General features: G+C 71.9%; 98 protein-coding genes, 1 tRNA gene and 2 pseudogenes (1 of these 101 running past the window's edge). 39 read left to right on the plus strand and 62 right to left on the minus strand.

Annotated elements, in window-relative coordinates; genetic code table 11:
* Positions 1–1421: 1421 nt before the first annotated feature.
* A complete protein-coding gene (locus tag ABZS42_RS00005) occupies positions 1422–3428 on the minus strand; it encodes a protein meaA (RefSeq protein ID WP_355140845.1) in 2007 nt (668 codons plus the stop codon).
* Positions 3429–3580: 152 nt separating this feature from the next.
* Here ABZS42_RS00005 and ABZS42_RS00010 point away from each other — a divergent pair, with 152 nt between their 5' ends.
* Positions 3581–4429, plus strand: coding sequence for an ABC transporter ATP-binding protein (locus ABZS42_RS00010; protein WP_355140847.1), 849 nt, complete (start codon positions 3581–3583; stop codon positions 4427–4429).
* Positions 4426–5271: an ABC transporter permease gene (locus ABZS42_RS00015; protein WP_355140849.1), complete on the plus strand. Its 846-nt coding sequence runs from the start codon at positions 4426–4428 to the stop codon at positions 5269–5271. The genes ABZS42_RS00010 and ABZS42_RS00015 overlap by 4 nt, the downstream gene beginning before the upstream one ends.
* 71 nt (positions 5272–5342) lie before the next feature.
* Here the strand turns inward: ABZS42_RS00015 and ABZS42_RS00020 are convergent, their stop codons facing one another.
* Together ABZS42_RS00020 and murA are read right to left on the minus strand one after the other, a co-directional pair.
* The gene (locus ABZS42_RS00020; RefSeq protein WP_355140851.1) at positions 5343–6191 is read right to left on the minus strand and encodes a 3-hydroxyacyl-CoA dehydrogenase family protein; all 849 of its coding nucleotides are present in this window, start codon (positions 6189–6191) and stop codon (positions 5343–5345) included.
* Positions 6192–6298: 107 nt separating this feature from the next.
* Positions 6299–7738: a UDP-N-acetylglucosamine 1-carboxyvinyltransferase gene (gene murA / locus ABZS42_RS00025; protein ID WP_355140853.1), complete on the minus strand. Its 1440-nt coding sequence runs from the start codon at positions 7736–7738 to the stop codon at positions 6299–6301.
* On the opposite strand from murA, the gene ABZS42_RS00030 reads away from it, so the two are divergent.
* Together ABZS42_RS00030 and ABZS42_RS00035 are read left to right on the plus strand one after the other, a co-directional pair.
* Positions 7737–8309 carry a cob(I)yrinic acid a,c-diamide adenosyltransferase gene (locus tag ABZS42_RS00030; protein ID WP_355140855.1) on the plus strand — a complete coding sequence of 191 codons (573 nt, stop codon included), beginning with the start codon at positions 7737–7739 and terminating at the stop codon, positions 8307–8309. The genes murA and ABZS42_RS00030 overlap by 2 nt on opposite strands.
* Positions 8285–8698: a VOC family protein gene (locus ABZS42_RS00035; protein ID WP_355141328.1), complete on the plus strand. Its 414-nt coding sequence runs from the start codon at positions 8285–8287 to the stop codon at positions 8696–8698. Before ABZS42_RS00030 ends, ABZS42_RS00035 begins: the two co-directional genes overlap by 25 nt.
* Positions 8699–8835: 137 nt before the next feature.
* On the opposite strand, the gene ABZS42_RS00040 is transcribed toward ABZS42_RS00035, so the two are convergent.
* From ABZS42_RS00040 to glyA, 13 genes are all read right to left on the minus strand, one after another.
* Positions 8836–9291, minus strand: coding sequence for a DUF2550 domain-containing protein (locus ABZS42_RS00040; protein ID WP_355140857.1), 456 nt, complete (start codon positions 9289–9291; stop codon positions 8836–8838).
* A 12-nt stretch (positions 9292–9303) separates the two neighbouring features.
* Positions 9304–9588, minus strand: coding sequence for a F0F1 ATP synthase subunit epsilon (locus ABZS42_RS00045; protein ID WP_355140859.1), 285 nt, complete (start codon positions 9586–9588; stop codon positions 9304–9306).
* Between the two features lie 88 nt (positions 9589–9676).
* Positions 9677–10816 carry an LCP family protein gene (locus ABZS42_RS00050; RefSeq protein ID WP_355140861.1) on the minus strand — a complete coding sequence of 380 codons (1140 nt, stop codon included), beginning with the start codon at positions 10814–10816 and terminating at the stop codon, positions 9677–9679.
* A 225-nt stretch (positions 10817–11041) separates the two neighbouring features.
* Positions 11042–12478, minus strand: coding sequence for a F0F1 ATP synthase subunit beta (gene atpD / locus ABZS42_RS00055; RefSeq protein ID WP_355140863.1), 1437 nt, complete (start codon positions 12476–12478; stop codon positions 11042–11044).
* The gene (locus ABZS42_RS00060; RefSeq protein WP_355140865.1) at positions 12478–13407 is read right to left on the minus strand and encodes a F0F1 ATP synthase subunit gamma; all 930 of its coding nucleotides are present in this window, start codon (positions 13405–13407) and stop codon (positions 12478–12480) included. Before ABZS42_RS00060 ends, atpD begins: the two co-directional genes overlap by 1 nt.
* Before the next feature lie 4 nt (positions 13408–13411).
* Complete coding sequence (gene atpA, locus ABZS42_RS00065) at positions 13412–15064, minus strand: F0F1 ATP synthase subunit alpha (RefSeq protein WP_355140867.1); 1653 nt, start codon at positions 15062–15064, stop codon at positions 13412–13414.
* A gap of 93 nt (positions 15065–15157) precedes the next feature.
* Positions 15158–15979 carry a F0F1 ATP synthase subunit delta gene (locus tag ABZS42_RS00070; RefSeq protein ID WP_355140869.1) on the minus strand — a complete coding sequence of 274 codons (822 nt, stop codon included), beginning with the start codon at positions 15977–15979 and terminating at the stop codon, positions 15158–15160.
* On the minus strand, positions 15979–16518 hold the full coding sequence (locus tag ABZS42_RS00075; RefSeq protein ID WP_355140871.1) for a F0F1 ATP synthase subunit B: 540 nt from the start codon (positions 16516–16518) through the stop codon (positions 15979–15981). The genes ABZS42_RS00070 and ABZS42_RS00075 overlap by 1 nt, the downstream gene beginning before the upstream one ends.
* 27 nt (positions 16519–16545) lie before the next feature.
* A complete protein-coding gene (locus ABZS42_RS00080; RefSeq protein ID WP_355140873.1) occupies positions 16546–16782 on the minus strand; it encodes an ATP synthase F0 subunit C in 237 nt (78 codons plus the stop codon).
* A gap of 67 nt (positions 16783–16849) precedes the next feature.
* Positions 16850–17647 carry a F0F1 ATP synthase subunit A gene (gene atpB, locus ABZS42_RS00085; protein ID WP_355140875.1) on the minus strand — a complete coding sequence of 266 codons (798 nt, stop codon included), beginning with the start codon at positions 17645–17647 and terminating at the stop codon, positions 16850–16852.
* Positions 17648–17658: 11 nt separating this feature from the next.
* Positions 17659–17895 (minus strand): AtpZ/AtpI family protein, encoded by a 237-nt coding sequence (locus ABZS42_RS00090; protein ID WP_355140877.1) that lies wholly within the window; start codon positions 17893–17895, stop codon positions 17659–17661.
* Between the two features lie 245 nt (positions 17896–18140).
* Positions 18141–18572, minus strand: a complete 432-nt coding sequence (locus ABZS42_RS00095; RefSeq protein WP_355140879.1) for a hypothetical protein — start codon at positions 18570–18572, stop codon at positions 18141–18143.
* A complete protein-coding gene (glyA, locus tag ABZS42_RS00100; RefSeq protein WP_355140881.1) occupies positions 18565–19854 on the minus strand; it encodes a serine hydroxymethyltransferase in 1290 nt (429 codons plus the stop codon). Before glyA ends, ABZS42_RS00095 begins: the two co-directional genes overlap by 8 nt.
* 35 nt (positions 19855–19889) lie before the next feature.
* Here glyA and ABZS42_RS00105 point away from each other — a divergent pair, with 35 nt between their 5' ends.
* The gene (locus ABZS42_RS00105; protein WP_355140883.1) at positions 19890–21377 is read left to right on the plus strand and encodes an SDR family oxidoreductase; all 1488 of its coding nucleotides are present in this window, start codon (positions 19890–19892) and stop codon (positions 21375–21377) included.
* On the opposite strand, the gene ABZS42_RS00110 is transcribed toward ABZS42_RS00105, so the two are convergent.
* The 4 genes from ABZS42_RS00110 to prmC all read right to left on the minus strand — a co-directional run bounded on the left by ABZS42_RS00110 (position 21352) and on the right by prmC (position 25775).
* Positions 21352–23463, minus strand: coding sequence for a transglycosylase domain-containing protein (locus tag ABZS42_RS00110; protein ID WP_355140885.1), 2112 nt, complete (start codon positions 23461–23463; stop codon positions 21352–21354). The two genes, ABZS42_RS00105 and ABZS42_RS00110, sit on opposite strands and share 26 nt — an antisense overlap.
* A gap of 111 nt (positions 23464–23574) precedes the next feature.
* Positions 23575–24186 carry a phosphotyrosine protein phosphatase gene (locus ABZS42_RS00115; RefSeq protein ID WP_355140887.1) on the minus strand — a complete coding sequence of 204 codons (612 nt, stop codon included), beginning with the start codon at positions 24184–24186 and terminating at the stop codon, positions 23575–23577.
* Positions 24187–24828, minus strand: a complete 642-nt coding sequence (locus ABZS42_RS00120; protein ID WP_076472249.1) for an L-threonylcarbamoyladenylate synthase — start codon at positions 24826–24828, stop codon at positions 24187–24189.
* Positions 24828–25775, minus strand: coding sequence for a peptide chain release factor N(5)-glutamine methyltransferase (gene prmC, locus ABZS42_RS00125; protein ID WP_355140889.1), 948 nt, complete (start codon positions 25773–25775; stop codon positions 24828–24830). The genes ABZS42_RS00120 and prmC overlap by 1 nt, the downstream gene beginning before the upstream one ends.
* A gap of 73 nt (positions 25776–25848) precedes the next feature.
* On the opposite strand from prmC, the gene ABZS42_RS00130 reads away from it, so the two are divergent.
* Complete coding sequence (locus ABZS42_RS00130; protein WP_355140891.1) at positions 25849–27399, plus strand: GGDEF domain-containing protein; 1551 nt, start codon at positions 25849–25851, stop codon at positions 27397–27399.
* 164 nt (positions 27400–27563) lie between these two features.
* On the opposite strand, the gene prfA is transcribed toward ABZS42_RS00130, so the two are convergent.
* Both prfA and rpmE read right to left on the minus strand, forming a co-directional pair.
* Positions 27564–28652, minus strand: a complete 1089-nt coding sequence (prfA, locus tag ABZS42_RS00135) for a peptide chain release factor 1 (protein WP_350786249.1) — start codon at positions 28650–28652, stop codon at positions 27564–27566.
* Positions 28653–28796: 144 nt separating this feature from the next.
* Positions 28797–29021, minus strand: a complete 225-nt coding sequence (rpmE, locus tag ABZS42_RS00140; RefSeq protein WP_076471955.1) for a 50S ribosomal protein L31 — start codon at positions 29019–29021, stop codon at positions 28797–28799.
* A 361-nt stretch (positions 29022–29382) separates the two neighbouring features.
* On the opposite strand from rpmE, the gene ABZS42_RS00145 reads away from it, so the two are divergent.
* Entirely contained in the window at positions 29383–30279 is an 897-nt protein-coding gene (locus tag ABZS42_RS00145) for an AAA family ATPase (RefSeq protein ID WP_355140893.1), read from the plus strand.
* Between the two features lie 39 nt (positions 30280–30318).
* Here the strand turns inward: ABZS42_RS00145 and ABZS42_RS00150 are convergent, their stop codons facing one another.
* From ABZS42_RS00150 to thrB, 3 genes are all read right to left on the minus strand, one after another.
* Entirely contained in the window at positions 30319–33747 is a 3429-nt protein-coding gene (locus ABZS42_RS00150) for a phosphodiester glycosidase family protein (protein ID WP_355140895.1), read from the minus strand.
* A gap of 395 nt (positions 33748–34142) precedes the next feature.
* Positions 34143–36260 (minus strand): transcription termination factor Rho, encoded by a 2118-nt coding sequence (rho, locus tag ABZS42_RS00155; RefSeq protein WP_355140897.1) that lies wholly within the window; start codon positions 36258–36260, stop codon positions 34143–34145.
* A gap of 294 nt (positions 36261–36554) precedes the next feature.
* The gene (thrB, locus tag ABZS42_RS00160) at positions 36555–37499 is read right to left on the minus strand and encodes a homoserine kinase (protein WP_355140899.1); all 945 of its coding nucleotides are present in this window, start codon (positions 37497–37499) and stop codon (positions 36555–36557) included.
* Between the two features lie 104 nt (positions 37500–37603).
* Between thrB and ABZS42_RS00165 the strand changes: the two genes are divergently transcribed.
* Positions 37604–38113, plus strand: coding sequence for a hypothetical protein (locus ABZS42_RS00165; RefSeq protein ID WP_355140901.1), 510 nt, complete (start codon positions 37604–37606; stop codon positions 38111–38113).
* On the opposite strand, the gene ABZS42_RS00170 is transcribed toward ABZS42_RS00165, so the two are convergent.
* The 6 genes from ABZS42_RS00170 to argS form a co-directional block, all read right to left on the minus strand.
* Positions 38082–39314, minus strand: coding sequence for an MFS transporter (locus ABZS42_RS00170; RefSeq protein ID WP_355140903.1), 1233 nt, complete (start codon positions 39312–39314; stop codon positions 38082–38084). The two genes, ABZS42_RS00165 and ABZS42_RS00170, sit on opposite strands and share 32 nt — an antisense overlap.
* Before the next feature lie 115 nt (positions 39315–39429).
* Positions 39430–42708, minus strand: coding sequence for an efflux RND transporter permease subunit (locus ABZS42_RS00175; RefSeq protein ID WP_355140905.1), 3279 nt, complete (start codon positions 42706–42708; stop codon positions 39430–39432).
* Between the two features lie 240 nt (positions 42709–42948).
* A complete protein-coding gene (thrC, locus tag ABZS42_RS00180) occupies positions 42949–43998 on the minus strand; it encodes a threonine synthase (protein ID WP_355140907.1) in 1050 nt (349 codons plus the stop codon).
* Between the two features lie 358 nt (positions 43999–44356).
* Positions 44357–45670: a homoserine dehydrogenase gene (locus tag ABZS42_RS00185; protein WP_355141331.1), complete on the minus strand. Its 1314-nt coding sequence runs from the start codon at positions 45668–45670 to the stop codon at positions 44357–44359.
* A gap of 8 nt (positions 45671–45678) precedes the next feature.
* Positions 45679–47064, minus strand: a complete 1386-nt coding sequence (gene lysA, locus ABZS42_RS00190) for a diaminopimelate decarboxylase (protein ID WP_355140909.1) — start codon at positions 47062–47064, stop codon at positions 45679–45681.
* A 6-nt stretch (positions 47065–47070) separates the two neighbouring features.
* Positions 47071–48738 carry an arginine--tRNA ligase gene (gene argS, locus ABZS42_RS00195; RefSeq protein WP_355140911.1) on the minus strand — a complete coding sequence of 556 codons (1668 nt, stop codon included), beginning with the start codon at positions 48736–48738 and terminating at the stop codon, positions 47071–47073.
* Between the two features lie 99 nt (positions 48739–48837).
* Here argS and ABZS42_RS00200 point away from each other — a divergent pair, with 99 nt between their 5' ends.
* From ABZS42_RS00200 to ABZS42_RS00215, 4 genes are all read left to right on the plus strand, one after another.
* Positions 48838–49638 (plus strand): DUF3105 domain-containing protein, encoded by an 801-nt coding sequence (locus ABZS42_RS00200; protein ID WP_355140913.1) that lies wholly within the window; start codon positions 48838–48840, stop codon positions 49636–49638.
* 8 nt (positions 49639–49646) lie between these two features.
* A complete protein-coding gene (locus ABZS42_RS00205) occupies positions 49647–50309 on the plus strand; it encodes a DUF305 domain-containing protein (protein ID WP_355140915.1) in 663 nt (220 codons plus the stop codon).
* 690 nt (positions 50310–50999) lie between these two features.
* Positions 51000–51692 carry a winged helix-turn-helix domain-containing protein gene (locus ABZS42_RS00210; RefSeq protein WP_355141333.1) on the plus strand — a complete coding sequence of 231 codons (693 nt, stop codon included), beginning with the start codon at positions 51000–51002 and terminating at the stop codon, positions 51690–51692.
* A 255-nt stretch (positions 51693–51947) separates the two neighbouring features.
* A tRNA-Arg gene (locus tag ABZS42_RS00215) sits at positions 51948–52019 on the plus strand.
* A 280-nt stretch (positions 52020–52299) separates the two neighbouring features.
* On the opposite strand, the gene ABZS42_RS00220 is transcribed toward ABZS42_RS00215, so the two are convergent.
* From ABZS42_RS00220 to ABZS42_RS00230, 3 genes are all read right to left on the minus strand, one after another.
* On the minus strand, positions 52300–53112 hold the full coding sequence (locus tag ABZS42_RS00220) for an oxidoreductase (RefSeq protein ID WP_355140917.1): 813 nt from the start codon (positions 53110–53112) through the stop codon (positions 52300–52302).
* 74 nt (positions 53113–53186) lie between these two features.
* Entirely contained in the window at positions 53187–53768 is a 582-nt protein-coding gene (locus ABZS42_RS00225; protein ID WP_355140919.1) for a TetR/AcrR family transcriptional regulator, read from the minus strand.
* 52 nt (positions 53769–53820) lie between these two features.
* Entirely contained in the window at positions 53821–54789 is a 969-nt protein-coding gene (locus tag ABZS42_RS00230; protein ID WP_355140921.1) for a GlxA family transcriptional regulator, read from the minus strand.
* A 168-nt stretch (positions 54790–54957) separates the two neighbouring features.
* Between ABZS42_RS00230 and ABZS42_RS00235 the strand changes: the two genes are divergently transcribed.
* The gene (locus tag ABZS42_RS00235) at positions 54958–55596 is read left to right on the plus strand and encodes an HD domain-containing protein (protein ID WP_355140923.1); all 639 of its coding nucleotides are present in this window, start codon (positions 54958–54960) and stop codon (positions 55594–55596) included.
* 18 nt (positions 55597–55614) lie between these two features.
* Here ABZS42_RS00235 and ABZS42_RS00240 read toward each other — a convergent pair whose 3' ends face one another.
* Positions 55615–56568 carry an ATP-dependent DNA ligase gene (locus ABZS42_RS00240; RefSeq protein WP_355140925.1) on the minus strand — a complete coding sequence of 318 codons (954 nt, stop codon included), beginning with the start codon at positions 56566–56568 and terminating at the stop codon, positions 55615–55617.
* Between the two features lie 173 nt (positions 56569–56741).
* Between ABZS42_RS00240 and ABZS42_RS00245 the strand changes: the two genes are divergently transcribed.
* Both ABZS42_RS00245 and ABZS42_RS00250 read left to right on the plus strand, forming a co-directional pair.
* Positions 56742–57314: a TetR/AcrR family transcriptional regulator gene (locus tag ABZS42_RS00245; protein ID WP_355140927.1), complete on the plus strand. Its 573-nt coding sequence runs from the start codon at positions 56742–56744 to the stop codon at positions 57312–57314.
* A complete protein-coding gene (locus ABZS42_RS00250; RefSeq protein WP_355140929.1) occupies positions 57314–59530 on the plus strand; it encodes an MMPL family transporter in 2217 nt (738 codons plus the stop codon). Before ABZS42_RS00245 ends, ABZS42_RS00250 begins: the two co-directional genes overlap by 1 nt.
* Positions 59531–59634: 104 nt before the next feature.
* Here the strand turns inward: ABZS42_RS00250 and ABZS42_RS00255 are convergent, their stop codons facing one another.
* Complete coding sequence (locus ABZS42_RS00255) at positions 59635–60891, minus strand: erythromycin esterase family protein (protein WP_355140931.1); 1257 nt, start codon at positions 60889–60891, stop codon at positions 59635–59637.
* Positions 60892–61010: 119 nt separating this feature from the next.
* On the opposite strand from ABZS42_RS00255, the gene ABZS42_RS00260 reads away from it, so the two are divergent.
* Positions 61011–61202 carry a DUF2795 domain-containing protein gene (locus tag ABZS42_RS00260; protein ID WP_355140933.1) on the plus strand — a complete coding sequence of 64 codons (192 nt, stop codon included), beginning with the start codon at positions 61011–61013 and terminating at the stop codon, positions 61200–61202.
* Between the two features lie 32 nt (positions 61203–61234).
* Here the strand turns inward: ABZS42_RS00260 and erm are convergent, their stop codons facing one another.
* Together erm and ABZS42_RS00270 are read right to left on the minus strand one after the other, a co-directional pair.
* Entirely contained in the window at positions 61235–62032 is a 798-nt protein-coding gene (gene erm / locus ABZS42_RS00265) for an ErmE/ErmH/ErmO/ErmR family 23S rRNA (adenine(2058)-N(6))-methyltransferase (protein WP_355140935.1), read from the minus strand.
* A gap of 553 nt (positions 62033–62585) precedes the next feature.
* Positions 62586–63491, minus strand: a complete 906-nt coding sequence (locus tag ABZS42_RS00270) for a Gfo/Idh/MocA family oxidoreductase (RefSeq protein WP_355140937.1) — start codon at positions 63489–63491, stop codon at positions 62586–62588.
* Positions 63492–63662: 171 nt separating this feature from the next.
* Here ABZS42_RS00270 and ABZS42_RS00275 point away from each other — a divergent pair, with 171 nt between their 5' ends.
* Both ABZS42_RS00275 and ABZS42_RS00280 read left to right on the plus strand, forming a co-directional pair.
* Positions 63663–64061: a hypothetical protein gene (locus tag ABZS42_RS00275; protein ID WP_355141335.1), complete on the plus strand. Its 399-nt coding sequence runs from the start codon at positions 63663–63665 to the stop codon at positions 64059–64061.
* Positions 64054–64467, plus strand: a complete 414-nt coding sequence (locus tag ABZS42_RS00280; protein ID WP_355140939.1) for a hypothetical protein — start codon at positions 64054–64056, stop codon at positions 64465–64467. Before ABZS42_RS00275 ends, ABZS42_RS00280 begins: the two co-directional genes overlap by 8 nt.
* Positions 64468–64574: 107 nt before the next feature.
* Here ABZS42_RS00280 and fabG read toward each other — a convergent pair whose 3' ends face one another.
* Positions 64575–65333 (minus strand): 3-oxoacyl-ACP reductase FabG, encoded by a 759-nt coding sequence (gene fabG, locus ABZS42_RS00285; RefSeq protein ID WP_355140940.1) that lies wholly within the window; start codon positions 65331–65333, stop codon positions 64575–64577.
* Between the two features lie 315 nt (positions 65334–65648).
* On the opposite strand from fabG, the gene ABZS42_RS00290 reads away from it, so the two are divergent.
* Positions 65649–69377: a S8 family serine peptidase gene (locus tag ABZS42_RS00290; protein WP_355140942.1), complete on the plus strand. Its 3729-nt coding sequence runs from the start codon at positions 65649–65651 to the stop codon at positions 69375–69377.
* Between the two features lie 140 nt (positions 69378–69517).
* Here ABZS42_RS00290 and ABZS42_RS00295 read toward each other — a convergent pair whose 3' ends face one another.
* Positions 69518–71164: an alpha-amylase family protein gene (locus ABZS42_RS00295; protein WP_355140944.1), complete on the minus strand. Its 1647-nt coding sequence runs from the start codon at positions 71162–71164 to the stop codon at positions 69518–69520.
* Positions 71165–71232: 68 nt separating this feature from the next.
* On the opposite strand from ABZS42_RS00295, the gene ABZS42_RS00300 reads away from it, so the two are divergent.
* Together ABZS42_RS00300 and ABZS42_RS00305 are read left to right on the plus strand one after the other, a co-directional pair.
* Entirely contained in the window at positions 71233–71841 is a 609-nt protein-coding gene (locus tag ABZS42_RS00300; RefSeq protein ID WP_355140946.1) for a DUF1349 domain-containing protein, read from the plus strand.
* A 102-nt stretch (positions 71842–71943) separates the two neighbouring features.
* Complete coding sequence (locus tag ABZS42_RS00305) at positions 71944–72615, plus strand: DedA family protein (RefSeq protein ID WP_355140948.1); 672 nt, start codon at positions 71944–71946, stop codon at positions 72613–72615.
* 64 nt (positions 72616–72679) lie between these two features.
* On the opposite strand, the gene ABZS42_RS00310 is transcribed toward ABZS42_RS00305, so the two are convergent.
* Together ABZS42_RS00310 and ABZS42_RS00315 are read right to left on the minus strand one after the other, a co-directional pair.
* Complete coding sequence (locus ABZS42_RS00310) at positions 72680–73474, minus strand: membrane protein insertase YidC (RefSeq protein WP_355140950.1); 795 nt, start codon at positions 73472–73474, stop codon at positions 72680–72682.
* A gap of 144 nt (positions 73475–73618) precedes the next feature.
* Entirely contained in the window at positions 73619–73912 is a 294-nt protein-coding gene (locus tag ABZS42_RS00315) for a DUF6412 domain-containing protein (protein WP_355140952.1), read from the minus strand.
* Positions 73913–74154: 242 nt separating this feature from the next.
* Here ABZS42_RS00315 and ABZS42_RS00320 point away from each other — a divergent pair, with 242 nt between their 5' ends.
* The 4 genes from ABZS42_RS00320 to ABZS42_RS00335 all read left to right on the plus strand — a co-directional run bounded on the left by ABZS42_RS00320 (position 74155) and on the right by ABZS42_RS00335 (position 79441).
* On the plus strand, positions 74155–75303 hold the full coding sequence (locus tag ABZS42_RS00320; protein WP_355140954.1) for a glutamate--cysteine ligase: 1149 nt from the start codon (positions 74155–74157) through the stop codon (positions 75301–75303).
* A 12-nt stretch (positions 75304–75315) separates the two neighbouring features.
* The gene (locus ABZS42_RS00325; RefSeq protein ID WP_355140956.1) at positions 75316–76695 is read left to right on the plus strand and encodes an FAD-dependent oxidoreductase; all 1380 of its coding nucleotides are present in this window, start codon (positions 75316–75318) and stop codon (positions 76693–76695) included.
* 113 nt (positions 76696–76808) lie between these two features.
* Positions 76809–78230: a WGR domain-containing protein gene (locus tag ABZS42_RS00330; RefSeq protein ID WP_355140958.1), complete on the plus strand. Its 1422-nt coding sequence runs from the start codon at positions 76809–76811 to the stop codon at positions 78228–78230.
* Positions 78231–78559: 329 nt separating this feature from the next.
* The gene (locus tag ABZS42_RS00335) at positions 78560–79441 is read left to right on the plus strand and encodes an aminoglycoside phosphotransferase family protein (RefSeq protein ID WP_355140960.1); all 882 of its coding nucleotides are present in this window, start codon (positions 78560–78562) and stop codon (positions 79439–79441) included.
* A 79-nt stretch (positions 79442–79520) separates the two neighbouring features.
* On the opposite strand, the gene ABZS42_RS00340 is transcribed toward ABZS42_RS00335, so the two are convergent.
* Positions 79521–80354, minus strand: coding sequence for a DNA-formamidopyrimidine glycosylase family protein (locus ABZS42_RS00340; protein WP_355140962.1), 834 nt, complete (start codon positions 80352–80354; stop codon positions 79521–79523).
* 211 nt (positions 80355–80565) lie between these two features.
* Between ABZS42_RS00340 and ABZS42_RS00345 the strand changes: the two genes are divergently transcribed.
* The 3 genes from ABZS42_RS00345 (at position 80566) to rocD (ending at position 83794) form a co-directional block, all read left to right on the plus strand.
* A complete protein-coding gene (locus tag ABZS42_RS00345; protein ID WP_355140964.1) occupies positions 80566–81300 on the plus strand; it encodes a thrombospondin in 735 nt (244 codons plus the stop codon).
* Between the two features lie 464 nt (positions 81301–81764).
* A complete protein-coding gene (ddaH, locus tag ABZS42_RS00350; RefSeq protein WP_355141337.1) occupies positions 81765–82580 on the plus strand; it encodes a dimethylargininase in 816 nt (271 codons plus the stop codon).
* Positions 82577–83794, plus strand: a complete 1218-nt coding sequence (gene rocD, locus ABZS42_RS00355) for an ornithine--oxo-acid transaminase (RefSeq protein WP_355140966.1) — start codon at positions 82577–82579, stop codon at positions 83792–83794. The genes ddaH and rocD overlap by 4 nt, the downstream gene beginning before the upstream one ends.
* 154 nt (positions 83795–83948) lie before the next feature.
* Here the strand turns inward: rocD and ABZS42_RS00360 are convergent, their stop codons facing one another.
* The 15 genes and pseudogenes from ABZS42_RS00360 to ABZS42_RS00430 all read right to left on the minus strand — a co-directional run.
* Positions 83949–85097 carry an FHA domain-containing protein gene (locus tag ABZS42_RS00360; protein ID WP_355140968.1) on the minus strand — a complete coding sequence of 383 codons (1149 nt, stop codon included), beginning with the start codon at positions 85095–85097 and terminating at the stop codon, positions 83949–83951.
* Positions 85094–85387 carry a 4a-hydroxytetrahydrobiopterin dehydratase gene (locus ABZS42_RS00365; protein ID WP_355140970.1) on the minus strand — a complete coding sequence of 98 codons (294 nt, stop codon included), beginning with the start codon at positions 85385–85387 and terminating at the stop codon, positions 85094–85096. The genes ABZS42_RS00360 and ABZS42_RS00365 overlap by 4 nt, the downstream gene beginning before the upstream one ends.
* 90 nt (positions 85388–85477) lie before the next feature.
* Entirely contained in the window at positions 85478–86527 is a 1050-nt protein-coding gene (locus ABZS42_RS00370; RefSeq protein WP_355140972.1) for an acyl-CoA desaturase, read from the minus strand.
* A 163-nt stretch (positions 86528–86690) separates the two neighbouring features.
* Positions 86691–87011: a divalent-cation tolerance protein CutA gene (gene cutA, locus ABZS42_RS00375; protein WP_355140974.1), complete on the minus strand. Its 321-nt coding sequence runs from the start codon at positions 87009–87011 to the stop codon at positions 86691–86693.
* 9 nt (positions 87012–87020) lie between these two features.
* A complete protein-coding gene (locus ABZS42_RS00380) occupies positions 87021–88067 on the minus strand; it encodes a 1-acyl-sn-glycerol-3-phosphate acyltransferase (RefSeq protein ID WP_355140976.1) in 1047 nt (348 codons plus the stop codon).
* Entirely contained in the window at positions 88067–88897 is an 831-nt protein-coding gene (locus ABZS42_RS00385) for a patatin-like phospholipase family protein (RefSeq protein WP_355140978.1), read from the minus strand. Before ABZS42_RS00385 ends, ABZS42_RS00380 begins: the two co-directional genes overlap by 1 nt.
* 217 nt (positions 88898–89114) lie before the next feature.
* Positions 89115–90173 (minus strand): glycosyltransferase family 4 protein, encoded by a 1059-nt coding sequence (locus ABZS42_RS00390; protein WP_355141339.1) that lies wholly within the window; start codon positions 90171–90173, stop codon positions 89115–89117.
* A 174-nt stretch (positions 90174–90347) separates the two neighbouring features.
* Positions 90348–91019 carry a BON domain-containing protein gene (locus ABZS42_RS00395; protein ID WP_355140980.1) on the minus strand — a complete coding sequence of 224 codons (672 nt, stop codon included), beginning with the start codon at positions 91017–91019 and terminating at the stop codon, positions 90348–90350.
* 169 nt (positions 91020–91188) lie between these two features.
* A complete protein-coding gene (locus tag ABZS42_RS00400) occupies positions 91189–92898 on the minus strand; it encodes a trypsin-like peptidase domain-containing protein (RefSeq protein WP_355140982.1) in 1710 nt (569 codons plus the stop codon).
* Between the two features lie 62 nt (positions 92899–92960).
* On the minus strand, positions 92961–94505 hold the full coding sequence (locus tag ABZS42_RS00405) for an ATP-binding protein (protein WP_355140984.1): 1545 nt from the start codon (positions 94503–94505) through the stop codon (positions 92961–92963).
* The gene (locus ABZS42_RS00410; RefSeq protein ID WP_355140986.1) at positions 94502–95203 is read right to left on the minus strand and encodes a response regulator transcription factor; all 702 of its coding nucleotides are present in this window, start codon (positions 95201–95203) and stop codon (positions 94502–94504) included. The genes ABZS42_RS00405 and ABZS42_RS00410 overlap by 4 nt, the downstream gene beginning before the upstream one ends.
* A 118-nt stretch (positions 95204–95321) precedes the next feature.
* Entirely contained in the window at positions 95322–95963 is a 642-nt protein-coding gene (locus ABZS42_RS00415) for a PadR family transcriptional regulator (protein ID WP_355140988.1), read from the minus strand.
* Positions 95960–96856, minus strand: a complete 897-nt coding sequence (locus tag ABZS42_RS00420) for a DUF4097 family beta strand repeat-containing protein (protein WP_355140990.1) — start codon at positions 96854–96856, stop codon at positions 95960–95962. The genes ABZS42_RS00415 and ABZS42_RS00420 overlap by 4 nt, the downstream gene beginning before the upstream one ends.
* Positions 96857–96885: 29 nt before the next feature.
* A pseudogene (locus ABZS42_RS00425) lies at positions 96886–97288 on the minus strand (1-acyl-sn-glycerol-3-phosphate acyltransferase); the annotation flags it as partial.
* 50 nt (positions 97289–97338) lie between these two features.
* A pseudogene (locus ABZS42_RS00430) lies at positions 97339–97542 on the minus strand (GNAT family N-acetyltransferase); the annotation flags it as partial.
* Positions 97543–97704: 162 nt separating this feature from the next.
* Here ABZS42_RS00430 and ABZS42_RS00435 point away from each other — a divergent pair.
* The 6 genes from ABZS42_RS00435 to ABZS42_RS00460 all read left to right on the plus strand — a co-directional run bounded on the left by ABZS42_RS00435 (position 97705) and on the right by ABZS42_RS00460 (position 105672).
* On the plus strand, positions 97705–98370 hold the full coding sequence (locus tag ABZS42_RS00435; protein ID WP_355140992.1) for a hypothetical protein: 666 nt from the start codon (positions 97705–97707) through the stop codon (positions 98368–98370).
* A gap of 169 nt (positions 98371–98539) precedes the next feature.
* The gene (locus ABZS42_RS00440) at positions 98540–99472 is read left to right on the plus strand and encodes an ATP-binding cassette domain-containing protein (protein ID WP_355140994.1); all 933 of its coding nucleotides are present in this window, start codon (positions 98540–98542) and stop codon (positions 99470–99472) included.
* Positions 99469–100281, plus strand: coding sequence for an ABC transporter permease (locus ABZS42_RS00445; protein ID WP_355140996.1), 813 nt, complete (start codon positions 99469–99471; stop codon positions 100279–100281). The genes ABZS42_RS00440 and ABZS42_RS00445 overlap by 4 nt, the downstream gene beginning before the upstream one ends.
* Before the next feature lie 304 nt (positions 100282–100585).
* Entirely contained in the window at positions 100586–104317 is a 3732-nt protein-coding gene (locus ABZS42_RS00450; protein ID WP_355140998.1) for a multifunctional oxoglutarate decarboxylase/oxoglutarate dehydrogenase thiamine pyrophosphate-binding subunit/dihydrolipoyllysine-residue succinyltransferase subunit, read from the plus strand.
* 106 nt (positions 104318–104423) lie between these two features.
* A complete protein-coding gene (locus tag ABZS42_RS00455; protein WP_355141000.1) occupies positions 104424–104603 on the plus strand; it encodes a DUF6104 family protein in 180 nt (59 codons plus the stop codon).
* 31 nt (positions 104604–104634) lie between these two features.
* Positions 104635–105672, plus strand: coding sequence for a glycoside hydrolase family 6 protein (locus tag ABZS42_RS00460; RefSeq protein WP_355141002.1), 1038 nt, complete (start codon positions 104635–104637; stop codon positions 105670–105672).
* Between the two features lie 25 nt (positions 105673–105697).
* On the opposite strand, the gene ABZS42_RS00465 is transcribed toward ABZS42_RS00460, so the two are convergent.
* Complete coding sequence (locus ABZS42_RS00465) at positions 105698–107884, minus strand: glycosyltransferase (protein WP_355141004.1); 2187 nt, start codon at positions 107882–107884, stop codon at positions 105698–105700.
* Complete coding sequence (locus ABZS42_RS00470) at positions 107877–108569, minus strand: hypothetical protein (RefSeq protein WP_355141005.1); 693 nt, start codon at positions 108567–108569, stop codon at positions 107877–107879. Before ABZS42_RS00470 ends, ABZS42_RS00465 begins: the two co-directional genes overlap by 8 nt.
* 232 nt (positions 108570–108801) lie before the next feature.
* Here ABZS42_RS00470 and pta point away from each other — a divergent pair, with 232 nt between their 5' ends.
* Both pta and ABZS42_RS00480 read left to right on the plus strand, forming a co-directional pair.
* Entirely contained in the window at positions 108802–110877 is a 2076-nt protein-coding gene (gene pta, locus ABZS42_RS00475; RefSeq protein WP_355141007.1) for a phosphate acetyltransferase, read from the plus strand.
* A complete protein-coding gene (locus ABZS42_RS00480; protein ID WP_355141009.1) occupies positions 110874–111989 on the plus strand; it encodes an acetate kinase in 1116 nt (371 codons plus the stop codon). The genes pta and ABZS42_RS00480 overlap by 4 nt, the downstream gene beginning before the upstream one ends.
* 4 nt (positions 111990–111993) lie before the next feature.
* On the opposite strand, the gene ABZS42_RS00485 is transcribed toward ABZS42_RS00480, so the two are convergent.
* Positions 111994–112167 carry a hypothetical protein gene (locus ABZS42_RS00485; RefSeq protein WP_355141011.1) on the minus strand — a complete coding sequence of 58 codons (174 nt, stop codon included), beginning with the start codon at positions 112165–112167 and terminating at the stop codon, positions 111994–111996.
* Positions 112168–112308: 141 nt separating this feature from the next.
* Between ABZS42_RS00485 and ABZS42_RS00490 the strand changes: the two genes are divergently transcribed.
* The 3 genes from ABZS42_RS00490 to ABZS42_RS00500 all read left to right on the plus strand — a co-directional run bounded on the left by ABZS42_RS00490 (position 112309) and on the right by ABZS42_RS00500 (position 115046).
* Positions 112309–113187 (plus strand): alpha/beta hydrolase, encoded by an 879-nt coding sequence (locus ABZS42_RS00490; RefSeq protein ID WP_355141013.1) that lies wholly within the window; start codon positions 112309–112311, stop codon positions 113185–113187.
* Positions 113188–113223: 36 nt separating this feature from the next.
* Positions 113224–113745 carry an aminoglycoside adenylyltransferase gene (locus ABZS42_RS00495; protein WP_355141015.1) on the plus strand — a complete coding sequence of 174 codons (522 nt, stop codon included), beginning with the start codon at positions 113224–113226 and terminating at the stop codon, positions 113743–113745.
* Positions 113746–114077: 332 nt separating this feature from the next.
* Entirely contained in the window at positions 114078–115046 is a 969-nt protein-coding gene (locus ABZS42_RS00500; protein WP_355141017.1) for a chlorophyllase, read from the plus strand.
* Between the two features lie 24 nt (positions 115047–115070).
* On the opposite strand, the gene ABZS42_RS00505 is transcribed toward ABZS42_RS00500, so the two are convergent.
* A protein-coding gene (locus ABZS42_RS00505; RefSeq protein ID WP_355141019.1) for a zinc-binding dehydrogenase crosses the window boundary here: on the minus strand, positions 115071–115343 show its final stretch. It continues 690 nt past the right edge of the window; the window shows 273 of its 963 coding nt (coding positions 691–963); its start codon lies beyond the right edge, outside the window; the stop codon is at positions 115071–115073.

The raw sequence follows: 115343 nt of genomic DNA on the forward strand, positions 1-115343 counted from the left end.
TTACGCATGATCGTGTTCATGACCAAAGCTCCTTCGGGGGTGTGACCCACACACAAGGGGGGTGCGTGTGGGCCAACGCCACTTACGGGCGCTTCGAAACAAGGGGAAAAAAAGTCTGAGACCGGCACACCCGCCAACCAGAAGGGGGGTTCGGTTTTGCGGGGGCCGGGAAAAGTCCGGCCGTCGGGCGAAAGCCCGGGGGGCTTCACCGCGCCGGGACCGGGTTCAACGACCCGCGGGCCGGCATCATTCCCGGGTTTTCCGAGGCCCTAGCGGACTGGCCGCAGGCCGTGGCCGGGTTCAACGACAGGCGGCCCGTCATCGTTCCCGGGTTTCCCGCGGGTGACCGGGCGTGACCAGAAGGCCGTCGCCGCGACAGTGTTCAACGATCGGCGGCCCGTCATCGTTCCCGGGTTGACCTTCCGGGCTGGCCGCAGGCCGTGGCCGGGACGGTGTCCAACGACCGGCGGGCCACCTTCGTTCCCGGGGGCCTCACCTCACCGGACCGGCTTTGATGATCTGCCGGACGGCGGCAGGGCTGCTACCTCGGCCGTCGAGGATGTTCAACGCCCCCGACCCGGCCACCATTCCGGCCCCAGGATGCCACCGGTCACACCCCCGAACCCCACCAAACCACCCAACCCGCCCCACCACACCCCCGCGCCCCGCGCCCGCCCCCGCCCCGTGCCCAGTGCCCGTGTGCAAACCGGACACCAGCACCCCGTCCCACCCCACACCCGACGCATGGTCAACTCGGGTTCCATGAAGTCGGGGCATCAGCGCGGCCGGGACACCCCGACATCAAGGAACCCGAGTCGATCAACGCCCAGGGACCACCCGCACCACCCCGACCCGACTCGACCAACCCGATCCCGGCGCCCGACCCGGCCTTGGCCCGACCCGGCCTTGGCCCGACCCGGCTTTGGCCCGACCCGGCTTTGGCCCGATCCGGCCTTGGCCCGACCCGGCCTTGGCCCGAGTCGATCAGCCCTCCGAGGCTGGATGCGGCCTTTAGACCATCCAGGCCGACCGACCAGCCGAGAGATCGGCGGCGAAATCGGACCGACCACGGCACAAGTGCCCAGCCACCCAACCGCGGCCGATGACGAACCTACCCACGAACCGGACACAACGCCCAGGCCGCCCCACACCCGGCGCATGGTCAACTCGGGTTCCATGAAGTCGGGGCATCAGTGCGACCGGGACACCCCGACATCTCGGAACCCGAGTCGATCAACGCCCAGGGACCACCCGCACGACCCCAACCCGAGGCGGAAACCCTCCGCGCCCTGACCCGAACCTTTTGGCCCATCCACGCCGACCAGCCGGCCAGAGAGACCGGCGGCCAGAAAGAAAAGACCGGCGGCGAAACCGGACCGGCCACGCGCACAAACATCCAGGCCACCTCACGCGGTGCGGGATCAGGCCAGTCCGTTCGCTTCCCGGATCACGGTGACCAGCTCGTCCACGACGCCGGTGAGCGCGAAGTCCCTCGGGGTGAAGACCCGGGCCACCCCGGCGGCCCGTAGCTGCTCCGCGTCGGGCGCGGGGATGATGCCGCCGACCACCACCGGCAGGTCGCCCCGCCCGGCGTCGCGTAAACCGTCGAGCACGGCCGGCACCGCCGCGAGGTGTGATCCGGAGAGGACGGAGAGCCCGACCAGGTCGACGTCCTCCTCCACCGCGGCGGCGACGATCTGCCAGGCGGTCAGCCGGATGCCCTGGTAGATCACCTCGAAGCCGGCGTCGCGGGCGCGTACGGCGATCTGCTCGGCGCCGTTGGAGTGCCCGTCGAGCCCCGGTTTGCCGACCAGTAGCCGCAGCCGGCCGGCGCCCAACTCGCGGGCGGTCGCGGCGACTCGCTGCCGGACGACGGCGAGTCGGAGATCCGCGCCCGCCGCGGCGGCTCCGGTCAGGCCGGTGGGCGCCCGGTACTCGCCGAAGACCTGGCGCAGCGCGCCCGCCCACTCTCCCGTGGTCACGCCGGCCCGTACGCACGCCATGGTCGCCGGCATCAGGTTCGTCGTGGTCGCCGCGTCGGCCCGTAGCCGGGCCAGTGCCGCGGCCACCGCCGCAGGATCACGATCGGCCCGCCAGCGGCGTACGGCGATGGCCGCGTCCGCCTCGACCGAAGGGTCGATCTGTTCGATCGCCTCGGCACCGGTCGCGGTCAGCGGGGAGGGCTCGGTCCCGGTGAACCGGTTGACGCCCACCACCACGTCCGATCCGGCCTCGATCCGGTGTCGCCGCTTCGCCAACGAGGCGACCAGGGCGCTCTTCAGGTAACCGGTCTCGACCGCGGCGACCACGCCCCCCATTTCCAGCACCTTGTCCAGCTCGGCCCGTGCTCCGGCGATGATCTCGCCGACCAGCGCGGTCATCACGTGCGAGCCCGCGAAGAGGTCGGGATACTCGAGCAGGTCCGACTCGTACGCGAGCACCTGTTGCATGCGTAGCGACCACTGCTGGTCCCAGGGGCGGGGCAGACCGAGCGCCTCGTTCCAGGCGGGCAGCTGCACGGCGCGGGCCCGCGCGTCCCGGGACAGCGTGACGCCGAGCATCTCCAGCACGATCCGCTGGACGTTGTTCTCCGGTTGTGTCTCGGTCAGGCCCAGTGAGTTGACCTGCACCCCGTAGCGGAACCGGCGCTGCTTCGGGTCGGTCACCTCGTACCGGTCCCGGGTGATTTCGTCCCAGAGCGCGCAGAAGGCTCGCATCTTGGCGATCTCCTCGACGAAACGCACTCCGGCGTTGACGAAGAACGAGATGCGCTGCACCACGTCGCCCATCCGCTCGGCGGGCACCTGGCCGCAGTCGCGGACCGCGTCGAGTACGGCGACCGCGGTGGCGAGGGCGAAGCCGACCTCCTGCACGGGCGTCGCGCCCGCCTCCTGGAGGTGGTACGAGCAGATGTTGACCGGGTTCCATCTCGGCATCGTTTCGAGGGTGTGGGCGACGACGTCGGCGGTGAGCCGTAGGGACGCGGCCGGCGGGAAGATGTACGTCCCTCGGGAGAGGTACTCCTTGATGATGTCGTTCTGGGTGGTGCCGGAGAGCATCGAGACGGCGAAGCCCTGCTCCGTGGCCACGGTGCCGTAGAGGGCGAGCAGCCACATCGCCGGCGCGTTGATGGTCATCGAGGTGTTCATCCTGGCGAGCGGGATGCCGTCGAAGAGGGCCCGCATGTCGCCGAGGTGGGCGACGGGGACACCGACGCGGCCCACTTCGCCGACGGCGAGTTCGTGGTCCGGGTCGTAGCCGGTCTGGGTCGGCAGATCGAAGGCGACCGACAGGCCGGTCTGCCCCTTGGCCAGGTTGCGGCGGAAGAGGGCGTTGGTCGCGGTGGCCGAGCTGTGCCCGGCGTACGTGCGCATCACCCAGGGACGGTCCCGCTCGGGCAACCGGCCAGGGAGACCCTTCTCGTCCATGACGGGGAGTCTAAGTTACCGTTCAGTAGATCGGGCTGTGGAAAACCACACACGTCCATGTCGGAGACAACCGGGCACGGACGGCGTGACGTGGCTCCGACCACCACACCCCGCGCGGCCGGCGACCGCCGCCAGGCAGCACACTTGACGGCATGGATGACGAGCTGGCGATCTCCGTGCGGGGGTTGCGCAAGGCGTACGGCGACAACGTCGCGGTGGCCGGCGTGGACCTCGACGTGCGCCGGGGCGAGGTGTTCGCCCTCCTCGGCCCGAACGGGGCGGGCAAGACCACCACGGTGGAGATCCTGGAGGGCTACCGCCGACGCGACGCGGGCGAGGTCCGGGTACTGGGTAGCGACCCGGCGGCACCGGCCGGCGACTGGCGTTCCCGGGTCGGCATCGTGCTCCAGGGCACGGGCGAGTTCGACGAGCTGACCGTGACCGAGGTGGTGCGGCACTTCGCCGGCTTCTACCCCGACGCCGACGATCCGGAGAAGGTCATCGCCCGGGTGGGGCTCACCGACAAGGCCCGGGCCCGTACGCACAGCCTCTCCGGCGGGCAGAAGCGCCGCCTCGACGTGGCGCTGGGCATCGTCGGCCGCCCCGAGCTGCTCTTCCTGGACGAGCCGACCACCGGCTTCGACCCGGAGGCGCGGCGGGAGTTCTGGGAGCTGATCCGGGACCTGGCCGCCGCCGGCACCACGATCGTGCTCACCACCCACTACCTCGACGAGGCCGAGGCGCTGGCCGACCGGGTCGCTGTGATCGCCGGCGGCCGGTTGATGGAGGTGGCCACGCCGGAGCAGCTCGGCAACCGGCAGGCGGCCCTCACCACCGTTTCCTGGCGTACCCCGGACGGAGTCGTGGAGAGCGCGCAGAGCGCGACGCCGACGGCGCTGGTGGCGGAGCTGGCCGAGCGCTTCGGCGGTGAGGTGCCGGGCCTGACCGTGACCCGGCCGACCCTGGAAGACGTCTACCTCACGATGATCGGACACCGATGACCACCACCACGAAGCCGGCGGCCCCGATCGCCGCCGCTGGAGCCCGGCGGGCTGGTCCGGTCGCGCTCGGGCTGCGGCAGGGCCGGCTGGAGATCACTCAGTTCCTGCGCAGCCGGGAGTCCGTCGTCTTCACGATGGGCTTCCCGGTGATCATGATCCTGATCTTCGCGGCGATCTTCAACAACGAGATCGCTCCCGGGGTCAGTTACACGCAGTACTTCATCACCGGCATGATCGCGACCGGTCTGATGACGGTCAGCTTCCAGAACCTCGGCATCTGGATCCCCATCGAGCGGGATCGCGGGGTACTGAAGCGCTACCGGGGTACGCCGATGCCGAAGTGGGTGTACTTCGCCGGCAAGGTGATCATGGTGGTGGCGATCGGCGTGGTGGAGACCGTGCTCCTGCTCGCCGTCTCGGCCGCCTTCTTCGACCTCGACCTGCCGGCCACCGCCGGGCGCTGGCTCACCTTCGCCTGGGTGGCGGTGCTCGGTGTGACCGCCTGCACGCTCTGCGGCATCGCCATCTCGTCACTGGCCCGTACCGCGCGCAGCGGCTCGGCCGTGGTCACCCCGTTGGCGCTGGTGCTCCAGTTCATCTCCGGGGTGTTCTTCGTCTTCACCGAGCTGCCGACCTGGATGCAGCAGGTGGCCGCGCTCTTTCCGCTGAAGTGGATGTGCCAGGGGCTGCGCTCGGTCTTCCTGCCGGACAGCTTCGGGGCCCAGGAGGCGGGCGGCTCCTTCGAGCTCGGCCGCGTCGCGCTCGTCCTCGGCGCCTGGTGTGTGATCGGCTTGGTGCTCTGCCTGACCACCTTCCGCTGGACCACCCGCCGCGACGGCTGACCCGGCCCGCCACGCGCCGGTGGCGCTCCCGGACCGGGGAGCCCGCCACCGGCGCCTGCCGCCGGTTCCCGTCAGTACGTGTAGAAGCCCTTGCCGGTCTTGCGGCCCAGGTCGCCGGCGGTGACCATGCGCTGGAGCAGCTCCGGCGGGAAGAACTTCTCGTCGGCGGTGTCCGCGTAGATGTTCTTCGCGGCGTGCAGCAGCACGTCGGCGCCGGTCAGGTCGGTGGTGGCCAGCGGGCCCATCGCGTGACCGAAGCCCAGCTTGCAGGCGGTGTCCAGGTCCTCGGCCGAGATGACGCCGGACTCGACCAGCTTGACCGCCTCGACCACGAGCGCGGCGATCAGCCGGGTGGTGACGAAGCCGGCGATGTCCCGGTTGACCACGACCACCGTCTTGCCGATCTCCTCGGCGAAGGCCCGGACGGTGGCGAGCGTGGCGTCGCTGGTCTTGTAGCCGCGGACCAACTCGCAGAGCTTCATCATCGGCACCGGTGAGAAGAAGTGGGTACCGACGACCGACTCGGGGCGCTCGGTGACCGCCGCGATCTGGGTGACCGGGATTGCGGAGGTGTTGGTGGCGAGAACGGCGTCCGCCTTGCAGATCTTGTCCAGCGCCCGGAACACCTCGTGCTTGATCTCGATCCGCTCGAAGACCGCCTCGACCACGATGTCCGCGTCGGCGACCGCCTCCAGCTCGGTGGTCGAGGTGATCCGGCCCAGCGTCGCCTCGACCTCGGACGCCTCGATCTTCCCCTTCTCGGCGAACTTCTCCAGCGACTTCCGGATGCCGTCGACGCCCCGCTTCGTGGCCGCGTCGTCCAAGTCCCGGAGCGTCACCTGCCAGCCCGCCTGCGCCGCCACCTGGGCGATGCCGGAACCCATCAGCCCGGCCCCGACGACCGCGAGTCGACCCGCCATCTGCTCTCTCCCTCGCCTGATTGAGTGCTTGCCAGCACCCTAGTCGGCGACGCTGAACGATGGCTAAGCGAGACCGGCGACAACGAGGCGGTGCCGGCTCGGCGCGCTCAGATGGTGAGGTCCGGCTCCTCGGGTGCGGTGCCCCGCTCGACCTCGACGCCCAGCGCCCGCAGGTCGGCGACGAAGTCGGGGTAACCGCGGTCGACGTGGTGCACGTGGGAGACCTCGGTGAGCCCGTCCGCGCAGAGTCCCGCGATGATCAGTCCGGCCCCTGCCCGGATGTCGGTGGCCCGCACCGGGGCACCGGAGAGGCGCTCACGGCCGCGTACGACCGCGTGGTGGCCGTCGGTCTTGATGTCCGCGCCGAGCCGCATCATCTCGTTGGCGAACATGAAGCGCCCGTCGAAGATGTTCTCGGTGATCAGGGAGGCTCCGTCGCTCACCGCGGCCAGCCCGATCGCCATCGGCAGCAGGTCGGTGGCGAACCCGGGAAAGGGCAGCGTCACCACGTCCACCGCGTAGGGCCGGTCGTCCATGCGGATCCGGAACGCGTCCGCCTGCGTCTCCACCAGACCGCCGGCGGCGACGAGCTTGTCCAGCGCGACCTCGAGGAAGGCCGGGTCCGCCCCGGTCACCGTCACGTCGCCCCGGGTCATGGCCGCACCGAACGCCCAGGTGCCCGCGACGATGCGATCGCCGACGGTGGCGTGCCGCGTCGGCCGCAACGTGGGTACGCCTTCGATGTGCAACGTGGAGGTGCCGGCGCCGGAGATCTGCGCGCCCATCTCCCGCAGCATCGTGCAGATGTCCACGATCTCCGGCTCGCGGGCCGCGTTGTCGATCACGGTGGCGCCGCGGGCCAGCACCGCGGCCATCACCAGGTTCTCCGTGGCGCCCACGCTGGGGAAGTCCAGCATGATCTCCGCGCCGTGCAGGCCGTGCGGCGCGGCGGCGATGACGAAGCCGTGCTCGCCGGAGATCTCGGCACCCATCCGGGTCAGCCCGGAGATGTGCATGTCGAGCCCGCGCGAACCGATGGCGTCGCCGCCCGGGTGGGCCACCCGTACGTAGCCCTGGCGGGCCAGCAGCGGCCCGAGCACGCAGATGGACGCGCGCAGCCGGCGGACCAGGTCGTAGTCGGCGTCGGTGCCCAGCTGCTCGGGCACGTCGATGGTCACCGACCGGGACCGGGCCACCCCGCCCCGCGCCACCATCGGATCCACCGGGTCGTCCGCGTCGAACCGGACGTCACAGCCGAGCCGCCGCAGCACCTCGCCCACGATCGCGATGTCGGTGATCCGCGGAACGTTGGTGATCACACTGCGCCCCGGGGCGAGCAGCGCGGCGGCCATCAGCTTCAACGCCGAGTTCTTCGCCCCGACCACGTGCACCGTCCCGGCCAGCCGGGCGCCGCCGCGCACCCGGATGACGTCGACGTCGTTGATCGCGGAATCGCCCGCGTCTCCGGGACCGACCGTGGCCGGCCATCCGGCCGCGCCCGGCCGCACCGGAATCGTCAGGTCCGGTATCCGTAGGCTGTGCGTCATGGCCGTCCACCTCACGCGCATCTACACCAGGGCCGGCGACGCCGGCACGACCAGGCTGAACAACAACGAGCAGGTGCCGAAGACCGATCCGCGGATCGCCGCGTACGCCGACGTGGACGAGTGCAACGCCTCGATCGGCGTCGCACTTGCCCTCGGCCAGCTCGAGGACGAGGTACGGGCGGTGCTCGGGTCGATCCAGAACGACCTCTTCGACGTGGGCGCCGACCTGGCCACTCCCATCGAACCGGAGCCGAAGTATCCGCCGTTGCGCGTCACCGAGGAGTACGTCGAGCGCCTCGAGGGCTGGTGCGACGAGTTCAACGCGCGCCTGAGCAAACTCGACTCCTTCGTCCTCCCCGGCGGCACCGCGGGCGCGGCACTGCTGCACGTGGCGCGGACCGTCGCCCGGCGCGCCGAGCGTGCGGCGTGGGCGCTGGTCAGCCACGACCCGGAGCGGACCAGTGCTCTCCCGGCAAAGTATCTCAACCGGCTCTCCGATTTGCTCTTTATCCTGTCAAGAGCGGCAAATCCGGCCGGAGACGTGCTCTGGGTTCCGGGCGGGAAGCGCTGACCGGCGGCCTGCACCACGTCGAGGTGTGGGTCCCCGATCTGGCCGCCGCTGAACATTCCTGGGGCTGGCTTCTGCGCGAGTTGGGCTGGGAAATCTTCCAGGAGTGGCCGGCCGGCCGCTCCTGGCAGCTCGGCGGGACGTACCTCGTACTGGAGGAGTCCCCGGCGCTGAGCGAGCGGCGGCACGACCGGCTCGCTCCCGGCCTGAACCATCTCGCCTTCCACGCAGGCCCGCCGGCCGCCGTGGACCGGCTGGTCACGGCGGCGCCGGCGTACGGCTGGGCGTTGCTCTTCCCGGACCGGCACCCGCACGCGGGCGGCCCGGACACCTACGCCGGCTACCTCACCGACAACCAGGGTTACGAGGTAGAACTGGTCGCCACCCGGTAACGGCAGTTGATCAAAACAGCGCCTGAACGGCGCACCGCACCCGGCGAGGGTTTCCGGGGAGCCCGCCCGGCGCAGGGATCAAGCCTGACCGCCCGGAGCGGGTGGGCTCCCCGGAAACACCGGAGAGCGGACGGTGTTCAGGCCGCGGGCCAGTCCTGGGCGGCCAGACGCGACGAGACCGCCCCGGGTGGGGCGGCCTCAAGCCAGGAAAGGAAGCCGGTCACGGTCGACCGTGCCATGGCGATCTCGACCAGAGCGTGGTTACTGGTACAGCGGAGAATCACCCAGTCGGCGGGCATGGAGAAGCGTTCCTGCCCCTCTGGCAGCCGTCGCCGCTCCACCACTAGCCCGTCGCGGTAGAGCACCCGCTTCGGACGCAGTGCGAAGCTGAACAAGCGGTACCAGCGCAGCTCGTCGCCGACGAACCGGCCGAAACCGGGCGACCAGCCGCGACCGTCGAGCAGGGTGGAAACCCGGACGCTGAGCCGGATGGTGCCACCGCTACGGGTGAACAGAGCCCGCCGAGCGAAGAGGATCAGGAGAGCGCCGAGGACGACGGCGATTCCGATTCCGATTCCCTCGACGATCTCCATCGGCGGTGCTGGTCAGCGACCCTGTGCGGCGGAGGCCGGGGTGGCACTCTCGGCGAGGACCGTGACGCCTTCGGCGCTCACGGAGAGGAATCCGCCGGCCACGTCGTACGACACCTGCTCGCCCCCGGCGAGCTTGATCCGCACCTGACCGGGCTCGGCGAGCTGGCCGAGCAGCGGCGCGTGCCCCGGCAGTACGCCGAGCTCGCCCTCGGTCGTCCGGGCGACGACCATCTCGGCCTCGCCGGACCAGACCCTCTCCTCGACGGCTACGAGCTCGACGTGAAGCTGCTGTGCCACGCTGTCTCCTTGCTGGGCGGCGGAATGGGCAAATTCTAGTCCTGCCACCACCGCTTACCCAACGCGGGTGGCCAGAGACGTGCCGCGGCTACTTGGTCTTGTTCTGGAAACTGGGGTGCTCGAGGAGGAACGCGTCGAGCTGCTCGTCGTGCAGGGCGGTGAAGAAGTCGTCCACGCCGGCCTGGAACTTCTCCCCCTTGTACGTCTTGCCGTTGAAGACCGGACCGCCGGGCAGCTTGATCATCTGGATCGTGTTGGGGCGGATGTCCTTCAGCGCGAGAGCGTAGTCCAGCACGCTGTGGCCCCGACCGTTGAAGATCAGCGACTGGCCGCCCGCGCGGATCACCCGGTCCAGCTTGATCGGGTTGGTCACCACGTCGGCGCTGAACGCCTGCCCCACCATCGCCTTGATGAACTGCTGCTGGTGCCGCTGCCGGCCGTAGTCCGCGTCCGGCACGCCGTTCTTCGGGTAGCGCTGCCGGACGTAGTCCAGCGCCTGCCAACCGTTGAGGTGGTGATCGCCCTTGGTGTAGACCGCCTGCGGACCGATGTATCCCTCACCGTGCGGGTTGCCCTGCCGGTGCGTGCCATCCGGCTTCAGGTGTTCGGAGCGCACGTCACGTTCGATGTACATGTCGACGCCACCCATCGCGTCGACGATCTTCTGGAAGCCGGTGAAGTTGACGATCGCGCCCGCGTCGAACCGCTTGATGCCGGTGACCTCCTGCACGGTCGTGGCCAGCAGCTCGAAGCCGCGCGCGGCGTCCGGGTTCTGCCCCGGCACCCGGCTGCCGAAGGACATCGCCGCGTTCAGCTTCGTGGTCTGACCCTGGAAGTTGGCCTTCGGGAACGCGGGGATGTCGACGTACAGGTCACGAGGCAACGAGAAGAGATAGGCGCGGTCCATCGTCGCGGGCACGTGCAGCACCATGATCGAGTCAGCGAGTGGCGGCGTCTTCGGATTGCGCGGGTCGATGCCCACCAGCAGGATGTTGAGCGGGCCCTTGATGTCACTCTTGGGAGGAGCGGTGGCGCCGGCCGCCTCGTCGCCGAAGAGGTCGGCCTTGCCGACGGCCCCCTCGTAGCGGGCCTTGAGTGCGGCCGTGCCGACCAGAGTGGTCCCGCTGAGCACCATGAGCACGGTGCCGAAAATGGTGCAGATCCGCGCCCAGCGCGGGATGCCCCGCCAGGTGGACCGCTTCCGGCCGTTCTTACCGGCCTTCGCCACAACTGTCTCCGTTCATCACGCCGCTTTCCTTGAACCTGAAGACGGCGCGCGTCCTCGAAAAGGTTGCACCGATCCACGTTGACCAGGTGTGAAGGTGCGATGAACGCTACCTCGCATCCGCGCCCTCGCCGAAAGCGAGGAACGGAGCAGTGGGGACCGTACAGACCGAAGGTGAACAAAAGGCCGCCCCGGCATTGCCGGGGCGGCCTTTTTCGGAGAGCTGAGTCAGCTCTTCATCAGTTCCTCTGCCTTGCGCTCCAGGTCATCCAACCCGCCGCACATGAAGAACGCCTGCTCAGGGAAGTGGTCGTACTCACCCTCGCTGATCTTGCGGAACGCCTCGATGGTCTCCTTGATCGGGACCGTCGAACCCGGCACGCCGGTGAACTGCTCCGCGGCGTAGGTGTTCTGCGACAGGAAGCGCTCGATCCGGCGAGCCCGGCCGACCGTGACCTTGTCTTCCTCGGAGAGCTCCTCGATACCGAGGATGGCGATGATGTCCTGCAGGTCCTTGTACCGCTGCAGGATCCGCTTGACCTCGGTGGCCACCGCGAAGTGCTCCTGGCCGACGAACTCCGGGGCGAGGATCCGGGACGAGGACGCCAACGGGTCCACGGCCGGGTAGATGCCCTTGTCGGAGATCGACCGCTCCAGGTTGGTGGTCGCGTCCAGGTGGGCGAACGTGGTGGCCGGGGCGGGGTCGGTGTAGTCGTCCGCCGGCACGTAGATCGCCTGCATCGAGGTGATGGCCTGACCCCGGACGGAGGTGATCCGCTCCTGGAGCTCGCCCATCTCGTCGGCCAGCGTCGGCTGGTAGCCCACCGCGCTCGGCATCCGGCCGAGCAGGGTGGAGACCTCGGAACCGGCCTGGGTGAAGCGGAAGATGTTGTCGATGAAGAGCAGCACCTCCTGCTTCTTGACGTCGCGGAAGTACTCCGCCATGGTCAGCGCGGAGAGGGCGACCCGCAGCCGGGTGCCCGGCGGCTCGTCCATCTGGCCGTAGACCAGCGCGGTCTTGTCGATGACGCCAGACTCGGTCATCTCGGCGATGAGGTCGTTGCCCTCACGGGTCCGCTCACCCACGCCGGCGAAGACCGACGTACCACCGAAGTTCCGGGCGACACGGGTGATCATCTCCTGGATCAGCACCGTCTTGCCCACGCCGGCACCGCCGAACAGGCCGATCTTGCCGCCCTTCACGTACGGGGCGAGCAGGTCGATCACCTTGATGCCGGTCTCCAGCATCTCGGTCTTCGGCTCCAGGTCCGCGAAGGCCGGGGCCTTGCGGTGGATACCCCAGTGGTCGTCCGGCTCGAGCGTCTCGCCCTCGGTGAGGTTGAGCACCTCGCCGATCGCGTTGAACACGTGACCCTTGACCGCGTCGCCCACCGGCACGGTGATCGGCGCACCGGAGTCGCGCACCTCCGCCCCGCGGACCAGGCCGTCGGTCGGCTGCATCGAGATGGCGCGGACCAGATTGTCACCCAGGTGCTGGGCGACCTCCAGGGTCAGCGTCTTCTCACCGCCGGAGAGCGTCACGTCCACGTGCAGGGCGTTGAACAGGGCCGGCATGGCGTCGCGCGGGAACTCGGCGTCAACGACCGGGCCGATGACCCGGACCACGCGACCCGTGGCCGTCTTGGTCTCTACTGGGGCAGTCATCACACTTCACTTCCCGACGCGGCCAGCGCGTTCGCGCCGCCGACGATCTCGCTGATCTCCTGGGTGATCCCGGCCTGGCGGGCCGTGTTCATCTCACGCGTGTACTTCTCGATCGCCTCTTCGGCGTTGTCGGTGGCGCTCTTCATCGCCCGCCGCCGGGCCGCCGACTCGCTCGCCGCCGACTCGATCAACGCCGCGTAGATCCGCGTGTTGATGTACTTCGGCAGCAGCGCGTCGAGCAGCACCTCCGCCTCCGGCTCGAACTCGTAGGCCGGCAGCAGCCCCTCGGAGCGCGGCCGGTCCTCGACCTGCATCGGCCCGATGATCTTGGCGACCGGGGTCTGCGTCATCAGCGAGTGGAACTCGGTGAAGACGATGTGCAGCTCGTCGATGCCGCGCACCCCATCCGTCCCGGCGCCGCCGTCGACGTCGTCCGCACCGGCCGTGAACGCCTTGATCAGCGTCTCGCCCACGGTGCGGGCGTCGGCGAACGCCGGCTGCTCGCTGAACCCGGTCCAGCTCGCCTCGATCGGCCGGTCGCGGAACCGGTAGAACCCGACACCCTTACGCCCGACGACGTAGAGCACCGGCTCCTTGCCGTCGGCCCGAAGCCGGGCGATCAGCGACTCGGCGGTCTTGATCGCGTTGGAGCTGTAGCCGCCGGCCAGACCACGGTCGCTGGTGACCAACAGGACACCCGCCCGCCGCACCCGCTCGCGCGGAGTGAGCAGCGGGTGGTCGATCCGCGCGTTGGACGCCAGTGCCGTGAGCACGCCGGTGATGGCCTGGGCGTACGGCAGGGACGCCTCCACCCGGGCCTGGGCCTTGGCGATCCGGCTCGTCGCCACGAGCTCCATCGCCTTGGTGATCTTCTTCATCGACTTCGCCGAGCGGATTCGTTGACGAAGAACGCGTACCTGGGCCGCCATGGGATCAGCTCTCGGCCGGGCGGTCGGTCGCGCTGTCGCGGAAGCGGGTCACCGTCTCGCGGTTCTCGTCACCCTCCAGCGGCGCGGCCGGCGCGTCGTTGACCCGACGCTCGTCCTCCTTGCCGAGGAAGACCTGCTTGAACTCGGTGATGGCCGCGTCCAGCGAGCCGATGATGTCGTCGTCCCACTTGTTGTCGGCGATCCCGGCCAGGATGCCCACGTGCTTGTGCCGCAGGTACTGGAGGAACTCCGACTCGAAGCGCCGGATCTCACCCACCGGGATGTCGTCCAGCTTGCCCTCGGTGCCGGCCCAGACCGAGACGACCTGCTCCTGCACCGGGTACGGCGAGTAGTTCGACTGCTTGAGCAGCTCGACCAGGCGGGAACCGCGGTCCAGCTGGGCCCGGGAGGCCTTGTCCAGGTCGGAGGCGAAGGCCGCGAACGCCTCCAGCTCGCGGTACTGGGCCAGGTTCAGCCGCAGCGAGCCGGCAACCTTCTTCATCGGCTTCACCTGCGCGGCGCCACCGACCCGGGAGACCGACGTGCCGACGTTGATGGCCGGACGCACGCCCTGGTTGAACAGGTCGGTCTCGAGGAAGATCTGGCCGTCGGTGATCGAGATGACGTTGGTCGGGATGAAGGCCGAGATGTCGCTGGCCTTCGTTTCGATGATCGGCAGACCGGTCATCGAGCCGCCACCCAACTCGTCGGAGAGCTTCGCACAGCGCTCCAGCAGGCGGGAGTGCAGGTAGAAGACGTCACCCGGGTACGCCTCGCGGCCCGGCGGGCGGCGCAGCAGCAGCGACACGGCGCGGTACGCCTCGGCCTGCTTGCTCAGGTCGTCGAAAACGATCAGGACGTGCTTGCCGCCGTACATCCAGTGCTGCCCGATGGAGGAGCCGGTGTAGGGGGCGATGTACTTGAAGCCGGCCGGGTCCGATGCCGGGGACGCCACGATGGTGGTGTACTCCATCGCACCCGCCTCCTCCAGCTGGCCCTTGATCGAGGCGATCGTGGAGGCCTTCTGGCCGATGGCGACGTAGATGCAGCGGACCTGCTTCTTCGGGTCGCCGGAGCGCCAGTTCTCCCGCTGGTTGAGGATGGCGTCCAGGGCGACCGTGGTCTTGCCGGTCTTCCGGTCACCGATGATCAGCTGCCGCTGGCCCCGGCCGATCGGCGTCATGGCGTCGATCGCCTTGATGCCGGTCTGCAGCGGCTCGAACACCGACTGCCGGGCCGTCACGTTCGGAGCCTGCAGCTCCAGCTCGCGGTAGCCCTCGTCGGCGATGTCGCCGAGGGCGTCGATCGGCTGACCGAGCGCGTTGACCACGCGGCCGAGGAAGGCATCGCCGACCGGCACGGAGAGCACCCGGTCGGTGCGCTTGACCCGCTGCCCCTCCTCCAGCTTGGCGGAGTCGCCGAGAACGACGACACCGATCTCCCGGACGTCGAGGTTCAGCGCCACGCCGAGCGTGCCGTCCTCGAACTCCAGCAGCTCGTTGGTCTTGGTCGAAGGCAGGCCCTCGACGTGGGCGATGCCGTCGCCGGTGTCGGAGACGGTGCCGACCTCCTCGCGGGAGACGTCGGTCGAGTAGGAGGAGACGTAGCGCTCCAGGGCGCCGCGGATCTCGTCCGTCGAGATGGTCAGCTCGGCCATCCTCTGCTTCCTTATGTATCAGGGGCCCGGGATACCTAGTACCGACCGGTCCGAGTGGCGTCTGTCGTTGAGGGCGCTGTGCGGCTGAGCCGGTCAGCGCTTCGCGAGCGCGTTGCGGGTCTCGTTGAGGCGGCGCAGGACGGTGCCGTCGTACAGGTCGGAACCGACCCGCACGCTCACGCCACCCAGGACGTCGGGGTTCACCGTCTGTCGCACGGATACCTCCCGACCGTATATCGCGGAGAGTCGAGCGCCCAGCCGCTGCTCCTCCTCGTCACTCAACGGGGCCGCCACGGTCACGTACGCGACCTGTCGGTCCCGCCGGTCAGCGGAGAGCTCGACCAGCCGGGTGAGCGCCCCGCTGAAGGAGCGACCGCCGAAGCCACCGAGCGCGACCCCGACGAGGTAGCCGGTGACCGGCCGGGCCTTGCCGACGAGAAGCTGGTCGACCAGGGTGGCCCGCTGCTCGGCCGGCACCATCGGGTCGGAGAGCGCGCTGGACAGCTCCGGGGAACCGGAGACGACCTGCCCGAAGCGGAACAGCTCGTCCTCGACCTCGCTCAGCTCGCCGGCGGAGTCGGCGCTGGCCAGCAGCGCCTCCACGCCCAGCAGCTCGGCGCCGTCGAGCAGTTCGGACGGCGCCGACCACCGGCCCGAGACCAGAGCGGTGAGCAGTGTCAGCGCGTCCGCGCCGATCTTGCCGCGAAGCATCCCCTCGAGCAGCCCGGACCGGTCCTCGCCGGACCGAGCCGGGTCGGAGAGCGCCCGGCGCAGCCGCGGCTCGCGCCGCAGCAGGGCGGCGACGGAGAGGATGTCGTCGGCGGTGGCGGCCACCGCCGACGGCTCCGCGCCGCGGACGTACTCGTCGAGGCGCTCGGCCGCGATCTTGTACGACTCCCGGCTGGCGGCCTGCATCAGCGGGCCCCCGTGCTCTCGAGGCTGTCCAGGAACCGGTCGACGGTGCCCTTGCGACGCGCCTCGTCAGCGAGCGACTCACCGACGATCTTGCTGGCCAGGTCGACCGCGATCGTGCCGACCTCGGCGCGCAGCTCGCGCACGATGGTGGCCCGCTCGGCGGCGAGCTGGTCCTTACCGGCCTGGATGACCCGGTCGGCCTCCTCCCGCGCCTTGGCGAGGATGTCCTGCCGGATGCCCTCGGCGTCGGCCCGGGCGTCGTCACGGATCTTGGCGGCGTCGGTACGCGCCTCGGCGAGCTGCGCGCGGTACTGCTCGAGCAGCTGGTTCGCCTCGGCCTGCGCTGCCTCGGCGCGCTTGATGCCACCCTCGATGGCGTCGACCCGGGCCTGGAACGTCTGCTCCATGCGCGGGAAGACGAACTTCATCAGTACGAAGCAGAGAATGATGAAGGCGATGCCACCGACCACGATCTCCTGCCAGAGCGGAAGGATCGGGTTGTGGATCGTCTCACCACCCTCAGCGGCGCGGAAGTACATGGAAGACCTCCCGGTCGAAGGGCGGGATTAAGCGCCCTGCCAGACGAAGCCGAATGCGACACCCAGCAGGGCGAGCGCCTCGATGACGGCGAAGCCGATCCAGACGTACGGCAGGGTGATCCGCGACGACTCCGGCTGGCGGGCGGTCGACTGGATGTAGGCGGCGAAGACCAGGCCGACGCCGATGCCCGGGCCGATGGCGGCGAGGCCGTAGCCGATGGCGGCGGTGCTGCCCTCTACCGCGGCGAGAACGCTAGCGTCCATTGGTGTGGTTCCTCCTGGTTATCACGCGTGACTCTCACGCGGGACGACAACGGTTGGTGCGAGTGGATCAGTGTTCCTCGGCGAGCGCGCCCTGCACGTAGCTGGCGGTCAGCACCGTGAAGACGTATGCCTGCAGCACGATCACCAGGAACTCGAGGAAAGTGAGCGCCACGGTCATCACCCAGGACAGGACCGAGATCGGCGCCAGCAGGGCGTTGGCGTTGAGCATCGCGAAGCCGCCGAGCGTGAACACCAGCAGGAGCATGTGGCCGGCGAACATGTTCGCGAAGAGACGGACGGCGAGCGAGAACGGCCGGACCAGGAAGGTCGAGAACGCCTCGATCGGGATCAGCAGCGGCAGGATGTACCACGGCGCCGGTGGAATGAGGGACCGCTTGAAGTAGCCGCCGAAACCGTGCTTCTTGATGCCGACCCAGTTGAAGAGCACGTAGCTGATCGCGGCGAGGAAGGCCGGGAAGGCGATGTGCGAGTTCGGTGAGATCTGGAAGAACGGCACGATCGCGAAGAAGTTCGTCAGCAGCACGAAGCAGAAGAGCGTCGTGAAGTACGGCGCGAACCGCACACCCTGGTGCCCGATCATGTCGACCGCGATGTTGTTGCGCACGAAGCCGTAGATGGACTCGGCGAGCCACTGCTTCTTGGTGGGCACCAGCTGCGGCTTGCGGTAGGTCAGCAGGAAGAACAGGATCAGGATCCCGACCGCCAGCCACACCATGAACGTGACCTTGGTGAACCAGTAGTTGTTGTGCGCGCCCCACGGGGCGATGCTGGGCAGGTAGAAGTCCTCCACGCTGGGTGGGAAATTAACCTCGCCCTGTGCCAGGACGTTCGACTGTCCGAACACCGCGTCCCTTCCTATTTAGGCGTGCCGAGGTTACGGATGACCAGGACGACGCCCCCAGCCATGCCGAGCACGATCCCGATGCCGGTGGCGATGCCCCCGGTATCCAGCCATCCGTCAACCAGCCAGCCGATGAAGCCCCACACGAGCATGCCCGCGATCAGGTAGCTGAGCGCGGTCCAACCCTGACCGGCACCGGACGGAACATCATCCGGGCCGCCAGCGCTGGGGGGTTTCTGGTCACCGGCCATGACGGGGCGAACGATATCAGTCGGGGAGAGAAGGCTGTGCCTCACCCCCCGCACAACCTGGTTGTGTGGGACACGGGTGGGCGAAGTCGTCGCGATGCACGCTACTCCCCTTCGGCAGGAGAGAGAATGACCGATCGGGGACACATCGGCGCGCCTTCCGAAGATTGGGACGCCGGCCCCGTCAGCCCGGCGCGCGTCGGGCGTGGACCGCGGTCAGCCCGGCCCGCGTCGGGCGCGGATCGCGGTCAGCCCCGCGCCCGCCGGGCATGGACCGTGGTCAGCCACCAGATGTGCACGGCCGTCCAGACCGCGACTCCGGCGGCGATGCCCAGGCACATCGGGATCAGACCGGGCCAGCCGGTCGAGGCCACCCCGACCATCACGGCGCCGATCACGGTGAACTTCGCGACGTAGAGCGCGAGGCCGAACGGCAGCACCAGCTGCGTGTTACGGGCGTCGGCCCACGCCAGCACCACCGTGGTGAGGCTGTAGCTGATCACCGTGACGGCCACCCCGGCGGCGGCGCCGAGCGCCGCGTCGGCCCCGCCGGTCACCCCGCCGACCACCGCCGCGACCCCGGCGAGCAGCACCGATGCGATCAGCAGCACCGGCAGGTGTCGCAGCCGCCAGCCCCGGTCCTCGGCCGCCCGCTCCACGCGGGCCACGGGCTCAGCCACGGGGGTACGCCGGGAACGTGGCGACCAGGTCGGCCACCTCGGTGCCGATCCGGGCGAGCTCGTCGGTGCCGCCGGCGGCCGCCGGGTCGGTCCGCACGGCCCGCGCGATGAGGCTCGCGATCTGCCGCATCTGAGGCTCCCCCATGCCTTGGGTGGTGACGCTCGGCGTGCCCACGCGGATGCCGGAGGAGACCATCGGCCGTTGCGGGTCGTACGGGATCGCGTTCTTGTTCAAGGTGATCGCTGCGGCGTCGCAGCGCGCCTCCGCGTCCGCACCCGTCACCCCGACCTGTCGCAGATCGATCAGTGCCAGGTGGGTGTCGGTGCCGCCGGAGACGGGGCGCATCCCCTCCTCGGCGAGCCCCGCGGCCAGCGCCTGTGCGTTGCGGATCACCTGTTCGGCGTACCCCTGGAACTCGGGCTGGGCGGCCTCGCGCAGCGCCACCGCCTTGGCCGCGACGGCGTGCATGAGCGGGCCGCCCTGCGTGAACGGGAAGACCGCCTTGTCGATCCGCTGGGCCAGCGACTCCCGGCAGAGGATCATGCCGCCGCGCGGGCCGCGGAGCACCTTGTGGGTGGTGCAGCTGACCACGTCGGCGTACGGCACCGGCGACGGAATCGCCTTGCCGGCGACGAGCCCGATGAAGTGGGCGGCGTCCACCATGAGGTACGCGTCGACCTCGTCGGCGATTTCCCGGAACTTCGCGAAGTCGATCAGCCGGGAGTACGCGGTCGCGCCACAGATGATCATCTTCGGCCGGTGTGCCCGGGCCAGATCCCGCACCTCGTCGTAGTCGATCAGCTCGGTGTCGCGCCGGACGGTGTAGCCCACCGCGGCGAACCACTTGCCGGAGAAGTTCACCCGGCTGCCGTGGGTCAGGTGCCCACCGTGCGGCAGGTCCATGGCGAGCACCGTGTCGCCGGGCTGCACCAGGGCCGCGTACGTGGCCAGGTTGGCGCTCGCCCCGGAGTGCGGCTGGAGGTTGGCGTGGTCGGCGCCGAACAGCCCCTTCGCCCGGGCGACGCCGACCTCCTCGGCCCGGTCCACCTCGGCGCAGCCGCCGTAGTAGCGCCGCCCCGGGTAGCCCTCGGCGTACTTGTTGGTGAGCGTCGAGCCGAGCGCGGCGAGCACGGCGGGCGAGGTGAGGTTCTCGCTGGCGATCAGTTGCAGTCCGCCCCGCAGCCGGTCCAGCTCGCCGAGCACCACGCCGGCGATCTCCGGGTCGGTGGCGCGGAGCTGCTCGAAATCCGGCCCCCAAAAGGTGCTCGTCACGGTGTCCACGACGAAGCAGTCTATGGGGCCGCAGACTGGACAACGTGAGATGCCTGGTCACCGGTGCGACCGGTTACATCGGTGGACGGCTCGCGCCCCGGCTGCTGGCCGAGGGGTACCAGGTGCGTTGCCTGGCCCGTCACGCCGGCCGGCTGCGCGACGTGCCCTGGGCCGCGGCCGCGGAGATCGCCGAAGGCGACCTGCGGCGGCCCGAGACGCTGCCGGCCGTGTTCGCGGGTGTGGACACGGCCTACTACCTGGTGCACTCGCTCGGGCAGGCCGGTTTCGAGACGACCGATCGAGAAGCCGCCGAGTCCTTCGCCGCGGCGGCCCGGACCGCCGGCGTACGCCGCATCATCTATCTCGGCGGGCCCCAGCCGGCGCAGGACGAGGCGTCGCCCCACCTGCGTTCCCGGGCCGAGGTCGGGCGGGTCCTGCTGGCCAGTGGCGTGCCGACGGCGGTGCTCCGGGCCGCGGTGATCATCGGGTCCGGCTCGGCCTCGTTCGAGATGCTGCGCTACCTGACCGAGCGCCTGCCGGCCATGACGACACCACGCTGGGTACGCAACCGGATCCAGCCGATCGCGGTCGAGGACGTACTGCACTACCTCGTCCGCTGCGTCGACCTGCCGCCCGAGGTCAACCGCGCCTTCGACATCGGCGGGCCGGACGTGCTCACCTTCAGCGACATGATCCAACGCTACGCCCGGGTGGCCGGGCTGCGGCGGCGGATCATCCTGCCGGTCCGGCCGCTGAGCCCGGCGCTGTCGTCGTACTGGGTCGGGCTCGTCACGCCGGTGCCGAACGCGATCGCCCGGCCGCTGGTGGAGAGCCTGATCCACGAGGCGGTCGCCCACGAGCACGACATCGCCGCGTACGTTCCCGACCCACCCGAGGGGCTGACCGGCTTCGACCGGGCGATCGAGCTGGCCCTGGCCCGGGTACGCGACGCCCAGGTGGCGACCCGCTGGTCGACCGCGAGCGGCCCGTACGCCCCGGCCGAACCGTTGCCGAGCGACCCGCGGTGGTCCGGCGGCACCGCGTACACCGACCTGCGGGAAAGTGTCGTGGACGCTCCGCCGGAGGCGCTCTGGCGGATCATCGAGGGCGTCGGCGGCGAGCACGGTTGGTACTCGTTCCCGCTCGCCTGGTCGGTGCGGGGCTGGTTCGACCGGCTGATCGGCGGGGTGGGGCTGCGCCGCGGGCGTCGCGACCCGCACCGGCTCCAGATCGGCGAGGCGTTGGACTTCTGGCGGGTCGAGGAGATCGAACCCGGCAAGCTGCTACGGCTGCGCGCGGAGATGCGGCTGCCCGGCCGGGCCTGGCTGGAGATGCGGGCGCTGCCGACCGACGGTGGGCGCAGCCGGTACCGGCAGCGCGCGGTGTTCCTGCCGCGCGGGCTCGCCGGGCACGCCTACTGGGGTGCCGTGGCGCCGTTCCACGCGGTGGTCTTCGGCGGTATGGCCCGCAACATCGCCCGCGGCGCGGAGCGGGAGGCCGCCGCCGTCAGTTCCCGTTCCGCGGGCCGGTGATCTCGTAGGCGATCCGCTCACTCGGTGGCACGAAGTCGCGTACCGGCTGGTCGCGCAGCCCGAACGAGAGCACCTCGCCGACCGCCCGCGCCATCTGGGCCTGCACCGCCTGACCGACCGCGTCCCGGGGGTCCTCCGGATTCGCGGCCATCGAGGCGACCGCGAGCTGCGGCGTGAAGGCCACCACCGTCTCCGTCTCGTACCGCTCGGAGCTGCCCGTCTTGCCGGCCACCGGCCGACCCAGCTGCGCGCGCAGGCCCTCAGCGGTCCCACCGTCGCACCGGTTGTACATCGACTGGTCGCCGACCGGGCAGCGGGCCGCGTCGACGGCCGCCCGTGCCACGTCGGTGTCCAGCGCCTGGCGGCAGGCCGGCCGGGCCGCCTCGACCGGCCGGCCGGACGAGTCGGTGATCGACACCACCGGCAGCGGGGCGCACCAGGTCCCCTCGGCCGCCACCGTGGCGTACGCGTTCGCGAGGTCGAGCGGCGTGGTGGCGGAGACGCCGAGGGTGAACGGTCCCCACTGCTTGGCGCCGCTCTCGGCGAGCCGGGCGTCGGACTGGGCTCGGAACACGATGCCCAGCCGCTCGGCCATCTCCACCGCCCGATCGGCGCCGACCCGCTCGATCAGCCAGGCGAAGTACGTGTTGACCGAGTTGCCGAAGGCACTCCACATGTCGTGCCTGCCGTCGACCGACGACGAGGAGTTCTGCGGGCACCAGCGGCCGTCGCAGCTCGCCTCCCCCGTCGCGGGGTAGCCGGTGATCAGACGGCCGGGCGCGTCGTACTCGGTCCGCAGGGGCAGGCCGGACTCCAGCGCGGCGAGCATGGTGAAGAGTTTGAAGGTGGAGCCGCCCTGGTAGCCGTTGATGGCCCCGCCCCCGGCCACCAGCTGGTTGACGGTGTTCGGGTGGTTCTTCTGCCCGTTCGGGTTGTCGGCGACGCTGTAGACGCGGTTCACCGCCATGGCGAGCACCCGGCCGGTGCCGGGCTGGACGACTGCGGTCGGCGCCGCGCGGCGGTCGGTCGTCGGGTAGATCCGCAGAATCTGCTCGACCGTGGTGCGCTGCACGGCGGGGTCGAGCGAGGAGACGATCGAGAACCCGCCCCGCCGCAGGGTCTGCTGCCGCTGGTCGGCGGTGGCCCCGAAAGCGGGCTGGGAACTCCACCAGCGGGTGAACCAGTCGCAGAAGAATCCCCAGTCGTTGTGCTCCTCGGGCACCGCCGTGCAATCGTTCGGCGTCTCGCTGGGGCGCAGCTTCAGCGGCTCGGCGTTGGCGCGCGCCGCCTGCTCGGGCGGGACCTGACCGGACTCCACCAGCCGCTGCAGCACGTACGACCGGCGGCCGAGCGCGGCGTTCGAGTCGCCGTTGATCGGCTCGTCGGTGTGCGGTGACTGGACCAGGCCGGCGAGCAACGCCGCCTCGGACAGGGTCAGGTCGGCCGGCGCCTTGGAGAAGAATCGTTTGCTCGCCGCCGCGATCCCGTACGCCCCGGCGCCGAAGTACGCGATGTTGAGGTAGCGGCTGAGGATCTCCTCCTTGTCGAGCTCCCGCTCGAGGGCGAGCGCGTACCGCATCTCCTGCACCTTGCGGGCGGCACTCACCTCGGTGGCCGCCCGGCGCTGCTCCGCGGAGAGGCGAGGGTCGGTGCTCAGCACGTTGCGGACGTACTGCATCGTCAGCGTGGACGCGCCCTGCCGGGTCTCACCGTCGCGCTGGTTGACCGTGAAGGCGCGTGCCACGCCGCGCAGGTCCACCCCGCGGTGCTGGTAGAAGCGGGTGTCCTCGGCGGCCACGATGGCCTGCCGCATCACCGGCGCCACCTCGCGCAGCGGCACGTCCACCCGGTCCTCCTGGTAGAAGGACGTGATCAGCGTGGTGCCGTCGTTGGCGTAGAGGTTGGAGCGCTGTGCGGGCGGCGACGTGCGCAGCGTGTTGGGCAGCTCCGAGTAGGGAGTGGAGAGCGCGCTGAAGCCGATTCCGAACACGAGCGCGACCGGCAGGGCCGCTCCCGCCAACACCAGACCGGCGAGCACGCCGGCGATCAACACGGTCAGCACTTTGTCGAGATGGGCCCGGATCATCAGCTTCCCCCGCAGGAGCCGGTCACGCTAGGACCCGTTCAGAATGACCCGAAATGCCCAGTTTCGTCGCCGCTTCGCCCCAAACCCGGAGGAAATTCGCGAGGAGAACGGTCAGGGCACAAGCGCCGCAGCGAGCGGCTGCACCGTCTCCTCGATCTCGTCGGCCACCCGGTTGAAGCACTGGTCACCCCGGCCCCACGGGTCGTCCAGGTCGTCCGTGGTGAGCGGGCCCGCATCGTGGCGGACCGCGTGCGCCGCCGCCACCAACGCCACCCCGCGGGCGTGCACGGCGTCCGGCGAAGCCTCGGCCGCCGGGAGCCCGGCAGCGTCCACCGAGCCCAGCAGCCGGCCGAACTCGCCCAGCACGAAGGTGCGCGCGGCCGCGTCGGGGCGCAGCGCCAGCACGTAGTCCTGCTGGTCGGCGGTCGCCGTGAGGACGAGGTCGGCGGCGTCGATGTGCTCCGAGCGGAGCTTGCGGGCCGCGAACCCCTCGGCGTCGCCGCCCCGGGAGACGACCTGCCGGGCGGCCGGCGGGTTCATCTCCTCACCGGCGTGCCAACCGCCGGTGCCGGCGCTGTGGCTGTACACCAGCTCGTCGGCACCGGCCGGGTCGAGCCCCCGCCGGATCAGCCGGTCCCGCACCGCCAACGCGAGCAGCCGCTCCGCCATCGGCGACCGGCAGATGTTGCCCATGCAGACGTGCAGCACGGTGAACGGCGGCACCTAGACCCCCTCGACGATGTCCGGCACCACGTCGCGCAGCTTCTCCAGCGGAATCGCGCCCAGACGCAGGACCTGCGGCACCTCGCCGGTGAGGTCCACGATCGTGCTCGGCACCGGGTCCGGGCAGGGACCCGCCTCCAGGTACGCGCGCACCGAGTAGCCCAGCTGGTCGCGGGCCTCCTCGGCGGTGAGCGCGGACGGCTGGCCTGTCTTGTTGGCCGACGAGACGGCCATCGGCCCGGTCTCCCGCAGCACCTCCAGCGCCACCGGGTGCAGCGGCATCCGCACGGCCACCGTGCCGGTCTTGTCACCGAGATCCCACTGCAGGCTCGGCGAGTGCTCGATCACGATGGTGAGCGCGCCCGGCCAGAACGCCTCGACCAGATCACGGGCCTCGCGCGGCAGCGAGAGAACCAAGCCGTCCAAGGTCTGCCGGGAACCGATCAGCACCGGCGGCGGCATCTGCCGACCCCGGCCCTTGGCATCCAGCAGCGCCTTCACGGCGTACGGGGTGAACGCGTCCGCGCCGATGCCGTAAACGGTGTCCGTCGGCAGGACGACCAGTTCTCCGTTCTTGACCGCCTCGATGGCCGCGGCGATGCCGCGGTCCCGATCGGCGGGCGACCGGCAGTCGTAGAGCATCACGAGGAGCCAGTCTGCCACGCCGGCCCGAGGTCGGGACGGCGGCGGTCCGCACGTCGGGACGCGGTGGCGAACCGGGGCCGCCCGGTGAGGTCCCGATGCTCGGTCACGGCCGCGAACCGGCCGTCGGCGACGAGCAGCGCCGGCACGTCCGCGCCGTGCGTGTCGTCGTGCTCGATGCCGAGCATCCCGCCCGGCCGCAGCAGCTCCCCCGCCCGGGCGATCACCGGACGGATCACCGACAGCCCGTCCACGCCGCCGAAGACCGCCTCCGCCGGGTCGTACCCGGCCACCTCCGGCGCCACCACCGTGTCCGCGGGCACGTACGGCGGGTTGCACAACAGCACGTCGACCCGGCCGACCAGGTCGTCGAGCAGGTCGGGGGCGGTGACATCCGCCGCCACCACCTCGATCGGCCGGTCCCCCGCCGTGGCCCGCTCCCCCGCGTTGCGGCGCAGCCAGTCCAGCGCCGCCGGGGAGCGCTCGACCGCGACGACCCGGGCCGCCGGCAGTTCCTGCGCCACCGCGAGGGCGATCGCGCCCGAGCCGCTGCACAGGTCCACCACCAGCGGCGCGTCCCGGTCCCGGGCCTGCTCGATGCCCCAGCCGGCCAGCAGCTCTGTCTCCGGCCTGGGCACGAAGACGCCCGGCCCGACCGCCAACTCCAGCCGCCGGAACGCGGCGCTGCCGGTGAGATGCTGCAACGGTTCACGGGCCGCCCGGCGGGCCACCAAGGCATCGAGGGTGGCAAGCTGGCCGGCGTCGAACCCGTCGGCGAGGGCCAACCGGCCGCGCGGCACCTCCAGCACGTACGCGGCCAGCAGTTCCGCCTCGGTCCGGGCGGCCTCCACCCCGGCTTCGGCGAGGATCCGGGTCGCCCGCAGCACGGCGGTCGATGGCCGGATCCGGTTCGTCCCTTCGGGGGGGTGTTGCGGCTCGATGGTCACGACATAATCATGAAGCGTCGCGGGGCACATCACGAGCGGGTGCGTACAGGCGCATGCCGACAGGAGGTCGCTGGTGGGTTGGCTCGACCGGGTCGAAGACCAGGTTGACGCGCTGACGCAGTCGAGGGCGTTGCAGGAGGCGAGCCGGTCCGCCGAGGCGTACACCGTGCTGGAACGGGTCCTACGCACCACAACCGATCCGCGCACCCGCGCCGACGCCATGGTGCAGCGGCTCTCCGCGCTGATCAATCTGGGCCGCACCGCCGAGTTCACCCGCGCCATCGAGGAGGCCTCGGCGGCCGTACGCGACCTCGCCGAGCCCTACCTGCACGGACACGTCAACGCGCTGGCCGCGCTCGCCGCCCACCACCAGGGCGCGCTCGACCGCTGCGTCACCCACCTGGTCAAGGCCGCCCGCGCGCTCGGCGCCGTCGACGACCCGGACCGCGACACCGCCTGGGGCTGGCACGACCTGGCGATGGCGTACTCCTACCTCAGCTTCCACGGTTATGCCCTCGGGGCGATCGAGCGGGCCCGCCAGCTGGGCATGGCCGCCGGCATACCCGAGGAGACGTTCGCCGCCCCGGGCATCCGCCTGCGCAACGCCGTCGCGCTCGACCACAACGGAGACAGCGACGGCTGCCTGCGGGTGCTGCGCGACGTGGCGAGCGACCTCGCCCGTTTCCTGCGCGGCGGGCGGGCCGGCCAGCTGCGCCCCAGCAGCCTCGCCGCGTACGGCTACGCCGCTGCCCGGCGCGCCGCGCTCGGCGACGCGATCGAACACGGCAGCGACTCCGACCCCACCCGGCTGCTCGCCCACGGTGGCGACAGCGCCCGGGCACGGGACATGCGTGAGCTCGGTCACGTGTGCCTCGCCGTCGCCGCCGGTCGGCCGATCGAGGCGGTGGCCCGGCTGGACACCGTCCGGGTCTCCAGCGAGACGCTCGGGGCGGCCGAGCCGGCCCGGTTACGCAGTATCGCCCTGTCCCGCGCCGGTGACCACGCGCTCGCCCACCGGGCGGACCGGCTGGCGTTCCGGCTCGCGGCACAGCGCAACGACCGGCTGCGGGACGTCTACATCGACGGCATCGCGGCCCGGATCGACCACGAGGAGATGCGCCGGGAGGCCGCCCGTTACGAGGGTGAGGCGCTCACCGACCCGCTGACCGGCCTGCCCAACCGGCGCCGGCTCGAACGCTACATCGCCAGCGTGGTGGCGCGGGGCGAGCAGGTGGTGATCGGGGTCTGCGACCTGGACGGTTTCAAGGCGGTCAACACCCGGCACGGGCACCACTCGGGTGATCTGGTCCTCCAGCGCATCGCCGGAGTGATCAACCGGGTGATGCGCCGGGGCGACTTCGTGGCCCGCTACGGCGGGGACGAATTCGTGGTGGTGCTGCCCGGCGCCGGCATGGGCGAGGCGGCCGAGGTGGCCCGCCGCGTCGGCGCGGCGGTGGCGAGCGAGGACTGGGAGGCACTGGTCCCGGGCACCCCGGTCGGGGTGAGCATCGGCTTCGCCGAGGTCTCCGGCACCGGGCCGGAGCTGCGTGACGCGCTCAGCACCGCCTTCGAGATCGCCGACCGCGAAATGCTCCGAGCCAAAACCCGCCCCCGAGCCTCCTAACCCCCACCCCCACCCCCACCCTCCAACTACCCCCTCCCCCCCACGGTCCCACCCCGGGCCCGCCCTGCGCGTGATCAAGAGGTTCGCGTCAGCAGGGAGATCGAACGTGACGCGAAGCTCTTGATCAACGGGGAGGGGGGCCGGGGAGGGGGGTGGGCTGGGGGTTAGCGGCGGGTTAGTTCGGTGTCGCCCGACAGGCGGGCGGCGCGATCTGCCTCGGCCAGCGCGTCGAGCACACCGTCCAGGTCACCGGCGAGAGCCAGGTCCAGGTTGTACGCGGTGTAGCCGATCCGGTGGTCGGTGATCCGGTTCTGCGGGAAGTTGTACGTGCGGATCCGCTCCGAACGGTCCACCGTGCGCACCTGCGCCTTACGGGCGTCCGAGGCGGCCGCGTCGGCCTGCTCCTGGGCCGCCGCCAGCAGCCGGGCCCGCAGGATCCGCATCGCCTGCTCCCGGTTCTGCAGCTGCGACTTCTCGTTCTGGCAGGACACCACGATGCCGGTCGGCACGTGGGTGATCCGGACCGCCGAATCGGTGGTGTTCACCGACTGCCCGCCTGGCCCGGACGAACGGAACACGTCGATCCGCAGGTCGTTCGGATCGATCGTGACGTCGACGTCCTCCGCCTCCGGCAGCACCAGGACGCCGGCCGCGCTGGTGTGGATGCGGCCCTGCGACTCGGTGACCGGAACCCGCTGCACCCGGTGCACGCCGCCCTCCCACTTGAGGCGGGACCAGACGCCGTTTCCGCCCTCCGGCACACCCTTCGTCTTGATCGCCAGCGAGACGTCCTTCACCCCACCGAGGTCGGAGTCCTGGGCGTCGATCACCTCGACCAACCAGCCGCGGCGCTCCGCGTACCGGGTGTACATCCGCAGCAGGTCGCCGGCGAAGAGCGCCGACTCCTCGCCACCCTCACCCGCCTTGATCTCGACGATCACGTCCTTGGCGTCGTGCGGGTCACGCGGGATCAGCAGCTCCGCCAGCCGCTCCTCCAGCGCCGGCAACGTCACCGCAATCGACTCCGCCTCGGCGGCGAACGACGAATCCTCGGCGGCCAGCTCCCGCGCGGCGGCCAGGTCCGCGCGCGCCTGGGCGAGCTCACCGGCCGCCTTGTGCAGCGGCACCAGCTCGGCGTAGCGGCGACCGACCCGGCGCGCGACGGCCTGGTCGGCGTGGATGGCCGGATCGGCCAACCGCTTCTCCAGGTCCGCGTACTCGTCGAGAAGGGCGGCCAGACGCTCGCTGCTCATGCTGCGGATGCTCCTTCGACGCGGGCGGACGGACGGCGTGCCGGCGGCCAGGGTCCACGCGCGGGCGAGGCGGGTGGAAACCGGCGGGCATACGGACGGCGCCCGCGTCCGGCGGGAAGCCGGACGCGGGCGCCGAACGTGGAGTTACTTGGCCTTCTTGGCCTGAACCTTGGCGTACTTCTGCTGGAACTTCGCGACCCGACCGGCGGTGTCCAGCACGCGCTGCTTACCGGTGTAGAACGGGTGGCAGTCGCTGCAGGTCTCGACGCTGATCACGCCGCCCTTGGCGGTGCTGCGGGTCGTGAACGTGTTGCCGCAGGAGCAGCGGACCTCGGTGGTCACGTACTCCGGGTGGATGTTGGGCTTCATGTCGCCTCGGTCCTTTCGTCGGTGGTCGCCGGGTCGCCGTCGCCACCCGCCGCAAGTACGACGGGCTCAGGCGTGAACCGGAACCGGTGGCCGATTGACCAGTGTGCCATGGGTGCGTGCCCGGCCCCTCATCGGGCGGCCGCGCCGTGCCCGCCGGGCGGTCACGTCGACGGCCTCGCCGGGCCCGTCACCGGGCGCACAGCTGGTCCGGCATCGACAACGCACGGCGTCCCACGGGCATTCCCGTCCGCCCGCCGGGCATTCACCGGCACGCGACCCGCGTGGCCCGTACCCCGGGCGGGGTACGACCCGGGGACGCACGATGGCTGCCGGACGACGAGAGCACGGAGGTGAACGCGCGATGCCCCGCCTAATCGCGACCCGCGGGCTACCCGCCTCGGGGAAGACCACCTTCGCCCGTACGCTCCAGCCGTCCGTGGTCCGGGTGAACCGCGACGACCTGCGCCGGATGCTGCACGGCGAGCGGTTGTTCACCCAGTGGGCGGAGGCGCAGGTGACCACGGCCCAGCGGGCCCAGGTCGAGGCGCTGCTGCGCGCCCGGGCCGACGTCTGCGTCGACGACACCAACCTGCGCTCGCGGACGCTGCGGGACTGGGCCGACCTGGCCGCCCGGCACGGAGCCGAGTTCGAGGTGCACGACTTCACCGACGTGCCGCTGGAGGAGTGCCTGCGCCGGGACGCGGCGCGCCCGGCGCAGGACCGGGTCGGCGAGGCCGCGATCCGCCGGCTGCACGAGCGCTACCTGGAGGGGCGGCCCTTGCCGCTGCCGGTGCCGCAGGCGCGCACCGGCAGCCCGAAGCAGGTGCACCCGGCCCCAACCGGAGCACCGGAGATCGTCCTGGTGGACATCGACGGCACCGTCGCGTTGAACGTCTCACGCAGCCCGTACGACATGACCCGGGTCGCCACGGACGAGCCGAACGAGGCGGTGATCGCCGCGGTCCGGGCCATGCACGCGGCGGGGTACGGCGTGGTCTTCTGCTCCGGCCGGGACGCCACGGCGCGCGCCGACACGGTGGTGTGGCTGGAGCGGCACGTCCGGGTGCCGTACCTCGCGCTGCACCTACGGGCGGTGGGCGACTCCCGGAAGGACTCGGTGGTGAAGCGGGAGATCTACGAGCGGGAGGTGCGGGACCGCTACCGGGTGGTGGGTGTCTTCGACGACCGGGCCCAGGTGGTCCGGATGTGGCGTTCCCTGGGCCTCACGGTGTTCCAGGTAGCCGACGGCGACTTCTGAGCGGGAGGGGCCCACGGCGGCCGGGGCCCCTCCCGCTGTTCAGGCGGCGGCGCGCAGCACCGTGGTGATGGTGGCGTCGGCGCGTACCCCGTTGACCGTCACCGCCAGCACCAGCGAGGCGCCGGGACGCAGCGCGGTGAGCCGGCCCGTCGCCGGCTCGAACCAGGCCACGTGCCACGGCCGCAGCCCGGTCACCGGCCCGATGTGCACGTTCGGCGACGCGGACCAGTCGGCGCTCACCGGTGCCGCCACCGGGACGGTACGCCCACCCGGTTGGGTCAGCGTGGCGGTGACCGTGACCGGGCTGCCGAGCGTGACGCCGGCCGGTGCGCTCACCGTGAGCCGGTCGGTGTGTGCGTGCACCTCGGCCGTCACCCAGCTCGGTCCCTCGGCGAGCGGGTCCCGTCGGGCCCGGTCGGCCTCGGCGGGGCTGACCGGGTCGACGCCGAACTCGGTCCAGCCGGTGAAGCCGCCCCGGTCGGCCGGGGTGGACGGCGTCTTGCCGGAGTTGCCGTTGATGACGTACGGCACCCCGTCCACCCGCTCGGCGTGGAACGTTCCGACGTGCCCGCCCACGAACAGCGCGCCCTTGCCCGTCCGGTGCTGGAAGTCGGCCAGCCACTGTTCCAGCAGCGCCGCCTCCTTCCGGTCACCGAGCTGGCTCGCCTGCGCCGGGCTGGGATCGCGCGGCGGGTGGTGGTGCAGCACCACCACCGAGCCGACCGCCGGGTCGCCGGCCGCCGAGTCGAGCGCCTCGCGCAGTATCCGTACCTGGTCGAAGCCGCCGCCGCGCAACGAGCCGGTGGAGGTGTCCAGCGTGACGAACCGGGTGCCCTCGTGGTCGAAGACCCGCGACGTGTCGCCGAAGACGGCCCGGAAGTTGCTGATCGGGGCGCCCATGATCTCGTGGTTGCCGGGCACGTAGTACCAGGGCAGTTCGTCGCCCAGTTCCTGGTCCAGCAGCCGCTTCGCCAGCTCGAAGTCGGCCGGGTACGCGGTGTCCACCAGGTCACCGTTGATCACCAGGAAGTCCGGCCGGGCCGCCCTGATCTCGCGCAGCGTACGGCGGGCCTGGGCGACCAGCTCGCTGTCCGGGTCGGCCGCGACGAACTGGGCGTCGGACATCACCGCGAAGCGCCAGGGCGCGGCGTCGACCGTGCCGTCGGTGACCACCACCCGGTCGGTGCTCGCCTGCTCGGCGGGTACGTCGACCGACGGAGGCACCTTGGCCACCAGGTCGTCGATGACGATCTCGCTGGTGTACTGGGCGTCGGCGTCGGTCTCCGCCACGTAGAAACGCCGTACCCGCACCGGGTACGCCACCCCGGCCGGGACCGCGAACTCGACGTACCGCCAGCCGGTCCAGGTGATGTACGGCCCACGCAGCACGTGTTGGGTGTCCTGGGCGTCGTGCAGGTGCAGGCTCGGCCACTCCCCCTTGCCGTTGCCGTGGATCCACATCCCGAACGCCTGTGGCTGACCGGGGACGTCGATCCAGGCCGGCGGGTCCGCGTACGCGGCGCGGGTTCCGGTGGACTGACTGAAGTCGTACGAGAGCTTCAGGCCGGTGCCGGTGTGGCCCGGCGCCGGTGCGACGGACCCGCTGGCGCGGGCCTGGCTGAACTTCCAGGCGGAGGCGTCCTCGAAGTCCGCCACCGGCTGGTCGGTCAGCCCGATCGTCACCGGGACGACGACACTCTTGGGTCCGACGTGAACGGTTACGAGAGCGGCGCCGGTGTCGCGCAGCGCGGTGACCGTGAGGTTGCCGTCGTCGTCCGGCGTGATCCGCAGCAGGTCGTGGTCGTACTCCAGGTTCAGGTCGGCGGGCTCGATCGGGGCGGTGTTCCCCTCGGCGTCGCGCCCGACCACACCGAAGCGCCCGCTGCCGTCGAGGCCGGTCAGGCCGACCCGCTCGACCGTGGTGTCGATGCCGGCCAACGGTCCGAGCACGGTGAGGTCGAGCGATCCGGTGGCGCCGCCCCGGCGCGCGGTGACCGTCGCCGGCCCGGGCAGCAGGGCGTGGAAGACGTCGTCGCCGTCCACCCGGCCGCGGGCCGCCGGTCGGGTCTGCCAGCTCGGCCTGCCGGCTGCCGGGCCGTACGTCTCGTCGTGGCCGGCCGCGGTGAGCCGGCGGGTGAGTCCGGGGAAGACCCGGTCGGGCCGGCCGCCCCGGACCGGGGAGACGCCGGGCGCCGCGGTCGGGTCGCCGGCGGTCTCCACCCAGTAGCCGGTCAGCCGTCCGCTGCCCGTTGGGGCGTAGAGGGCGAGGCCGTTGGGGACGGGGCGCTCGGTGCCGTCCGAGGGGCTGTTCTCCACCTGGACGGCGGCCGCACCCGGCTCCCGGGCCAGCAGCGTCGACGAGCCGCCGCCGTCGAGGTTGAGCGCGTTGTGCGCGCCCAGCTCGGCCATCATCCGGCCCATCTCGGTCTGGGTGACGCCGCGGCTGTCGACCTGGCGCCCGTCCACCGTCAGCATGATCATTTTACGACCGTCGGCGGTGAACCCGACCGCCGTGCGCGGGGCCAGCGACGGGTCGGAGATCGTCTGCACCAGGCCGTCGCGGACCAGCACGTTGCCGCCGCCGACCGCGGCGTGCAGGTTGCTGCCGTCGGACGGTTTCGGCTGCCAGGCCACGCTGACCGGGTCACCGGGGCGCAGCCCGGCGAGGGCGTCGGCGCCGGCCTCCCGGCCGAGCAGGATGGTGGTCCCGGCGGGGATGGGCCCGCTGCCCGCCGCCGGGTCCACGCGGGCCACCCGGCCGTCGACCACGGCGACCTCGGTGACCCGCGCCGCACCGGCGATCGCACGCTCCCGGGTGTACGTACCCCAGAGTGCGGTGAACACACCGACGCCGCCGGCCTGAACGATGTTGTTGAACTGGGTGAGCGTGACCGGGCCGGTGGGCAGGGTTGCGGTGCCGTCGAAGTTCACCTCGACGACCCGGCCGATGCCCTGGCTCGTCACCGCCACCGCGTTCTGGTGGCCGCTGACCGCCGACTGGATCAGTTCTCCGTCGTGGATGCCGACGCCCTGCGCGGCTCCGGAGCTGTTGATGTCGAAGAAGTCGCCGTTCACTGCGGCGACCGCACGGGTGCGGTCCGCGGCGGCGCGCAGCGGCTCCGCCCGGCTGACCGCGCCCGAGTTGACGTAGTCCACGGTGACGCCGCCGCTGAGGTCGGCGGTGAGGGCGTCGGCACGCAACCAACCGTCGGCGTCGTACCGGTCGAACGAGGTGAGTTGGACCCCGGGCGCGACCGGACGGCTGGTCTTCGCGGTCTCCAGGCCACCGGCCGGCTCGATGCCGCTCGGATCGCTGGTGGCCGCGCCAGGCGCGGTGGCGGGCACCGCAGCGGTGGCGGCTGCGGCGACAGCGGGTGCGGCGGCGGCGGGTGGTGGGCCGGCCAGGGTCAGCAGTGGCGTCAGCAGCAGGACGCCGGCGAGGTGGGCGGATCGTCTGCGGGTGCGCATGGACGACAGTCAACCCGACAGTGAATAGAAGTTTCAAGAGCAGCCGGATGAATGGAAGAAAGCTGCAATCGCGGCCGACAATGTCGACCTTCAGAACGGTGACCCGACGTCACCGGTGGCGCGCATGAGGGTGCAGAGCAAAGGGTGCCGGAGCACAGTTACCACGGGTCCGCCGTCGACTCGATTACCCCTGTTCAGAGCGGTGCCACCGACTGGGTGACACCGGCCGGGGCCGAGCGCTCAGCGCCCGCGACTACTGTTTGTCATCGGCAGGAGTCGAAGAAAGATCACTCACAGTATCCGTCTCGAGTGGAGCGATGAGCCGGCGGCGAGCCGTACAGCAGGAGGGGCACGGCCAGCCGGCCGTGCCCCTCCTGTCGCCTTCTACCCGGGGATCACTCCCCCGGCGTGGACTTCGCGATCTGCATCAGGAACTCGATGTTGGTACGCGACTGCTTGAGCCGGTCCAGCAGCAGATCCAGTGCCGCCTGCGAGTCCAGCGAGTGCAGCACCTTGCGGAGCTTGTGGATGATCGCCAGCTCCTCCGGCGCGAGCAGGACCTCCTCCTTGCGGGTGCCGGAGGGGTTGATGTCGATCGCCGGGAAGACCCGCTTGTCGGCGATCTTCCGGTCCAGCTTCAGCTCGGCGTTGCCGGTGCCCTTGAACTCCTCGAAGATGACCGTGTCCGCCATGGACCCGGTCTCCACCAGCGCGGTGGCGAGAATGGTCAGCGAGCCGCCGTTCTCGATGTTCCGCGCCGCGCCGAGGAAGCGCTTCGGCGGGTAGAGCGCGGTGGAGTCGATACCACCCGACATGATCCGGCCGCTGGCCGGCGCCGCCAGGTTGTACGACCGGCCGAGCCGGGTCACCGAGTCGAGCAGCACGACCACGTCGTGCCCCAGCTCGACCAGGCGCTTCGCCCGCTCGATCGCCAGCTCCGCCACCGTGGTGTGGTCCTGCGGCGGACGGTCGAACGTGGCCGCGATGACCTCGCCCTTCACCGAGCGCTGCATGTCGGTGACCTCTTCGGGCCGCTCGTCGACGAGCACCACCATCAGGTGGCACTCCGGGTTGTTGCGGGTGATCGCGTTAGCGATCGCCTGCAACACCATCGTCTTGCCGGCCTTCGGCGGCGACACGATGAGCGCCCGCTGGCCCTTGCCGATCGGCATGACCAGGTCGATCACCCGGGTGGTCAGGATGTGCGGCTCGGTCTCCAGCCGCAGGCGCTCCTGCGGGTAGAGCGGGGTGAGCTTGTAGAACTCCGGCCGGCGCTTCGCCTCGTCCGGCTCCATCCCGTTGATGGTGTCCAGCCGGACCAGCGGGTTGTACTTGTCGCGCCGCTGCTCGCCGTCCCGCGCGGCCCGCACGGCGCCGGTGATCGCGTCACCGCGGCGCAGGCCGTACTTCTTGATCTGGGACATCGAGACGTACACGTCGTTCGGACCGGCCAGGTAGCCGGTGGTCCGGACGAAGGCGTAGTTGTCGAGCACGTCGATGATGCCGGCCACCGGGACGAGCACGTCGTCCTCGCCGACCTGCGGCTCGCGGCCGCCACCGTCGCCGCCCTCGGCCCGCTCGCCACGGCCGCGACGGCGGTCCCGGAAGCGGCTGCGCCGGCCGCGCCGGCCGCCGCCCTCGCCGTCGTCCTCGCCGTCGATCTCCCGCTCGACGCGCTGCCCCCGGTCACCGCGATCGTTGCGCTCACCGCGCTCGGCCCGCTCGGACCGGTCGCCACGCTCGGACCGCTCATTGCGGTCGCCACGCTCGGTCCGCTCATTGCGGTCGCCACGTTCGGTCCGGTCGCCACGCTCGCCACGCTCAGCACGCTCGCCGCGCTCGGTCCGCTCGCCGCGCTCAGCACGCTCGCCGCGCTCGGTCCGCTCGCCACGCTCGGTCCGCTCGCCACGCTCGGTCCGCTCGCCACGCTCGGTCCGCTCGCCACGCTCATTGCGGTCGCCACGCTCACCGCGCTCGGTCCGCTCGGCACGCTCATTGCGGTCACGCCCGCCGCGGCCCTCACCCCGGTCGGTACGCTCGCCGGTCTCGGCCGCCTCCGTGCGAGTCTCGGTACGAGTCTCGGTAGCGCGTGCCTCCTCGGTACGCGCCCGGCGCCGGCCCCTGCCGCGAGTCTCGGTCTCGACCGCGGCCTGCTCGGCGGGCGCCGCCTCGGCGGTGCGCCGCGCGGCCTCCGGCCGCTCGGTCGTCTCCCGCACCTCTGCGTGCACCTCTTCACGGGCGGGAGCGGTCGCGGCCGCAGCCGCGACCTCGGCCCGAGGTCGAGGGGTCCCGGCGGCGGCGCCGCCCTGCCGCTCGGTGATCGCGCTGATCAGCTCGCCCTTGCGCATGCGGGCCGTGCCGGAGATGCCGAGCGACGCGGCCAGGCTCTGGAGCTCTGGCAGCAGCATCGCCGACAGACCGGTGCCGCTACGCCGCCGGCGAGCGGGAGCGGCGGTGGTGGCTTCGCCAGCGACGTTGGAAACATCCGACGTCACGTCGGTGGTGTCGCTCAATGGATTCCTTCCCTCGATAGGCCGTGACTGCCCGGAGTCGACAAAGCAGGTGGCCGGGCGGCCTCGGTGCACCCGCCTCGCGTGAACGCGTCGCGGGAGTCTGTGACACAGCAGCCGGTCGGTTTCCGACTCACCAGCCTCGGTGAGCAGGTCTCGCCGTCTGCGGCGACCTGTGGAAACTGCGGTGCGGCGTGGCCTTGGCAGGGGTGGCGGGCTGACCGCCGAGAGCTTCGGGGGTGCGCCGACCCGCAGGAAGATCGCATGCTTCGCGGCTGTGCTAAGTCTAGAGCGTAATCAACTCTTCCGACCTGCGGCAACAGGGTCCCGCTCGGCGTGTCCAAGTCTACCCCGGGCGACCCGGGCACCGCTGACATCTATCGGTAACCGCAAGACCTGCCAGTCTCTTCCCACTTCGAAGCCATCCGGCGGGGCGCTGAGAGCCAGCACAGTGGGACCCGCCCCACTGACCACAGCCGCCACACCTTTCTCTCGCAACTCGCTGACCAGGGCAGCCGTGGCGGGCATCGCGCTCGCACGGTAATCCTGGTGCAGCCGGTCGGCGGTGGCCGGTAGCAGCAACGCCGGATCGGCGGTGAGCGCGTGCACCAGCAGCGCCGCCCGCCCCGCGCTCAACGCGGCGTCACCGTGCGGCACGGTGGCCGGCAGCGCCGCCCGGGCCACCGCTGTCAGCCCCCGCCCGCCGGGCACGAAGACCGTCGGGCGTACGCCCTCGGCGACCCGACGGGTGACCGCGCGGGCCCCGGACGGTTCCGTCCAGGCGATCGTGAAACCCCCGAGCAGGCACGGCGCGACGTTGTCAGGATGCCCCTCCAACTCCGCGGCGAGCCGGAGTACGGCCTCGTCGTCGAGGCGGCGCTCGCCCTCCACCACGAGCGCCCGGGCCAGCAGCACGCCGGCGACGATCGCCGCGGACGAGGAGCCCAGACCCCGTGCCTGCGGGATGCGGTTGACGCACTCGACGACGAGCCCCGGCGGGTGCGCGCCGAGCCGGTCGAAGGCCGCCCGCATGGACCGGACCACGAGATGTCGGTCGCCGTCGGGCAGCTCGCCCGCACCCTGCCCGGACACCGTGACCCGGACCCCCGACGGGGCGATCTCGGCCGACACGTCGTCGTGGAGCCCGAGGGCGAGGCCCAGCGCGTCGAAGCCCGGCCCCAGGTTGGCGCTGGTGGCGGGAACCCGGACCCGGACCGGCCCGGCTTCGAAGTTCTTCGGCACCGGCTCATGCTATGGCCCCGCCCCGGCAGCCCCGCCGTCCGCCCGACCCGTGAGATTCGATCATTCCCGCTAGCCTGACGCGACGACCGCGAGACGGAGGCTGGATGAGTCCCTTCTGGTACACGGCCGTTCGAGCTCTCAGCCACCTGCCGTCCCTGCTGGTGCTGCTGACCGGGCTGGTGCTGACCGGAGTGGCCCGAAGACGACTGCCCGGCCGCTCCCGCGCGCTGATGTACACCGGCCTGGGGCTGTTGATGGTCAACATCGGTCTCGGAGTCGGCGTGTCGGTCGTGCTGCCCGCTGTTGTCGCGGACCAGGAAACCGGAAGCCTCGGTTTCGACGTCGTGCCGCTGTTCGTGGTGTCGAACCTGATCAGCTTCCTGCTGCAACCTGTCGGACTGGGACTGGTCATCGCGGCCGCGCTGACCGGTCGCCGTACGCCAGGATCGGTTCCGCCCGCAGGCCCGCGGGGTTGGCCACCGCTGCCGCTCGGGCCGGCGGCCCCGGTCGCCGCCGGCCCCAACGTCGTGCCCGGCGGCCTGCCGCCGCTGCCGGGACCGGCCCACCCCGCTCCCGGGCCGATCAGCGGGCCGGTTCGGGGACCGGATCGGTGAGGGAGAGCCGCCGGGTGGCGATCCGCCAGCCGACGGCGTACACCAGGGTGACCAGGCCGCAGCCGGCGAGGATGACGCGCTCGTCCACGGTGTCCACCACCAGCGCGACGGCGAGCTGGCTGATCGCGATGGCCAGCGTCGCCAGCATCATGTCGGTGGCGAAGACGCGTCCGCGCAACCGGTCCGGCACCTCGCCCTGCAGGGCGAAGTTCGACATCACCCAGTTGCTGCCGCCGGCGAAGTGGGCCACGAAGACCAGCAGCAGCACGAGCGGAAACCAGCCCACCACGGAGGTACCGAGGTAGGCCAGCCCGTACAGGGACATCGACAGGGCCAGACCGGGCAGCAGCAGGGCCCGGTTGGTCAGCGCCCGGCGCATGAGGATGGGCCCGACCAGCGCGCCGGCACCGCGGACGGCGAAGAGCAGCCCGGTGCCGGCCGGCCCGGCCCCGTAGACGGCGGCCAGCAGCGGGAACACGGTCAGCACGCCGTTGCCCAGTCCGACCGCCGACTTCACGGTGACCAGCGCCAACACCCGCGGCCGGTGTCCGATGTAGCGCAGTGCCTCGCTCATCGCGGCAAAGGCCCGCTGCGGCGATTCGCCGGCCTCCCGCGGCGCCTGCAACGGCCGGCGGATCGTCGAGGCCAGGATCGCGGCGAGCGCCAGGCCGACCGCGGCGATCCAGAAGCAGGCGTACGGCCCGACCCGGTCGCTGAGCACCCCGCCGAGTGAGGCGCCCACGACGGTCATGGTTCCCCACGCCGAGCCTGCGACCGCGTTGCCGGCGGCCAGTTCGTCCGGGTCGAGGACGTTGGGCAGGGCGGCCTGGGCGGCAGGCGAGTAGAAACCCTTGGCGACCGCGATCACGCCGATCGCCAGCAGCGCGAGCCAGGCGGTGCCCGCGCTGTGGACGCCCAGCAGGAGCAGCACGCCGACCAGCGCGGCCACGTTCGCGATCATCATGATCTTCCGCCGGTCGAACCGGTCGGCGATCGCGCCGGTGAACGGCAGCAGCAGCGCCACGACGCCGGTGTCCACGGCGAGCACCAGCGCTCCCCACACCCCGCTGCCGGTGAGATTCGGCAGCAGCACCAGCAGCGGAACCATGACGAACCAGTCGGCCCCGAAGACCACCAGCTCGGCGAGGAACAGGTTGCGGAAGTTCCGGTTGCGGGTGAGGACCGACAGGGTGGACGCCACGGGGCAGGACCCTACCCCGCCTCCCGGAACGCTCCCAGGTGGTGGCCCGGCCGTCCCGAATGGCGCGCCCCCGGCGGGTCGGAACCCGCCGGGGGCGCGCCTGGCCGTACGCCGACTACTCGGTGGGCGGCAGTGGGGAGGTCTGGCTCTTGGGCAGCTTGAGCACCTCGAACTGGTCCGTGCCGTCGATGAGCGCCGCCGAGGGCGCGGGTCGCGCCTCCTGGCCGCCTCCCGGCCGGTTCCCGTTGCCGTTGCCGTCGCCCGTGCGGGCACCGACGAGCACCGGCTCCGGCGCGGCCGCCGTGTCCGGCGCCTCGGTGGGCTCCGCGGGCGAACCGTCCGTGCGCCGCCGGCGCCGCGCACGCACCGACTCCTTGGTGTTCTCGACCATCGTGTAGAGCGTCGGCACCAGGAGCAGCGTCAGCAGCGTGGAGCTGAGCAGACCGCCGATCACCACGACCGCGAGCGGCTGCGAGATGAAGCCGCCCTCGCCGGTGAGCCCGAACGCCATCGGCAGCAGCGCGAAGATGGTCGCGACGGCCGTCATCAGGATCGGCCGCAGCCGGTGCCGGCCGCCCTCGACGACCGCCTCCTGCACGCCCAGGCCCTGCGCCCGGTACTGGTTGATCAGGTCCATCAGCACGATCGCGTTGGTCACCACGATGCCGACCAGCATGAGCATGCCGATCAGCGCGGGTACACCGAGCGGGGTCCCGGTGACCAGCAGCAGACCGACCGCACCGGTGGCCGCGAACGGGATCGAGATCAGCAGGATCAGCGCCTGGATGAGGCTGCGGAACGTGGCCACCATGATCAGGAAGACGATCGCGATCGCGACGAGCACCGCCAGCCCCAGGTCACCGAACGCGTCCGCCTGGTCGGCGCTGACACCCCCGATGACGACGGTCGCCCCGGGCACATCGATGCCGTCGAGACGCTGACGCAGCTCCTCGGTGGTCGCGCCGAGGTTCGACCCGGTGGCCGTACCGGTCACCGTGACGCTGCGCTCGCCGTCGATCCGGCTCACCTGCTGCGGGCCCTCGGCACGCTCGACGGTGGCGATGTCCCCCAGCTTCACCGGCCCGACCGGCAGCGCACGCAGCTCGTCGATGGTGAGCGGCGGGTTGTCGGTGAGGCGGAGCACCACGTTCTGCTGGTCGCCGTCGAGGGTGACCTGCCCGAGCGGGGCGCCCCGGAACGTCTGCGCCACCAGCTGGCCGACCGCCGCCTCGGTGAGGCCGGCCCGGCCGGCCTTGACCCGGTCGACCGTGACGTCGACCCGCGGCACCCGATCGGCGAGGCTCGTGGAGACGTCCGCCACGCCCGGCGTACCGGCCATGGCCTCCTCGGCCGCCTTCGCGGCCCGGTCGAGCGCCTCGGGCTCAGCGGCCTGGACGACGACCTCCAGGCGACTCGCGGAGGCGTCCTGTCCGCCGCCGAAGGTGAACTCGCCGGCGTCGGGTCCGAGGGCGTCGAACTCCTTGCGCAGCGTCTCGCGCATCTGCTGGGCGTCCGTGTCGTCGCCCAGCGCGAGCGACCAGCTGGCCACGTTGTTCCGGCCGCCACCCAGCAGGATGTTCTCGCCGCCGCCGGCCGTCACCTGGTACGTCTCGACGCCGCCGGTCCGCTTCAGCACCGCCTCGACCTTGCCGGCCGCCTCGTCGGTGGCGGCCAGGCCGGTGCCGGCCGGCAGCTCCTGACGAATGCTCAGGGTGTCCTGCCCGGAGTCGTCGAGGAAGTTCGTCTCCAGCTTGCTGGCCAGGCCGAACGTGCCGAAGAGCACCAGCACGCCCAGCCCGAGCGTGATCCAGCGGGTGCGCCGGGTCCGGGTGGCGAACCCGATCGCCGGCAGGTACGCCCGTTGCAACGGGCTGCGCAGCTCCTTCTCCTCCGCGGCCCGGCGCACGGCGTCGTCGTCCGGCGTACCGCCGGACGGCTTCAGGAACCAGTACGCGAGCACCGGGATGACCGTGAGCGCGACCAGCAGCGAGGCGAGCAGCGCGACGGTCACGGTGATGGCGAACGGCGCGAAAAGCTGCCCGACGAAGCCGCCCACCAGGGCGATGGGCGCGAACACCGCGACCGTGGTGAGGGTGGACGCGGTGACCGCGCCGGCCACCTCACGTACGGCGTTGACGATCGCTTCGCGCTTCGCCTCGCCGTACCCGAGGTGCCGTTTGATGTTCTCCAGCACCACGATCGAGTCGTCCACCACCCGGCCGACCGCGATGGTCAGCGCGCCGAGGGTGAGCAGGTTGAGCGAGTAGTCACCGATCCAGAGGGCGATCAGCGCGACCAGCACCGACAGCGGGATGGAGACCGCGGTGACCAGGGTGGAGCGCACCGACAGCAGGAAGACCAGGATGACGATGACCGCCATCACGAGGCCGAGCAGACCCTCGGTGGTGAGGCTCTCGATGGACTTCTCCACGAACGGGGCCTGGTCGAAGACCACGGTCAGCCCGGCGCCGGACGCGTCGCGCAGGGCGTCGAGCCGGTCCCGGATCTCGTGCGAGATCTCCACCGCGTTGCCGTCGGGGCTGGCCGTGACCGCGATACCCAGACTGTCCTCGCCGTTGGTCCGGGTGATGGCGGTCGCCGGCGCGAGCATCTCCTCGACGGTGGCCACGTCACCGAGCCGGACCGGGACCGGTCCGGGTGCGACGACGATGCCGCGCAGGTCGTCGAGGGTGATCACCGGGGTGCCGACCTGCACCGGCAGCGCTTGGCCGCCGTCGGTGACCGTGCCCGCCGGCATCGAAACGCCGTTGGTCTTCAACGCGGTACCGATCGCGGTCGGGTCGAGCTTCGCGGCGGCCAGCTTCGCCAGGTTCGGCTTGACGACCACGGTGTCGCTGCGGGTGCCGGTCAGTTCGACGGTACGCACACCGTCGATCGACTCCAGCTCCGGCAGGACGCTGGCGCGCAGGTTGTCGGCGAGGGCACGCTCGTCACCGCCGCCGGTCGCGGCGAGCACCACGGCCGGCAGGTCGTCGGTGCTGCCCGCGAGCACCTGCGGCTCCACGCCCTCCGGCAGTTGCGCGCCGATCCGGTTGAGCGCGGTCTGCATCTTGTTGACCGTGTCGTCCAGGTCGGTGCCGAACTCGAACTGCACCTGGACGGTTGCCGCGCCCTCGCGAGATGTCGAGGTGACCTTCTCCAGTCCGGGCAGACCCTGGAAACTGTTCTCGATCGGCTCGACGACCTGGGATTCGACGATCTCGGGTGTCGCGCCGGGGTACGCAGCCATGACGAAGGCGGCCGGGAACTCCAGCGACGGCAGCAGTTGCTGCTTCAGCGACGGCACGGCGAACACTCCGAACACCGTGGCCACCACCGCGATGAGGGCGACCAGCCCTCGGTTGGCGAGGCTTGATCTGGCGAGCAGCGACATCGGCCTGGCTCACTCCTAGAAAAATTTGCAGGGCATGCAAAGTGTGCCCGACCGACTTCCCCCGCTCCGCGCCGGGTACTGACCAGTACCCCACCTCACTCCCCACCCCACCGTCCCCCGCCCCCGGCGCCAACGTGTTGATCATGAAGTTGTTGCCAGGACACGCCGGGCCGGCGGTCAACTTCATGATCGCCGGCTGGCGGGGCCCCGGGGTGGGGCCCCGGGGGTGGGGGTGGGGGGTTAGGCGAGGTCCAGGGAGCGGGCGGCGGAGAGGGGGTCGTTGGGGATGGTGATCGGGGCGGGAGCCGTGGAGATGGCCCACTCCGGGTCCTTGAGCCCGTGCCCGGTGACCGTGCAGACCACTGTCACCCCGGTCGGGACCCGTCCCGCCGCCGCCTGCTGCAACAGCCCGGCCACACTGGCCGCGCTGCCAAGCTCCACGAAGACCCCGACCTCCCGGGCGAGCAGCCGGTACGCGGAGAGAATCTCCCGATCGGTCACCGCCGCGATCAGGCCGCCGGAGGCCTCCCGGGCGTCGATCGCCCGGGTCCAGCTCGCCGGGTTGCCGATCCGGATCGCGGTGGCGATCGTCGACGGCTCACGTACCACCTCGCCGTTGACCAGCGGCGCCGCCCCGGCCGCCTGGAAGCCGTACATCTTCGGGGCGCGGGTGGCCCGCCCGTCCGACAGGTCCTCCGAGTAGCCCATCCAGTAGGCGGAGATGTTGCCGGCGTTGCCTACCGGCAGGCAGTGGATGTCCGGCGCGTCGCCGAGCGCCTCGACGATCTCGAACGCGGCGGTCTTCTGGCCGTGCAGCCGGTCGATGTTGACCGAGTTGACCAGCGCCACCGGGTAGTCCTGAGCGAGCTTGGCGGCCAACCCGAGGCAGTCGTCGAAGTTGCCGTTGACCTGGAGCAGTCGCGCGCCGTGCACCAGCGCCTGGGCCAGCTTGCCCAGCGCGATCTTGCCTTGCGGCACCAGCACCGCGCAGGTCAGTCCGGCGCGGGCCGCGTACGCGGCGGCAGAGGCACTGGTGTTTCCGGTGGACGCGCAGATGATCACCTTGTTGCCCGCCTCGACCGCCTTGGAGACCGCCACCGTCATGCCGCGGTCCTTGAACGAGCCGGTCGGGTTGGCCCCCTCCACCTTCAGGTACACGTCGCAGCCGAGCCTCGCGGAGAGAACCGGCGCGGGCAGCAGCGGCGTGTTCCCCTCGTGCAGGGTCACGACGGGCGTGGCGTCGGTGACCGGCAGCCGGTCCCGGTACGCCTCGATCAGACCCCGCCACATGTCGCTCTCCTCGCCTCTTCCGCCCCGTCGGCCAGGGGCACGCCAAGCCTGGACCAGCCTGCCGGACCGGCCCGTGCACCACCCCCCGTTACCCACCTGGCGGGACGCCGGTCCGACGGCATCCCGACCACCGCCCACGCCTGTGCGACGCCATCGCCAGGCACCGCCCACGCGCCCGTGGGAGCGCATCGCCGCCCGGGCCAGCTCGGCGGCCCCACCGCCGTACCGCACGACCCCACCGCCCTACCGGCGTGGAGTCGCCGGGAGGACGCGGACGCCCGCCCAGGACAACGACGTGGCCTCTCACCGGGGCCGGGCGGCCGCTGCGGCGACGAGCGCCCGTCACCGGGTCAACGAGTCACGCCCCACCCTCGACCCGGAGCACGCTGGTCACCGACCGGACGATGTCCAACCCACGCAGTTCGGAGACGGTCGCGGCGAGCGCGGCGTCCGGTGCGACGTGAGTGACGATCACCAGGTCGGCGTCCGCGCCGCTGCCCGGGGCAGAGCCCTCGGCCGGGCCCTGCCGAACCGTCGCGATCGACACGTCGTGCCGCGCGAAGACGCCGGCCACCGCGGCCAGCACACCGGGCCGGTCGGCCACGTCGAGGCTCACGTGGTAGCGGGTGAGCGCCTCCCCCATGGACCGCACCGACAGGTCGGCGTACGCGCTCTCGCTGGCCGCGCGCACCCCGGCGAGCCGGTTGCGGGCGACCGCCACCACGTCGCCGAGCACCGCGCTGGCGGTCGGTGCCCCACCCGCGCCCCGGCCGTAGAACATCAGCTGCCCGGCCGCCTCCGCCTCGACGAAGACCGCGTTGAACGCGTCGCCGACGCCGGCCAGCGGGTGGGTCAGCGGGATCATCGCCGGGTGCACCCGGACGTTGACGGTCTCCCGGCCGGCCGCGTCCACGCCCCGGGCGGCGATGCAGAGCAGCTTGATGGTGCACCCCATAGCCTTGGCGCTGGCCACGTCGGCGGCGGTGACCTCGGTGATCCCCTCCCGGTGCACGTCGGCGGCGCTCACCCGGGTGTGGAAGGCCAGCGAGGCGAGGATCGCCGCCTTCGCCGCCGCGTCGAAGCCCTCCACGTCGGCCGTCGGGTCGGCCTCGGCGTACCCCAGCTCGGTCGCCTCCTCCAGCGCCTCGGCGAAGCCGGCGCCGGTGGCGTCCATGGCGGAGAGGATGAAGTTGGTGGTGCCGTTGACGATGCCGGTCACCCGGGTGATCCGGTCCCCGTGCAGCGACTCGCGCAGTGGGCGCAGCAACGGGATCGCGCCGGCCACCGCGGCCTCGTAGTAGAGGTCCGCACCGCCCTCGGCGGCCGCGTCGTGCAGCGCCCCACCGTCCTCGGCGAGCAACGCCTTGTTGGCCGTCACCACGCTCTTGCCGGCACGCAGCGCCTCAACCAGCCATTCGCGCGCCGGCTCGATGCCGCCCACCACCTCGACCACGACGTCCACGTCGTCCCGCTTGATCAGGCCGAGGGCGTCGGTGGTGAGGAGCGACGGGTCCACCGGCAGCTCGCCGCGGTCCCGTTTGAGCCGGCGTACGGCGATGCCGGCGAGCTCCAGCGGGGCACCGATCCGGGCGGCGAGGTCGGCCGACTGCTCGTGCAGCAGCCGCACCACCTCCCCGCCGACCGTGCCGCAGCCGAGCAGCGCCAGGCGCACAGGTGAGGTCATCCAACATCCAATGCGAGCAGGTCCTCTTCGGTCTCCCGCCGGACGATCAGACGTGCCTGGCCGTCGCGAACCGCGACCACCGGGGGGCGCGGCACGTGGTTGTAGTTGCTGGCCATGCTCCGGCAGTACGCGCCGGTGCCGGGCACCGCGACAAGATCTCCGGGCTGCACGTCGGCGGGCAGGAATTCATCCTTCACCACGATGTCCCCGGACTCACAGTGCTTTCCCACCACGCGGGCGAGCATCGGCTCAGCCGCCGACGCCCGCGAGGCCAGCGTCGCGGAGTACGACGCGTCGTACAGCGCGGTACGGATGTTGTCGCTCATCCCGCCGTCGACGCTCACGTACGTGCGGATGCCGTCCACGTCCTTGACCGTGCCCACGTCGTAGAGGGTGAACATGGCCGGGCCGACGATCGCCCGGCCGGGCTCGATGGAGAGTTGCGGTACGGCCAGCCGCTCGGCCCCGCACTCGCTGTCGACGATCTTGCGCAGCCGCTTCGCCAGGTCGTGCGGCGCGGCCGGGTCGTCCTGCGTCGTGTACGCGATGCCGAAGCCGCCGCCCAGATCCAGCTCGGGCAGCTCCACCCCGCGGGCGTCGCGGATCTGCGCCTGCAGGGCGAGCACCCGCCGGGCCGAGACCTCGAAGCCGCTGGCGTCGAAGATCTGCGACCCGATGTGCGAGTGCAGACCGCGCAGCTCCAGCACATCCTCGTCGAGGATCTTGAAGGCCGCCGCGGCAGCCGCCCCGCCCGCCAGCGAGAAGCCGAACTTCTGGTCCTCGTGGGCGGTGGCGATGAACTCGTGGGTGTGTGCCTCGACCCCGACGGTGACCCGGACCAGCACCCGGGGGCGTACGCCCCGCTCGCGGGCCAGCGCGGTCAGCCGGTCGATCTCGGCGAACGAGTCGACGATGATCCGCCCCACCCCCGCGTCCACCGCCCGGGTCAGCTCGGAGAGCGACTTGTTGTTGCCGTGGAACCCGATCCGCTCCGCCGGCATCCCGGCCGCCAGCGCGACCGCCAGTTCGCCGCCGCTGCACACGTCGAGGTGCAGGCCCTCCTCGTCGATCATCCGCACCACGGCCCGGCAGAGGAACGCCTTGCCGGCGTAGTAGACGTCGACGTCCGGGAAGGCGGCCCGGAAGTCGCGGCAGCGCGAGCGCAGATCGTCCTCGTCCAGCACGTAGACCGGGGTGCCGAACTCGGTGGCGAGGTCGCGCACGCTCAGACCCGCGACGGCGAGCGCCCCGTCGGCGCCACGTCGGACGTTGCGCGGCCAGAGTTCCGGCACCAGCGCGTTGACGTCGACCGGCGTACGCAGCCAGGCCGGCCCGCGGGTGCCGATCTCACCGTGCAGCGCGCCAGCCTCGTGAGCCCGCATGATCCGTTACATCCTTTCCGGTGCGGTGACGCCGAGCAGGTGCAGGCCGTTGGCGATCACGGTGCGGGTGGCGTCGTTGAGCCAGAGCCGGGCCCGGTGCAGGTCGGTGATCTCCTCGTCGCCCTGCGGTGAGATCCGGCAGTTGTCGTAGAACCGGTGGTACGCCGGAGCGACGCTCTCCTCCAGGTACCTGGCCACCCGGTGCGGTTCGCGCAGCTCGGCGGCGGTGGCGACCACCGCGGGGAGTTCGGCGAGCGCCTTGAGTAGCTCGTTCTCCTTCTCGTGGCTGAGCAGCTCCGGACGGAAGGCATCCCCGTCGCCCCGGGTCAGGCCGACCTCGGCGGCGTTGCGCGCCGCCCCGGCGGTCCGGGCGGCGACGTACTGCACGTAGTAGACCGGGTTGTCGTTCTTGGCCCGGGTCCACAGCTCCACGTCGATGTCGATGGGTGAGTCGGCCGAGTAGCGAGCCAGCGCGTACCGGGCGGCGTCCACGCCGATCGCCTCGACCAGGTCCTCCAGGGTGATGACCGTGCCGGCCCGCTTGCTCATCCGCATCGGCTGACCGTCGCGGACCAGGTTGACCAGCTGGCCGATGAGGATCTCCAGGTTGCGCTCCGGGTCGTCGCCGAAGCACGCGGCCATCGCCTTCATCCGGCCGATGTAACCGTGGTGGTCGGCGCCCAGCATGATCACGACCCGCTCGAAGCCGCGCTCGCGCTTGTCGAGGTAGTAGGCGCAGTCGGCGGCGAAGTAGGTCCACTCACCGTTGGACTTGCGCAGCACCCGGTCCTTGTCGTCGCCGAACTCGGTGGTGCGCAGCCAGGTCGCGCCCTCGGCCTCGAAGATGTGGCCCTGCTCCCGCAGGCGGGCCAGGGCGAGGTCCAGCTCGCCCCGGTCGTGCAGGTCCTTCTCGTTGAAGTACGTGTCGAACTCGACCCCGAAGTCACGCAGCGAGGAGCGGATCTCGTCGAACATCAGCGCGACGCCCTCGACCCGGAAGACCTCCTGGGCGGCGGCGTCGTCGAGGGAGAGTACGTCCGGCCGGCGGGCCTGGACCTCCGCGGCGATCTCCGCGATGTACGCGCCGCCGTAGCCGTCCTCCGGCACGGCCTCGCCCTTCGCGGCGGCCAGCAGCGACCGGGCGAACCTGTCGATCTGGGAGCCGGCGTCGTTGAAGTAGTACTCGGTGCCCACCTCGGCGCCGCTGGCCCGCAGGAGCCGGCTCAGCGCGTCGCCGACCGCGGCCCACCGAACGCCACCGATGTGCACCGGGCCGGTGGGGTTGGCGGAGACGAACTCCAGGTTGATCCGCTGCCCGGCGAGCCGCTCGCTGCGGCCGTACTCGGCGCCGGCCTCGACGATCACGCGGGCGAGTTGCCCGGCGGCGGCCGCGTCCAGCCGGATGTTGAGGAAGCCGGGGCCGGCGATCTCCACGGACTTGACGCCCGGCGCCTTGCCCAGCTCGTCGGCGAGGGCGCCCGCCAGCTCCCGCGGCGGCCGGCCGACCTTCTTGCTCAGCTGCAACGCCAAGGTCGAGGCGTAGTCGCCGTGCTCCGGGTTCCGGGGTCGCTCGACAGTAATCTCCCCCGGCAGCACGGAGGGGTCCAGACCCCGTTGGGTGAAGACGGCGTGGGCTGCGGCGAGGACGACCTCGGCGAGTTCTGCGGGAGTCACCGATCCATGTTATCGGGGGTAGACTCGGTCCCCGCGGCGGCGACCCGTTGTGCGCACCAGACCCGCCGGCTCCCTGACCGACCGACCTGACGAGGCACGATGAGCATCAGCACCCCGGGCGGCGAGCAGCGCCGTCCGACCGTGGTCAGCACGGGCAAGAAGCCGGCCGCGGGTCGGCCGGCGTCCGGCGCCAAGGCCGGATCCGGCAAGCCGACAGCCACCCGGTCCGGCGGCGGCAAGGGCCCCCGCAAGCCGATCGTCCCGGTCAAGGTCAGCCAGGGCCGCGCCAAGGGCCCGATCGTCCTCTTCGCCGTCGTGGGCCTGGTCGCGGTCGGCATCATCGGTTTCGGCGCCTGGGCCGCGTTCCAGGGCTCCAAGCCGTGGGAGGAGCGGGCCGACGCGATCAGCGGCATCGTCGACTACCGCAAGAAGGACCCGGAGCTGGTCAAGGGCAGCAACCACCAGCCCGGCCCGATCAAGTACACGATCTCACCGCCGGTGGCCGGCCCGCACAACCAGGCCTGGCAGAACTGCATGGGCGACGTCTACACCGAACCGATCGCCAACGAGCACGCGGTGCACAGCTTGGAGCACGGCTCGATCTGGATCACCTACCGCCCCGACCTGCCGGCCGACCAGGTCGCCAAGCTCGCCGAGAAGGTGCAAGGCAACGAGAAGATGCTCATGAGCCCGTACGAGGGCCTGGACAAGCCGATCTCGCTGCAGGCCTGGGGTTACCAGCTCAAGCTCGACAACGCCGACGACAGCCGGATCGACGAGTTCATCAAGACGCTGCGGGTGAACGCCTCGATCGAGGGCCCGACCGCGCTGTGCAACCAGGGCATCACCGCCACCGGCACCACGCCGCATGACAGCGGTGTGCAGATGCCGACCCAGTAAGGATCGTGATGACGGCTCCCGCCACCCTTGACAGCTCGTCCGAGACCCCGGCCGCCGACGGCGGCCGGGGGTCCCGCCCCGGCCTCGGCCTGGTGGGCATCGCCGTCGCCGTCGTGGCCGCCCTGCTCCTCGGGTACGCCGGGGGCCTGCTGACCCCGCGGCTGACCCGCCCCGGCGACGACTCGGTCGAGGCCGGCTTCGCTCGGGACATGACCGCCCACCACGCCCAGGCGGTCGAGATGGGCATGCTGGCGTTCCAGCGCGGCACCGACCCCGAGGTACGCCAGATCGGCGGCGACATCGCCAGCGGCCAGCAGGGCGAGATCGGCATCATGCAGACCTGGCTGCGCGGCTGGGGGCTGGATCCGACCGGTTCGCAGCCGCGCATGGCGTGGATGCCGGACGGTGCGAGCCTGGTCAAGAACGGCCTGATGCCGGGCATGGCCACTCCTCAGGAGATGGAGCAACTGCGCGCGGCGCAGGGCCGGGAGTTCGACCTCCTGTTCCTGAACATGATGATCAATCACCACCTGGGCGGCGTCCACATGATCGACGGGGTGCTCGACGCCGGCGACGAACCGGAGGTGCTCCGGACGGCGCAGGTCATGAAGAACACCCAGCAGACCGACCTCACCAACCTCCAGAACGCGAAGAAGCGCCTCGGCGGCTGACGACCGTACGGTCGTGCCCCTGGGCAACGCGAATCCGGGGCAGCGCGCCCCCCCGGGGCGGCTCGGCGCCGGGGCGGCGGCTCGGCCCTGGGACGGCTCGGCCCCGGGGCGGCGCCACGCCGGGCAGCGCGAACCCGGCGCGGCTCGACCCCGAGGCGGCGCCACGCCGGGCAGCGCGACCCCGGGCGGCGCCACGCGACCCACGACCCGCCCCGGGGCAACGCGACCCCGGGCAACGCGGAGCCGCGGAAGCGCGAGCCGGGGCAGCGCGGCGCGAAGATCAACTCGGGTCCCTTGAAGTCGGGGTATCCGGACAGCTGGGACAACCCGATATACACGCACCCCGTGTGGATCAACCAAGCGGTCGGCCGTCCCGCGGCCTACCACTGGGAGTCAAACCCCCGATGCGGCCCGAACGGCCCGTCCGGAGATCACGGTCCGCCCACCTCGACCCAATCCGGCCGGCGAGGTTCCCAGGCGCTCCCGGGCGACGCCGCTGGCGCATCTCCGACCCGACCCTGCCGGGGCGTCCGGATCAGCGACCCGAGGCGTTGACCGCTGTCCGCCAGCTGCTCGGACGCAGGACGACAACCCCCCGCTCACTTTGGGCGGTCTGTCCGATTACGTGTGTTAGAGAGTTTTCTCCACACATATCGTGACCAGTTGCGATTCGGGCTCGTTGCCCAAGACGTGGGGGTTGCACTGAGAGACGCACGGCGTTCGGTCACCAGTTGGTGCCGGCGCCACACCATCGGCGGTGACGGGGCGGTGGCAGCCGCCCGTCGCGGACAGCGGCAGGGCGAGCCGGGGATGCTCAGCCGCGAACAGGAACTCGAACTGATCGACACCCTGCGAGGCGTCCATCCGGACCAGTTCGAGCTGGGCGAGGAGTTGTGGACGCGGCAGAGCCTGACCGGCCTCATCCAGCGGCAGTTCGACCTGCCGATGGACGCCGGCGCGGTCGGGGCGTACCTGCGGGCCTGGGGGTTGGGTCCCCGCGAGCCCCGCGAGCGCGCCTGCGGGCTCTGCGTGGGCGCGGTCGAGCGCTGGGTACGCAGCGAGTACCCGGCGATCATCCGGGCCGCCCAGGAGCACCTCGCCGAGGTCTACTGGATCGGCCGGGTCCGGCTGCGCGGCACGATGCCCGCGGCGGACGTGGTCTCCGCCGTCTCCTCGCGCGGCCGCGTCCGGTTCATGATCACCACACCGGACGTCGACCCGCCGCTGCCGCGCGACTTCGTCCTGCGGCTGAGCGGCGAGGAGCAGCGCACAGTGCACCTGATCGTGGACGGCTCCTGGGCCCGCAACGAGTGGCCGCGCCGCCTACCGCGACGGATCACACTGCACCCGCTGCCCAGCTGCGGCCGCACCCAAGCCGCCTGACCCACCCCTCCCCTCGCCCGACCCTGCAACAAACGCCTCGCGCCCGCACATGTCGATCATGAGGTTGACGGCGTTCCCGATCTCCGAATCCCCCGTCAACCTCATGATCGGCGGCGACAGCGGCGACGAGCGGCGAGGGCCGGGCGACGAGAGTGGGTGGGTGGGGAGGGGGCGGCCGAGCAGGGATGACACGCACACGGCGGATACCGATTCGTTGTTCGTGCAGGGTGTTTGCTAGTCTTTCCCAGTCGCTGAGCCCCCGTAGCTCAGGGGATAGAGCACCGCCCTCCGGAGGCGGGGGCGCAGGTTCGAATCCTGCCGGGGGCACTCTTGCTAAGAAGTACGAAAGGCCGCTGACCAGCATCCCTGGCAGCGGCCTTTGTCGTACGCGTGGCCAGCCCGACCTGTCGCCGGCCGGGCAGACCTGGCCGATCGGCCGTGGCCAGGTCTGTCCGGCGGGTCGAGCATGGGTTTTCCTGGCCCGAGCGGCCCGGGCGGCAGGCCAGTCACGGCTGCGCGCGGCGAGGCCACCCGCTGCCCGGCGGTACCGGACGGCGGCCTCTTCCGATCCGGACGGGCTCGGGGCCGACCGCGTCGTCCGGCGGGTTCAGAGGGTCCTGATGAGCCCGCCATCGATGACGATGTCGCTGCCGGTCATCCAGGATGCGGCGGGGCTGGCCAGGAACACCACCAGACGGGCTACCTCCTCGGGGGTGCCGAACCGGCCTAGCTTGATCCCGCCGAGCCCCTCGGCCATCGCACGCATCGCACCGTCCAGGTCGGTGCCCATGGCGGTCGCGAGCTGTTCGCCGAGCGCACCGGGCGCGGTCCAGAACGGGGTCACCACCGGGCCGGGAGAGACGGTGTTGACGCGGAGTCCCTGGGGCGCGAACTCAGCCGACAGCGACTTGCCGAGGTTGGTCAACGCGGCCTTGGTTGCGGAATAGTCCACGACGCTGGGATCGGGCAGGATCGCGTTGACAGAGCCGACGTTGACGATCGCCCCGTCGCCTCGTTCGAGAAGCGTGGGCAGCGCGGCGCGGGTGGCTCGCACGGCGGACAGCAGGTTCAGTTCGAAGCTGTTCAACCATTCGGCGTCGCTGACCGACAGGAATCCACCGAGCTTCGGGCGACCGCCGGAGAGCCCGCCCATGTTGTTGACCAGCACATCCAGGCCGCCGAAGCGCTCGACGGCGGTGGCCACCAGCCGGCCCGGGCCTTCGGCGGTGGACAGGTCGACGTCGACCGCCGCGAGGACCTCGTCGAAGGCCAGCCCGGAGAGGTCCTTGCTGGCATTACGGCTGCCTGCGACGACGCGGGCTCCCGCGTCGAGCAGCTCACGCGTGACGGCTGCCCCGATGCCCTTGCCGGCGCCGGTGACGACAGCGACTTTACCGGTGAGATCAAACGTTACAGACATGTTTGTCCTTAATTTCTTGACCGATCGGTCAATTAAATGGGCAGGCGGTTGCCATGCCCGGATTGAGTAGAAAATCAGGGGTGCAACATCGCCAAGGCGGCGTCGAGCGCCCGGATCAGGGTGCCCCGATCGGTGCCACCCGCCTCCATCACCCGCATGCCCTGGATCGTGGCCACGGTCAGCGCGGCCCAGCCGGTCAGGTCCACCGTGTCGGCCACCAGGCCGGCCGCTCGGCTGCGCTGCGCCGCCTCCAGCAGAGCCGCCTCCAGGCCGGCGAACGCCGCCGCGACCCGGGAACGGACCGCCGAGTCCTCACTGGCCCGCTCGGCCGCCGCAGCGATCAGAAAACACCCTCGGGGATCGTCGGCGCAGCTACCGTCCACCAGCGGCAGGATCGCCTCCCGCAACGCCACCCGAACGTCGACGTTGCCGGACAGCGCCTCCAGCAGGGGAAGGTAGAAGTGCTCGCGGTAGCGGTCCAGCGCCGCCAGGTAGAGCTTCTGCTTGTCACCGAACGCCAGGTACAGCGACTGACGCCCCACACCGGTGGCCTCGGTCAGGTCCGACAGCGACGCGCCCTCGTATCCGCGCTCCCAGAACGTCCGCATCGCGGCCTCCAGCGCCACGTCGACGTCGAACTCCCTCGCTCGCCCCATGAGACCACGCTACAACTTACTTGACTGACCGGTCAAGAAAACTCGACGTGGGTCAGGACACCCCGGTGGTGCGGAACCGACGCTGGTAGGCCGAGGGCGGGATGCCGTACGTCGTGGTGAACACCCGCCGCAACGTCTCGTCGCTGCCGAACCCGCTGCGCCGGGCCGCCTCACCGACCGTGCCCCCCTGCTCCAGCAGTACGCGGGCCGCCTCGATGCGCGCCAGCTCCAGGTAACGGCCGGGCGTGAGACCGAGCTCCTGCTGGAAGATCCGCCGCAGGTGCCGTGGGGTCACCGTCGCGTCGCGCGCCATCGCCTCGATCGGGTACGGCCGCGCCGGGTCGGCGGCCACCCTGTCGATCACCCGGCGCAGCCGCTGGTCGCCGCTCGGCGGAAGATCCTGCCGGACGGAGAACTGCGACTGCCCGCCCGGACGCTGCATGAACACCACGAGTTCCCGGGCCACCTCCCGGGCCGGTCCGGCACCGTGGTCCGCCTCGACGAGTGCGAGCGCGAGGTCGATCCCGGCGGTCACCCCGGCGCTGGTGAACAGGCGGCCACTACGTACGTAGATCGCGTCGGGTCGTACCTCGACCTGCGGGAACTCGGCCCGCAACCGCTCCACGTGCCGCCAGTGGGTGGTCGCCGGGTGCCCGTCCAGCCACCCCGTCCGGGCCAGCACGAACGCGCCGGTGCAAACCGCGGCGAGGCGGGTGTCCGGCCGGACCAGGCGGCCCAGGCGGGCCCGGACGTCCGCCGCGTCGGGGAGCGCGGAGAGGTCGTCGGCGCCGGTGAGTACGAGCGTGTCCACCGGGTCGGCCTCGTCCAGGGTGGTGTCGGCGGTGAGCCGCACACCCGAGGAGGTGCGTACCTGCACGGACCGCCAGCCGATCAGTTGCACGATGTAGTGCGCGCCGCGCCGGGTAGCCGCGTCGATCACGTCCACCGGCCCCGACACGTCGAGCAACTGCACCCCGTCGAAGACCACCACACCGACGCGGTGCGGGCTCTGCCCGGTCATCCGCCGTACCCCCTCAGGTTCCGGGGCGGCCAGCCCGCGTCCCGACCCACGCATGTCCGTATCTGTGGAGTGCCTGTCCCCAGGGACATGGCTCGTCGAGTCTAGCCCCGGCAGCATCGGTGCCGAAGCGGGCGGCCACCAGCCGGCCCAGCACGGAAGGAAGCTCGGATGACCGAGATCATCGCCGGGATCGCCATCCCGGACACGCCGCTCGTCGCCGCCGCGACCGATCTGGTCCGCAAAGCTACCGACGAGCTGCTCTACCACCACTCCCGCCGCGTGTTCCTCTTCGGCGCGCTCCAGGGCGAGCGCCGCGGCCTCTCCCCCGACCCGGAGCTGCTCTACGTCGGCGCGATGTTCCACGACCTCGGCCTCACCGGCGAGTACGGCAGCACCGATCTGCGCTTCGAGGTCGACGGGGCGAAGGCGGCCGAGCGGTTCCTGCTCGACCACGGCCGCTCCGCCGAGGAGGCACGCAAGGTCTGGCTCGCCGTGGCGCTGCACACCACACCCGGCGTACCCGAGCACCTGGACCCGGAGATCGCCCTGGTGACCGCCGGAGTGGAGACCGACGTGCTGGGCATCGGCTACCGCGACCTGGACCCGGCGCGGATCGCCGAGGTGACCGCCGCCCACCCGCGCCCCGACTTCAAGCGCCAGATCCTGGCGGCGTTCAACCGGGGGGTGGCGCACCGGCCGCAGACCACGTTCGGCACGGTGAACGACGACGTGCTCGCGCACTTCGACCCGTCGTTCGTACGGGAGGACTTCGTGCAGATCATCTTGGGCAACGACTGGCCCGAGTGAGCCGGTGGGTGCCCGGCGTCAGCCCGCCTGACGCCGGGCACGGGCCCGGCGCTTGCCCTCGTGCATCGCCTGCACGCGGGCGATCGGAATGGCCCGCCCCTCCTCGACCAGGTCGGCCGGGAGGGGCTGCGGTGCCGGCATCAGGTCGAGCCACGGGTCGTGTGCGATGACCAGTTCCGGGACGGTGCGCACGGTGAAGTCGCCCGGTGTCACGTCCGCCAGGGCGGCCCAGTCGACGGGAAAGGAGACCGGCAGTCCCGGCCGCAACCGCGGGCTGTACGCGGCGACGACGGTGGCCCCGCCCGCCCGGGTGGAGTCGACGAAGACCCGCCCGCCCCGGTCCTCTCGGATGAAGGCGGTGGTGGCCAACGCCGGGTCCAGCCGCTCGGCGCGAACCGCGAGCGCCCGGGTGGCGGCCGCCATCTCCTCGGCGTCGTGCCCGGCCGCGACCGGCACGAAGACGTGCACCCCCTTGGCGCCGCTGGTCTTGGCCGCGCCGGCCAGGCCGGAATCGGCGAGCGCCTGCCGCACCAGCAGCGCGGCCGCCACCGCAGCCGGGAACGAGTCCCCCTCCGGCGGGTCCAAATCGAGCACCAGGTGGGTGGGACGGTCGAGTCGGTCCGCCCGGGCCAGCGTCGGGTGGTACTCGACGGCCCGCTGGTTGGCGAACCAGAGCAGCGTGCGGCGGTCGTCGCAGAGCGCGTACGACACCTCCCGCTGCGACGCCTCCGCCCAGACCGGCACCCGCCGCACCCACTCCGGGGTGTACTTCGGCAGGTTCTTCTGCATGAACGGCGCCTGCCCGCGCAGCGCACGGATCACCGACAGCGGCCGGTCCCGCAGGTGCGGGAGGATCCGATCGCTGATCGTGTCGAGGTAGTCGACCAGGTCACGCTTGCTGACCCCGTCGACGAGCGGCTGATCCAGGTTGGTCAGCGACACCCCGTCCCGGGTCTCCTCCGCCGCTCCCATCAGCCCACCTTCCCGGTCGGCGGGGCGGCGGTCAACCGGACACGACGGGACGCGCCGCACGTCCGCCGAGCGAACCGGCCGGCCGCCTGTGGGCAAGGCCACGGTATTCATCTGACCGATCGGTCAGGGTCTGACCGATCGGTCAGGCATGCTGGTCAACGGAGGTGACCGGCATGCGACGGGCAGAACCGGAGACCCGCGGGGAGATCCTGGCCGCGGCGACGCGACGCTTCGCGGCGACCGGCTACCGGGGCACTTCGCTCCAGGACATCGCCACCGAGGTGGGTTGCTCGAAGGCCACCGTGCTCTACCACTTCGCGAACAAGGAAGCTCTGCTCACCGAACTGATGGCTCCGGCCATCACGGAGCTCCAGGCGCTCGACGACGCCCTCACCGGGTTGACCGGTCGCGCGGCGCAGCAGACCGCGGCCGAGGGGTTCGTCGACCTCGCGGTCCGCTTCCGGCGGGAGATCGCGCTCATCCGTGGCGAGTTTCCCGAGCTGCTGCGGCAACCGGAGTTCGCGCACATCCAGCGGATCTCCGAGCGGCTGCGGGACGCGCTCGCCGGAAACACCGACCGAGCGGCCGCGCAGGTCGCGGCGCTGGTGCTGCTCGCCGGCATCTCCGAGACGTGCGCGGAGTTCGTCGACGTGCCCGACGCCGAGCTACGTCCGGCGCTGCTCGCGCTCGCCCGGCGAGCTCTCGAACCCGTACCTGAACACCCGACCCAGGACAAGGAAACCTGATGGCGACCCTGCTCTACCGGCTCGGCCGGGGCTCGTTGCGTCGGCGGCGACTCGTCGTCGCGATCTGGCTCGTCGTGCTCGTCGGCCTCGGCCTGGCCGCCGCGTTCCTGCGCGGCCCGACGGCGAGCAACTTCACCATGCCCGGCACCGAATCCCAGCGGGCCCTCGACCTGCTCTCCCAGCAGTTCCCGACCGCCAGCGGCGCCACCGGGACGATCGCGGTGAAGGCGCCCGCGGACGGGCAGCTGGCCACACCCCAGGGGCAGGCCGTGGTCAAGGAGATCATCCAGGAGGCGACCGCCGTACCGGGCGTGGTCGGCGCGGTCGACCCGCTCGCCGTCGGCGCGGTCTCCCCCGACGGCCAGTACGCCCTGGTCCAGGTGCAGTTCGCCGGTGGCGCCGACGAGGTGGACGACGCGCAGCGCGCCGCGTACGAGAAGGTCGGCGCGAGCGCCGAGGGGCAGGGCTGGCAGGTGGCCCCCGGCGGCGAGGTGCTGGGCGGCGAACCGGAGGTGGGTTCGACCGAGGCGATCGGTGTGGCGGTGGCCGCGGTCGTCCTGGTAGTCACGTTCGGTTCGCTGGTGGCGGCCGGAATGACCATGCTCAACGCGCTGATCGGCGTCGCCGTCGGCATGGCCGGCCTCTTCGCGCTCAGCAGCACCGTCCAGCTGACCAGCACCGCGCCGATCCTCGCGCTGATGCTCGGCCTCGCGGTCGGTATCGACTACTCGCTGTTCATCACGTCCCGTCACCGGCAGAACCTGCTCGACGGGCTGCCACCGGACGAGGCCGTCGGCCGCGCCGTCGGCACGGCGGGTTCCGCCGTCGTCTTCGCCGGGGCGACAGTGGTGATCGCGCTGGCGGGCCTGGCCGTGGTGGACATCCCGTTCCTGACCGTCATGGGTCTCGCCGCGGCGGGCACGGTCACCGTGGCGGTGCTCGTCGCGATCACCCTCCAGCCGGCGCTGCTCGGTTTCGCCGGCCGCAAGGTGCTCCCCCGCCGGGTGCGCGGCACCGCGCCGGCCGACGACGTCGCAGCCCGCCGCACGGGTGGTGGCGCGGCGGCCGGGAACCGGCCCGGTTTCGGGTTCCGCTGGGCCCGGCTGGTCACCCGGCTCCGCGTACCGGTGATCCTGGTCGGACTGCTCGGCCTGGGACTTCTCGCGATCCCCACCTCGGACATGCGGCTCGCCCTGCCGGACGCCGGTACGGCGGCCGCCGGATCTCCGGCCCGGGTGTCGAACGACCTGATCACCGAGGGTTTCGGCCCGGGCTTCACCGGCCGGCTCGCCGTGGTGGTGGCCGGTGACACGCCGCAGGCCACGGCGGCCGCCGTACCGCAGGTCACCGCCCTGGTCCAGCGCACCGACGACGTGCTCGCGGTCGCGCCGCCGCAGCTGAGTCCCGACGGGCGTACGGCCCTGCTCGGCGTGGTACCGAAGACCGGGCCCACCGACGCCGCCACGGAGACGCTGGTGCACGACATCCGGCACGCCGTCGGCGGGATCCAGGACGTCGACGTGCTGCTGACCGGCGCCACCGCGATCGGCATCGACGTCTCGGAGAAGCTCGCCGACGCCCTCCCGATCTACCTGGTGCTGGTCGTCGGGCTCTCCGTCCTGCTGCTGATGCTGGTCTTCCGGTCGCTGCTGGTCCCGGTCAAGGCCGCGCTGGGCTTCCTGCTCACCGTCGCGGCGACCTTCGGCATCACGGTCGCGGTCTTCCAGCAGGGCCACCTCGCCGACCTGGTCGGCCTCGACACCCCGGGGCCGCTGATCAGCTTCCTGCCGATCCTGCTGATCGGCATCCTGTTCGGCCTGGCCATGGACTACGAGGTCTTCCTCGTCTCCCGCATGCGGGAGGACTTCGTGCACGGTGACACCGCGCAGCAGGCGACGATCAACGGGATGGGGCACGGCGCACGGGTGGTCACCGCCGCCGCGCTGATCATGATCTCGGTCTTCGGCGGCTTCGTCTTCTTCCTCCACGACCCGGTGATCAAGTCGATCGGCTTCGCGCTCGCCGTCGGCGTGGCCATCGACGCCTTCGTGGTCCGGATGACCATCGTGCCGGCGGTGATGTCACTGCTGGGCAGCCGCGCGTGGTGGCTGCCGAAGTGGCTCGCCCGGGCGCTGCCGAACGTCGACATCGAGGGCGAGGGTCTCCGCGCCCACCTGGCCGACCGCGAGCCCGCCTCGGTCGGCCGCCCTGGCTGAGCCCACGATCCAGCCGGCGTCGCAGAAGGCGCCGGCTGGGGGTGGCGAAGGCGTGGGCCGGCGTCGCGACAGCGCCGGCTGGGTCGCCCGTCCGGTAGGGCCGGTCACACCCCGGCGGGGTAGGTCTCCATCTCGCCGGTGGTGCTGACCGCCGGCAGTGGGTGCAGCGCCGTGGTGTCGTCGCACCAGATGAAGGCGTCGTACCGCTCGCCCAGCCGGGTCGGCACGTAGTTGCCCCACGACTCGAACGTCGGGTCGTAGACCACTCCGATCGCCCGGTGGTCGGCGGTGTCGGTGGCCCACCCGGGCTGGTCGTCGCCACCGAACACGAGCACCGCCCGGTCCGGCATCAACTCGTGCAGCCGCCGCTCGATCGAACCGGGCCGGGCCGGTGGCACCACCATCGCCTCGGCCGGTGAGCCCCAGCGCGGCGCGGCGATCACGGCGCCCTCGTAGCAGCCGAAGCCGACCAGGACCACCTCGTCGGCACCGTGCCGTTCCCGGGCCAACTGCCCGATGTTGACCATTCCCTCCGCCGTCATGTCGGTGGCCCGCGCGTCGCCCACGTGCGTGTTGTGCGCCCACACGACACCCCGCGCGCCCGGGCCGTACCGGTCCAGCAGCCGGTCCAGGGTGTCCTGCATGTGGATGTCCCGGATGTTCCAGGACTCCGGGCCGCCGGCCACCATCGCCCGGTAGTACCGCTCGGCGCCGGCCACCACCTCGGCGTTCTGCCAGGCCGAGAAGCGGTCCGGGCCGTCGGCGAGGGCCTGCTCCCGCGTACGGGCGAGCAACCGGATCACCTCCTCCTCGCATCGGGAGGAGACGAACCGGCTCGCGATGCCGTACTCCTCGGGGCGCCTGCCGTACGGCTCGAAACAGCGGTACGCGTCCTGGGCGACCTCCAGCCCCGCCGGGTCCTCCTCGCCCAGGTAGTCGAAGATCGCCTGCATCGACTCCCACAGGCTGTAGACGTCCAGCCCGTGGAATCCGGCCCGCTGCCCCTCCGGGCGCTGCGCGTTCCAGGCTCGCAACCAGCCGGAGAAACGCGCTACCTCGGCGTTCGACCACATCCAGGTGGGCCAGCGTTCGAACCGCTCGAGCGCGACCAACGGCTCGACGATCCCACCTGGCGCAGCGGTGACCGAACGGTGCACCCGGTCACAGTCCGGCCAGTCCCCCTCGACGGCCACGAACGAGAACCCGCACTCTGCGATGAGTCGCCGGGTGAGCTGCTCCCGGAGCCGGTAGAAGTCGTAGGTCCCGTGGGTGGCTTCACCGATCATCACTATCCGGGCGTCCCGGACGCGCTCCAACAGGGGGTCGAAGTCGCTCGGCGCGCCGAGCCGCTGAACCAGCATGCCAGCGGCTACCCGGCGGGTCGGCGGGCAAACCGGCCGCGTGCCGAGGTGCGCCGGCCCGCTGAGCGGCCGGCACGACCCGGCGGTGTGCCGGGCCGCTGAACGGGTAGCCGCCGGACATGACCGTCACCGGGGTGCAGTGGCAGGAGCTCCTGGCCGGGCTCGACTACCCGGTCTCCCGCGAGGACCTGGTCCGCTGGGGACAGGAGAACGGGGCCAGCACGGAGATGTTGCAGATGCTGCAGGCCCTGCCGGCCGAGCAGTTCGACTCACCCGCCGAGCTGCACGAGACGCTCGGCACGCTGGCCTGACCTGCGGTGGTCGGCCCGGCCGGCGGGGGCACTCAGCGCGCGTGCAGGAGGCGGAACAGCACCAGCCACTGCTCCGGCCAGACGTACCCGACCGGGGTGCCCGGGTCCAGCCGGGTGGCCCGCAGCGCCGCCGACACCCGACCCGGCGGATAACGCCGTCGCAGCGTTGCCGCGAGCGAGCCACCGGCGCCGCCGAACCCCAACTCCACCATCCGGCGGTACGCGGGCAGCCCGGCCGGGGCGACCAGCGGCTCCGGGCGCCGTTCGATCCGCAGGATGCCCGCGTCCACAGTGGGCACCGGACGGAACGCCGTACGTGGCAGCCGCCCGGCGAGTCGCCAGGAGAACTCCGGCCAGGTCAGCACGGTGAGCCGGGACCAGCGGCCGTAGTCGCCGCTGCGCCGGCGCGCGTACTCCAGTTGGGTGAGCAGCGTCGCGGCGCGCAGCTGCGAGGCGGCCAGGCACCACCGGACCACCGCCGACGTCAGCGACCAGGGAATGTTGCCGACCACCGTGAACGGCTCGCCGGGCGGCTCGGCGGTGAGGAAGTCGGTCTGCCGGTGCCGGACGTTCGGCAGGTCGGCGCAGACGGCGGCCAGTTCAGCCCCGGCGGCGGGATCGACCTCGTACGCCACGAGCCGCCCGCACCGGGCGGCGAGCGGACGAGTCAGTTGGCCTCGACCGGCGCCGACCTCCAGCACGAGGCCGGCCGGGTCGGGGGCGGCCGACCGGACGACCCGGGCTACGGCGGCCGGATCGGCGAGGAAGTTCTGGGAGAGTACGCGACGGTTCCGGTCGCGTTCGGTTGCTCGGGTACGGCGGGGCGCCACGTGTCGTCGTCCTGTCTGTCGCCCTTGCGGCGACGAGCGGACAGGCAGCCCGGAGCGGGGCCTGTCCGAGTGGATGGGGACTCGGACGGCCCTGGAGAGTGGCGCGGGAACGCGCCCTGCGTCAGCGGCGGGTCGCGTCCCGGCCCACCAGGGCCGGACGCCGGACTCGCGGACGGGACACCAACATTGGGCCCCGGGCAGCCGGCGTGCCGACCACCTGGATCAGGGCGTGCGTGAACATGGCCGCACGCTAACCCGTGCTCCCGCGCACCGCCAGCGAATTACCGCAGGGAGCAGTGCTGTCCTGAACCGCTGTCGTGTCGACACGCTCTACCGGTCGACGGTTCCGGCCGAAGTGGCCGACCGCATCCGGTACACCCCGGCAACCACGAGGTGCGCTGGGACGTGTCCGCCAAGGAGGAGTACCACCGGGCTTTCGGTTCCAGCCCGTGCCGCCGACCAGAACGGCCGTGTACGCGGCGTCGACCTCGGCTGACCGCAAGGGGCCCTCGCCGGACGCGTCAGGTCCGGCGAGGGCCTCCGACGGCCGACGTCAGGCGGGAACGCTGACCGTACGGGACTCGGCGCGGGCGGTCTCGGCGGCGGCCAGCACGGCCACCACCTCCCGGCCGAAGCGCACGTCGCAGCGGTGGTCGCGGGTACCCGCGGCGATCTCCTCGAGCAACTGGTCGATCGCCACCCCGAAGGCGACGTGCGGCTCGTACTGCCCGTTCGGCACGGTCTCGATGCCGTTCTCGCCGTAGAAGACGAACTCGCGGGTCACCGCCTCGGGCGGGGCGTCCAGCGTCAGCGAGGCGCTGCTGGTGGCGCCCCCGGCATGGGTGAGCAGCAGGTGCACGAGGCCGTTCGGCCCGTCCATCGCGGCCACCTTCTCCACCCGGCCCAGCACCGGCAGGATGATCGACAGGGCGTGCGGGCCGACGTCCCAGAGCGCGCCGTGGTCCCGCCGCCACTGGGACGCGCCGTACGGGCTGCCCGGCTGGTAGATCGAGGAGAACATGACCGTCTTTGCGTGCTGCCAGCCGCCGGCCGCGGCGGTGGACGCGACGAAGGGGGCCACGTTCGGCTGGAACCGCTGGGTGAAGAAGACCACCGAGGCGACCCCGGCGGACTGTGCGGCCTCCACCACCCGGTCGGCGTCGGCGAGGCTCAGCGACAGCGGCTTGTCCAGCAGCAGGTGCCGTCCCGCGGCGGCCGCCCGGGTCGCGATGTCCGCCTGGACGTCCGGCGGCAGGGCGACAGCCGCCGCGTCGCACGCCTCGATCAAGGCGTCGACGTCGTCGAAGGCGGGTACGCCGTACCGGTCGGCCAGCGCCGCGGCCCGCTCCGGGTTCCGCCCCCACACCCCGGCCAACTCGGCGCGCGGGTGCGCGTCGAGCGCCGCCCCGTGCGTCTCCGCCGCCCAGTGACCGGTGCCGAACAAACCGAATCGCAGCACGTGAACCCCCGCCCTAGTCATCCCCGCGGCACGGCCGCGCCCGTGATCCACGCTAGTCGCCCGTTCCGGTCCGCGCGGCCGCGGGGGCAGGTCGGGGCGGGGGCGAGGAGCCGTTACTACGACGATTAGTAGGCTGTGCCGGTGACCGAGCCATGGACCGGGGTGGTCCCGATGACCGTCGCCGCCGCCGCGACGGGATCGCCGGTGGACGGGCTCCTCGCCACCGTGTCGATCGTGCTGTCGCTCCTGCTCGCGGTCTGGAGCCTGGTGTCCGCTATGCGTAACCGGCCGCCGGACCGTTGGCAGCTGATCGGATTGGGCGTGCTGGAGCTGGTGCTGATCGCCCTGACGGTGGTGGCCCTGGTCGCCGTCGCCGGGGGCGACCGACCGGGTGAGCCGGGTGCCTTCTTCGGCTATCTGGTGACGCTGCTCTGCCTGCCGCCGCTGGCGGTGGTGCTGGCCCGGATGGAGCCGACCCGCTGGGGTTCGGCGATCGTCTGCGCGGTCTGCCTGGTGACTCCGGTCGTCGTGGTCCGGCTCCAGCAGACCTGGGAGGTGCTCGGTGGTTGACACGGCTACGCCGCGGCGTACCACGAACCGGGGTCCCGGGCGGCTGCTCATCGCCGTCTACATCCTCTTCGCGATCGCGGCGACCTCCCGGGCCCTGCTCCAGATCGTCACGAAGTTCGGCGAGGCGCCGGTGGCGTACGCGCTCTCCGCGGTGGCCGCGCTGATCTACATCGTGGCGGCGATCGGGCTGGCCCGGGCCGGTCACGCCGGCCGCCGGCTGGCCCTGGTGTGCTGTTCCGTGGAGCTGGTCGGCGTGGTGGTGGTCGGCATCCTCAGCCTGGCCGACAAGGCTCTCTTCCCGGACGAGACGGTCTGGTCGCAGTTCGGCAGCGGCTACGGCTACATCCCGCTGATCCTGCCTCTACTCGGCCTCTTCTGGCTCCACCGCACCCGCCCGACCAGCTGACCCCCACCTCTCGATCGGCCTCGTTCACGGGAGTGTGGCCATGGCGAGCGGAATGGCCACTCTTTCCATGCAAGAGTGGCCATTCGCGTCGCCGGGGTGAGTGGGGGTCAGGCCCGGGGGCCGCCGGCTACGTAGATGACCTGGCCGGAGACGAACGACGAGGCTTCGCCGACCAGGAACGAGATGGTGTGGGCGACGTCCTCGGGGCGGCCCACCCGGCGTACCGGGATCTCCGCGATCGCATGCTTCTGCAGCTCGGCGAAGTCCACCTTCATCCGGGCGGCGGTCGCCGCGGTCATGTCGGTGACGATGAACCCGGGCGCGACCGCGTTGACGGTGACGCCGAACGGGCCCAGCTCGATGGCGAGGGTCTTGGTGAGGCCCTGCAGGCCGGCCTTCGCGGCCGAGTAGTTGGCCTGGCCACGGTTGCCCAGCGCCGAGGTGCTGGAGAGGTTGACGATCCGGCCCCACCTGCGTTCGACCATGTGCCGCTGGACGGCCTGGCTGAACAGGAAGGCGCCGCGCAGGTGCACGCCCATCACCGTGTCCCAGTCGGCGTCGGACATCTTGAACAGCAGGTTGTCCCGGAGCACTCCCGCGTTGTTGACCAGCACGGTCGGCGGTCCCAACTCGGCGGCGACCCGGTCCACGGCCGCCTCCACCTGGCCCCGGTCCGCGACGTCCGCACCGACGCCGAGCGCACGACCGCCGGCTGCCACGATCGCGTCGACCGTCTCCTTCGTAGCCGACTCCTCGATGTCGACCACCGCGACGGCCATGCCGTCGGTGGCGAGCCGGCGTGCGGTGGCCGCGCCGATACCACGCGCGGCTCCGGTGACGATGGCGACGCGGAGCTCCTCCGACATGCTTACCTCCCGGTAACTTGGGCTCGATCGAAGGAGCTTAACCCCCGCCCGCCCTCGGACGTCAGGCCGAGAGACGCCGCTGCGCATCGCCGGGACGGACCGAACGGGGACGCGCACCGCCGCACCGACGGCCACCGGCCCGCGCCGTCGCCCGCCGGCGTCCGCCTATATACGGAATGATCTTTCCCGCGTAGCGTGACGTTTCACCCCCGACAGATACGCCCCCGCCCTGCTGTGTCCGTACCGGCATCGAGACACTTCGCTGTCGTGACCAGCAGCGGCCGGAGCGGACGACGAAGCAAGGAACGACATCACGTGACGATCTCGCGTACCCGTGGAGGCTGGCTGGCCGCCATGGTCTCCACGGCCCTCGCGGCGACCGGTGGCACACCCGCCCTGGCCGCCCCCGGCTCGCCGGCAGATCCCGGCACCACACCCCCGCCCACGGCCGGCCTGCCCACCCCTCCCGGCACCCACTCGGTCACCCTGATCACCGGTGACGTGGTGACCACCCGCCACAACCCGAACGGCGGCACGGTGGAGGTACGGCGACCCGACGGCGCCCCCAGCGCGGTCAGGATGGTGGAGGACGGCGAAGAGCTGTACGTCTACCCGCAGTCCGTACTCCCGTACGTGGCCGCGGACACCCTGGACAAGCGACTGTTCAACGTCACCCGACTGATCGCCGACGAGTACGACGACGCGCACTCCGAGCATCTGCCGCTGATCGTGTCGTACGCCGGCTCGCCGGCCGGGCTGCGCGCCACCGCCCCCACCGGTGCGACCCGCACCCGCACGTTGAGCAGCATCTCCGGGGCCGCGCTGAACGAGGACCGCGACCAGGCCGACGAGTTCTGGGCCGCAATCACCGCCGCCCCTGCCGCGAAGTCGGCCACCACGGCCGACGGCACGGGCCGCTTCGGCGGCGGGATCGCCAAGATCTGGCTGGACGGGCGGGTGCGCGCCGACCTCGCCGACACCACCGCGCAGATCGGCGCTCCCGAGGTGTGGGCCGGCGGCGACACCGGGACCGGGGTACGGGTCGCCGTGCTGGACACCGGCATCGACGCGACGCACCCGGACCTGGCCGACCGGATCGCCGAGTCGGCCGTGTTCGTGCCCGGCGAGCAGCTGGCCGATCGGGTGGGACACGGCACCCACGTCGCCTCGACCATCGCCGGCACCGGCGCGGCGTCCGGTGGCCGGGAGAAGGGTGTCGCCCCCGATGCCCGCCTCGTCGTCGGCAAGGTGCTCAGCGACGCCGGCTCCGGGCAGGACTCCTGGATCCTCGCCGGCATGGAGTGGGCGGCCCGGGAGGCAGACGCGAAGATCATCAACATGAGCCTCGGGTCGACCCAGCCGAGCGACGGCAGCGATCCGCTCAGCCAGTCGGTCAACTCGCTCAGCGCCGAGACCGGCGCGCTCTTCGTCGTCTCCGCCGGCAACAGCGGCGCGACGGGCAGCATCTCCACCCCCGGTGCGGCCGACGCGGCGCTGACCGTCGGCGCGGTCGACGCCGACGACCAGCTCGCCTACTTCTCCAGCATGGGGCCGCGGATCGGCGACGAGGCCGTCAAGCCCGAGCTGACCGCGCCGGGCGTGGGCGTGCTCGCCGCCAGGTCGCAGTACGCGCCCGGCGAGGGTGCCTACCAGCTCATGGACGGCACGTCGATGGCCGCACCGCACGTGGCCGGCGCTGCCGCCCTGCTCGCCGCGAAGCACCCGGACTGGACCGGCCAGCAGCTCAAGGACGCCCTGGTCAGCACCACCGAGCCCACGCCACAGTACGACGCGTACCAGGCCGGCACCGGCCGGGTCGACGTCGCCGCGGCGGTGAAGGCCCCGGTCTTCGCCACCGGCACCGTGCACACCGTCATGGGAGACGACACGGTGCAGGCCGGTGGCAGCACGCGGCCGGTGACGTACACCAACACCACCGGACAGCCGGTCACGCTGGACCTGGCGGTCGACGCGCCGGACGCACCCGCCGGGCTGTTCGGCCTCTCCGCGGCACAGGTGACCGTGCCCGCCAACGGCACCGCCACGGTCACCCTCACCACGGACACCACCCGGGCCGCTGTCGGCAGCCGGTACACCGGGCAGATCACCGCCAGCGGACCGGACCGGACCACGCTGACCCGCACGGCGATCTCCGTCGGCACGTACACCCCGTACCACTGGTTGCGGCTGGAGCTGACCGACCGGGTCGGCAAGCCGACCGCCGGACTGATCGAGCTGGGCCAGCCGGGCGCGTACGGGCCGGACTTCCTCAACACCGACGAGAACGGCGTCGCGCAGCTCTACCTGCCCGATGGCGTCTACTCGGCGATGAGCTTCCTGAACGTCACGGGGGCGCACGGGCCGAACTCGCTCGGTGTGGCACTGGTCGGTGACCCGGACATCGACCTGCGAGCGGACACCGTGGTCCGCCTGGACGCGAGCGCGGCGCGCCGGCTCGAGTCGCGGGTGCCGCAGCAGACCGCGGACACGTACACCCGGCTGGACTACTACCGTTCGCGGGGTGAGGGGCGGTGGCGCTCGTTCATCGAGGGCGGCGTCTTCTACGACAGCTTCTGGGCCCAGCCGACCGACCACGAGGTAGCGCACGGCGACTTCTACCTGGGCGCCCGGTGGCGCAAGGAGCAGCCGGTGCTCAGCGTCGGCACCAGGACCGTCGACTTCGACGATCTGGTCCGCCAGCAGGGCACCACTCAACTGCCGAAGGGACGCTGGACGCTGCCCACCGTCTACGCGGGCAACGGCGCCGCTGCCGACTACGCCGACCTGGACGCCCGGGGCAAGGCCGTGGTGGTCCGGCGCAACCAGGACGTCGGCGACGCCGACCAGGCCGCTGCGGCGACCGCCGCCGGGGCGAAGCTGATGCTGGTGGTGAGCGACCAGCCGTGGCGCGACGTGCGCGACTACTCGATCGACTTCTTCACCCCCACCCCGATCGAGGTGGCGTTGGTCAGCCTCGACGAGGGCGAGGCGCTGATCGAGCAGATCCGGCGCGAGGCGACGACTGTTCAGGTGACCTCGCAGCCCGTCGCCGACTACGTCTACGACCTGGTACAGGAGTACCACAACCGGATCCCGCGTGAGCTCAGCCGGACCGAGACGAAGAAGACGCTGGCCCGTGTCGACGTGGGTTTCGCCTTCCCGCCCGGTCAGTCCCGAGGCGGTGAGTTCCGCTTCGACTGGCCGTCGTACTCCGATTGGGGCATCGGCCAGACCAGCAACCGCCCGCTCGCCCCGGTACGCACCGACTGGGTCTCCACCGGCGACCTCTATCAGTGGGGCCAGGAGGCGTACGTCGAAGCCGGCACCTACCAGATCGACACGCGGACCAGCTACCCGGCGGGCAGCAGCGGGACGGAGCGATTCTTCGAGCCGATCGAGCGGCCGCACCTGAACAACAACTTCAAGCTGCCCACCCGCTCCGGTGACACCCTCAGCCTGGACGTGCCCGGTTGGGGCGGCGCCGATCACGTCGGCATGGCGATGAACGGCGCCACCCAGACCAACCAGCTCTATCAGGGCGACGAGCTGCTCGCCCAGGGCAGCAGCACCTGGATCAGCGGCACGGCGCCGGATGCCCGCGACCTGCCGTACCGGCTGACGGTGCGGACCAGCCAGGACCCGGCCGCCGGCGGGTACTCGACGCGCACCGAGTCCGAGTGGACGTTCCGGTCGAAGGCGCCGGCCGCCGGGGTGGAGTCGAGCGTGCTGCCGCTGCTGCAACTCGACTACGCGGTCGACACCGACACCGCCGGCACCGCGAAGCGGAACACCGCCCTGACCGTCTCCGCCGCGCACCTGCCCGGCGTGACGGGTGGGAGCGTCGGGACGGTCCGGTTGGAGATCTCGTACGACGACGGCGCGCACTGGCAGAAGCAGTCGTTGAGCCGGACGAAGGACGGTTTGTGGACGGCGAAGCTGATGGCGCCGAAGGGCGCGTCGTACGTGTCGCTGCGGGCCAGCGCCGCGGACGGCTCGGGCAACGAGGTCGACCAGACCGTCATCCGCGCCTTCGGAGTGCGGTGACCGCCTGACGGCACGAACCCGGGGGCCACGGCGTATGCCGTGGCCCCCGTGGCTTTCCGCCGGTCGTCCCGGCCCGCCGTCCGCTGGCTCCGGGCGGGCCGCGCTCAGTGGCCGCCGGTCCCGGTCCGGCCAGGCCGCGCTCAGTGGCCGCGACGCAGCCGGATCCAGCGGTAGCCGCGACCGGCCAGTTGGAGGCGCTCCAGCTTGCCCACCTCACCGTAGCCACGGTCGGTCAGCACGTCGATCGGCTGATCCGCCTCCGGTTGGAGCAGGCTGAGGTCCACCTCGACGTCGTCGGTGCCGAGGTTGTGCAGGAAGACCATGGTCCCGGTGACACCGTCGGCGCGGTGAGCGAGCACACCGGGTGGCATCGGCACGTCGATGTGGGTGGTCGAGCCGGAGCCGATCTCCGGGGCCTCACGCAGGGTACGGATCATCCGCTCGAACCAGGCGAGCAACGACCTCGGGTCGCGACGCTGGGCGGTGACGTTGACCTTCTCGTAGCCGTACTCACCCTTGTCGATCACCGGCCGGACCAGTTTGTCCGGCTCGGCGGTGGAGAATCCGGCGTTCTCCTTGAAGGACCACTGCATCGGGGTACGGATCGCGTGCCGACCGGGCAGGGACAGGTCCTCCCCCATTCCGATCTCCTCGCCGTAGCGCAGCACCGGCGTGCCGCGCAGCGAGAACTGCAACGCGTACGCCAGCTCGATCCACCGCCGGTCGTTGCCGAGCATGGAAGCAAGCCGGCGCCGGATGCCCCGGTTGTAGAGGCGCATGTGCTCCTCCGGCCCGAACTGCGCGTACACCTGGTTGCGTTGCTCGGCGGTGAGCCGGGACAGGTCGATCTCGTCGTGGTTGCGCAGGAAGGTGGCCCACTGCGCGCCCGTCGGCAACAGCGGTGTGTCGCGCAACGCCTCGATGACCGGCTCCGGGTCCCGCCGGGCCAGGGCGAGCATCAAGCGGCCGTTGAGCATGAAGTCGAAGAGCATGTGCAGCCGGTTCGCCGAGCCGCCACCGTCACCGAAGTAGACCGGCAGCTGGTCCGGCTCGACGTTCGCCTCGGCCAGCAGGATCGCGTCGCCCCGGCGCCACTGGACGTGCTGACGCAGGTCGGTGAGGAAGTCCAGATCCTTCGGCGAGTTCGGGTTGCCCGGCTCGGTCAGCTCGATGATGAACGGGACCGCGTCCATCCGGAACCCGGAGACGCCGAGCTGGAGCCAGAACGACATGATCTTCTTGACCTCGGCGCGTACCGCCGGGTTCGCCATGTTGAGGTCGGGCTGGAACCGGTAGAAACGGTGATAGTACCACGCCTTCGCCGTCCGGTCGTAGCTCCACGTCTCCTTCTGCTCACCGGGGAAGACCATGCCCTGCTGGCGGTCGGACGGCTCCTGCCCGGACCAGACGTACCAGTCCCGGTACGGCGAGTCCGGCGAGGATCGGGCGGACTGGAACCACGGGTGCTCGTCGGACGTGTGGTTGACCACCAGGTCGATGATCACTCGAATGCCCCGGTTACCGGCCTGGTGCAGCAGCTCGGCGAAGTCGCCGAGGGTGCCGAAACGTGGGTCCACGTTGTAGAAGTCGGTGGCGTCGTACCCGTCGTCGCGGTTCGGCGACGGGTGGATCGGGTGCAGCCAGAGACAGGTCACGCCGAGCCGGGCGAGGTAGTCGAGCCGGCCGATGAGTCCTGGGATGTCACCGACTCCGTCTCCGTCGGAGTCCGCGTACGTGTCGATGTCGAGGCAGTAGACGACCGCCTCGGAGTACCACCTGTCGCCCATGCCCTTCAATTTCTCCGATCCGTCGCCCGGGCAAACAGGTTCGCGATCCCACCGGTAGCGTGCCGATCATGCGCGACGCACCCCACACCGAACCGGTCGACTGGTCCACCGGTAGCTGGCTGCGCCAACCGCTCCGCGTGGCGGGCACGCCCGAGGGCGGGCTGGCGGTGGAGCCTGCCGCCGGCAGTGACCTCTGGCGGCACACCAGCTACGGCTTCGTGCACGACGACGCTCCGGCGCTGCTCGCGCCGTTGCCCACCGGCACGGCCGTCGAGGTGAGCTTCCGGCTGGAGTGGACCGAGCAGTTCGACCAGGCGGGTGTGCTGGTCCGGGTCGACGAACGGAACTGGATCAAGGCCGGGGTGGAGGTGAGTGACGGTCAGCCGCAGGTCGGCGCGGTGGTAACCCGGGAACTGTCGGACTGGTCGGTCGCCCCGGTGCCGGAGTGGGCCGGTCGGGAGGTGACCGTCCGGGCCAGCCGTGAGGGCGACGCGCTCACCGTACGGGCCCGGGTGGCCGGGGAGCCGTGGCGGCTGGTGCGGCTCGCCCCGCTCCCGCCCGAGGCCGAGGTGAGCGCCGGCCCGTTCTGCTGCTCGCCGACCCGGGGCGGGCTGGTGGTCCGGTTCACCGGTTGGCGTCAGGGGCCGGCCGACGCATCCCTGCACCCGGAGGAGTGACGAGGCGCAAACCCGAGGTGTGACGGGGCGCGGGCCAAAGGTGTGACGCTCCCGCCGGCGGGTACAGGAAGCGATCCCCTCCCGTAGCGGAAAGGATCGGCCATGGCGAGCGCCCAGGACGTCGACCCGACCCAGCTCGGCGGGTTGACCGGCTGGGTGGCCGGCGTGATCGACGCGATGGGGGCGCTCGGCGTCGCGCTGCTCGTGGCCCTGGAGAGCGTCATCCCGCCGATCCCCAGCGAGATCGTCCTGGCGATGGCCGGTTTCCTGGCCGGCGAGGGACGGTTCAACGTGGTCGTGGTGGCGCTCGCCGCCACCGCCGGTTCCCTGCTGGGTGCGTTGGTCCTCTACTGGGTGGGGGCCGTGGCCGGTGAGGACCGGCTCAAACGGTGGCTGGACCGGCTGCCCCTGGTGGATCTGGACGACCTGGAGCGCGCCGACCGGTGGTTCGAGCGGTACGGCAACTGGGCGGTCCTCTTCGGCCGGATGATGCCGGTGGTGCGCAGCCTGGTCTCGATCCCGGCCGGGGCGAACCGGATGCCGCTGCTGCAGTTCGTCACGCTGACCACGCTCGGCAGTGGGCTCTGGAACGCCCTCTTCGTCGGGGGCGGGTACGCGCTCGGCTCGCGGTGGCAGCAGGTGGAGCGGTACAGCACCTGGTTCGACTACGGCATCCTCGCGTTCTTCGCACTCATGATCACGATGTGGGTGGTGAAGAAGGTCCGCCGCCGCAGTGGCCGCGGTGACCGTCCGAAGGTTACGGCCGGAAGCTGAGCGCGTACCGGGCGGAGGAGCACCGGGCCGGCGTCGCCGGACACCCGGCGCTCCTAGGCGCTCGTCAACGTCGGGCTGTTGCGGCGTTCGCGGGGCCCGCCTGGGGTCGGCGCAGCACCGCCTGCTCCAGCGCCGTCCAAGCCGTCGTGGTCACCAGGTAGAGCAGTGCGGCCAGCGGGAGCACCGGCGCCACCAGCACCGTCGTGTACGGCAGCAGCGGCAGCAGCCGGCCGAGCAGAGCCGCGCCCGGCAACCCGGCCGCCGCGCCGTCGCCGTCCCGGGCCGACCCGCCGCCCGCGGCCACCGGCGTACCGGCGCCCGGCCCGGCTGCGGCGCGGCGCATCCGCCGCGACGCCAACCAGGCCAGCACCGCGAGGGCGGTCAGCAGCAGGGCGAACAGCGGCCCGGCGGCTCCGACCAGCCCGTCGCCGAAGTGGTGACCGAGCGGCACTCCGGCCAGCCGCTCGTCGAGCAGCCCGGTGCCGCCCTCGGTCGTGCTGAACAGCCGGTACGTCACCAGCAGGAAGGGCGCCTGGAGCAGCATCGGCAGGCAGCCCGCGACCGGGTTGGCGCCGGCCGACCGGTAGAGCGCGAAGAGTTCGCTCTGCAGGCGGGTCGGGTCGTTCGCGTACCGCCGCTGGAGCTCGCGGACCTGGGGCGCGAGCGCCGCACGACGCCGCTCGCCGCGGACCTGCGCGACGGTCAGCGGGGAGAGCAGCAGCCGGACGGCCACGGTGAAGAGCACGATCGCGGCGGCCGTGGCGACGCCACCGGCGATCGGTTCGAGCAGGGCGGTGAGGTGGGCGAGCGCGGTGCCGGCGACGCCGACCACGGCGTGCAGGGGCGCGAAAGCGAGCATGGCGGATCCCTCGGTCGATTCCGGGTGGTCCCGATCGGGCTCTCGCGCCCGGGCGGAACGGATGACGGCGGAATCGGCTACGGCGCGCAGGGTCGGTCCGGGACCGTCACCGGTCCCGGTGGCAGGCCGGACGGCCCGGCTGCGCTACGCGGCCGAGGGTCGGCGGCCGGGGGCGCGGGGGCGCGGTCGCCCGGGCGCGTCCGGATCCAACTGGCGGGGCACCCGCCGGGACCGGGACCGGGCCCGCAGGCCAGTGGCGCGCGCACCGGCGCGCGGCGCGACGTCGCGCAGCAGCGCCCGCGCGGCGAGCAGGGTGGCCAGCAACATCGCCACGCCGAGCGCGGCTCCGGCGAGCAGACCCGCCGGCTGGTCCGCGAGCACGGCGAGCTGGGTGCAGGCGTACGCCCACAACCCCAACACGAACCCTGACCCGAGCACGGCGCCACCCTAGGACCGGGCCGCAAGCGGTGTGATCGAGGCGCGCGCCGGCGGCCGGTGCGTGCACTCGGGACACGCCGGCGGCGCCGACGGGTCGGACCCGCAACGCACGGCGACGACACGCCGATGCGACACGCCGCACACCCGCCCAGCCGCGTTTTCCGCCGTCGCCACCCTGGGTAACCACCGAGGCGAAGCCGGCGCGGACGTACCGCGACCAGCAGGAACGGACGGTGATGGGCATGACGGGCCAGCTGGCGGAGGCACCCGAACGTACGGCGGACGGGACCGACCTGCTCACGGTGGGTGTCGAAGAGGAGTTCCTGCTCGTCGACCCGCACACCGGTGCGGCCGTGCCCGCCGTCGACCTGGTGCTCGAGCAGGTGCCGCCGGAGCTGCGCGGGCAGGTCGAGCGGGAGTTCCAGACCAGCCAGATCGAGATCGGCAGCCCGCCCGGGCTGGAGCTGCGCTCGATCCGGCACTCGCTCGGGGTGCTGCGCTCCGCGCTGGCCGACGCGGCCGAGCGGGCCGGCGTACACCTGCTGGCCATCGGTACCGGGCCGGTGGACGGCCCGGTACCGCCCGTGGTCGACAAGCCCCGGTTCGATCGGATGGTCGAGCGGTTCCGGCTGCTCGTCCCCGGTCCCGGCAACAACGGTATGCACGTGCACGTCGGCGTCCCCGACCCGGAGATGGGCGTCCAGGTGCTCAACCACGTCCGGCCCTGGCTGCCCACGCTGCACGCGGTGACCACCAACTCCCCGTTCGCGCGCAGCGAGGACACCGGGTACGCGAGCTGGCGTTCGGTGGAGTGGGAGCGCTGGCCATCGGTCGCGCCCACGCCGTACCTGGAGTCGCACGAGCACTACGAGCGGCTGATCCGCCAACTGATCGCCAGCGGGGTGATGCTCGACGAGGGGATGCTCTACTGGTATGCCCGGTTGTCGGCGAAGTATCCGACCGTGGAGATCCGCATCGGTGACGTCTGCCCGTCGGTCGACGACTCGGTGCTCGTCGCAGCGCTCGTCCGGGCGATGGTGGCGACCGCGATCGAGGACGTCGAAGCCGGACGCCCGGCCCTCCGCACCGACCACCATCTGCTGGTGGGCGCGCACTGGCGGGCCGCCCACGACGGGCTGGAGGGCGACGGGGTGGACGTGACCACCGGCGGGCTCCGACCGGCGTGGGAGCTGCTGGACCGGTTCGTCGAGCGGATGCGCCCGGCGCTGGAACGCCACGGCGACTGGACCGAGGTGGCCGACCTGCTGGGCGGGTTGCGCCGGCACGGCACCGGCGCGGCGCGGCAGCGGGCGGTGTTCGCGCGCACCGGGCGCCTCTCGGACGTGGTGCAGGACGTGGCGAGGCAGACCCGCGGCACGCACGCACCGTGACAGGATGAATCCGTGGCGCAACGAATGATCGTGATCGGTGGGAACGCGGCCGGGATGTCGGCGGCGTCCCAGGCACGGCGCCGCCGCGGCCGGGACGAGCTGGAGATCATCGCTTTCGAACGGGGACACTTCACCTCGTACTCGAGCTGCGGCATCCCGTACTGGGTCAGCGGGCTGGTGGACGGGCCGGAGAAGTTGGTCGCCCGCGATCCGGAGACGTTCCGCCGGCGGTTCGAGGTCGACGTACGCATGCGACACGAGGTGGTGGGGATCGACCTGGACCGCCGCGAGGTGATCGCCCGGGACCTCGTCGGTGGCGGCGAGGTCCGCGAACGCTTCGACGATCTCATGTACGCCACCGGCGCGCTGCCGATCCGGCCGGCGTGGGCGGAGACGAACGTCCACGGCGTGTTCGGGATGCAGACTCTCGACGACGGTGCGGCGCTGATCGACTGGCTGGAGGGCGAGCCGAGGCCGAACCGTGCGGTGGTGGTCGGCGGCGGCTACATCGGGGTGGAACTCGCCGAGGCGCTGCTCCAGCGCGGCCTCACGGTGACCCTGGTCGAGAAGGCCGACCAGCCGATGTCCACGGTGGACGGGGACATGGCGGAGGTGGTCGTCGACGCGATGCGCGAGTTGGGCGTCCAGGTCCGCACCGGGCTCGGCGTCACCGGGATCGAGGAACGGGACGGGCGGGTGAGCGCGGTGGTCACCGAGAAGGGCCCGCTCCCGGCCGACGTGGTGGTGCTCGGCCTGGGCGTACGCCCCGACACCGGTCTCGCCGAGGCGGCCGGCATACCGCTCGGCCCGTCCGGAGCCATCCGGGTGGACCGGCGGATGCGGGTGCCGGGGCGGTCCGGGGTCTGGGCGGCCGGCGACTGCGTCGAGTCCCTGCACCGGATCAGCGGGATGCCCGTGCACGTGCCACTCGGCACGCACGCGAACAAGCAGGGCCGGGTGGCCGGCACGAACATCGGCGGCGGTTACGCCACCTTCATGGGAATCATCGGCACGGCGGTGACCAAGGTCTGCGACCTGGAGGTGGGGCGCACCGGCCTGCGGGAACGGGACGCCACGGCGGCCGGATTCGAGTTCGTCTCGGTGGTCGCCGAGTCCACCAACCGGGCCGGCTACTACCCGGGCACCCGGCCGATGACCGTCAAGCTGATCGCCGAACGGCCGAGTGGCCGGCTGCTCGGGGCGCAGATCGTGGGCTGGTCCGAGGCGGCGAAGCGGATCGACACGCTGGCCGCGGCCCTCTGGAACGGCATGACGGTGGACGACATGACGGCCCTCGATCTCGGCTACGCGCCCCCGTACGCGCCGGTCTGGGACCCGGTGCTGATCGCCGCCCGCAAGGCCGTCGACGTGCTGCACCACGCCGGACGGTAACCGGCGCGGGCCCGCGTCGGCCACCCGATCTTGTCGGGGGTGCGGGTTAGCGTGCTTCCGTTGTCGCGCCGGCGATCCGCCGGTCGCCCACCTCTTCCCGGAGGCATCCCCCCATGGCTCAGGAGACGACCTACCTCGAACTGTCCGAAGTGGACGGAGGTGCGCACAAGTTCTACGAGGTGGTGGTCGAGGACACTGCCCTGACCGTCCGCTACGGCCGGATCGGCGACCAGGGGCAGGTGAAGACCACCGCCTACCCGGACAATGCCCGCGCCCGAGCGGCCGCCGCGAAGAAGATCGGTGAGAAGATCCGCAAGGGGTACGCCCCGGCGGTGCGCGGCGTACGGCAGAAGCGCTCGGTCTCCCGCCGCCAGATCGTCAGCACCCGCTCCACCGCGCGCACCGCACCGGTGCTCTGGCGTTACAACTCGGGCGCGCCCGCCTTCGGCATCTTCGTCGACGGGCAGAGCTGCATGGTGGGCAACGAGCACGGCGTGATCACCACCCTCGGCCACGACGCCCGGGTGCTCAACCAGGTCCGGCTCCCCGACGGGGTGAAGTGCATCGTCGCCGACGACGCGTGGATCTACGCCGGCTGCGACGACGGGAACGTCTACGACCTCTCCGGGAAGGTGCCCCGGGTGGCGTACGCGATCGCCCCCGACATCGACATCTACTGGCTGGACATCCACGACGGCGTGCTCGGCGTCTCCGACCGCGAGGGCGGCATCGCCGCGATCGACCACGAGGACGAGTTCCTCTGGCGCCGCCCGGGCCGCGGCCGCTCCGCCTGGATGGTGCGCTGCGACCAGGACGCGCTCTACCACGGCCATTCGCAGGGCGTCACCGGCTACGACTGGCGCACCGGCCGGGAGCTGTGGCACACCGGCACCGGCTCGGTCCTGTTCGGTTGGCAGGAACGGGACACGGTCTTCGCCGGCACCGGCACCCGTGAGGTGGTGCGGCTGCGCAAGAACGGGCGGGCCGAGCGGACGTACCGCTGCGACGCCGCGGTCTTCTCCTGCGCCACCGCCGAGGGCGGCCGCTACGTCTTCGCGGGGGACAGCGCCTCCTCGATCTACTGCTTCGACGAGGCCGGCAACCGGCTGTGGAAGCTCGGCACCGGCTGCGGCTCGGCCTACTCCATGCAATACCACGAGGAACGGCTCTACGTGGTGACCACCAGCGGTCACCTCGCCTGCATCGACGCCAGCGAGCCGGCGATCCGGGCCGCCGAGGCGGGCAGCGTGCCGGACGTCGTCGACGTGAAGGCCCCGGCCCGGCTGCCCGAGCCGGCCGCCTGGACCACGGTCGAGGTGACCAGCGACGACCGGTCCGGCGTGGTGGTGCACTGCGTCGAGCAGGGCGGCCGGCTGCGCATCCGCGTCCTCTCCGACGGCTACCAGCGCGACTGGCCGGTGCAGTTCCCGAAGGGCATCCGCGAGCCGGGGGCCCGCTACCTGGTCACCGAGGTCCGGGAGTCCGGCCGCGGTGGCTTCTACCGCGCGTACGGCGACATCCGCCGGTTGCGCTGACGGCTCCGGTCCGGGGGCGGAGCGGGACCGCCCCCGGACCGGTCAGCGACAGGACCACCGGATCGGACGATCGCTCAATGGCACGAACTCGGTGGCGGTGCCGCCGCCGACCGCCGGAAGGGGCAGGAACTCCGGCGCACCGCCGGCGCGCCACACCACGGTACGGGTCGCCCCGCGCGAGCGTCCTGGATCTTTCCGACGACCGTACCGGCGGCGTAGACGCCGACCGCAATCCCCTCCCACTTCGGGCCGGGCAGGGGACGCTCCTTAGACGGGAAACGGCCGGGATCGGTTGTACGGCTACCGAAGGCGGGGTCCAGGATGGTCGCATGACGGACCGCCTGGAGATTCCCGACGGACTGCGCTGGGTCGAAAGGACCGGGGCGGGGCGGGCCTGGCTGGCCGAACTGCCGGGGCTGCTCGCGGCCTGCGTCGCCCGCTGGTCGCTGCGGGTCGGTCCGCCGTTCCGGTACGCCTACGCCTCGCTGGCGATGCCGGCCGAGTTGCCCGACGGTACGCCGGCGGTGCTGAAGCTCCAGTACCCGGACGCCGAGAGCGAGCACGAGGCGACCGCGCTGGCGCGGTGGTCGGGTGCGGGCGCGGTCCGGCTGCTCGAACACGACCCGGGGCGGCGGGCCCTGCTGGTCGAGCGGGCCGTCCCCGGCACCCCGCTGTACGAACTTGCGGCCGAGGCGGCGCTGGACACGATGGTCGCGCTCCTGCCCCGCCTCTGCGTACCGGCCGGCCCGCCGTTCACCTCGCTCGCCGAGGAGGCCGCCGGCTGGGCGGAGCGAATGCCGGGCAAGTGGGAGCGGGCGAACCGGCCGTACGAGCGGCGGCTGCTGGACGCCGCCCTCGGGCTGCTCGCCGAGCTGGTACCGAGCCAGGGCGAGCAGGTGCTGGTCAACCAGGATCTGCACGCCGGCAACGTGCTGCGGGCGACCCGCGAGCCGTGGCTGGTCATCGACCCGAAGCCGCTGGTCGGCGAGCGGGAGTTCGCGGTGGCGCCGGTGGTACGCGGCGCGGAGCTGGGGCACTCCCCCGCGGCGGTCCGGCACCGGCTCGACCGGCTCAGCGCCGAGCTGGGCCTGGACCGGGACCGGGTGCGGGGCTGGACCATCGGGCAGACGCTGGCCTGGAGCCTCGGCGAGGGAGTCGTCTTCCCCGGTCAGGTGGACGTGGTCCGCTGGCTGCTCGACGACGGGTGGTGAGCCGGGACCTTGTCACCGGCCGCACCATGGGCCGCGGCTCGACCTCAGGCAGCGCGGCCGGGCAGGCGGGACACCGGCCCTACCGGCCCTGGCAGGTGGGGCACCAGTAGAGGTTGCGGCCGGCGAGCTCGCCGCGGCTGACCGCCGTGCCACAGACGTGGCAGGGCGCGCCGGGACGGCGGTAGACGTACACCTCACCACCGTGCCGGTCGACTCGCGGCGCCCGGCCCATCGTCTCCGGCAGGTGCTCGTCGCGCACGGTGTCGATGCGGCCCTGCCGCACGGCGAGGGTCATCAGCGTCACCAGGTCGGCCCAGAGCCGATCCCAGCCGGCGCGGTCCAGCGCCTTGCCGGGCAGCGTCGGCGGAAGACCGGCGCGGAACAGCGCCTCGGTCACGAAGATCAACCCCGTGCCGGCCACCACCGACTGGTCGAGCAGGAGCGCGGCGAGCGGCGTCGCGCTGCGGGAGATCCGGGCGTACGCCCGATCCGGGTCGGCGTCGGCGCGCAGCGGGTCGGGCCCCAGCCGGGCCCTCAGCGCCGCCACCTCCGGCGGGGTGAGCACCTCGCAGGCGGTGGGACCGCGCAGGTCGAGCCAGTGCCGGTCGTCGGGCCGCGCCCGGGAGCCGTCGTTGCTGAGCCGCAGCCGCACCTGGCCGACCGGCTCGGGCGGCTCGCCGACGCCGTCGGTCACCTTGCCGTAGAGCCCGAGGTGCACGTGCAGGGTCAGCTCGCCCGCGTGGTGGTGCAGTAGGTGCTTGCCGTACGCCTCGGTGGCTTTGAGAACGGTTCCGGTGAGCCGGGCGGCGCCGTCGGCGAACCGGCCCTGCGGGCTGCTGGCGTGCACCGTGCCGCCGGCGAAGAGCTCGGCGTGCCGGGCCGCCAGGCGGTGGATGGTGTGTCCCTCTGGCACGGGTGCCAAGGGTAGTCAGCGGCGATCACGCCTGCCATGTGCCCTGATCGGAGGGGTCTCGCGCGCTCGGTGGCCCGCCGGCCCCACCTGCCCGGCGGGCGACCACGCGCCGGGCGACGTGTCAGAAAACGGCCAGCCGGGTACTTCGGGGCACGTACCGCGTGGGTGCCATCCGTTCCACGGCCGCCCCGCATTCCCGAGGAGGTGTGTTGTGGTCAGAATTCCTTCGCTGTCGCGCCGACCGACGCGCGACGAGAACCTCGACGGCGGTGACGCCTCGGTCGCCACCGCCCCCGCGCCGGAGGGCGCGGACCGTCCGGACGCGACAGCGGCGGTGGTGACCGACCGGACGTCGTACCGCGACGGCACCGCACCCGCCGGCGCCCCCGGCGCCGGAACGCGGGCCGCCACCCCGTCCGACGGGTCCGCGGCCGCCACGCGTGGGGCGGTCGCCCGCGCCGCCACCGTCCGGCCGGCCGGCGCCGAGCTTCGCCCCGATCCGTCGCCCGACCGGCCCGGAGCGGGCCTCGACGGCGACCGGACCGTACGCCCGGAGCGGGACCGTCCGGTCGACGCGGACGCCCGCCGGGTCGAGCCGGACCGGCCGGTGGTGCTCGGCCCCAAGCCCCGGGCCAGCCTGCTCGCGACCCTCGGCCTGGTGGTCGGGGTCGCCGGGGCCCTGTTCGTGCTGACCGGAACCCTCGCCGGCTACGGGATCTGGCTGGGCGCGATCGGTGCGGTCCTCTCGGTGCTGGGCCTGATCGCCACCCGGCGTCGGCACGTCGCCGGCAAGACCGACGCGATGTTCGGCATCGCCCTGGGCCTGGCCGCGGTGGTCGCCGGGGTGCTGGCGATGACCGGCCTGTTCGACTGGCCGAGCACCGACGGCGACTGGGTGCAGCGGTTCCGGGAGTGGCTCGACTCACAGTTTGTGAATCGTTTCTAGCGGGCACTGTCCGGCTCGCCGGCGGTGCGCCGGACACCAGGGCCGGTGGTTCACCGGCCGGGCCCGACCAGTCTGGTGGTTCACCAGCCGGGCGGCACAGTTTCAGGGGCGGCGGTTCGCCGCCCCTGATGTGTTTCCGGCCCGCACATGTCCTGCCGGCCGCCCGGCGACCACGCGCGCCGGTTTCATCGATGTCGTGGCGGGCCCACCCCGTCGAGGCCACCGCCTCGTTGATCGAGCATGACCCCGCTCAGCTCACGTGACGGCCGCCACCCCGCGGGCGCGGGAACGCCCGTACACAACGAATCGTCGGTGGCGACGGCTCAGACGCAACGAACAGACGCCCTGCGCAATCCTCCGCGGTGGATCCTGCCGGCCCGGGCCGAATAACGTTGACCAACGGCGCCAGCCCGTGGGCCGACGGTGGCCGGGCGCGCCCGACCCCTGGGAGCAGGACAATGACGATGGACGCGACGCGCCAGCGCTTCCTGATGTGCCGGCCGACGTACTTCGCCGTGGACTACGCGATCAACCCGTGGATGGACCCGACCGCGCCGGTCGACACCGACCTGGCCATCCGGCAGTGGGAGCAGCTGCGGCAGGTCTACCGCGACCTGGGCCACACCGTCGAGGAGATCACTCCGGTGCCGGGCCTGCCCGACATGGTCTTCGCCGCCAACGGCGGCACGGTGATCGACGGCAAGGCGATGGCGGTGCAGTTCCGCGACCCGCAGCGCGCCGACGAGGCCCCCGCCTACCGGGCCTGGTTCGAGGCCGCCGGCTTCGAGATGTACGACCCGAAGCACGTCAACGAGGGTGAGGGCGACATCCTCCTCGCTGGTGACCTGCTGCTCGCCGGCACCGGCTTCCGCACCGCACACGCGTCGCACGCCCAGCTGCAGGAGGTCTTCGGTTACCCGGTGATCACCATGCAGCTGGTCGACCCACGCTTCTACCACCTGGACACCGCGCTGACCGTGCTCGACGAGCGCACGGTGGCGTACCTGCCGGAGGCGTTCTCCCCCGGCAGCCAGGCGGTGCTGCGCCGGCTCTTCCCGGACGCGGTGCACGCCACGACGGCCGACGCCGAGGTCTTCGGCCTGAACTCGGTCAGCGACGGCCGGCACGTGGTGCTGCCGGCGCAGGCCACCGACCTGGCCGCCAAGCTGCGCGACCGGGGCTACGAGACCATCGGTGTCGACCTGTCCGAGCTGCGCAAGGCCGGCGGCGGACCGAAGTGCTGCACGTTGCGACTCCGACAGGGAAAGGCAGACAAATGATCGTCGACGATATGCGACGGACGCCGGGCGCGGTCCGCGACGCGGAGCGCTGGACCGCGCACAACTACCACCCGCTGCCGGTGGTGATCTCCTCCGCCGAGGGGGCCTGGCTGACCGATGTGGACGGTCGTCGTTACCTCGACTTCCTGGCCGGCTACTCGGCGCTGAACTTCGGCCACCGCCACCCGCAGCTGGTCGCCGCGGCGCACGCGCAGCTCGACCGGCTCACCCTCACCAGCCGCGCGTTCATCCACGACCAGTTCGCGGACTTCTGCCGGGAGCTGGCCGAGCTCTGCGGCAAGGACCTGGTACTGCCGATGAACACCGGCGCCGAGGCGGTCGAGACCGGGATCAAGGTCGCCCGCAAGTGGGGCTACCAGGTCAAGGGCGTACCGGCGGGGCAGGCCAACATCGTGGTCGCCGAGGGCAACTTCCACGGCCGTACGACCACCATCGTGAGCTTCTCCACCGACGAGGACGCCCGGGCTGACTTCGGGCCGTACACCCCCGGGTTCACCGTGGTCCCCTACGGCGACCTGGAGGCGTTGACCGCCGCGATCGACGAGAACACCGTCGCCGTGCTGATCGAGCCGATCCAGGGCGAGCAGGGCGTGGTGGTGCCGCCGGAGGGCTACCTGCCGGGCGTACGTCGGGTCTGCACCGACCGCAACGTGCTCTTCATCGCCGACGAGATCCAGTCGGGCCTGGGCCGCACCGGGGCGACGTTCGCCTGCGACCACGAGGGCGTGGTCCCGGACATGTACCTGCTCGGCAAGGCGCTCGGCGGCGGCATCGTGCCGGTCTCCGCGGTGGTCGCGAACACCGACGTGCTCGGCGTGCTCAAGCCCGGCCAGCACGGTTCCACCTTCGGCGGCAACCCGCTGGCCTGCGCGGTCGCCGTCGAGGTGGTCCGGATGCTGGCGACCGGCGAGTTCCAGCGCCGCTCCGCCGAGCTGGGCGAGCGGCTGCACGCCGGCCTTCAGGAGCTGATCGGCAAGGGTCTGGTCGCCGTACGGGGCCGGGGCCTCTGGGCCGGGCTGGACATCGACCCGGCGCTGATGACCGGGCGCGAGGCCTGCGAGCGGCTGATGGAGCTGGGCCTCCTGGCCAAGGACACCCACGGCTCCACGATCCGCCTCGCCCCGCCGCTGGTCGTCACCGAGGAGGAGATCGACCAAGCCGTAGCCCAACTAGCCACCATCCTCACCCCCTAACCCCCCCCAGGCCCCCACCCCCCGGCCCCCCACCCCCAGGCCCCCACCCTGGACGCGCGTTGATCAAAAGGTTCGCGTCACGAACCAGCCGCTTCCTGACGCGAACCTCTTGATCAACCGCGGAGGGGGGTGGGGTGGGGTTAGGGGCGGGGGGTTAGGGGCGGGGGAGGCGCATGGCCATGGTGGGGGCTTCCGCCATCACGGAGGTGGGGGTGAACGGCGCGCCGGCGGGCAGTTCCTCGGCCCGGCCGATCTGCACTCCCGGGTAGAGCTCGACCATGTCGTTCTCACCGAGCACCCGCGACTGCTTCGGCGCCAGCGGAATCCGCTCCGCCTCGGTCATCGACCCGCCCGGACGGATGCCCGAGCCGTTCGTACTGACATCGGTCACGATCACCTCACCGACACGCAGCTCGAGATGAAGGTGGTTGCGGCTGATCCAGCGTCGCGCCTCGTCGTTCAGCCACTGGCCGAGCACGATCCCACCCTCCCCCTCGGGGGCCCGGCCGACCAGCACCGGCTGCTCCTCGCTGACCACGAACCGGCGACGCACGAGCCCGCCGATCCGCACCGCGAGGACCTCGGTACGCGGACGGGGGCCCACGTCCCCGAGCCGGGTGCCGTGCCGGGGACAGGTCGGCACGCCGTTACGCAGCGCCGGGGGCGCCTGCTCGGCAGGGCTGCGCTGCACCCGGGCCAGGTCGGCGAAGGAGCCGCCACCACCACCGCCGAAGAGTGCGCAGCCCGACTCCGGGCACCGCCACTGGCGGGTGAGCAGCTTCGCCCCGGCCGGGGAACGGCGGCCCGCGACCGGTTTGTCGCCGCCGCCGACGTGCGCCACGAGGTTCGGACCGCCGGCGCCCGGCACCGGGGCGAGGACCCGGCCGGGCTCCCCCGCCACCCAGGGGAACCGCCCGCGCAGCCCGTCGAGACGGGCCCGGGTGAGCACCGGAAGGCCGAGCAGGTCGGCCACCTCCAGCATCCGGTCACCGGGTTTGTCGAGCACCTCGACCAGCCCGTCGTCGGCCCACCGGCGCACCACCATCCGTTCGTTGGAGGTGAGGTCGGCGTCGGAGAGCAGGGCCCGGTGCACCACGGCGTAGACCTGGACGCTGTCCTCCTCCAACTGCCGGGAGAGGGCGTCGATCACCATGCCGAGCCGGAGCAGGCTGGCCGGCCGACCACCGTCGATGTCCTGGTAGCGGATCACCTCGGCCAGGTCGAGGACGGCCCGCGCCAGCGACGGGTCGACGCAGACCCGCCCCTCGATGGCGTCCAACACCTTGCTGATCTCGAATCTCATCGGGCGCTCCGAACGATCTCGTCGATGCGACGGGCCAGGTCGAAGTCACGGCGAGTGACCCCGCCGGCCGAGTGGGTGACGCATCGGAACGTCACGGTTCGCCACCGGATGTCGATGTCGGGGTGGTGGTCGATCTCCTCGGCCGTCACGGCGACCCGGTCCACCACCGCGATGGCGGCCGGGAAGCTGGCCAGCTCGACGCTACGGCTGATCCCGGTCGGGTCACCCGACCATCCGGCCAGCCCGCTCAGCTCCTGTTCCACCGCCTCCGCGGTGAGCACGTCTGCCATGGGGTGACCCTACCGGGGCGGGAAGCCCCGGCAGGCAATGCCCGACGGCGCGTACGGCGGGACGCCGAACCGGGGTGAAACCTCCCAGCCTCAGCCCCGCAGCGGACGCCCCACCTCGTGCAGGTGAGCGAGCGCCTGCCGGTACGAGTCGACGAGCCCGGTCTCGGCGTACGGGATGCCGCGTTCGGCGCAGTACGCCCGCACGATCGGCTGGGCCCGGCGCAGGTTCGCCCTCGGCATGTTCGGGAAGAGGTGGTGCTCGATCTGGTAGTTGAGCCCGCCCAGCGCCACGTCGACGAGCCGGCCACCCCGTACGTTGCGGGAGGTGAGCACCTGCTTGCGCAGGAAGTCCAGTTCGTCGTCGGCCGTCGGCATCGGCATGCCCTTGTGGTTCGGGGCGAAGGAGCAGCCCATGTAGAGGCCCCACAGTCCCTGGTGGACGGCCGCGAAGAGCAGCGCCTTGCCCGGCGACATGGCCAGCAGCAGCGCGGCGAGGTAACCGATCGTGTGCACGCCGAGCAGCAGCGCCTCGATCCGCCGGTGCCGCATGGGCGTCTGGAACCGGCCGTCCGGTTCCCGCCCGACGATCGCCCGGATGCTCGCCACGTGCAGGTTGAGCCCTTCCAGCAGCAGCATCGGGAAGAACAGGTACGCCTGCCGGCGGGCCAGCCAGCGCCCGAAGCCGCGGGTGTCGAGGGCCTGCTCGTACGTCCAGACCAGCGCGCCGGCGCCGACGTCCGGGTCCTCGTCCTCGTGGTTCGGGTTGGCGTGGTGCCGGTTGTGCTTGTCCACCCACCAGCCGTAGCTGAGCCCCACCGCGAGGTTGCCGGCGAGCAGGCCGACCGCCTCGCTCGGGCCCCGCCGACGGAACATCTGCCGGTGCCCGGCGTCGTGGCCGAGGAACGCGACCTGCGTGGTGACCACCGCCAGCACGACCGCGACCAGCGGCTGCCACCAGGAGTCGCCCAGCGCGAAGACCGCCACCCAGCCGGCGGCGTAGGCACCCAGCGTGAGCGCGATCCGGGCCGCGTACCAGCCGGGACGCCGCTGCAGCAGGCCCGCCCGGCTGATCCGTCGGGACAACTGTGCGTAGTCACTCCCCCGCCGTACCGGCGGATCCGCCACCGCTGACAGCACCATGGCCGCTCCCGTTTGCTCGACGTACGGCCGGCCATGACGGCTCGACCCCCGCCATCGAGTCTCCGGAGATCGGTAGCGTTGAGTAACCCTGTCAGCCCCCGAGTGGGGGGTAGGGAGGGCCCTACCCCGCTCGTGCCGCGGCGCGTCGCGGGGCAGCGGGGAGTCACGGGCGGGTGTGCTCGTACACCCAGGCCGCGTACCCGGGGTCCCCGCTCTCCACCCGGGTCACCAGGATCTCCGGCACCTCGTACGGGTGGTTGACCCGGATCTGGTCGACCAGCGCGGCCACCCGGTCCGGCGCGGTCTTGAACTGCACCGACCACTCGGTGCTGGTCTCCACGGCGGAGCGCCACCAGTAGGTGCTGTCGACCTGCCCACCGACCTGCGCGCAGGCGGCGAGCCGGCCGGCCACGGCGGCCGCCGCCAACACGTCGGCGACCGAACGGGCGTCCACCACCGTCGTCACCACGCTGATCTGGTCCACGATCGCACCCTACGCGGCGGGGTCACCGTCGCTCATGACCACACCGTCCCGATTTGCCGCGATCCACTCGTCGATCCGGGCCCACCAGTCGAAGAGCCAGTCGATGCGTTCCTGCCGGGTCCGCGGCACCTCCTCGGGCGGCACCGACCAGAACCGCATCACGATCCGCTTGTCCATCGGCAGCTCACGCCAGACGTCGCCGACGGTCAGCATCCGGTCCAGTCCGGTGTGCGCCACGAAGACGACGCCGGCCTCCGGGGCGGCGTCCAGCGCGGCCAGCAGCCCACCGGGCTGCGGGGCGAGCACGTGCCGCATCCGCTCGGCCCGCAGTGCCATCCGCTCCAGGCCCAGCGACCGCAGGCGGGCGATGGCGCGCAACCGTCGCTTGGGCGTGAAGTTGCCACCCTCCGGGAAGATCACGAAGGCGTCGTCGTCGTCCAGGCCGGCGGCCAGGTTCCCGATCTGGCGGATCGCCACCTCCACCCGGTCGTGGTCGGGCGAGGGCGCGATGAACCGGCTCGGCAACCGGTTGAGCAGCACGTCGATCGCCGGGTCCCACTGGAGGCTGTCCTTGAGCACGATCCGCGGCTCGCGCTTGAACCAGTTCACCAGGGCGTGGATCAGGATGAACGAGTCGCCCGGCCCGGCGTGCCGGCAGAGCACCAGTTCGGGGCGGCCGGGCAGGGCCGTGTCCGGGTCGGCGCCGGTCACGTCGATACGCAGCCGCAGCGTCCAGCGGGCCTGCCAGAACAGCGCCCGCAGGAACCAGCCGGCGAGGACGTAGTGGGCCCGCTGGAAGGCCGGCGAGCGGACCCGGGCACCGAAGCCGGACCCGACCCAGAGCACGAAGAGCGCGATCAGCGCCGCCGCGTCCCAGGCCAGGTAGACGCAGCCGATCCAGAGCAGCCGTAGCGGGCGCAGCCGACCGGGAACCAGTGGTGACAGGGCCGCCGCGAGCAGGGCCCAGACCGGCAGGGTGGTGACCACCACGACGGCGAGCAGGACCACGGTGGGTGCCAGCAGCACTCGGCGTGCCCACCGTGGCGGCAGCGGCATCAACGCTCCAGGTTGGCCAGGTACCGCCGCGAGGCCGTGTACGCGCGGCTGATCCGCCGTCCCACGGCCGCCACGTCCCGGTACGCCCACGGCGTGTCGTCGCGGGGATTCAGCCCACCGGTCGGCAGCACGTGCACCTCGACCCCGTCGGGCAGCGCGGCCATCTCCCGGAAGAACCGGTGCCGCCGGGCGATCTCGAACGCGACCTGGGCGATCTCCCAGGGCCGGCGGGGCGGGGAGAGCTCCCGCTCGATCCGGCCCACCTGGAGGACGAAGATCCGGGTGGCGCCGGCCGTGACGGCCTCGCCGATCGGGATCGAGTTGACGATCCCGCCGTCGATGTAGTGCGCGCCGTCGATCTCCGTGGGCGGCAGCAGCCCGGGCACCGAGGCGGAGGCGAGCACGGCGGGCACCACCGGCCCGCTGCCGAACCAGTGTTCGGCGGCCCCCTCGATGTGCGCCGCACAGCACCGGAACGGCACCCGCAGGTCGGCGAAGGTCGTCTCGGCCCCCAACTCCGACTCGAGCAGCCGGCGCAGCGGGCGCGGTGAGTGCAGGTGGGTGCGGGCGGCAAACCGGCGCAGCTGACGCGCCACGGAGTCGCCGTACACCTCGCTCGCCTCGGGCGATGCCCACAGCTTGACCAGCCGGTCGGTGACCGCCTCGGAGGGGTCCGCGGCGACCAGCGCGCCGTTGACCGCGCCGATGGAGGTGCCAAGCACCAGGTCAGGTTGGATGCCGGCACGGAACAGCGCGCGGAGCATGCCCACCTCGACCGCGCCGAGCACGCCACCACCGCCGAGCACGAACGCCACCGGTCCCGCCGCCATGCCGTTCATCCTGGCACGACCACGGGCCCGGCCCGCCGGTCGGCCGGGTGAGCCCGGCCACCCGGGCCGCCGCGGTCGGATGCCGGGGACGCCGAGGCCCGGTCGCCGGAGAACAGGCCGGTCCGTATTGGACGTCCGGGCGTCCCGAAGCCGGCCGACCGGGGTACGACCGTGCCGGGACTGCGCCGCCCGGACACTGAGCCGGGGTACGGCCGGGTCAACGACCCGTGAGCCGAACCGGCTCCTGGACCGTCCGCCAGGGCTCGGCCGCGACGTGCCGGTAGACCGCCTCGTAGCCCAGCGCCATCCGGCCCGTGGAGAAGTTGGCCTCGACGTGCGCCACACAGTCGGCCGGGTCGAGCCACTCCACGGCCCGCAGCGCCGCCGGCAGCTCCTCCGGGCCTTCGCACACGAGGCCCGTCACCCCGGTCGTGACCAGCTCCGGCACCGCCCCCCGGGCGAGCGCGACCACCGGGGTGCCGGTGGCCATCGCCTCGACCATCACCATCCCGAACGGCTCATCCCACTGGATCGGCATGATCAGGCATCGGGCGTCGAGGAGCATCCGTAGCGTGCTCTCCCGGTCGGCGTTGAGCACCACCTCGACGTCGTCGCCGAGCATCGGCGCCACCACCTCGTCGTAGTACCGGCGCTCGGCGGGCTCGTTGCACTTGCCGGCCAGCAGCAGTGGCAGGCCGGCGGCGCGACAGGCCCGGATCGCGACGTCGGGCCCCTTGTCCGGGCTGAACCGCGCCAGCCACAGCACCGGGCCCGGAGCGGGCGCCGATTTACGTGGGAGGTCCCGCAGGTCCAGGCCGTTGTGCACCGTCCCGACCCAGGGCAGCCCCGGGTTCAGCCCGCGCTGGGTGTGCGAGATGGCGACCAGCCCGACGCCGTGGTCGGTGTCGCTGAGCGCGCTGCCGTACTCGCCGACCGGATTGCCGTGCACGGTCGCCACCGTGGGGACGCTGCGCCGCCCCGCGACGAGCGGCCCGATCGTGGTGTGGTCGTGGATGACGTCGAAGTCCGCAGGATCGATCAACCGGCGTACCCGGGCCAGGTGGGCCAGTTCGGGCAGGGACTCGCCGAGCCGCGCGAACTGCAGTTGCGACTCGGTGGAGACGAAGGCCTGCGCGCTGGTCCCGTGCCACTCGCCGGCGCCGAAGAGGGTCACCGCGTGGTCCCGGCGCACGAGGGCGTCCACCAGGCCCGCGACCACCTGTTCCAGCCCGCCGTAACCGGGCGGCGGTACGGAGAGCCACGGCGGCACGACCATCGCGATGCGCAGCGGCCGGCCGGCCGGTCGCTCGCTCGTCAAATGGGTCGCGCCCAAGGGTCCTCCCGTTGGTTCCCGGTGCGCGCGGTACGCCGGTGCACGGCCCGCTTTCCCGCACCGGGCGCGGATAAACCGGACAACCGGGACGCTTCACTCGTCCGCCCCTGTGACGTCTCACTCCCCGACGAGCAGTTGGGTTTCCACCTCCCGTACGCCCGGCGCCGACCAGGCCACCCGTTCGGCCTGGTCCCGTTCCCACCAGGAACGCACCACGCCACTGAGCACCAGCGTGTCCCCGTCCACCGCCACCGACACCTGCCGGGTGCCGAGAGCGCGCCCGAGCGCCCGCCGGACGTCGCGGAGCATCTGGTCGGTGTCCGTCGGCGCGGGCGGGCGTACCTCGATGAGGTTCGTGACACCGCGTACGCCCCGCAGCCGGCGCAGCTCGCGCTCGGCGCTGCGGCGCTGCCAGCCGAACTCCACCTCGCCCCGGAGCATCACCCAACCGTTGGCCACGGTCACGTCCAGCCGCTCGGCGGGGACGAAGCTGTCCCACTCCAGCGCCCGGCTGGCGGCGATGGCGATCTCCGCGTCGGTGGCCCCGGGACTGCCGGGAAGCCGCACCTCGATGTCGTCGGCGACCGCACGCACCCCGCGTACGCGCTGCGCGCACCGGGTCGCGGCCCAGCGGCGGGCGGAGCTGTCGACCCAGCCGGTCAGGTTGACCACGCCCTGCTCGACGCTCACCCCGATCTCGTTCGGCTGCACCTCGGCGTCCCAGGCCAGCTCGGCCAGGACGTCCTGCTGGATCCTCTGGTCCTCGCGGGCGGCGGCTGCCGTGCTCATCGCGTCCCTCCCCTCGCCGGTGCTGCCGAGACTGCCCCCGGTACGGGTGACGGCGGTTCACCCGTACCGGGTGAACCGCCGTCTTGAGCGGAGGCGGCGGCGGGCGACGGAGCAACCCCCTTGTCTCCGTCACCCGCCGCCTAGAGGAGGAGGCAGGTTCAGTTGTCGGTCAGGACGTCTCGGTGAGCGTGACGGTCGCGGTAGCCTCGGCGCCGTTGCGCTTGTAGTGCACCTCGACCCGGTCACCCACCTTGCCGCCCTGGACCGCGCCGACCAGGTCGTCCGAGTCGTTGATCGGCGTGTCGCCGAAGCGGGTGATGACGTCGCCCCGCTGGAGGCCGGCCCGCTCGGCCGCGCTGCCCGGGGTGACCGCGGCGATCAGCGCGCCGCCGCCCTCGGCCATGTTCACGCTGACCCCGAGCGACGGGTGGCTGACCTTCTCGCCGCGCTGGAGCTTCCCGGCGACGTCCTTGGCCTTGTTGCTCGGGATGGCGAAGCCCACGCCGATGTTGCCGGTGCTCTGCCCGGAGGTGGCGATCGCGGTGTTGATGCCGATCACCTCACCCCGGGTGTTGACCAGCGCGCCGCCGGAGTTACCGGGGTTGATCGGGGCGTCGGTCTGGAGCAGCCCGGCGATCGAGGAGACGGCTTCGCGCGGATCCTGCTGCGGGCCGTCACCGGCCTGGATCGTACGGTCGCGGGCGCTCAGGATGCCGGCGGTGACGGAACCCTGCAGCCCCAGCGGGCTGCCCAGGGCGAGCACCTGGTCGCCGACCTGCATTCCGTCGCTGTCGCCGAACTTGGCCGCCTTCAGGTTGCTCACCCCGTCGGCCTTGACCACGCCGAGGTCGGTCTTCGGGTCGGTACCGACGATCTTGGCCTCGGCGTTCGTGCCGTCGGCGAAGATCACCCGCACGGTGTCGCCGTTGGCCGAGGCCACCACGTGGTTGTTGGTGAGCACGTAGCCGTCGGCGGTCAGGATCACGCCGGAACCCTCGCCGTTCTCGGTGGCGATGGAGACGACGCTGTCCTGCACCGAGGCGGCGATCCGCGGCAGATCCGCGCTGTTGATCACCGGCGCGGCCGAGTAGGTGCGGGTGACGCCGCCACCGTCACCGTCCAGCGCGAGCGCGAGCGCACCGCCGCCGACACCGGAGCCGAGCATCAGCGCGAGCATCACGACGCCGGCGCCGGCGAACTTGGCGATCCGGCCCATCCGCGGCGCACCGGGATTGGCCTCGGGCTGGGTGTTCACCGCCCACGGCGGCAGGGGCTGCCCCGGCTGCTGCCCGTACGGCTGGGTCCCGGCGCCCGGCTGGCCCCCGCCCGCCCAGCCGGACTGCTGGTTCGGGTACCAGTGACCGCCCGGGTAACCGGCGGCCTGCTGCGGGTACCCGTGCTGGCCCGGCATGTGCTGCCCCGGCACGTGGTGGCCCGGCTGGCCCGGCATGTGCTGGCCCGGCATGTGCTGGCCCGGCTGCGGGTGACCGGCATAGGTGGGCGTGCCGGCGTGCGGCTGGTATCCAGTCCCGGCGGTCGTCGCCACCGGCACTGTCGCGTCGGCGTTCGCACCGGACGGCGTCACCACCTGGGTCGCGTCGGCGTCGGCGTTCGCGCCGGACGGCGTCGCCATCGACACGGTCGCGTCGGTGTCCCGGGCGGCGTCGGTTCCGGTGCCGGCCACGGCGGCGGGCTCCGGGGTGACGGCGGCGGGAGCCGCGGGCTGATCCGTGTCCCGGGCCGCCGGAGCGGCACCCGGGTCGGTGGTCGGGGAGTCGGACTGCGCGCGCTCCACGCGCGGCAGCTCGGCGGTGAGGTGCGACGGCTCGGCGTCTGCGGGGGCCGGCCGGCGCTGCGGGTCGGACTCGTAGTCGGTCATGACCTAACCTTCTCCCGTTGCTCTGCGATCAAGCTGGAACCGACCTGGAAGTTGCCTGAAAGTCATTCCACGTCCCCGTCGGTCTCCGGCACCAGGGGCAGCCGGACCCGGAAGGTGGCCCCACCGCCCGGCGTCTCGGCGACCTCCACGTTCCCGTGGTGCGCGCTGACCAGGGCCGCCACGATGGCCAGGCCGAGGCCCGTGCCGGTGTTGCCGCCGGCCCGGCGGGTGCGGGCCGCGTCGACCCGGTAGAACCGCTCGAAGACCCGTTCCGCCTGCTCCGGGGTCAACCCGGGACCGGTGTCGGCCACCTCCAGCACGGCCAGGTTGCCCCGCTCGGCGCGCAGCCGCAGGGTCACGGAGGCGTCCGGCGGGGTGTGGCTGAGCGCGTTGGTCATCAGGTTGCCGATGATCTGACGCAGCCGGGCGTCGTCGCCGAGCACCACCAGCGGACCGGAGCCGGGTTCGATCTCCAGCTCGATCCTCCGGTCCGGGGCCACCGCCCGGGCGGCCTGGACCGCGTCACCGGCGAGCACCGGCAGCTCCACCGGCGCCAGGGTGATCGGCCGTTCCCGGTCCAGCCGGGCGAGCAGCAGCAGATCCTCCACGAGCAGCCCCATCCGGGCCGCCTCGTCCTCGATGCGGCGCAGCAGCCCGGACGTCTGCTCCGGGTCCCGGGCGGCACCCTGCCGGTACAGCTCGGCGAAGCCGCGGATGGTGGTCAACGGGGTACGCAGCTCGTGCGAGGCGTCCGCGACGAACTGCCGCATCCGCTCCTCCGAGCGGCGTGCGCGGGCCTCGGACGCCTGGGCGGCGACGGCCGCGTCCCGGGCGGCCACCTCGGCCGAGCGGGCGGCGCTCTCCGAGGCGGCCCGGGCCGTGAAGGCAGCCTCGATCTGGCTCAGCATCGTGTTCAGCGCGCGGGAGAGCCGGCCCAGCTCCGACGTGGGGTACTCCTGCCCCTGCTCCGGATCGGGCACCCGCTGGGTGAGGTCGCCGCCGGCGATGGCAGCCGCGGTCCGCTCGATCTCGACCAGCGGCTTGAGGCTGGTCCGGACGATCCCCGCCCCGATCGAGGCGAGCAGAATCAGCACCGCCCCGCCGACCAGCACGTCGATCCAGAGCAACTGCCGCACGGCGACGTCGACGTCCGCGAGGTTCTGGCCGACGACCGTGAACTGGTCGTCGCCCACCTGGCGGACATTGATCCGCCAACGGACGCGCTTGTCCGCCCCGTCGGTGGTGAAGGCTGCCCGGCCGGCGTGCCGCTCGTACCAGGCAGGGTCGTTCAGGCCCGCAGGCAGGTCGTCCTCGGCGAGCGACGGATCCCGCAGGACGAAACGAAGGCGGAGATTCCGGTCGAAGTTGACCACCAGATAGTCGGTCGGCAGAGCGTTCGCGGTGGTCTCGTTGGCCACGACGCCCCGATTCAGCTGTGTGGTGAGCTGGCCGTCGATGCGGCCCACCAGATAGCTGTGCAGGAAATAGGCCGTCGCCACGCTGATCACCACGAGGGCCAGCGCGACGAGCGTGAGGACAGCGGTGACCAGCTTCAACCGCAGCGGCACGCTGCGCAGCCGTCCCTTCGCCTGTTCGACCGCGTTCACGCCGCCGGCTTGCGCAGCACGTACCCCACGCCGCGAAGCGTGTGGATCAACCGGGGCTGGCTGGTGTCGACCTTGCGGCGCAGGTACGAGATGTACGACTCGACGATGTTGTCGTCGCCACGGAAGTCGTAGTTCCACACGTGGTCGAGGATCTGCGCCTTGGACAGCACCCGGTTGGCGTTCAACATCAGGTAGCGCAGCAGCTTGAACTCGGTCGGCGAGAGCTGCACCCGCTGGCCGGCCCGGTAGACCTCGTGGGTCTCCTCGTCCAGTTCGAGATCGGCGAAGGTCAGCCGGGAGGGCGGCTGCTCCCCGCTGCTCGTACGGCGCAGCACCGCCCGGATCCGCGCGGTCAGCTCCTCCAGGCTGAACGGCTTGGTGACGTAGTCGTCACCGCCCAGAGTGAGGCCGCGGATCTTGTCGTCGGTGGCGTCCCGCGCGGTCAAGAAGACCACCGGCGTACGGGTGCCGGCCTCCCTGAGCATCCGGATGACCTCGAAACCGTCGAGGTCGGGGAGCATCACGTCGAGTACGACGAGGTCCGGCCGGTGGTCCTTCGCCGCGGTCAGCGCGGTGCTGCCGCTGGTCGCGGTCGCCACGTCGAAACCCGCGAACCGTAGGCTCGCGGAGAGCAGTTCGAGGATGTTGGGGTCGTCCTCGACGACGAGCAGTCGCGCCTCGGTCTGGGTAGCGGGCATGTGCCCCATCATCCGCGAAGTGACTGCGCCCGCGCTGGACGCTTCCTGCAAAGAACCTGTGAGCGGGGACAGCGGCGTCCGGGCCGGGTACCGCGCCCCGGACGCGTCCACCGGCCGGTCAGCGCAGCAGCCGGCGCAGCCCGTCCAGGGCGCCGTCGAGCAGCCGGATCGCGGTACGCAGTTGCGAGTCGGTGAACCGGCGGGCGCGTACCAGCCGGCCCACCTCGGCGGAGAACTCGGCCAGCCGCTCGTCGAACTCGGCCAGCACCGCCGCAGCGGGCTCCGGCCCCCGCGCCGGGCCGGGCGGGAACGGTGGCGGGCCGGGCGGGAACGAGGGTGCCTCCCACCGGGGGCGCCGCTCCTGCCTGGTCTGCCGCGTGGCCTCGCGCAGTTCCCGCTTGAGGTCGCGGACGGAGCCGCGTACCTCGTTTCGGATCTCGCCGGCGAGCGCGGAGAGGTCCTCCACCGAGGCGGCGATGTCCGACTCCAGCGCGGCCAGTTCGTCGGCCCGTTGCCGCAGCTCGGCCCGGCCGGCCTCGGTGATCTCGTACGTCTTCCGGCCACCGGCGGCGGTGTGCGTGACCAGCCCTTCCGCCTCCAGCCGCTGGAGGCGGGGGTAGATGGTGCCGGCGCTGGGTGCGTAGAGGCCGAGGAAGCGGTCCTCGAGCAACCGGATCAGCTCGTAGCCGTGCTTCGGGCCGTCGTCGAGGAGCCTGAGCAGGTACAGCCGGAGCCGCCCGTGACTGAAGACAGCCGTCACGGCAGCTCATCCTCCTCGTCGTCCACCGGGCGGGCGAGCAGCGCGATGCTGCCGGACGTGGCGGACGCCCAGAGCTTACCGTCGCCGGTGCCGAGCACTCCCTCGCTGTTGGCCACCGCGCCGATCGTGGACTCGGTACGCACCTGCTGGAAGCCGCTGGTGATCCGGCCGGAGGTGGTGTGCAGGCGTACGGCGAGATCGCTGTCCTCGCGGACCCGGACGGTGATGCTGCCGGAGATGGTGTGCAGCCGGATCTCGCTGCTGCGCGGATTGTCGAGATCGCAGGTGATCGCCCCCGACACCGTCTGCGCCCGCACCTGCACGGCCGCGCTGTCGGCCAGGATCACCTCACCGGAGACGGTCTCCATGTGGAGGTCACCGGCGACGCCGAGCGCCTCGACCGGCCCGGAGACGATCTTCGCCATGGTGCTGCCGCGCAGGCCCATCAGGGTGATCTGCCCGGAGGTGACGTCGGCGCGGGTCTGCCGGCGCAGCCCGGAGACGACCAGCGAGCCGTCGACGAGGCGCAGGTCGGCCCAGACGTCGGCCGGTACCGCGATGGAGACGTCCACCCGGGCCCAGTGCCCGAACGGCCCGCTCCACCGGAACAGGTCCCGCCAGCTCCAGTTGCGTTCCTGCCGGACGGAGAGCCGCCCGTCGTGGTGGTCGACCAGGATCGGCCGGCGGTTCACCCGAGTGATGTCGACCCGGGCCGGCCCGTCCGTGGCGACCACGTTCAGCCGCCCGCTGAACAGGCGCACGTCCAGCCGGGTCACCGGCCCGTCCAGGCTCAGCCGCTGTGGGCTGTCGACCGTCCAACCGGCCATGGTGTCCTCCCCTTCCGACGACAACGCCGGCGGCGTGTCGATGAAGAGAACAGTAACGCGATACATCGCGACAGCACAAGACTGTCGCGTTTTCCTCAGGCCGCCAGATCGAGTCCTCCGGCGCCGGTCCGGTTCACCCGATCCACCGCACCGCCGGACGGCGGCGTGGCCGGGACGAGGCCACCGTCCCGGCGCACCGGGACGGCTACAGCCGGCACGAGATGCACGGCGGACTCGGCCGCCCGGGCCAGCAGCCGGCGATCCGCGTCCCCCAGTGGCGTGCAGCGCGGCGGCGACCGTCACCGTGACCTCGAGTCCCCGGGCCGCGACCACCCGGCGTACCGAGCGCAGCAGGCCCTCCTCCCCCAGGAAGGCGGCCGCCGTGGTGCCTGCCCCGGTCCGCGTGGACCGGTAGACGATCCGCAGCGGGACGATCGGGGCGCCGGCGTCGATCGCCGCCTGGAACATGGCCGGCCGGAAACCGCCGCCGGGACGGCAGTCGACCGCACCAGCCGGTACGTGCCGACCACCGCCCCGGTGCTCTCCTACCGGACGATCAGGTGGTCGCAGTACGAGTCGAACGGGTCCACGTCCAGCCCGATGGCGACCGGACGGAGGTTGGCTCCGAGTTCGGTGCCGAACACCTCGTGACGCAGGCGTTGCGCGGACGCGACCTGAGCCGGGTCGTCGGCGATCAGCAGGGTGTAACCGCTGGTCGTCAGGGAGGTTCCAGCGGCATGCAGAACAGCCATGTGATCTGTCTAGGTGTCCCGGGGTCGCCGGTCCGGGTGGCGAGGAGTGTCGATCCGGTGAACGCCGGTCGGCCACCGGTGTGCATCGCGCTCACCGGTCGTGCGAGGCTGCCGGACGGGACCCGGCGGCGGTACCGGGTCATGCCCCACGGAGGTCAGCCGGTGCGCATCGAGTCCCGCTACAACGGCCCGCCCGGCTCCGGCAACGGTGGCTGGAGCGCCGGGATTCTCGCCGCCGAGGCCGGTCCGGGCCCGGTCGAGGTGACACTGCGCCGGCCGCCGCCGCTGGAGACGCCCCTGACCCTCGTCGACGGCGAGGCCCGCGACCCGGCCGGGCTGGTGGTCGCCGAGGTACGCCCGACCGCGCCCGTCGACGCGGTGGTGCCGCCGGTGGACCGGGCCACCGCCGTCGACGCCGCCGCCAGGTATCCCGGACTGGTCGACCATCCCTTTCCCGGCTGCTACGTCTGCGGGCCGCACCGGGCGGACGGGCTGCGGATCTTTCCCGGCCGGCTGCCGGACGGCCGGACGGCGGCGCCGTTACGCGCCCCGGAGCGGGTCACGGGAGCGACGGTCTGGGCGGCGCTGGACTGCCCCGGTGGCTGGTCGGTGATCGCCCCCGGGCGGCCGTACGTCCTGGGGCGGATCGCCGCCCGGGTGGACGCGCTGCCCGAGCCGGGCGACGAGTGCGTGGTGACCGGTGCGACGATCGCCGTCGAGGGGCGCAAGGCACTGGTACACAGCAGCCTGTACGGGCCGGACGGCGACCTGCTCGCCTGCGCCCGGGCCACCTGGATCGCCCTGCCGGCCGGCCCGGCCCGAGCCTGATCCGATCGGCCGGCCGGCCGGCCGTCGACGGGGCCGTAGTCCTCGCGGATGACCCGACTCCTGCCTGAGGCGGACACGAAGGTACGGATCGCGCCTGATTGACCTTGTGGCGCGCGCCCGCCACGCTGTGCAACGGCGTACCTCGGCGCCACCGCACGGGAGGAGAACGATGTCTGACGGGCAGCGAAGCCCCACCAGTGGTCAGATCGTGGTGTCCGGCCTGACGAAGCAGTACCGCAACGTCCGGGCGGTCAACAACCTGTCCTTCACGGTCGAGTCGGGTCGGGTGACCGGCTTCCTCGGCCCGAACGGCGCGGGCAAGACCACCACCCTGCGCATGCTGCTGAACCTGGTGACTCCGACCAGCGGCACGGCGACCATCGGCGGCCAGCGGTACGCCGACCTCGTCGAGCCGCTGCGGCACGTGGGCGCCGTACTGGAGGCGTCCAGCGCGCACAAGGGCCGGACCGGGATCAACCATCTGCGGGTGCTCTGCGCGGCGGCGGGGCTGCCGAGGCAGCGCGCCGACGAGGCGCTCGCCCTGGTCGGGCTGACCCCGGCGGCGAACCGGAAGTTCAAGGGCTACTCGCTCGGCATGAAGCAGCGGCTCGGCATCGCCGCCGCGATGCTCGGCGACCCCCGGGTCCTGATCCTCGACGAACCGGCGAACGGGCTGGACCCGGAGGGCATCCGGTGGATGCGCGGGTTGCTCAAGGGCCTGGCCCACGAGGGACGCACCATCCTGGTCTCCAGCCACCTGCTGTCGGAGATGCAGCTGCTCGCCGACGACGTGGTGATCATCGCGGCCGGGCAACTGGTCCGCCAGGGGCCGGTCGACCAGGTGATCGGATCCATGACACAGGGCGTGCGGGTCCGCGTCCGCACGCCTCAGGCCGAGGCGCTCGTCGCGGCGTTGAAGAGTCAGCACGCCACGGTCGACGGCGACGGGCAGGGCGCCCTGCTGGTCGGCGGTGTCGACGCGGCCACGGTCGGCCGGGTCGCCCTCGGGGCCGGCGTCGAGCTGCACGAACTCACCACGGAACGGCCCGACCTGGAAGGGGTCTTCCTGGAGTTGACGGCCGGAAAGGCGGGCATCCGATGAACCTGGTCAGAGCCGAACTCCTCAAGATCCGCACCACCAGCGCCTGGTGGTGGCTGGCCATCGGCGCCTTCGTCTCGATCGTCCTGGCGTTCGCCCTGAACGCGTGGCTCGCGAGCACGGTGCTCGGCGGCGACGCCGAGACCATCGGGATGAGCGGCGAGCAGTCGACGCCGGCGGCGCAGGCGGCGAACATCTACACCTCCGGCCAGTACCTCGGGCTGATGTTCGTGATGCTCATCGGCATCCTGATGGTCACCAACGAGTTCTTCCACCAGACGGCGACCACGACGTTCCTGGCGACCCCGCGGCGGACGTCGGTGATCGTCGGCAAGCTCGTCGCGGCCAGCCTGCTGGGCGTCCTCTTCTGGCTGGCGACCACCGTGATCGACCTGGTGGCCGGGGCGACGTTCCTCACCATCACCGACCACGGCACCCAGCTCGGTGAGTGGGCGGTGCAGCGGGCCCTGCTGTTCAACCTGCTGGCGTACGCGATCTGGACCATCCTCGGGGTGGGCATCGGCACACTGATCACCAACCAGCTCGGCGCGGTGATCACGGCCGCCGTGCTCTACCTGATCGGCACCCAGGTGGTCGGCGTGCTGTTCCTCCTGCTGTCGAACCTGCTCGGCACGCAGGCGGTCCTGAAGTGGCAGGTGATCTGGCCCGCCGTGGCCTCCCAGGTCATGATCAGCGAAGGGCAGTCGGAGTTCGTCCCCGCCTGGTGGGTCGGCGCTCTGGTGCTGGCCGGCTACGCGGTCGTGAGCGGCGTCGCCGGCATCCTGATCACCCGCCGGCGCGACATCTCCTGACCGGCGTCTTCCGGCTGCTCCGACGGCCCCGGGACGGATGGCGACCAGCCACCCGACCCGGGGCCTTCGAGTGCCGGGATACCCGCTGCCACCTGGCCGCCGGGACATAGCAGGCGTCAATGGGACACGCAGCGCTTCTTGAACTTCTAGCATCTTCTGTGAAACCGACCACGCGCTGGAGGCGGAAATGCCGTAGGGATCTGCACGGCGTAGCCTTGTAGCGTCCCGAGCAGACCCGTGATAACAGGGTCTAGCGGGCGTCGCGTGACACACCAAACCCGCGTGAAAGAGGCGATTACCGGCCGTGTCGACCCAGCAGACTTCGCAGGAGAACCCACTGGCGGGTTTCGGCCCGAACGAGTGGATCGTCGAAGAGATGTACCAGCGCTATCTCGCCGATCCCAAGAGCGTCGACTCGGCCTGGCACGACTTCTTCGCCGACTACCGCCCGAGCCCGGGTGCCGCGACCCCGCGCCCGGAGGCGAAGCCGGCGCCGACCACCACGCCGGAGCCGGCCGAGCAGCAGGAGCCGGTCGCCGCGGTCACCCAGCCCGCCCCCAAGTCCGCCGAGGCCAAGCCGAGCCCGGCCGCGCCCGCCAAGGCGGCGGCCCCGACGAAGCCGGCGGCCACCCCCGCCGCGAAGCCGGCGGCCAAGCCGGCCGCGTCCGCGCCGACGGCGACCGGCCCGCAGACCACCCCGCTGCGCGGCGTCGCCGCGAAGATCGTCCAGAACATGGACGCCTCGCTCAGCGTGCCGACCGCGACCAGTGTGCGCGCGGTCCCGGCCAAGCTGCTGGTCGACAACCGCATCGTGATCAACAACCACCTCGCCCGGGGGCGGGGTGGCAAGGTCAGCTTCACCCACCTCATCGGGTACGCGTTGGTCCGGGCGCTGGCCCAGCACCCGGAGATGAACAACTCCTACGCCGTGGTCGACGGCAAGCCGACGCTGGTCCGTCCCGCGCACGTCAACCTGGGCATCGCGATCGACATGACCCGGCCCGACGGCAGCCGCAACCTGGTGGTCCCGTCGATCAAGTCCTGCGAGCAGATGGACTTCCGGCAGTTCTGGCAGGCGTACGAGGACGTGGTCCGGCGGGCCCGCCGTAACGAGCTGACCATGGAGGACTACGGCGGCACCACGATCTCGCTGACCAACCCGGGCGGCATCGGCACCGTCCACTCGATGCCGCGACTCATGCAGGGGCAGAGCGCGATCATCGGCGTCGGCGCCATGGAGTACCCGGCGCCGTACCAGGGCATGTCCGAGGCCACCCTCGCCGAGCTGGCGGTCAGCAAGGTCATCACGCTGACCAGCACGTACGACCACCGGGTCATCCAGGGCGCGCAGTCCGGCGAGTTCCTCAAGGCCATGCACGAGCTGGTCCTCGGCGAGCACGGCTTCTACGACGAGATCTTCACCTCGCTGCGGATCCCGTACGAGCCGGTGCGCTGGATGCGCGACGTCGCGGTCGACAGCGAGGGCCAGATCAACAAGACGGCCCGGGTGCACGAGCTGATCCACGCCTACCGGGTGCGTGGCCACCTCATGGCCGACACCGACCCGCTGGAATTCACCATCCGCAAACACCCCGACCTGGACGTCCTCCAGCACGGGCTGACCCTCTGGGACCTGGACCGCACCTTCCCGGTCAACGGCTTCGCCGGCCAGCAGCGGATGACGCTGCGCCAGATCCTCGGGGTGCTGCGTGACTCTTACTGTCGCCGGGTCGGCATCGAGTACATGCACATCCAGGACCCGGAGGAGCGGCGCTGGATCCAGGAACGGATCGAGCGCAAGTACGAGAAGCCCAGCCGGGACGAGCAGAAGCATGTGCTCAACCGGCTCAACGCGGCCGAGGCCTTCGAGACCTTCCTGCAGACCAAGTACGTCGGCCAGAAGCGTTTCTCGCTGGAGGGCGGCGAGTCCCTGATCCCGCTGCTGGGCGAGGTGCTGGAGTCCGCCGCCGAGGGAGGCCTGGACGAGGTCGTCATCGGCATGGCGCACCGGGGCCGGCTCAACGTGCTGGCCAACATCGTCGGCAAGCCGTACGAGAAGATCTTCTCGGAGTTCGAGGGGCACCTCGACCCGCGTTCGACGCAGGGCTCCGGCGACGTGAAGTACCACCTCGGCCAGAACGGCAAGTTCACCACCCCGGACGGGGCGAACTCGGTCAAGGTCTCGGTGGTGGCCAACCCGTCGCACCTGGAGGCCGTCGACCCGGTGCTGGAGGGCATCGTCCGGGCCAAGCAGGACCGGATCGACCTGAAGCTGGAGGGCTACACCGTGCTGCCGCTCGCGGTGCACGGTGACGCGGCCTTCGCCGGCCAGGGTGTGGTGGCCGAGACGCTGAACCTGTCCCAGCTGCGCGGGTACCGCACCGGCGGCACCGTGCACGTGGTGGTCAACAACCAGGTCGGCTTCACCACCGCGCCCGAGTACTCCCGGTCCAGCCTCTACAGCACCGACGTGGCCCGGATGATCCAGGCGCCCATCTTCCACGTCAACGGCGACGACCCCGAGGCCGTGGTCCGGATCGCCCGGCTGGCCTTCGAGTACCGGCAGGCGTTCAACAAGGACGTCGTGATCGACCTGGTCTGCTACCGCCGGCGTGGCCACAACGAGGGTGACGACCCCTCGATGACCAACCCGCAGATGTACAAGATCATCGACTCGAAGCGTTCGGTGCGGAAGCTCTACACCGAGGAGCTGATCGGTCGCGGCGACATCACCGTGGAGGACGCGGAGGAGCTGCTGCGCGACTACCAGGCGCAGCTCGAACGGGTCTTCAAGGCCACCCGGGACGCCGCCACGATGCCGCGGCAGCTCACCCGGCCCCGCCGCGAGGAGGAGCCGGAGCCGCAGGTGGACACCGCGATCGACGCTTCGGTCGTGCGGGCCGTCGGCGACGCGCACGTCAACCTGCCGGACGGCTTCACCCCGCACAAGCGGATCCAGCAGCTGCTCGACCGGCGGGCCAAGATGTCCGCCGAAGGCAACATCGACTGGGGCTTCGGCGAGATCATCGCGTTCGGCTCGCTGCTGAACGACGGGGTCACGGTCCGGCTGGCCGGGCAGGACTCCCGCCGTGGCACCTTCGTGCAGCGGCACGCCTCGATCGTGGACGCGCGCACCGGCGAGGACTACCTCCCGCTGAAGTCGCTGACCGGCGACGGCGAGCGCTCCCGGTTCTTCGTGCACGACTCGCTGCTCAGCGAGTACGCGGCGATGGGCTTCGAGTACGGCTACTCGGTGGAGAACATCAACGCGCTGGTCTGCTGGGAGGCCCAGTTCGGCGACTTCGTCAACGGCTCCCAGTCGGTGATCGACGAGTTCATCTCCTCGGGCGAGGTCAAGTGGGGCCAGCGCTCCGCGGTGACCCTGCTGCTGCCGCACGGTCACGAGGGCCAGGGCCCGGACCACACCTCCGGTCGTCCCGAGCGGTTCCTGCAGCTCTGCGCCGAGGACAACATGCGCGTCGCGATCCCGACGACCCCGGCGAACTACTTCCACCTGCTGCGCCGCCAGGCGCTGTCGCCGAAGCGCAAGCCGCTGGTGGTGTTCACGCCGAAGTCGCTGCTGCGGCACAAGCTCTGCGTCTCCGGCGTCGAGGAGTTCACCACCGGCACCTTCCAGCCGGTGCTGGCCGACTCGGCCGCCCCGGCGCCGGAGTCGGTGAAGCGGGTGCTGCTCTGCTCGGGCAAGGTCTACTACGACCTGTTCCAGGCCCGGCAGGAGCGCGGCATCACCGACACCGCGATCCTCCGGATCGAGCAGCTCTACCCGATGCCGGTGGAGGAGATCCAGGCCGCGCTGGCGCAGTACCCGAACGCCGAGGACTTCGCCTGGGTGCAGGAGGAGCCGGCCAACCAGGGCGCCTGGTCGTTCGTCGCGCTCAACCTGCTCGAGCACCTCGCGGACGTACGGCTGCGCCGGATCTCCCGGCCCGCGGCCGCCGCTCCGTCGGTCGGCTCTGCCAAGATGCACGAGGTCGAGCAGAACGCCCTGATCGAGGCGGCTCTCCCCCGCCCGTGATCTGATCGCGTCGCCAGCCGGGGCAGGACCGTCATGGACGGCCTGCCCCGGCTGCGTCGGTAGCAGACCGCCCGGCGCGCGCCGGGCCGAGAAAGAGGACGTACGCATGTACTTCACCGACCGAGGCATCGAGGAACTCGTCGAGCGCCGGGGCGACGAGCAGATCACCGTCGAGTGGCTCGCCGAACGCCTGCGCGACTTCGTCGACCTGAACCCGGAGTTCGAGACGCCCGTCGAACGTTTCGCCACCTGGCTGGCCCGCCTCGACGACGAGGACGAGGACTGACGACCGTCCGCCCCCGACGAACGGACCCCGCGTGTTGCCGCCCCGCCCCCTGCTCGCCCGCCAATCGGCCGTGACGGTCGGCGTCGCACTCGCCCTCCTGCTGACCGGCTGCGGCGCCGAACCGAAGCCTCCGGTGCCCACGACCCCGGTCGGCACCGCGGTCTCCGCACCGCCGCTGCCGCCGGTCTTCTACGTCGATCCCGACAACCCGGCCGGGCAGGAGGCGGCACGCCGGTCGACGCAGGGCCGGGACGAGGACGCCGCCCTGCTGCGTGAGATCGCCACGCGGCCGACGGCGAAGTGGCTGACCGGCGACGAGGACCCGGTGCACGACGAGGTCGACGAGTTCCTCCAAGCGGCGTACCTGGCCGGGCAGACCCCCGTGCTCGTCGCGCACAACGTGCCGGATCGCAACTGCGGACGGGAGGAGACCGGGGGCGCCGCGAGCGCCGTGGAGTACCAACGCTGGATCCGGGACGTGGCGTCCGGCGTCAACGGCCGGCCGGTCATCGTGATCCTCGAACCCGGCGCGGTGCCGGACGCCGTCGACGGCTGCCCGCGGGATGTCAGTGGGCGGCTCGCGCTGCTGCGGGACGCGGTGGCGGTGCTGCGGAGCACCGGCAGCGCCCGGGTCTACCTCGACGCCGGCCACCCCGCCTGGATACGTGACGTCGGCGCCCTCGCGGCGGCGCTGCGCAAGGCGGGCGTGACGGAAGCGGACGGGTTCGCGCTCAACGTGGCGAACTTCGTCGGCACGGACGAGAACGTCCGCTACGGGCAGCAGCTCTCCGACAAGCTGGGCGGCAAGAGCCGCTTCGTCATCGACACCAGCCGCAACGGCAACGGCGCGTACCCGGCGGCCACCGTGAACGGCGCGCCGAGTTGGTGCAATCCGCCAGGCCGGGCGCTCGGCGAGGAACCGACCGCCGACCCGGGGCCGGATCGGGTGGACGCGCTGCTGTGGATCAAGTATCCCGGGGAGTCGGACAGCGACTGCCGCCCCGGTGAGCCGGAGAGCGGCGAATGGTGGCCCGAGTATGCGCTCGGACTGGCCCGGAAGGCACGCTGAGCAGTCCGCGGGCGGTCGGCACCGGTCAGCGGTTCGCGTTCGTCAGGGTCGGCTCCAGGCCGGTACGCCGCAGCTTCTGCCAGCCCAGCCGGCCGCCGGTCAGCGCGGTGACGACCGACTGGACCATCACCAGGTACATCAGCTGCCGGTAGACGAACTGCTGCAACGGGAGGACCCAGAGCACACCGAGTTTCTCCCGGTCGAGCCGGAACGCCACGGCCGCCGTCACCGTCTGCAACACCAGCATGATCAGCCAGGCCACCACCGTCTCGGTCCGGTCGAGGAAGAACAGGCCGTAGAGCGCCAGCAGATCGATCACCGGCGCCACCAGCGGCAGCAGCACCCCGAACAGGCTCAGGAAGAGCAGGCAACGCCGGGTGTACCGGCCGGAGGCGCCACGGTCGAACAGCGAGCGGCGGTGCTTCCACATCGCCTGCATGGTGCCGTAGCTCCACCGGTAACGCTGCTTCCACAGCTGACCCATGGTGGCGGGCGCCTCGGTCCACGCCCGGGCGTCCTCCTCGTACACCACCTTCCAGCCGGCCCGGCCCATCGCCATCGTGATGTCGGTGTCCTCGGCGAGCGTGTCGTCGCTCATCCCGCCGGCGTAGCGCAACGCCTGCCGCCGGAAGGCGCCGATGGCTCCGGGGACGGTGGACATGCAGCGCAGGGTCTCGTAGAGGCGGCGGTCGAGGTTGAACCCGATGACGTACTCGATGTGCTGCCACTTGGCGATCAGGCTCTTACGGTTGCCGACCTTGACGTTCCCCGCGACGGCGCCCACCTGCGGGTCGGCGAACGGCTGCACCAGCCGCCGCACCGCGTCCCGCTCGAGAATCGTGTCACCGTCGACCATCACGATCAGCTCGTGCCGGGCGAGCGCGACCCCGGTGTTCAAGGCGCTGGCCTTGCCGCCGTTCGGCTTCCGGACCACCCGGACGTTCGGCAGACCCAGGCCGTCGGCGATGTCGGCCGTCCCGTCGGTCGATCCGTCGTCGACCACGATGACCTCGATGCCGCCCGGATGGTCGCCGCCGGCCAACGACCGGACCGCCGCGGCGATCCCCTCCTTCTCGTTGTAGGCCGGGACGATCACCGACACCGGGTCCGTCACCGGTGATCCCCAGGCCCAGTCCGGGGAGCGACGGCGGCGGGCGTGCCGGATGGCCAGCACGAACAGCATGACGGTACGTCCGACGGTGAGCACACCGACGACGACGAAGAGGAACCCGAAGAGACCGAGCATGCCGTCGGCGCCCTGCACCGCCCAGACGAGGAACCTGCCGCGCCACCGGTCCGCCTGCGAGGCCGCCGAGTTCCCGGCGACCCGCTGGTCGACCCCGGCCGCAGCCAGTGCCAGGTTCATACCCTCCGACACGGTGGTGAACCGGTAGCCCCGCTCCTTCATCAGCGGGATGTAGCGGTCCAGCGCGGCGACCGTCTGACTGCGATCACCGCCTGCGTCGTGCCAGAGGGTGATCGCGCCGGAGTAGCCGGGCGGGATCGCGTTGCCGATCGCCTTGTCCGCCCCGGGCCGCTCCCAGTCCAGGCTGTCGGTGTCGTTGAGCACCGTCAGATAGCCGAGCTGCCCCGCCTCTGTCACCAACGGCCAGTCCCGGTCGTCGATGGCGTTGGCGAAGGAGGAGTACGGGAAGCGGATCAGCGAGGTCTCGACCCCGGCGGCGCTCGCCATCGCCAGCTGGGTCTGGGCGTACTCCAGCCGTCGCCGCCAGCCGGGCAGGTTGGCCAGGTCGGGATGGGTGAAGGTGTGCACCCCGAGTTCGTGCCCCTCGGCGGACATCTGGCGGACCAGCGCGGGATGCCGGGCGACCTGTGAACCGAGCACGAAGAAGGTGGCCTTGACGTCGTACTTCGCCAGTACCTGCAGGATCTCCGGGGTCCACGTCGGGTCGGGCCCGTCGTCGAAGGTGAGCGCGATGGTCCGGGCCGGCAGACGGTACGAGCGAACCTTGCCGTCGGCGGCGCCGATGATCGGGCCGCCGTCCACGACGGCGGCGGGGACCTGGGTCTGGTCGTGGTCGGTGTGTTCGGTGTCGGGCGCGAAGGCGGCGTTCGCGTACGCCGCCACGAAGAGGACGCCGGCCAGGACGACGAGCAGCACGCCCAGCACGGCCCAGCTCGGCGACGGCACGACCCGACGGACCCGCCGGACGGCGGCGGGAGGCGCGACCGCGGAGAGCCGGTCAGCCATGGTGGAGTTCGGTGCCCGGTGCCGCGCCGAGGGCGAGCGGCTGCCGATCGCCGGCCGACGGCGATCCGTCGGACGGTTCCGCGGTGGGGTCCGAGGTGACGGTGGCGTCCCCGGACGTCGGAGCGGAACTCGTCGGGACCGGGTCCGGGATGATCGCCGGGATCGGTGGCGGCTGCCAGGGCTGCTCCGTCGACTCGACGAACGGGAGGATGGAGCCGGGACTCACCGACGCCCCGGCGAAGCTCGCCCCGACCAGCGCCGTGTACGCCAGCCCCAGCGCCCCGAGGGCGTACGCGACCAGCCGCAGCCGCGACCGTCGCCGACCGGTGGGGTCGACGAAGACGGGTGGGAGCCGCGGCACCACGGCCATCAGCATGGTCGGGCTGTCGGCTCGTCTGGCGGCGGGCGTGATGATGACGGTCGTGTCGTCCAAGACCGAGGGTGCGACCACCGGAGTCCGCACCGACCGCGACACCACGGGCTTGATGATCACTGTCGCGTCGTCGGAGACGGGCGGTTCGGCCGGCGTCCGGGCCTGGGCCGGTACCGCGGGCGGGGACGCGGAATGTCCGACCGCTTCCCCGGTCGAACTCCCCGGCGTGCCCTGCACCACCTTCGAACTCTCGGCCGCGGCCGCGATCGGATTCCGGGGCACGGCCTGGACGAGAGCGGGGCGGTCGGTCACAGGTCGCGAGTCTAGCGAGGGCCCTTCACGTCTCTGCCGCCGTACCGCCCCCGTTTGTCGATCCCGCCGCCGCGGCTCCGCGGCCCGCCCCGGATCTGACCGCCGCCGGTGCCCGGTGGTCGCCGTAGGGCCGGATGGTTCCGCTCCGACCAGCGCGGATGCGCATGCGTCCGGCGAAGCGGACCCGGGACACGAACCGACGAGCGACACCGCGATCTTGTAGCGTGAGGTCGTGGCGCAGAGCGTGTACTTGACCAGCGTGGGGTCCGGCGGTGGGAAGTCGACCATCGCACTCGGGCTGGCCGAGCTGCTCTCCCGCCAGGTCGGCCAGATCGGCGTGTTCCGACCACTGATCGCCGGCACCGGCCCGGACCCGATCCTCGCTCTGCTCAGCGAGCGCTACCGCGTCGACCGGCCTCTGGCGGATCTGGCCGGGGCGACGTACGCCGAGGCCACCGCCCTGGTCTCGGACGGCCGCCGCGAGGAGCTGATCTCCCTCATCGTCGAGCGGTACCGGGCCGTCGAGCGGCACTGCTCGGCGATGGTCGTGGTGGGTAGCGACTTCGACGACACCGGGGACCCGGCCCGCCCCCGCGAGCTGGCGTTCAACGCCCGGCTGGCCACCGAGTTCGGCAGCGTCGTGGTGCCCGTGGTGGACGGGTTCGGCCAGGACCCCGCCGCCATCGCGGCGGCTGCCCGTGGCGCGTACCACGACCTCGCGGACCTGGGCGCCACCGTGCTCGCCGTGATCGCCAACCGGGTGCCCGGGCCGATGGCGCTGCCTGAGTTGCCGGTGCCTGCGTACGCCATCCCGGAGGTGCCGAGCGTCTCGGCGCCGACGGTGGCCGAGGTGGCGGCGGCGCTCGATGGCACCGTGCTCGCCGGTGACGAGGCCGCGCTCAGCCGGGACGTGCTCGACTTCGTGGTGGGGGCGGCGCAGGTGCCGATCCTGCTCGACCACCTGACCAACGGAGCCCTGATGATCACCCCGGGTGATCGGGCCGACCTGCTCGTCGCGGCGAGCGCCGCGCACGTGGCCGGGCAGGTCTCCCTGGCCGGCCTGGTGCTCACCCTCGGCGAGCGGCCGGACCCCCGGGCGATGCGGTTGGTGGAGCAGCTGAACACCGGCCTCGCTGTGCTCTCCGTGCGGACCGACAGCTTCGACACGGTCGCCGCGTCGAGCCGGATCGAGGGGCGGCCGAGCGTCGACAACCCACGCAAGGTCGAGGCGGCGCTCGGCGCGTTCGAGGCGAATGTGGACACCGCCGACCTGGCCGGCCGGCTCCGGGTCAGCCGGTCCGAGCGGGTCACCCCGCTGATGTTCGAGAACGAGCTGATCGACCGGGCCCGCACCCGGCGCCCTCACCTGGTGCTGCCGGAGGGCAGCGAAGAACGCATCCTGCGCGCGGCGGAGATCCTGCTGCGGCGAGGCGTAGCCGAGCTGACCCTGCTGGGCCGCCCGGACGAGATCGCCCGGCGTGCCCGGGAGCTCGGCGTCGACGTCGGCGACGCGCACGTCGTGGACCCGACCGCGAGCGAATGGCGGGACGAGTTCGCCACCGAGTACGCGCGGCTGCGCGCCCACCGGGGTGTGACCGCGGAACTGGCGCACGACATCGTGGCCCAGCCCAACTACTTCGGCACGCTGATGGTGCGGGCCGGCTTCGCCGACGGCATGGTTTCCGGGGCGACCCACACCACCGCCGCCACCATCCGCCCCGCCTTCGAGATCATCCGGACCGTGCCCGGCGTCTCGGTCGCCTCGAGCGTGTTCTTCATGCTGCTCGCCGACCGGGTGCTGGTCTACGGCGACTGCGCGGTGAACCGCGACCCGGACGCCGCTCAGCTCGCCGACATCGCGATCTCGTCGGCGGACACCGCGGCCCGGTTCGGCATCGAGCCCCGGGTGGCGATGCTGTCCTACTCGACCGGCAGCTCGGGCGCGGGCGCGGACGTGGAGAAGGTCGCCACCGCCACCGAACTGGTCCGCACGCGCCGGCCGGAGCTGCTGGTGGAGGGCCCCATCCAGTACGACGCGGCCATCGATCCGGCGGTGGCCGCCACGAAGCTGCCGGGCAGTCCGGTCGCCGGCCGGGCGACCGTCTTCATCTTCCCCGACCTGAACACCGGCAACAACACGTACAAGGCGGTGCAGCGCTCCGCCGGCGCGGTGGCGGTCGGGCCGGTCATGCAGGGTCTGCGCCGCCCCGTCAACGACCTTTCCCGGGGAGCCACCGTGCCGGACATCGTCAACACGGTGGCGATCACCGCGATCCAGGCCGCCGCGCCGGTCGAGGAGGCCGAATGAGTCGGGTGCTGGTGCTCAACTGCGGGTCGTCATCGGTGAAGTACCGGCTCTACGACGGCGACGAGGTGCGGGACAACGGCACGGTCGAGCGGATCGGCGAGCCGGGCGGTGGACCCGCCGACCACGAGACCGCCGTCCGGCAGATCCTCGCCGGTCTGGACCTGACCGGGCTGACCGCCGTGGGGCACCGGGTGGTGCACGGCGGCACACGCTTCGGCGAACCCGTGCGGATCGACGAGGCGGTGCTCGCCGCGATCCGTGACCTGGTGCCGCTGGCGCCGCTGCACAACCCGCCGAACCTGGCCGGCATCGAGGTGGCCCGCCAGGCGCTGCCGGGTGTGCCGCAGGTCGCGGTCTTCGACACGGCGTTCCACCGCACGATGCCGGAGGCCGCCGCGACGTACGCCGTCGAACGCGACACCGCGAAGCGGTACGGCATACGACGGTACGGCTTCCACGGCACGTCACACGAGTACGTGTCCCGGCGCACCGCCGAACTGCTCGAGCGCCCGTACGACGAACTGAACACGATCACCCTGCACCTGGGTAACGGGGCGAGCGCCTGCGCGGTCGCCGGTGGCCGTAGCGTGGCGACCTCGATGGGCATGTCACCGCTGGAGGGCCTGGTCATGGGCACCCGCAGCGGCGACCTCGACCCGACGGTCATCTTCCACCTGCGGCGCGAGGGCGGGCTCTCGGTCGACGAGATCGACGACCTGCTCAACCACCGCAGCGGTCTGCTGGGGCTGGCCGGCGCCAACGACATGCGGGAGGTGCTGGCGCGCCGGGCGGCCGGCAACGAGGCCGCGGCCCTCGCCTTCGACGTCTACTGCCGCCGTATCACCAGCTACGTGGGGGCGTACTACGCGCTGCTCGGCCGGGTCGACGCGATCACCTTCACCGCCGGCGTCGGTGAGCACGCCGCACCGGTGCGGGAGTCGGCCCTGGCCGGCCTGGACCGGCTCGGCATCGCCGTCGACCCGGCGCGGAACGCCGGGAAGGGCGACCGGGTCATCTCACCGGACGGGGCCGAGGTCACGGTCTGCGTGGTCGCCACCGACGAGGAGCGCGAGATCGCCCGCGCTGCCCGTCGGGTGGCCGAGGCGGCCTGACCGCTCAGGAGACCGCGAGCCAGACGGCCACCGCGACCAGCACGACGGCGACCACGGCCGCGCCGACGATCATCGGCCGCCGGTTGGGGGTCGCCGCCGGCGCCGCCGGCTCGGGTGTGTGGGCGAAGGCGCGGAAGGCTTCGGTGTTGCCACTCGGATCGGTGTAGTTCTCAGGCATGCGGTGACCCTAGCCAAGCGGGCGCGGGCCGGTCGGTCCGCCACTCGGGCCGGGCGGTGAACGTCACCCGGCCATGGGGTGGACCCGGCAGGATCCGGACGGCGGGGCCGACGGCCGGGTCCGGCCCCTTACCGTGGAACCGTGGGGACCAGGCGGCTGTTGGCGGTGGTGACGGCGGTGATGCTGCTCCCCGGCTGCGCGCCGGCCGGTGCCGTGACCGGGGAGCCGGCTCCGACCGGCCGGGCGCCCGAGGGCACGTACGCCGTCGGCGTGCGTACGTTCACCCTCGACGCGGGCTCGGCGCGTCCCCTGCCGGTGACCGTCTGGTACCCGGCGAAGGGCGGGGCGGTGGCCGCCGGGCGGTTCCCGGTGGTGATCTACAGCCACGGGCTGGACAGCCTGCCCGAGCTCCACGCCGGACTGACGAGCCGCTGGGCCGCTGCGGGCTTCGTGGTGGCCGCGCCCGCCTTCCCGAACACGCGGCGCGGCGCGGCGCGGTTCGACCGGGCGGACGTACGGAACCAGCCGGCCGACTGCTGGCGGCTGATCCGGCACCTGGTCCGGTTGGACGCGCGCCAGGACGACCCGCTCGCCGGGCATCTCGACGTCGCCCGGTTCGCGGCGGCCGGCCATTCGGCGGGCGGCTACACCACCGCTGGAATGTTCACCTCGGAGCACTCGTCGCGGCTGCGCGCAGGTGTGATCGTCGCGGGCGGCGGGATGGCGGGCGGCCTCACGGGGCAGCCCGCTTCGCTGCTCTTCGTGCACGGCACCGCCGATCCGATCGTGCCGCTGGCGGTGGGCCGCGCGGCGTACGACCGAGCTCTCGGCCCGGCCGCCTTCGTCAGCGTGCTCGGGCAGGGCCACGGCGAGTACCTGATTCCCGGTAAGCCCGGGTTCGAGCAGGTCTTCGCCACCATGACGGACTTCCTGCGGTGGACGCTCTACGGTGACCGGGAGGCCCGCGGCCGCCTTCGCACCGATGCGCAGTCGCCGCTGACCCGCTACGAGTCCCGCTAGGCCCGCGCCCGGCTTGACGGCCGGTACGGTCGGCGAGTGGGCGGGCTTGCGAAGCGGCAGTTGGAAAGCGTGGACGAGGTCGTCGAGGCGGCCGGTGCGGCCGGCATCGAGGTGTGGCTGCGCGGCGGCTGGGCGATGGACTTCCACCTCGGGCGGGTGACCCGGACACACGTCGACGTCGACTGGTACTGCTGGCGCGCGGACGCGGACCGTCTGACCGCGGCGCTGACCGGTCGTGGCTGGCGGCCCGACCCGAGGATGCCGGTCGAGGTACAGCTGGACCTGTTCCGGGGCGACGTCGAGGTGAGCTTCGCGTACCTGGCGCGGGACGCCAACGGCCGGGTCACGGTGGGCGCGGGCCCGTGGGCGGGCACGCACCTGCCCACGGGGATGCTGGACGGCCCGCCCGGAAGGATCGGCTCGCACACCGCGCCGGTCATCTCGGTGGCCGCGCAGATCGAGTTCAAGGAGATGTTCCCGGTCTGGATGCCGGAGCGCCCCCGCCGACCGAAGGACGCCGACGATCTCGCCCGGCTGCGAGCGTCTCTCAGCGCCTAGAAACGGGCCGGCGACGTGGCCTCGGATCAGGTCTCCCGCGGCACGGCCAAGCGGCACGGTCGGCGAAGGTTCCAACGAAGCTTGATGACTGTGAGGCATTTTTATACCTCAGAGTCATCAAGCTCGACGCCGTCGGTTGCGCCTGTTGGCGGCGCCGGACCGTGCAGGATCGATGGCCGCGTCGACCCGGAACGAACCGACGGCGACGGCAGACGGCGACGGCGATCGCGGACGACGACGGCGGACGGCGACTGCGACTGCGACTGCGACTGCGACCGTGGTCGGGTCCGTTGGCCGGGCCACACATCAGCTGTCCGGGCACAATCGGTTTCATGTCCCGTCGCCGCAGCACCGCCCTGCTCGCCGCCGTTCTGTTCGCGGCCGGACTGGCCGGCTGTTCCGGCGAGGCACCCACCCCCGCGCGCCCGACCGCCTCGGCGGACCGACCGACGAGCGCCACGCCCTCACCTCGGGTACCCGAGGGCAAGGCTCCCACGCAGCGCTTCGGGGTTGGCGTACGACAAGTGAAGCTGAACCGCGACGGCGACCGTCCCCTCCCGGTGACCGTCTGGTACCCGGCGGCCGGGCCGCCCGGGGACGAGCCGGAACCCGCAGCCACGGCGGCCGACGGAAGGTTCCCGGTCGTGATGTTCAGCCACGGCCTGGGTGGCCGGCCGGACGACTACGAGGCCCTGTTGACCCGCTGGGCGGCGGCCGGCTTCGTGGTGGCCGCACCGACCTTCCCGCACACCTCGCGGGGCGCCGACGGGAACGTGCTCGACGTGCTCAACCAGCCCGCCGACGTGTCGTACGCGCTGACCCAGGTGCTCGCGCTCGATCGCAGGGCCGGTGACCAGCTGCGCGGTCGGCTCGCCACCGATCGGGTGGCGGCGGCGGGGCACTCGGCGGGCGGGGTGACCACTATCGGCCTCTTCACCGCCGGGCGAGACGAGCGGTTGGACGCGGGCGTGGTCTTCGCCGGCACGTCGCTCGGCGTGGGCACGGCGTTCGCCGGCACGGCCGCCCCGCAGCTCTTCGTGCACGGCGAGCTGGATGAGGTGGTCGAGTACGCGGCGGGCAAGGCCGTCTACGACGCGGTGCCCTGGCCGAAGGCGATGCTCAGTCTCACCAGGGGCGACCATGGAAGGGCGTTGCTCTCCGACGGCGCGGCGATGCGGGTCGTCGCGGACACCACTGTCGAGTTCCTCCGCTGGTCCCTGTACGGCGACCCGGCGGCCAAGAGGCGCATCGCCGCCGACGCCACCCGGGGCAACCTGGCCACCCTGGACGACCGCCTCTAACTCCCACCCCACGGTGGGAGGCGGTCAGGCGGTGTGGTCGACGACGATCTTGCCGAAGGCGTCCCCGGACCGCAGGCGGGCGAAGGCGTCCTCGACCTTGCTGAACGGCACCACGCTGTCCACCACCGGGCGGACCTGCCGTTCGGCGCAGAACGTCAGCAGCTCGTAGAGCTCCCCCGGGGTGCCCATCGAGGTGCCGAGGATCTCCAACTGCATGGCGAAGACCCGGCGCAGGTTGACCTTCGGCTCGTGCCCCGCGGTGGCCCCGGAGACCACGATCCGGGCACCCGGGGCCGC

It is taken from the genome of Micromonospora sp. NPDC005367, from assembly GCF_040606825.1.
Taxonomy (GTDB): domain Bacteria; phylum Actinomycetota; class Actinomycetes; order Mycobacteriales; family Micromonosporaceae; genus Micromonospora.

Excerpts from the sequence above, each read along its gene's own strand:
- ABZS42_RS00455 (WP_355141000.1), top strand. The coding sequence starts at position 104,424 with ATGTACTTCACCGACCGAGGCATCGAGGAACTCGTCGAGCGCCGGGGC.
- ABZS42_RS00410 (WP_355140986.1), bottom strand. The coding sequence starts at position 95,203 with ATGCCCGCTACCCAGACCGAGGCGCGACTGCTCGTCGTCGAGGACGAC.
- ABZS42_RS00300 (WP_355140946.1), top strand. The coding sequence starts at position 71,233 with ATGCGCGACGCACCCCACACCGAACCGGTCGACTGGTCCACCGGTAGC.
- ABZS42_RS00150 (WP_355140895.1), bottom strand. The coding sequence starts at position 33,747 with ATGCGCACCCGCAGACGATCCGCCCACCTCGCCGGCGTCCTGCTGCTG.
- ABZS42_RS00070 (WP_355140869.1), bottom strand. The coding sequence starts at position 15,979 with ATGCAGGCCGCCAGCCGGGAGTCGTACAAGATCGCGGCCGAGCGCCTC.
- ABZS42_RS00305 (WP_355140948.1), top strand. The coding sequence starts at position 71,944 with ATGGCGAGCGCCCAGGACGTCGACCCGACCCAGCTCGGCGGGTTGACC.
- ABZS42_RS00120 (WP_076472249.1), bottom strand. The coding sequence starts at position 24,828 with ATGCTCTACGACTGCCGGTCGCCCGCCGATCGGGACCGCGGCATCGCC.
- ABZS42_RS00335 (WP_355140960.1), top strand. The coding sequence starts at position 78,560 with ATGACGGACCGCCTGGAGATTCCCGACGGACTGCGCTGGGTCGAAAGG.
- ABZS42_RS00200 (WP_355140913.1), top strand. The coding sequence starts at position 48,838 with ATGAGCATCAGCACCCCGGGCGGCGAGCAGCGCCGTCCGACCGTGGTC.
- ABZS42_RS00015 (WP_355140849.1), top strand. The coding sequence starts at position 4,426 with ATGACCACCACCACGAAGCCGGCGGCCCCGATCGCCGCCGCTGGAGCC.
- atpA (WP_355140867.1), bottom strand. The coding sequence starts at position 15,064 with ATGGCCGAGCTGACCATCTCGACGGACGAGATCCGCGGCGCCCTGGAG.
- ABZS42_RS00010 (WP_355140847.1), top strand. The coding sequence starts at position 3,581 with ATGGATGACGAGCTGGCGATCTCCGTGCGGGGGTTGCGCAAGGCGTAC.
- ABZS42_RS00395 (WP_355140980.1), bottom strand. The coding sequence starts at position 91,019 with ATGAGCACGGCAGCCGCCGCCCGCGAGGACCAGAGGATCCAGCAGGAC.
- ABZS42_RS00240 (WP_355140925.1), bottom strand. The coding sequence starts at position 56,568 with ATGGGAGCGGCGGAGGAGACCCGGGACGGGGTGTCGCTGACCAACCTG.
- ABZS42_RS00030 (WP_355140855.1), top strand. The coding sequence starts at position 7,737 with ATGGCCGTCCACCTCACGCGCATCTACACCAGGGCCGGCGACGCCGGC.
- ABZS42_RS00040 (WP_355140857.1), bottom strand. The coding sequence starts at position 9,291 with ATGGAGATCGTCGAGGGAATCGGAATCGGAATCGCCGTCGTCCTCGGC.
- ABZS42_RS00380 (WP_355140976.1), bottom strand. The coding sequence starts at position 88,067 with ATGCCGCTGCCGCCACGGTGGGCACGCCGAGTGCTGCTGGCACCCACC.
- ABZS42_RS00020 (WP_355140851.1), bottom strand. The coding sequence starts at position 6,191 with ATGGCGGGTCGACTCGCGGTCGTCGGGGCCGGGCTGATGGGTTCCGGC.
- rpmE (WP_076471955.1), bottom strand. The coding sequence starts at position 29,021 with ATGAAGCCCAACATCCACCCGGAGTACGTGACCACCGAGGTCCGCTGC.
- ABZS42_RS00465 (WP_355141004.1), bottom strand. The coding sequence starts at position 107,884 with ATGGCTGACCGGCTCTCCGCGGTCGCGCCTCCCGCCGCCGTCCGGCGG.
- ABZS42_RS00385 (WP_355140978.1), bottom strand. The coding sequence starts at position 88,897 with ATGGCGGCGGGACCGGTGGCGTTCGTGCTCGGCGGTGGTGGCGTGCTC.
- ABZS42_RS00230 (WP_355140921.1), bottom strand. The coding sequence starts at position 54,789 with ATGACCGGGCAGAGCCCGCACCGCGTCGGTGTGGTGGTCTTCGACGGG.
- thrC (WP_355140907.1), bottom strand. The coding sequence starts at position 43,998 with ATGTGGCGGGGTCTGATCGAGGCGTACCGGGACCGGCTGCCGGTCACC.
- murA (WP_355140853.1), bottom strand. The coding sequence starts at position 7,738 with ATGACGCACAGCCTACGGATACCGGACCTGACGATTCCGGTGCGGCCG.
- ABZS42_RS00060 (WP_355140865.1), bottom strand. The coding sequence starts at position 13,407 with ATGGCGGCCCAGGTACGCGTTCTTCGTCAACGAATCCGCTCGGCGAAG.
- ABZS42_RS00360 (WP_355140968.1), bottom strand. The coding sequence starts at position 85,097 with ATGAGATTCGAGATCAGCAAGGTGTTGGACGCCATCGAGGGGCGGGTC.
- ABZS42_RS00400 (WP_355140982.1), bottom strand. The coding sequence starts at position 92,898 with ATGACCGACTACGAGTCCGACCCGCAGCGCCGGCCGGCCCCCGCAGAC.
- lysA (WP_355140909.1), bottom strand. The coding sequence starts at position 47,064 with ATGCGGGCTCACGAGGCTGGCGCGCTGCACGGTGAGATCGGCACCCGC.
- ABZS42_RS00480 (WP_355141009.1), top strand. The coding sequence starts at position 110,874 with ATGAGTCGGGTGCTGGTGCTCAACTGCGGGTCGTCATCGGTGAAGTAC.
- ABZS42_RS00500 (WP_355141017.1), top strand. The coding sequence starts at position 114,078 with ATGTCCCGTCGCCGCAGCACCGCCCTGCTCGCCGCCGTTCTGTTCGCG.
- ABZS42_RS00275 (WP_355141335.1), top strand. The coding sequence starts at position 63,663 with ATGACCGTCGCCGCCGCCGCGACGGGATCGCCGGTGGACGGGCTCCTC.
- ddaH (WP_355141337.1), top strand. The coding sequence starts at position 81,765 with ATGGACGCGACGCGCCAGCGCTTCCTGATGTGCCGGCCGACGTACTTC.
- ABZS42_RS00390 (WP_355141339.1), bottom strand. The coding sequence starts at position 90,173 with ATGGTCGTGCCGCCGTGGCTCTCCGTACCGCCGCCCGGTTACGGCGGG.
- ABZS42_RS00485 (WP_355141011.1), bottom strand. The coding sequence starts at position 112,167 with ATGCCTGAGAACTACACCGATCCGAGTGGCAACACCGAAGCCTTCCGC.
- ABZS42_RS00145 (WP_355140893.1), top strand. The coding sequence starts at position 29,383 with ATGCCCCGCCTAATCGCGACCCGCGGGCTACCCGCCTCGGGGAAGACC.
- ABZS42_RS00260 (WP_355140933.1), top strand. The coding sequence starts at position 61,011 with ATGACCGTCACCGGGGTGCAGTGGCAGGAGCTCCTGGCCGGGCTCGAC.
- ABZS42_RS00235 (WP_355140923.1), top strand. The coding sequence starts at position 54,958 with ATGACCGAGATCATCGCCGGGATCGCCATCCCGGACACGCCGCTCGTC.
- ABZS42_RS00295 (WP_355140944.1), bottom strand. The coding sequence starts at position 71,164 with ATGGGCGACAGGTGGTACTCCGAGGCGGTCGTCTACTGCCTCGACATC.
- ABZS42_RS00445 (WP_355140996.1), top strand. The coding sequence starts at position 99,469 with ATGAACCTGGTCAGAGCCGAACTCCTCAAGATCCGCACCACCAGCGCC.
- ABZS42_RS00440 (WP_355140994.1), top strand. The coding sequence starts at position 98,540 with ATGTCTGACGGGCAGCGAAGCCCCACCAGTGGTCAGATCGTGGTGTCC.
- ABZS42_RS00365 (WP_355140970.1), bottom strand. The coding sequence starts at position 85,387 with ATGGCAGACGTGCTCACCGCGGAGGCGGTGGAACAGGAGCTGAGCGGG.
- ABZS42_RS00320 (WP_355140954.1), top strand. The coding sequence starts at position 74,155 with ATGACGGGCCAGCTGGCGGAGGCACCCGAACGTACGGCGGACGGGACC.
- ABZS42_RS00310 (WP_355140950.1), bottom strand. The coding sequence starts at position 73,474 with ATGCTCGCTTTCGCGCCCCTGCACGCCGTGGTCGGCGTCGCCGGCACC.
- ABZS42_RS00420 (WP_355140990.1), bottom strand. The coding sequence starts at position 96,856 with ATGTATCGCGTTACTGTTCTCTTCATCGACACGCCGCCGGCGTTGTCG.
- ABZS42_RS00005 (WP_355140845.1), bottom strand. The coding sequence starts at position 3,428 with ATGGACGAGAAGGGTCTCCCTGGCCGGTTGCCCGAGCGGGACCGTCCC.
- atpD (WP_355140863.1), bottom strand. The coding sequence starts at position 12,478 with ATGACTGCCCCAGTAGAGACCAAGACGGCCACGGGTCGCGTGGTCCGG.
- ABZS42_RS00250 (WP_355140929.1), top strand. The coding sequence starts at position 57,314 with ATGGCGACCCTGCTCTACCGGCTCGGCCGGGGCTCGTTGCGTCGGCGG.
- ABZS42_RS00220 (WP_355140917.1), bottom strand. The coding sequence starts at position 53,112 with ATGTCTGTAACGTTTGATCTCACCGGTAAAGTCGCTGTCGTCACCGGC.
- ABZS42_RS00255 (WP_355140931.1), bottom strand. The coding sequence starts at position 60,891 with ATGCTGGTTCAGCGGCTCGGCGCGCCGAGCGACTTCGACCCCCTGTTG.
- ABZS42_RS00330 (WP_355140958.1), top strand. The coding sequence starts at position 76,809 with ATGGCTCAGGAGACGACCTACCTCGAACTGTCCGAAGTGGACGGAGGT.
- rocD (WP_355140966.1), top strand. The coding sequence starts at position 82,577 with ATGATCGTCGACGATATGCGACGGACGCCGGGCGCGGTCCGCGACGCG.
- ABZS42_RS00075 (WP_355140871.1), bottom strand. The coding sequence starts at position 16,518 with ATGTACTTCCGCGCCGCTGAGGGTGGTGAGACGATCCACAACCCGATC.
- ABZS42_RS00175 (WP_355140905.1), bottom strand. The coding sequence starts at position 42,708 with ATGTCGCTGCTCGCCAGATCAAGCCTCGCCAACCGAGGGCTGGTCGCC.
- ABZS42_RS00205 (WP_355140915.1), top strand. The coding sequence starts at position 49,647 with ATGACGGCTCCCGCCACCCTTGACAGCTCGTCCGAGACCCCGGCCGCC.
- ABZS42_RS00225 (WP_355140919.1), bottom strand. The coding sequence starts at position 53,768 with ATGGGGCGAGCGAGGGAGTTCGACGTCGACGTGGCGCTGGAGGCCGCG.
- ABZS42_RS00110 (WP_355140885.1), bottom strand. The coding sequence starts at position 23,463 with ATGATCCGGGCCCATCTCGACAAAGTGCTGACCGTGTTGATCGCCGGC.
- ABZS42_RS00370 (WP_355140972.1), bottom strand. The coding sequence starts at position 86,527 with ATGGTGCTGTCAGCGGTGGCGGATCCGCCGGTACGGCGGGGGAGTGAC.
- ABZS42_RS00080 (WP_355140873.1), bottom strand. The coding sequence starts at position 16,782 with ATGGACGCTAGCGTTCTCGCCGCGGTAGAGGGCAGCACCGCCGCCATC.
- ABZS42_RS00090 (WP_355140877.1), bottom strand. The coding sequence starts at position 17,895 with ATGGCCGGTGACCAGAAACCCCCCAGCGCTGGCGGCCCGGATGATGTT.
- ABZS42_RS00245 (WP_355140927.1), top strand. The coding sequence starts at position 56,742 with ATGCGACGGGCAGAACCGGAGACCCGCGGGGAGATCCTGGCCGCGGCG.
- fabG (WP_355140940.1), bottom strand. The coding sequence starts at position 65,333 with ATGTCGGAGGAGCTCCGCGTCGCCATCGTCACCGGAGCCGCGCGTGGT.
- ABZS42_RS00165 (WP_355140901.1), top strand. The coding sequence starts at position 37,604 with ATGAGTCCCTTCTGGTACACGGCCGTTCGAGCTCTCAGCCACCTGCCG.
- prfA (WP_350786249.1), bottom strand. The coding sequence starts at position 28,652 with ATGAGCAGCGAGCGTCTGGCCGCCCTTCTCGACGAGTACGCGGACCTG.